The following is a 111,699-nucleotide window of genomic DNA, read 5'->3' on the forward strand; positions in this document are numbered from 1 at the left end:
GGTGTGTTCGCCGGCCGCTTACGCTGGAAAGACGTTATTAAATATCGAAATGTAATAGTTAATATCTTTAGCATGTTTTGCATCCTGACCTGCTTGTTTGTAGTTAGCGCGATGATACCAAACTACCTAACCGACTACCTAAAGCTAGATGTACAGTCGATGGGACTCGTAATGTCCGCTATTGGTCTCGGAGGCTTTGCTGGTCAATTGATCCTTCCTGGGCTGTCTGACAAATTAGGGCGCAAAACAGTGCTTCTTGCCTCTTACATCGGCACGGGCGTGTTTCTGACCCTACTGATCAAAATGGGGCCAAATCCGCTCCCATTGTTCACAGCGCTGTTCTTCTCCACGTTTTTTAATTTCAGTCTTACCTGCCTCACGGTTGGCCCACTGACAAACGAAGCGGTCCCCCCCCATTTGGCAGCCACGGCGGTAGGTGTAGTTGTAGGCCTAGGTGAGATCTTTGGCGGTGGCGTCGCCCCTGCTCTAGCAGGCTACATCGCCCAGCACCACGGGATCCAATATACCCTGTATCTCGCCATGGGTGGACTGATTCTGGGGTTCTTCATAGCATTGTTCCTGAAAGAGACTGCCCCGCTTAAAGCCAACTCAAAAACTAGTTCACAGCCTACCATCAAGGTGTGATTTCGATGCTGCAGCCGCCGGCTTCGGTGGCTTTCCGGACGACGCTGGCGAACTGTTTAATCGCCGCGTCATCCGTCCCTCCTTTCTTCCAAAGCAATCCCGGCGTTCGGATTGGTGTTGGGTTCTCAAGCGCAATGACACTCAAACCAGAACGTGAACCGATTGCTGTTTCAGCAACGATACAAGCCAGATCCGTATGGCGTGCCAGCTCAAGCATTGGTAGCAAGGTATTCATTTCGACTGCAACGACCGGCTCCGCTCCAGAAGAGCGGAAGCACTCATCCAACTGCCGACGCGTCATGAAATGACGTGGAAGCAAAGTCATACGCAAGTTGTGCAGCTCGATCATGCGTACACTCTTACGCTTGGCAAGCGGGTGATCAGTGCTAACTACAAGCTTTAATTCTTCGTTGTAGAGCGGTTCGAACCAAAGATCGTGTCCGTCTGTGGGCCGATATGCGATGCCTAAATCCAATTCGTTACGCTCCAGACGCTCTATGATGAGATCCTGCGCAAGCTCCTCTGCTGAAACGCTTACATCAGGGTTACGTGAGAGGAAGCTGGCTATACAGGCCGGTACCAAACGAATGTTGAAGCTATATGTCGCTCCGATACGGATATGGCCACTGGCAGAACCTGGCGTACGGGTGATGGCATGAATGGCGACATCAATTTGCTTGAGGGCCGGTAGAACCTGGGAAAGCAACCGGTCACCAGCTTCGGTTATCGATACTTTCTTTCCGATGCGATCAAAGAGCCGGACACCGACCTCCTCCTCGAGCTGTCGGATCTGATGCGACAAGGTTGATTGAGTAACGTGGGTGCGCTCTGCGGCCCGCGTGAAATGCAGGGTTTCAGCCAGTGCAGCAAAGTATCTCAGGTGACGTAGCTCCATGACCAGCCTCAGTGATAGCATCGATTATTTTTATTCAAAATAATCACTTCTCTCTGTTAAGTCCAGGCCGTAACCTTCGCTGAGGTGCTGAAATTCTGCCTACGTAAATAACAAGAGAAGGAAGACCTCCATGGCCCAGTTCGACTGTGCGGCGCACTTGCGCGACGTGCTCAATAGCTTTGGTAGCTGCGATGAGCCCCGCTTCAAGCAAATCATGACTTCGGTCGTCCGCCATCTGCACGCCTGCGTAACGGAGCTGCAGCTCACTCCCGAAGAATGGTTTTCAGCCATCTGCTTTTTGACATCCACCGGACAGATCTGCACCGACAAACGTCAGGAATTCATCCTGCTTTCAGACTTGCTTGGCGTCTCCACACTAACCATCGGTATCAACCAGCATCGTGGTGACGACTGCCTCGAAGAAACGGTCGAGGGCCCCTACTACTGGCAAGGTGCGCCTGAGCTGCCTGAGGGTGCGGACATTTCCAATGGCGTGGCTGGCTTGAAGACTTACTATTACGGCTATGTCATCGATGACGCTGGCAATCCAATCGCCAATGCACTGCTGGATGTTTGGTCCGGCGACGGTGAAGGCAACTATGACATGCAGATACCTGGGCAGACAAAAATGCTCGCTCGAGGCAAATTCCTTACTGATAAGAACGGCAGATATAGCTTTTGGTCGATTAGACCCAATTATTACCCCATTCCTCAGGATGGTCCAGCTGGACTAATGCAAGCGAAGTTGGGCCGTCATCCCAATCGTCCAGGTCATATTCATTTCAAGCTCAGCGCTGACGGTTACCACCCGGTAAATACTCAACTTTTTGTCGCGAACAGCCCCTACCTCGACTCGGACTGCGTGTTCGGCGTGAAGCGCAGCCTGATTGTTGACTTCATCGAGCATCCGGCTGGTATCGCGCCCGACGGCACCAATGTGGCCCATATCTATTACACCGTGCCTTTCGACTTCCGCTTGACATCTGTCTGACCAGGAGACAAACCAATGAAAATCGGCAAAGAAACTATTCCTCGCAGTGCCATCTGCACATCCAACGAAGACACGATCGTGGTTCGGGGCTTGGACTTGTGTCAAGACGTAATTGGGCAGTTCAGCTTTAGCGAGTACTTCTTCCTTCTGCTGACTGGTAGTCGGCCGAGTAAAGCCACCCTAAAAGTGCTTGACGCGACCTTAGTTGCAATCACTGAACATGGGTTGGTACCAAGTGTACAAGCTGCGCGTATGACCCTCGCAGCATCTCCTGAAGCTGTACAAGGAGCAGTAGCCGCCGGCCTCCTCGGCTGCGGCTCTGTGATCCTTGGTGCGTCGGCGGATGCTGGTGCACTCCTTGATGAGATCAAGCAACTGATGGATAAAGATGTGAGTGTCGAGGATGCGGCTAGGGAAATTGTCACCGCTTACCGATTGGCTAAACGCCCTTTGCCTGGGTACGGCCACCCCTTACATAAAGAGCGAGACCCACGTGTTGCAGCATTGTTCAACACCGCTGAACAAGCCGGCTCAGATCTCACTTTCGTGAAAATTGCCGAAGTAGTCGAATCGGTCATTCCTTCGATAGTCGGCAAGGAACTGCGATTGAACGTATCGGCAGCAATTCCAGCTGTGCTTCTGGGTGCTGGATTCCCCCTGAAAGCACTGCGCGGGGTACCCATTTTGGCACGCAGCGCAGGTCTAATTGCGCATTTGCACGAAGAGCAAACCTCTGCGCCTATCGGGTTCGCGCTTTCCTATCAAGCTACCCGTGAGTACCAGTACACCGGTGATGCTCCGGACGGATTCAAGTTATAGCGCTTACACGACCTCCCTGGCAACAACTACAAAAATGGGCCAAGTCATGAAACATCTGATGACCGATGTAATTCTAATCGGATACGGACCAGTAAGCCGCGTCCTCTGTGCTCTCCTGGGCGAACAAGGGCACCACGTGACCGTTCTGGAACGCCACCCCTATGCCTATCCTCTGCCTCGTGCGGTGTGCATGGACCATGAGATTCACCGTGCCTTGCATGCCCACTATTGCTTAGCTAATTTCGACAGCTTTGCCGCGCCCTCACCTCGCTACCAGTGGATGAATCAGCATTGGGAAACACTCATCGACATCGACTGGACAGTAGACTCGATTTCCGGAGGACCTCAAGCATATTTCTTCCATCAGCCGTCCCTGGAGAAGGCGCTCGATTCTAGGGTGCGCAGTTTCTCGAATGTCTCCGTAATGCTAGAGCATGAAGCAAAGACCTTCAGCCAAACCACTGACGGCGTATCCGTAACTGCCGTCAATACTCCGACAGGCGAAGAGATGCTGATCACTGGTCGTTACCTTATTGGCGCTGACGGAGCGAACAGCGCAGTTCGCAATGCCCTTGGGATAGCCTGGGAAGATCGGGGTTTCCAGGCCGACTGGCTGGTGGTGGACGTTCAGCTAAATTCCGGAGTGGAGCTCGATATCCCTGCCGCAGGCCAACATTGCAATCCAGAACGCCCAACCACTTTCGTTCCTGGCGGCTTGGTTAATGGGCGCCCGTTACGTCGCTGGGAAATCATGCGGCTACCGCATGAGACACGTGAGCAGCTGGATGATACTGACTATGTCTGGGGCTTACTCAATCGCTGGGTACAACGTGATCAAGCGACACTTCTTCGACATGCGGTGTACACGTTCCGCTCTTTGGTCGCCCAACAGTGGCGTGACAACAACATCTTTTTAGTTGGTGATGCTGCTCATACAATGCCGCCGTTCATGGGCCAAGGCATGTGCTCTGGTATTCGCGATGCGCTGAACTTGGGGTGGCGACTAAATATGGTCTTGCAAAATAAAGCCAGTGAGGAGCTGCTAGATCACTATGAAATCGAACGCAAGTCGCACATTACCGAGGTGATCGATGCTTCGGTTTATCTAGGCGAAATTGTCTGTGTTGCCGATCCAATCAAAGCAGCAGCACGAGATAAAGCCTTCGTCGAAGGAACCCATCCACCAATGGCGCCGTTCCCTCATTTGCGAGAAGGCACCCTGGGCGGCGGCAACGAGGCACTCCTCGGCCGACTGGCACCACACTGCACCGTGCATCGTGGAAAAGAGACAGGCTCGATGGATCAATTGGTGGGCGGCGGCTTCTCGCTCCTCGTTCGCGAGAAGTCGATTCTCGCCGCGCTATCAGCCGAGCATCGCAAGTTCCTGGAGAGTATCAATGCGAAGGTCGCATATTTGGCGGCAGCAAATGAAACGACAGATCCCCACGCCATTTTTGACCCCAGTGACAAGCTACCCGGCTACTTCGCCGAGCATGGTCTAGACGCCATACTCGTTCGACCGGATTTCTACATTTTCGCAACAGCAGCATCGCCTGATGACCTTGGTCGCATGGTCTCCTCTTTGAGAGATGTCTTTTCGCCCCCGACCGTCGTTCTCCAAACCGGCTGCTCAGGCCTTCGCGCTGCCATTTGATCGTTCAGAAATTTTTCAGGAGCCAGCTATGGCCAAAGTTCTTTCCGGTATCCGCGTTATCGAACAAGGTACCTTCATCACCGGGCCTAACGCCGGCATGCTTCTCGCAGATCTGGGCGCCGAGGTCATCAAGATCGAACAGCCAGGTAGCGGTGACCCATTCCGGGCTTTTCAGGGCGAGCTCTATAGCCCGCACTTTCAGACCTATAATCGCAACAAGCGCAGCGTGACGCTCAACACCAAGCTACCGGAAGACCTAGCAGTTTTTGATCAGCTCATCACAGACGCTGACATCTACATTCAAAACTTCCGGCCCGGCGCTGCAGATCGTCTGGGCGCAGGCGAAAAGCGTTTGCGCGAACTCAACCCGCGGCTTATCTACTGCGCCATCAGTGGGTTTGGGCAGGACGGTCCAGCGTCGACAAGACCTGCATACGATACAGTTGCTCAGGCCGCTAGTGGTTTCCTCAATTTGCTGATCAATCCAGCAAACCCAAGGGTAGTCGGCCCGGCGCTGGCTGACGCACTCACCGGATTCTATGCAGCCTACGGGATCCTAGGTGCACTGCATGAGCGCAATCAGACAGGCTTGGGTAAGACGGTTGAGGTATCGATGCTTGAATCGATGTGCCACTTCAATCTCGACGCCTTCACTCACTATTTCGCAGAAAACGAGATCATGGGGCCATACAGCCGGCCAAGTGTCTCCCAGTCTTACGTACTCAAGTGCGCTGATGAAAAATGGATCGCGCTGCACATGTCTTCGCCCGAGAAGTTCTGGCAAGGACTGGCCAATGCCATTGATCGTCCGAACCTGTTCGAAGACGCGCGTTTCTGTAACCGCACTCAGCGCATTAAAAACCAAGAGCTGCTTATCGAACTGCTAGGTGCAGAGTTTGCCAGGCAGACACGAACCGAGTGGTGCCGCCGCCTTGAGTTTGAAGATGTGCCTCATGCACCCATGTACGACACTAGCGAAGCTTTGCTAGACCCGCAAGCTCAGCATTTACAACTCGAAATCAGCGCGCCGCATCCGCATAAGGGAACTTGGCGCACTGTTCGTTCCCCCATTAGCTTTGACGGAGAGCGCTCCTTGGAAGTAACCGCGCCTCCGCTCCTGGGTGAGTACGATGCTGAGTTACGTAACCGCTACCAAGCCAAGGTATGAGAGCATGCTCAAGTTCGCAGCTAACCTCTCGCTAATGTTTAACGAACTGCCATTCCAAGACCGCTTTGCCGCGGCCCGTGAGGCGGGTTTTTTGGCAGTGGAGTTCTTTCCACCCTCAGGGATAGCTATTGAGCGTGTAGCAGCATTGTTGGAGAGTCACGGCCTCACCCAGGCATTGGCCAACATGCCTCTAGTTGATCGCAGTAAAGGATTCGCGGCTCTCCCAGGTCAGAGCATACGCTTCAAGGCCCACTTCGAACAAGCACTCGATTGGGCTCTAGCAGTCAATGCCCCACTCCTTCATATAACTTGCGGGTGCGTCGAGCCAGCCGATCTTCACTTAGCAAGTCTGGCATTTCAGGAAAATTTGGAATGGTCTCTACAGCGCGCTGAAGGCCGTATCGAACTTGTCATTGAGGCCATAAACCAGACAGCGGTACCTGGTTACTTCATTCAGTCACTGGCAGACGCTCAGCGTTGGACGCAGACAGTGCCAGGCTTGACCTTGATCATGGATGTTTACCACGCTGCCATGGAAGGCCTCGACGTGGTAGACGCAATCCACCGTTATCTTCCTTATGCAGGTCATGTGCAGGTCGCAGGCTGGCCTGGCCGACATGAGCCCAACGTGGGCGATTTGCCTTGGCAGGGCATCCAGGATGCATTAGTAAAGGAAACATACTTGGGCTGGATCGGTTGCGAATACATCCCTGTTGGAGCAACTCTTGAAGGCTTGGGTTGGCTCCGTGACGCTTCCCTGGTGAATCATGGCTAAGACCCTATACGATAAGCTCTGGGAAAGCCACCTGGTTCCCGCTGCATCCAGCCAGCCCTTGCTCTACATCGACCGACACCTGATTAACGAAGTAACCAGCCCGCAAGCTTTCGAAGGTTTGCGGCAAGGTGCTCGGCAGCCCTGGAGAGCAGGGAGCATCATCGCGACTGCTGACCACAACACTCCCACCCGGGGCAGCGGTCCGATTCAAGATGAGTTGGCTCGCGAACAAGTGGACACCCTTGATGACAACATAAGGTCCAGTGGTGCAATGGCCTACTTCCCGTACCGAGCGCCTCAACAAGGTATCGTGCATGTTGTCGCCCCCGAACTGGGTGCTACACAACCTGGAATGACCATAGTTTGCGGTGACTCGCACACCTCGACTCATGGCGCATTTGCTGCGTTGGCATTTGGTATCGGCACCTCTGATGTTGAGCACGTGCTCGCTACGCAGACGCTACCGATGAAGAAGTCAAAAAACTATGCCATTAACATAAATGGAGAGCTTGTTCCGGGTGCCTATGCCAAGGATCTAGCGCTCACAATCATCGGTAAACTTAGCACGTCGGGGGCCACGGATCACGTTCTGGAATATCGTGGAACAACAATCGATCACCTATCGATGGAACAACGCATGACCCTTTGCAATATGTCGATTGAAGCTGGAGCTCGTGCCGGCATGATTGGTGTTGATGACGTAACGATCGAGTACCTCAGGGGACGGCCCTATGCACCGGCCGTTCAGTACCGTGCACAGGCAGAAACCTATTGGCGCTCCCTCCGTTCTGATCCTCACGCGGTCTATGATCGAGAGCTAATCATAGATGCGAGTCAGGTAGTCCCTACTGTAACTTGGGGTACCTCGCCGGACATGCAGAGCGGGATCGATGGCAAAGTACCTGACCCTGAGCTTGAGGCTGATCTTATTAAGCGTCAGGCTATGATCCGCGCTCTGCGCTACATGAATTTGATGCCAGGCACACGGATGCGAGACATCAATGTGGACAAGGTATTCATCGGCTCCTGTACGAACGCACGCCTCGAAGATCTCCGTGTCGCCGCACGCTTGGTAGAAGGCAGGAAGCTCGCAAAAAATGTCGTGCAAGCACTAGTTGTTCCAGGATCAGGTACAGTGAGGCAGCAAGCCGAGACCGAAGGCCTGCATGAAATTTTTCTTGCAGCTGGATTCGAATGGCGCGCACCAGGCTGCTCGATGTGCCTAGGTATGAACGAAGACAGGCTCAATCCTGGTGAGCGCTGCGCCTCGACTTCCAATCGCAACTTCGAAGGTCGTCAGGGGATGGGAGGGCGCAGTCATTTGATGAGCCCTGCAATGGCAGCTCTGGCAGCAATCAGTGGCCACTTGGCCGATGCAAGGGAGTACTGCTAAGTGGACCCAGTAAATGAAGTCAAAGGCATTGCGGCTTTCTTAGATCGCAATAACGTTGACACTGACGCGATCTTACCAAAACAGTTCATGAAGTCGATCAAGCGCAGTGGCTACGGCCCATTTTTGTTTGATGAATGGCGCTATCTAGACAAAGGTGAGCTTGGCATAGACTGCTCTACTCGCCCACTGAACCCAGAGTTTGAGCTCAACCAACCTCAAGCCGCGGGCGCAAGCATCTTGATTACCAGAAACAACTTCGGCTGCGGCTCTTCTCGTGAACATGCACCTTGGGCTCTTAAGGAATATGGGTTCAGTGCAATTGTTGCTGAGAGTTTCGCAGAGATATTTCGGAGTAACTGTCTTAAGAACGGCTTGCTGCCCATCACCTTACCAAAACAATATCTAGATGAGTTATTCAGCCGCGCCTTATCGCGCACTGCTGTCAGGATTGTCCTGAAATCGCAGACGCTGAGTGCTGACGGGCTCGAGTTTAGCTTTTGGTTCGACCCAATTGAAAAGAAGAAACTTCTACTTGGGCTAGATGATATAGCGTTGACTCTCCAGCATGCCGAGCAAATCCGTGCTTTTGAAGCTCATCGTTTTGAACTATTGCCTTGGCTACAAGACCCTCCAGTACGATAAGCGATTGGCGAGTTATATGGTTGCTGCAACACAGATTCGTAAATGCGAAACTACCGGATACGGCTCCTGAGAGTCGCCCCTAGTTTCGTAAACACCTCAATGCCTCATAATGAAGCCCACCAGGAGGTGCCATGACCAGCGCCTGGTCTCTCCCGAAACTGGTGGACAAGTGGTTAAGAGCTACTGCTCGCATTTAGCCGATCAAACTCCATAGAACTGAGATAGCCCAACGTCGAATGGCGACGACGGTGATCTTAAGAGCTGATGCAGTAGAACAGGTCGGCTTTGGCCTCTTGGTATTTGGTGTACCGAGTCACATACACCCGCTCAGCCTTCAGCGAGCGGAAGAAGCTTATCATCGCGGCGTTGTCCCAGCAGTTCCCCGGAGGTGGGTGGCTGGGCACGATTCGATGTCGCCGAAGCAAGGACTGGTAGCCGTGCGCCCAGTATTGGCTGCCATGATCCGAGTACAGTAGTAATTGTTCTTTCGGCTGTCGGCATGCAACGGCCCTATTCAGAGTAGAATACATCAGAGCTGATCGCCCAACCAACGACAGCGCGTGAATGGAGATCGAGTACACCGGCCAGATACAGCCAGCCTTGGGCGGTACGCACATAGGTCATCTCCGAGACCCTGTTCCGATTGGCGCGATCCGAGGCGAACTGGCGATCTAGCGGGTTCGGGTAATCGGTAGAGCATTACGACCGCTGGAAACCAGTCGCCAACGCTTGTGCGAACAAACACGCAGAACAGCTTCGCGCATCAGTCGATGCGACTCTGCGTCGGACCACACACATGCCCCAAGGCCGCAAACTCGGCCTTGATTCGCCGCGCTGGCCTAGATCCCATTCACCTCGTGGTGGGTGATGCGATCTCTTTGCTCAGACGCCGATTCGCCTTCTCTCTCGCCTAGGGAGGCCGCTGCTGCAGGCATAGAAACCGCTGCGGGATATCTGCAGCAGCCGGCACATCGGTGCTACGGGATAGCGACCGGCCAACGCCTCGATGTCGCCAAACTTCACTTAGTGGGGTTCGAGAAGATGGCGAGTGCCTTTTCTAGTACATCGCGCGCCATGGTGACCTACGCCAACTGCTGGCGTAAGCGACGAAGCGCCGCCCTCTCGCCCCGGTGCTTGCCGTTGCCCGGAAAGGCATCGTCAGCTTGCGGCTCATACTGGCGCATCCATTTGCCCACAGGCTTTCAGCAATGCCCACAGCGTCTCGGCTACATGACGAAGCGGCGTACCAGCAGCACCTGATATACCGCCTCGCGATTGAAGGATTCGGGAAAACGTCTTCTGGTATGGATCATGAACACTCCTTGCCGTAGATATGATCCACCTTAAGTCAGTGTCCACTCAGCCCGGGACAGACCACTCCCCCCGGAACAGGCCGGACTGAAAAGCTGAAGATAGCCGATTTGGATGGTGGCGCTCTCTTGAATGCTAAGCTCGGGATACATCTTAGAACAGGGCCTTATCAGAAGGGGCATGTGTTGCATCCCGTTTTACCGGCCGACATGCCCATCTTGAAGAATAATTATCAAGGCAAGTCCTTGAACTCTTCGCGCAATTGCGGAAGGAAACGAGCCAGATGGTTCATTTCTTGCGCACAGTGCATAAGCATAACGGGACCAAAATGGTCAGCCTTAACGCCCCCAAAGCGGCGCAAGATCGGCTCAACCACCCCCCCAAGCGGTGTTGTTAACAAGCGCCCTGCCCCACCACCGGCAATGGACGCAGATGGTAATCTCAAAACCTCAAGGTCATTCACGAAGAAGCGGGAGCGCATCTCACATCCGTTTGAGGTTGGCCGGATTTGATGAATCAACCAAGCAAAGCTGATCGGAGAGGTGCTAAATCCGCCACGAGCAACGATTGTTGTGCAGCCGGGTTTGGCCTCGAGAAAACCAACAGCCCGTGGGTCAAGAAAGCGCACGGACAAAGGGCTACTATCAGGGCCGAGATACTCATCCACGTATGAAACATTTCCCACATATCGCTGCCTATCGGTGAGACTACGATCAGAACGGCGATCCTGCCCGACGGCAGAATAGAAATGGGCACCGGGATGCCACAGCTTATAACGTGCCGTTTCTACTCCGTGCCACCCGAACCACCAATCCCAGTCCTCAGCACAGACGCCTGGCATATCTGTCAAAACTGAGACGAGTATCTTGCCGTCTGGCAGTTGCGCATACCCTGTCTCCATTGCCTCGTAGCCGGGACGAGACATGCGTACCGCTGCTTCATCGATTTGATATGCGAACTCATCAGGTTGGCGACCAACTGCAATGGCCTCAATCACATGCGGTTGAACTTTAGCAACTTGTTCTGTAAAATAATTGGCGTAGGGCTTAGAACAATCACTCTCCCGATAACCAAGGTAGCGTGGTTCAGTTTGATATGACGCGGGCGCTGGAGCAAAGTCGCTTTTTGAAAGTTTATATTTCACCGCACAATCCTCTCAACTGTAAGCTTAAGCAAAATTAAAATGTCCATGTCCATGACCAAAAGTATGATCTCCGATAACTAAATTGAGGTTAAACCTTAAAGCTAGACACGTTACTTTCCAGGGTATCAGCCACAAATTCTATTTTACTGCTGTAAACATCGTTATCAACAGCCGCCTCAGAAACTTTATGCCCTTGCTGTGCGACCCGATTGATAGAAAAACCGAGTTCACCCACAACGTCTTTTTGCTGCGCTGACGCCGAGGCGATCTGTGAATTCATGTCACCAATTAATTGGATAGCTGAATTTATCCTATCAATTGACACCATCGAATCATGCGCCCGCTCCATACTCATGCGAGATAGGGTTTTAGAGGCCACCATTACTTCAACTGCCTTGCCGGCGCCACTATGCAAGCGTTCCATCATATTTGAGATTTCATTTGTAGAGTTCTGAGTACGCTTAGCAAGGTTGCGAACCTCATCTGCAACCACTGCGAATCCGCGCCCAGACTCCCCTGCTCTTGCGGCCTCAATTGCAGCATTTAGCGCCAGGAGATTTGTTTGCTCTGCGATACCCTCAATTTCCTTTAAAACAGCAGAAATTGAACTAATTTCTTTACCCAAAACAGTGACAACATCGCAGGCAAGTGACAGCTCCCCTGAAAGACTTTTCACAGCATCGCATGATTCAATAACAGTCTTAAGCGCGTCCCCGACGCCGCGAACCCCGTCTGCTGAAGCCTCTGCCGCTAGTCTAGCGCTAACGGCCACCTCTTCGGCAGACGCTTCTAACTCCGACACAGACGAAGCGATACTATCAATTTCGATCTGCTGATTGTCTATGCTTTCTCTTGTAAAGTTTGAATTTCTCTTAAGGGCTAATACGCTGCTTTTCAGTTCACCAACTCCGCCTTGCCCCCCCGATACCAACTCATGGATTCGACGTACCAAGTCATTAAACCTTTCAGCCAAATCACCTGCCGCGCCCTTGCAGGAATTATCAAGCCTGAGTGTAAGGTCTACCTTAGCGCCAGCCACATTTTTCAACGCTTCAACGATATCCACAAATGGAGCCAACAAAAAATACTTGCAAACATAAAAAGACACAACAACAACCAGAACAAAACAAGCACAGAAAACCAACAATGTCGAGAAAGTCATTTCTGAGAACATCTATTCCCTCGCACCAGTTCGAAATATAAATAAATATCAATAAGTGCCATAAATAGAAAGTCAAAAACAGCAGTAAGAACGTCCAACAGCACACTATCGAAAAAGCAAGAGGCCTCCTCAGCCCCTCAATGTCTAGGCAGTTAACCCTTACCGAAGGATATCTGAGGAAACCACAACTAACCAATTAGAGGACAACGGTAGCGATACTTAAAATTCCAGTCAGCGCTCTACGATAGGGAGTGTCAAGACCGAATTAAATTCGCCACCAGTGTGTATCACGTGCTTGCCGACGTTAATTGACTCTGGGTAATCAACAGCTGGGAACCATTGCCCGCGCCTCTCATAACCCATAACACTCAGTCGGAGCGTATCTCCAGCACTCCACTTCATGCTGGTGGGCAAAATTGAAATATCTACAGGAACAACTTGACCGCGCGCTAGCTTCTGCTCAGAGTTAAACTTGTAAACCGGTAAATTTTCTTTGGAATTCACACCATCCAACTCTCGCCGAGATACCCGCAAGCGCCCATTGGGACCATTAAATATAGAGAAACCGTATTTAAAAATCCCTTTGCGATGCAAAAAACCAATCAAAGCAACCAAAGGCTTGAATGGAGGAGGCATGATAGATCGGAACAGCGGTTTTCGACGACGCACCTTTTCAACAACCACGTAGATGTCCATGTCATCTGCGTCGTCGCTATGCACCCACAAACGCAATGCGGGATACCCAGAAATCTCTGTGTCTTTAGTGAACTTAACTTCAAATTCTACTTTCCCTTTTCGGTCATCAGACTGATAGCTGACTTCCGAAGAACAAGCCACAGGATCATTAACCAATTTTCGAGCTCGGCCATCTAGATAGAACGATCTAAGAGTGGCACCTTTCGGAGGAAAGGTATCTTCTGGGCGATCAACAACATCTTTCCCACCAAGATCCAATACCGCCATTCTAACACGCGCGGTTTTTTCCCAGTCGTTCTTATTACCTTTGAGATAGCGATCAAAGAAGCGACGCATATCTTCAACATATGCAGGCGTATAAAAATCCGGCCACTCCATCGTATTATGGATACGAAGCCATGAAAGAGCGGGATCTAATTTTCTATACGCTGCAAAGGTGCCCTTACAATGCAGTTGATTTGTATAACTAGCAACCACATATGCTGGAATATTTATATTCTCAATATCGGGTGCCTTGTCAGCCCAATATTCGTCGTAGAAAGGCCGCTCCTTAAGAGCTGCACACACATCCTCAATCATCCCATTGCCATAGCTGTGATCAATTACATCGGCATGAAAACTTGGAAAAGGAATACCCCCACTACAAATATTTTCATGGTAATGATTTGAGAGACCCTCCCATGGAGCAATTGCCTTCAAGTGCGGTGGTCGCACCGCTGCTGCAGCCCACTGAATCATCGCCAGTTGAGAATTCCCCGCCATCCCCACACTGCCATTACACCACGACTGGGCCGCAATCCACTCAATAGCATCATAAGCGTCATTAGCGCTAGAACTACCCTGGAAGTTGTGATCACCTTCTGAATGATCAGTTCCTCGCGCACAAACATACACAACACAATAGCCGTGATCACACCAATACGCAGGATCTGGTGCTTCAAATGATTGCAGACCAGACAGAGAGTCTAGGGGAATGCCTCCGTTAAACGGGAAACGACCTAAATGCCAATACCCACCCATTTTTCCATACGGGGTAAACGACATCACAACCGGTAGTTGCTGAACATCGCCCTCGGGTCGATAAATATTTGCTACGAGTTTAATTCCGTCCCGCATAGGCACGCTGACATCTTGGTCAAGAACAATACTGCAAGGCAGCCTCAACCCCTTTGCAACAAGTTGTTCACCTTTCGGGAACCGTTTGGTGCCTGGCGCAAAAGCCGGTGTGCGCGCCTCGGGCAATAGTGGACTTTTCATCTCAATATAAGGCACAGAGACACCAGGAAGAATATCAGCTCGTTTGACTTTCACAACCCACACCATTCATCTAATGATTACTGGAACTAGGGAGCCACATACTCACGCCAGCACTATCACTACAGGACAGAGTATGAACCCCCTATACGAAAGCTACTACTAGAAGCTCTTCGACACCCCAAACAATATATAGTTATAATCTACATCAAGCCGGGTTCCAGTGCTTGCACCAGAGCCTTCAAGCTTCTCAGGCAATTGTCGTTCATAACCTAACTGTAGGTCGTAACCGTCAGAAAGAGCATAGCTAAAACCAAGCGCAAAGCTCTTATTTGAGATACCTGGGCCACGAAAGAGTCCATCCGCGTACTCAGAGCGCGCAAATTTATCTGCGTGGCTATAGCCAGCGCGAAATACAAGTCGATCTGTAATATCTTGGGAAATGCCAATGCGATAAACAGTCATGTCCTCGTATCCGGACCCCCCTTTCGCATTAAGGAAGTCAACGTCACCCCAATAGATTCGCATCGCATCGGCGGCGATGGTAGTACCAGGTGCGACCTTGTAAGCAAAGCCGACACCAAGTTGCTCTGGCGCATCAAACCTACCATTTGAAGATGCAAATATATCGTTTTTATATCTTCCCCACTCTCCGGCCTTAGTGCGCGGGGTGTACATCATACCAAGGGATAATTGCTCAGTTGCTTCCCATAGAGCCCCTACGCGAAATCCGTAAGCAGTAGCCGAGTCAGAAGTATCTTTTTTCCCAGGAACACCATTAGTCTCAATTGACGTGTACATAATAGTCGGCGAGAAACCGACATAGAAAGACTCACCAAAACGTTTAGTAATGGTAGGTGCGATGGTTATCTGATTGAGAGTGTTACTGGACTTACTTAGACCGGGGATTGGAACGACCTGTTTCTCGTAGTCAGTAGCCATCCCGCTACCAAAAACTGATAAGCCGATTGTGACATCATCACTGAACTGGTAGTTTGCACCCATTTCAGGAATTGCCATCGTCATGTCTTCGATTTCATTATCATTCCCATGGAATGAGTTATCCGCGTCCCCATGGAATATACGCAAACCAAAGTCTACACGCGTACCGACCTTACCCATACCTGCCGGATTGTTAGCTGCGGCGATTGAATCAAGCGGAAGCGCAATCGACGCCCCCCCCATCATCGAGTTCTTTGTCCCATAACCAGACATAATGGTGCCATTACTCGCCATAACAGAAGCGGAAAGCAGAGACAGCGTAGATACCAAAGAAAACTTTGTTAGTTTCATAACTTTCACTCTTTAATTAGCAGCTCTAAGTTTATTAGCTTGCTAGCTACAAAGATTACGTCTGCGTCATACGCAGAACAAAAGATTTTTAGAGCAGCCATCTTGACTGTGACCAAGAGAGAAAGGTCTTGAATGTGATGAGGTGGGTTACTGGTCGAGTTGAACGAGACTCTGCACGCGAGATCATCGAGTTAGCTCCGATTTTTATTTTTGTTTTCTTATCCCGATCTGCGCATTGCGATCGAGGCGCGGTGTAGTCACACATAGGATACACATACACATGTGTATTTATGACGCGTGAAAAACGTTCTGTCAACAGAATTCATTGAGTTTTTTGGCGCCAAGCAAGAATCCGACAAAATGCAATACTGTATGCCAGCTCATACGCTCCACCGCCAGCCAGGCCTCAGGATCAGAAGCTTCGCTACTGCACTGTCAAACACGGCACCGCTCAGCCGTCAGAATCAATCAGAACCCACTTCTGATCCACGGCCCTTACCAGCTCTCGATGTGCTCTTCGCTGCTGACATGACTTTCTGGCGAAAACTCGTAGATGCCATGAGCACCAACCACACGCCCACTGCTCTCCAGGGCCGCACGCAGCGCTTTTCGGAACTCAACGCTTCCTGGGCGGGCACTGCTCAGGGCGTTTGGAGTCGAGGCGGCTATGAGCTGCATAGCGTCATATAAATATGTCCCGAATACAGAAACGCTGTCCGGGCCCATCCCCCGCTCATAGGCTTTTGAGAAGTCGCGCGCTTTTCGCTTTGAGGGATGACTCTCAGGGAGCTGATCCCACACCAAGACAGGTCCGACAGGCAGAACGGCGCCATCCAGCGCCTTTCCTCCCATACGCAAAAATGCCTGATTAGCTGCCGCGTGCGTGTGGTCGATCTGCCCTTTGTATCCGAGTCGCTTCAACTCTGTATGAGGAACTGTCGCGGAGGCTCCTCCGGCAGCAATGAAAATGGCGTCGGGACTGGAGGCCAGGGCTTGTTGCGCCTATACTGATACCGAAGCATCGCTGGGATCGTATCGCTCATCAGAGATAGTTCTGATTCCCGTACTGCCAGCAAAGCGACTCAAAACTCCAAACCACTCATCGCCCTAAATATTGTCACCCTATAATGCCCAGTGATAAGACGCCATGAACCTGCATATACTTGATCAAGGCTTGTGCCATCAACTCATTAGTTTGCGGGATGGTAAAGACCCAGCCCTAGGTTGCCCCCTGAGAAACCAGAGGCGAAAGGATGATGAATGGAGTTGATTTTGATTTCGCAACTTCAGAGATAGGGATAGCGGTGGGAATAATTGAACCTCCGATCAAGACATCGACGTTATGCTCATCGACTAAGCTTTCAAAATTATCTTTTGCCCGACCTGGAATGCTGCCATCATCAATAACCATGTAATCAACTTTTATTCCAGCTATCTCTTTTGGGAATAGTCTGACTGTATAACGCCCAGGAATACCTAAAGATGCCGCAGGGCCAGAGGAGGAGATAGAGAGCCCTACCCTTATGTCCGCCTGCGCCGCTTCCATAAGCGACGCTAGAGCAACAATAATGTGTAAGAAATTCATTCTGTAACTCCAAATTATTGCTCTCATTTTAATGGCTCCAGCCCATTCCCAAGGACGGTTTGAAAAAGGCTGAAAACTTCATATTTCCGGGAAACTCTATTACGCATTCGTAGGTTATGAAAACGCTCGATGCAGTCGAGTAGATACGCTGATGCTTCATCATGGATTCGATACGACAGATGGCCGACGCACTCCCGTTTGAGCTGACCTAAGAAACCTTCACAGACAGTGTTGTCACCGCAATGCTCGACATCGCTCATGCTGCAATCAGTGTGTTGCACTCAGAAAGCGCTGGTGGTCAAGGTCGTCGCCGGCGCGTGAGATCGACTGGCTGGCCAGCTCCATGCTGCTGATCACTTGTTGAGCGGCGTCGACCAAACGGTTGAAGCTATACGCCACCTGGGTCAGCTCGTCGTTGCCATCGAGGGGTAGGAGCATGGTCAGATCGGTCTGCTCGCGCGTCGCGCGGGAAAGCGCCGAGACCGTGTCGTTGAGCGGTGGATGATGGTGCGGATTGGCAGCCGGGCGAACAGTTTGCCGTTGACGTCCTCGAAACCTTCGACCTGCTTACCGACCTGCGCTGGCGCGGTCGGATGCATGACCATCAGGTAGTCGAGGTCGAGGATCAGCAGGTAATTGTCACCCAGATAGCGGATGGTGCTGACAACTTCAGCAGCTTGGCGCTGAGCCTCCTCGAGGCTAAGGTGACCAGCGAACACCTGCTTGTCGTAGTGGGCCAACAGGTCGGATGCGGTATCCAACGGGGTGCAAATACCTGAGATCTTCTCTTCCAGCAGGTTACGCTGCAACACAGAGCCTAACCAAAGGCTCAGGCAGACAATGAACACCACTACACTGAGGATCAAAAGCAGGATGCGCGTGCTAGTACGCATGTGTCGCAACCCGGGCACTATCGGTGTATGCCTCAATTGTTGTTAGGGCAAGTTGAAGGCTGCCGCATTCCTGCGGCATCCATAAGCTTTTTTCAGCTGCTGGCTGACAGCCCTCTTTTAGATCTATCTTGGTCAAATAGCTGTCGCAGAAACTCCATCAGATCCGCCCAGGAACGCTGGTCGGCGACCTTGCGGTAGTTGGGAGAAGCCGGATTGCTGTAGGAGTGCAGCGCGCCCGAGTAGCGCTTGAGGCTGTAGCGCACGCCAGCCTCATACATCTCGACTTCGAAGCGCGACAAATCACTCTCGCTCACCAGCTCGTCGGCGTCGCCATGGGCAACCAGAATCACCGCCTTAACCATGCCGGGGATCGCCGGAGTGTCGGTACCGAGCAGGCCATGGAAGCTGGCCACCCCGATCAGGTCGAGCCCTTGACGTGCCATATCGAGTACCACCCGACCGCCAAAGCAGTAACCTATAGCCGCGACCTGCTGATCGCTGACCTGCGGCTGACGGCGTAGCAGCTCCAGACCGGCCTCGAAGCGCATACGCAGCCGCTCAGAATCGGCCAGTGCATCCAAGTGCGCGCTTCATCGGGCGAAGTGGTTGTTTAACCATTTCCATACATGTCGAGTGCCAATGCCGCATAGCCCTGCTTGGCCAATTGACGGGCGCGGTTGCGCGGATAATCGTTATTGCCCCACCACTCGTGCGCCACCAGCACGGCCGGAGTAGGTTTAGTGCCTGCTGGCAGGGCCAAATACGCCACCAGTGGCACACCATCATTGCCTCGGTAATCCAGGCGCTGCACCATCACGCAAGCACTGTCGTTCATGTACGCTTCTCCTGTAAGAGGGCTAAACGAAGGCATCGGCGAAGAAGTTGTCCGCCAGCAAGCCGAGCTGCTCGACGTAGTCACGTCGTGCCGAGTCGACCACGATAGGCGCGCCGCAGGCATATACCTCGAACTCACGCAGGGAGCGGAAATCCCTGAGTACCTGCTGATGGACGAAGCCCGTCGCACCCTGCCAGTCACACGCCTCGCTGGCATCGGACAACACCGGGGTGTAACTGAGCCAGGGCAGTTCGGCGGTCCATCGCAGCAGTTGCTCGTGGCGGTACAGATCCTCACGTCGGCGCCCCCCCCAGTAAAGGTAGACGGGGCGCGTATTGCCCTGCTCGCGCAGTTGCTCGAGCAGCGCCTGGATCGGCGCGAAGCCGGTGCCACTGGCTAGGAAGATCATCGGCGCAGCAGTGTCACGCAGGAAGAAGGAGCCGAATGGGCCTTCCATGCGCAGCATCGCCTTGGGCTGCAGGCCAGTGAAGACGAAGCCGCTGAACACTCCGCCCGGCATATGGCGAATATGCAGTTCCAGCTGATTGCCGCGCAGCGCAGATGTGGCCATCGAGTAACTGCGTCGTGAGCCATCCTTGAGCAGGAATTGCAGGTACTGCCCCGGGAGATAACGGAAGGTAGTGCCTGGCGGCAACGCCACGCGCAGCACCATCACATCGTGGCTGACCTTCTCCAACGTCATTACCCTTCCGGCCGTCTGCTGGATACTTATCCCGCGCAGTTCGGTAACTTCCGGTGCGTCGATGATCAGGTCGGACTTGGCCCGTGCGCAGCAGAATAGTGCCAGCCCCTCAGCACGCTCCTGCTCACTGAGCACATCCATAGGGCTGTCTCCATGATCGACTGTCCCGGATACCAACCGGCCCTTACAACTGCCGCAGGTGCCCTCACGGCAGCTGTGCTTGAGCATCAACCCATCTGCCAAGGCGCCATCGAGGATAGTCAGTTCCTCCGCCAGCTCGAAGCTCTGGCCTGAAGGTTGAATCTTCACTGCATAAGTCATGAGCCTGTCCTCAGTATCACTTGGCGCCTTGCGGCACCGCCATGGTCACGCGCGAAAGGCAGGCCAGAGCGCACTTTTCGTTGTCGATACGCACTTTCCTGATTTGAATCTTGCGCCCGGGCGAGGCGGGCTTGACCGTGCCACAGACAATCCTTCCGACCACGGCCTGGCGCATGATTACCGTTGGTATCCAACCGAGCACAGTAATAAGTAGCGCTGTCCAGAACGAAAGCGCCAACCCAGGAGGCCAGGGACTCGGTGAAGGCGATGGAGGCGCCGCCATGCAACACACCGGCCGAATTGGCGGTGTGCTCGCCCAACGGCATGCTGCCCTTGAGGTCGTCCGCGCCTGCCACCAACAGACCGATACCAAGATTGCCGTTGAGGCTACGGTCACTACGCCGGTTGCAATACTCCAAGGCGAGCTCGCCCCCGAACCAGATCGACATCACCATCAACTCAGAATTTCTGGCGGGCAGCGAGCAGATCCAGCGCCACGTCGACGATCATGTCTTCCTGGCCACCAACCATGCGCCGTTTGCCCAGCTCGACGAGGATGTCGAGAGTCTTCAGTCCGTACTTCTCGGCCGCCACCTCGGCATGACGCAGGAAGCTGGAGTAGACGCCGGCATAGCCCAGGCCGAGAGTTTCGCGGTCGACCCGTACCGGGCGATCCTGAAGCGGCCGCACCAAGTCGTCGGCGGCGTTCATCAGATTGTAGAGGTGGGTGCCGTGATTCCAGCCCATGCGCTCGGCAGCGGCGATGAACACCTCCAGCGGGGCGTTGCCGGCGCCGGCGCCCATGCCGGCCAGGCTGGCATCGACACGGTCACAGCCCTCTTCCACCGCGACGATAGAGTTGGCCACGCCGAGGCTGAGGTTGTGGTGGGCGTGCATGCCAGTCTGGGTCTCGGGATTCAGCGTGGCCTTGAACGCGCGCATACGGTCACGGATGTCGTTCATGTTCATTGCGCCGCCGGAGTCGGCCATGTAGATGCACTGCGCGCCGTAGCTCTCCATCAGCTTGCCCTGACGCGCTAGTTCCTCGGCCGGAATCATGTGGCTCATCATCAAGAAGCCCACGGTATCCATCCCCAAGCTGCGGGCGTATTCGATGTGTTGCTTGGACACATCGGCCTCGGTGCAGTGGGTGGCCACACGCACGGTGCGTGCACCGGCATCATAGGCGGCCTTGAGATCATGCACCGTGCCGATTCCCGGCAACAGCAGCACAGCGATGCGCGCGTGCTCGATGACATCGGCGGCCGCTTCGATCCACTCAAGGTCGCTGTGCGCGCCGAAGCCGTAATTGAAGCTGGACCCCTGAAGGCCGTCGCCATGGGTCACTTCGATGGAGTCGACCCTGGCCTTGTCCAGCGCGCGGGCGATGTCCTGCACGTTCTGGATCGAGTACTGGTGGCGTATGGCGTGGCTACCATCACGCAGGGTGACGTCGGAGATAAAAAGTTTCTTGCCGTTCATATCAGTGTCCTCAACCGTTGAGCATCGACAGGGCCATACGCTCGGCGGTGGCCAGCGCGGCGGAGGTCATAATGTCGAGATTGCCGGCGTAGGCCGGCAGGTAATGGGCGGCGCCTTCAACCTCGAGGAAGATCGAGGTCTTCAGGCCGCTGAAGCGACCGTGGCCAGGGATGTTCAGTGGTGCTGACTCAGGGATGATGTCGAACTGCACCCTTTGCTTGAGACGGTAGCCCGGGACATAGGCCTGCACGGCGGCGGCCATGTCCTCGATGCTAGCGGCGATCCTGGACTGATCGGCGGCTTCACTTAGCACGAACACGGTGTCGCGCATCATCAAGGGCGGCTCCGCTGGGTTCATGATAATGATCGCCTTGCCCTTGGCAGCCCCGCCGATCACCTCGATTGCCTTGGAAGTGGTCTCGGTGAACTCGTCGATATTGGCGCGAGTGCCTGGGCCGGCGGATTTGCTGGCGATCGAGGCGATGATCTCGGCATAGTGCACCTTAGCAACACGCGAGACAGCCGCCACCATGGGGATAGTGGCCTGGCCACCGCAGGTGACCATATTGACGTTGAGCTGTCCGAGGTTCTGCTCTAGGTTGACCACCGGCACGCAATAGGGACCTATCGCGGCCGGGGTCAGATCGATCAGGCGAATACCGGGCTTGTGGCCCCGCAGAAATGCGTCGTTCTTCACGTGCGCGTATGCAGATGTAGCATCGAAGACGAAGTCGATCTCGTTGAAGATCGGTAGGCGGGTCAGACCCTCGACGCCTTCATGGGTAGTGGCCACGCCCATTCGTGATGCTCGGGCCAGACCGTCGGACGCTGGATCGATACCGACCATAACACCCATTTCCAGATACTGCGCGTTGCGCAGCACCTTGATCATCAAGTCGGTACCAATGTTGCCCGAGCCGACGATAGCGACTTTCAATTTCTTGCTCATGCGGATTCTCCATAGGCTTCGGCGAGCAGAATTACGGCGGGGTCGAGGGTCTCGGCGTAAAGCCGCTTGACCTGCTCGGCGCGCAGGCTCAGAGCCATGCGCTGATTGATATAACCCTTGTCGGTGATTTCGCCGGCGTCCGGGCTTGGTGGCGTATCAAGGATCAACGCGCGGAAGGCGTGCTGCGACGAAGCGGGGTATTGCTTGGCCAGTGCCTGCAGTCCGGCGTACAAGGCCAGGCGCACTTCAGGCAGCAGCGCCAGTTCATCGGCGCTCAGCGTCGCCCCGACGGTACCGGCCAGCTCGCGAAGCGCTGGGCTGGGATAGATCAGCGCACCGATCATTTCCTGGTCATGGCCGCAGATCACACAGTCTGTTGCATAGGGCGCCAGAGCGCTGACCAGCTTGGGCCGTAGGGTGCCGACAGAGACCCAGGTGCCGCTACTGAGCTTAAAGTCCTCGGTGACCCGGCCATCAAACTGGATGCCTAGCTCGGGCCGTTCGGGATCGACCAGGCGTCCGGCATCGCCGATGCAATAGAAGCCTTCGGCATCGAAAGCCTCGGCGGTCTTTTGCGGCGCGCCCAGGTATTCACGAAACACCGAGGGGCCACGTACACGCATCTCATGCTTACCGCCGGATGGCACGAACTTGATCTCCGTTCCCGGCACCGGCAAACCGATGGTACCGGGGCGGTCGATCAGGTAATGCACGCTGGTCAGCACCGGCGTAGTTTCCGTGGAACCCCACTCGCTGGCGAAGAACAACCGCTCGCTGCGGACCTTGCGCGCACAGGCGACCAGCCGATCCCAGGTGCTGACGGGCAGCGAGGCCGCCGCGTAGAGCAGCAGCTCCAGGCGGCCAAACAGCGCCTGGGCCAGTTCCTCGTCGCGCTCCAGATAAGGCAGCAACACGTCATAGCCACGCGGCACGTTAAAGTACAGGGTCGGCTTGACCAGCTTTATGTTCTCGATGCTGCGTTCGATCAGGCCAGGCACGGGACGGCCATCGTCGATATACAGGCTGCCGCCGTTGCGCAGCACCAGATTGAAGTTGTGGTTGGCGCCGAACACGTGGCTCCACGGCAGCCAATCCAGCACCACCACCGGCACCTGTTCGAGGAACGGCCAGCACTGGGCGATGGCCTGCTGGTTGGCGCAGAGCATGCCGTGGCTGTTGACCACCGCCTTGGGCGTCCCGGTCGAACCCGAGGTCATCAGGTAGCGCGCCGGGGTGTCGCCAGTAACTCGCGCGAAAGCTTGCATCACCGCCGGCGTCTCGGTCTTATAAAGCTGCGCCAGCGGCCAGGCACCCGGATATTCCTGGGCATTGCGTGCGGCCACCACAAGGCAGTCGGGCCTGATCAGCTCCAGCGCACGGTAGTAGGCATCACTATCGCTCACGAAAATCACGGCCGGGTCGAGTACCTCGATGATCGCCTTGAGCTTGCTGCAGCCATCGCCGGTATGGCGCGCATAAGCCACCGAGGTGGTAGCCACGGGAATGCCGACGTGCAAGGCAGCTAGGCTAAGCAGCGCCTGATCGACGTCGATGTCGGACAGGTTGAGCACCGGGCGACCCGCAGGAATGTCCAGGTCGAGCAGGCCCTGGGCTAGGCTGCCGACGCGCTGGCGCACCTCACGGTAGGTCATGCGGTGCCAACCGCCATTGTGCCGCTCGGCCAGATAGACCTGATCGGGGCGCTCGCATGCCCAGCGTTCCAGCCATTCGCCGATGCAACGCGCATAGGGTTGCAGGGGTTGCGGCGAGCGCAGGACGAATTCGCCATTGTCGCGCGGTTCGAAAATTACCTCGGCAGGGGCCAGCCGTGCCGCAAGGTTCGGGGAATCGGTCATATCCAGGTGCCTCGTGAGTCGGCACGGGGCCGCTCCTACGGTTGTTTTTGTAAAGCACTGATCTGTTTGGGCCGGCTTAGAGGCCCTGCACGCAACGGTGATTCAGATGAACCGGCAGCTCACCTCGCCCAGTCGGGTCAAACGCAGACGCAGGCTGTCGCCGGCTACCACCGGGGTCATCGGTCCCAGCGCACCGGACAGCAGCACATCGCCGGCACGCAGCGGCTGGCCGAGTTCGGCCATGGTGCGCGCCAGCCACAGGCAGGCATTCAGCGGGTTGCCCAGGCAGGCCGCACCGAGACCGACCGAAGCCTGCACACCGTTCTTCTCCAGCAGCATGCCTTCGAGGGTCAGATCGAGGCCGTCTAGCTTCACCGGCTGATCGCCGAGCACGTAGAGGCCCGAGGAGGCATTGTCGGCGACGGTGTCGACCAGGGTGATCTTCCAGTCCTCGATGGCCGAGTCGACGATCTCCAGCGCCGGAAGCAGGTAATCGACGGAGCTGATCAGCTCGCCCAAGGTCGTGTCGGCATTCGGCAGATCGCGGCCGAGGACGAAGGCGATCTCACCTTCGGCCTTCGGCTGGATCAGCCGTGCGGTAGGCACATCCTGGCCATGGCGGTATTCCATATCGGCGAACAGCATGCCGAAGTCTGGTTGGTCGACACCCAGTTGCTGCTGCACAGCCAGCGAGGTGAGCCCTATCTTGCAGCCGCTGAGGCGACGACCGACGTCCAGCGCTGCGCGGGTGTTGATGGCCTGCACGTCATAGGCATCCTGCAGGCTGGCAATGTCGAAAAGCTCGGACACCCGACCGCAGGGTTGTCGGCTCTGGCGCGCCTGGGCAAGTGCGGCGGCGGCGGATTGCAGATGGGTATGGCTCATGATCGGTGCACTCCTGTTCAACGACGGTTTTGGCCCAGCGGGCGGTCGAGGCTGACGCGATAACCATCGACCAGCTCGCTGACGAGTTCGGCGACGCTGGACGGACGAGTGATCTGGCCCACGCCCTGGCCAGCCGACCAGACGTGCTTCCAGGCCTTGTTGGCGCTGGCGATATTGCCGGAGAAGTCGACGCTGGCTTTGCCTTCGGCGCTGGCATCGATGCCAGCCTTCTCCATCGAGGGGCGCATCCAGTTGGCGAGCACGCCACTGACGGCCTTGCTCAGCACCACGTCATCCATGCGGCAGTCGACAAGCATCTGCCGGTAGTCGTCATCGACCAGGCTTTCGTGCGTGGCGATCAGACGGGTACCCACCACGGCGAAGTCATAGCCCAGCACCTGCGCGGCGTGCACATCGCGGCCATTGGAAATGGCTCCGGCGATGCCCAGCGGGCCGTCCCAGAAACTACGTACTTCCTCGACGAAGGCGAACGGGTTGTTGGTACCAGTGTGGCCACCAGCGCCGTTGCACACCAGAATCAGCGCATCAACGCCAGCATCGGCGGCCTTGCGCGCCATCGCCGGGGTAATCACGTCGGCCATCACCACACCACCATAGGCGTGCACGTCTTCAAGTACCCGCTTTGGGCTGCCGAGGGCGGTGGAGACGATCGGTGGCTGGAAGCGCTTCACCAGTTCCAGCTCGGCGGCGAACCGGTCGTAGGTGCTGTGCACAATCATGTTGAGCATCCATGGCGCCAGCGTGGTACCTGCCGCCTGGACCTGCTCGCGCTCGGCGGTGATCTGCTGCAGCCACTGTTCGAGGATTTCCACCGTACGGGCATTGGGCGCCGGCATGCTGCCGATAATGCCGGCATGACAGCAGGCGCTAAGCAGCTGCGGACCGGAGACTAGGAACATCGGCGCCGCCAGCACAGGCACGGGCAGCGCAGCGAACAGCTCCAGCACCTTGTGCTGGGAAGGGGTATGCGCACTCATCGGCAATGACTCATCTTATGTTTGTTATCAGTAACGCTTATTGCGGTACTTCGTTGTCGGTTTCTCTGCCTAACGACCACCCGCGCTGCGGACTTCCCAGCCACCATCGCTATGGATGATGTGCGCGGTGGTCAACGACGAATTCTCTCGCGAGGCCAGCAGCACGTAATGGCCGGTGTGATCCTCCGGCTCGGCAATGCGCTGCAGGGGCACCGCACGCGCGGCAGCTTCCTCGAAACCAGGAATGGCATTGAGTGGCTGGCTTCGCTTGTTCAGGCCCTCTAGGCTTTTCATCGGCGTATTGGTAGCGCCAGGTGCGACGCCGTTGACGCGAATGTCAGGCGCCAGCTCGTAGGCCAGTTGGCGGATCATGCCAACCAGCGCGTGCTTAGCGGTGACGTAGAGAATTCCGCCGCCGCCGGCGTAGAAGGCGCTGTTGGACAGGGTGAAAATCATACTGCCGCGTGTCTCGCGCAGAGCATCGGTGGCGCATCGCGCGCCGAGTAGATACCCCTGCACGTTGATCGCGAACAGGCGCTGGAAGGCCTGCTCCAGCTCCTCCGGGGCGATACGGTCGAGACGAGTGAAGTAATCGAATACCGCCGCGTTGCCGACGAACGTATCCAGCTTGCCGAAAGCCTCCAGCGTCTGCGCCACCGCGCGCTGGTTGTCGGCGAGGCTGGAAACGTCGCCCTGGATCACCACCAAGGCATCACCCAGCTCAGCCTGCAGTGCATCGAGCTGCTCGCGGTTGCGCGCCATCACGCCGACCCGCGCCCCTTCCTGCACATAGCGGCGCACGATGGCGCTGCCGATTCCGCCAGTGCCGCCGGTCACCAGCGCCACCTGTCCTTCTAACCAACCCATGAGGCGCTCCTTCAGAGAAAGGTGTTAATGTTCTTGCACAGCAACATTGCATTGGGGATGAGGATCTTGCGCTTAAGCAGCTTCAGTCCATCTGCCTCGCGGCGGATAATGTCCTCGCGCCGCCCGGTGATCTGGTGCTGCTCGTCAAGGCCACGGCTACGCACGTTGATGAAGCACGAGTGGACGATATATTCGTTTGCTTTGGCCCCGGCGAGGACCTCGACATTGGTAACTAGGTGTACGTTGCGCGTCGGCGGGTTCTCGGCCCAGGCCGACGGCTGTTTGAAGCGCGCCACGCGACGCTGCAGCTCGCGCAGACCGTCGTCGAAAAAGGCCATGTGCTCAAGCTTATAGGGCCCGGAGCGGTCCTCGCGACGGCGGTTCTCGATGCCAGGCATCCAGTAGTGGATGGCCTCGGACAGACCCGCCAGCCAGTCATCCCAACGTTCGTCATCGAGCAAACGGGCTTCACGCAGGAGGAAGGCCTCGACTTCACGGGCCTGTTCGAACGGCACCGGCAGTTCACGATCGATATCAGTCATGGCGTTCTCCTCAGCGCATCTTGCCGTTGCGATCCGGCACATCCGCCCAGGTCGGCGACTGCAGCAGATCTTTCCAGCGCTGATAAAAGGCGCGGGCGTTGCATTCGTTGAGTTGGCCACGGAAAACGTTGCCGGGCAGCTCGCTGCCGTCGATGCGCGTGTGCATGCCGAGTCCAACGTACAAGTCCTGGTAGCGAGTGACCATGCCGCGGCTAGTTTTGGTGCAGTACTCCCAGTTCTCGCCGTCGTCCATCTCGAACACGCCGGTGGGCGAGAAGGTCATCATCGCGCCACGGCGCCACTTGTCCTTGATCTCCTGCGGGGCGTTCTTGTTGACGATCACCCAAGTGTAAAGGTCGATCTTATCCGGCCCACGTGGCTGCCAGACGCGCACAGTGTTTTGTCCCGGAAGGAAGGAGAAGTTGGGGAACACGGTGAACGAAGAAATCGCACCAATCAGCTTGGAGCGGAACTCGCCCAAACGCTCGGCCACCTTCGGCCGCAGGGTATGCAGGTATTTGTTGATTTCGCGCTCGCCGAGGGTTGCGGCGTTGCCCACTACATCGGTGGCAAACTCGTAGCCATGGCCGTTCCAGTTCACCGAGTAGGATTCCGGCAGCTCGCCGACATTGGTCACCGGCCCGCCGAGCATGGCCTTGGCCGCCGAGTCGTGCGTCCAGCCGCCGTGGAGGATGTCACCGACGAAGTTCTCGGCTGCGATCTTCCAGTTACATTCGATGGTCGAGCGGATGCAACCGCCGAAAAACTCGCTGCCGCCCTCGTCCATGTCGAGCATCACATCCAGGTACCAGGTCATCGGTCCGAGGTATTCTTCCAGTGTCGGCGCATCTGCCGCGAAGGTGGCGAACACTAAGCCCTTGTAACTGGCCACACGCGCCTGGCGCAGGCCGTGCTGGGACTTGTCGAAGCCGCTTTCCTCGTAGCACTTGGATTCGTGCATACCCATTAGCCGGCCACCATCGGCACCGAATGACCAGCCGTGGTAGTTACAGATGAAACCACGCGCGTGGCCCGCTTCGGCGAAGCACACCTTGTTACCACGGTGCGGGCAGGCATTAAGCATGACGCGGATCGAAGCATCCTTCTGCCGCACTACTAGAACCTCGTCCTCACCCATGGTGGTGGTCAGGTAGTCACCGGCTTTGGGTAGCTGCGACTCATGGGCAACGAACAACCAGCAACGAGCGAAGACCTTCTCCAGCTCCTGCTCGTAGATTTCCTTGTCCCAGAAGATTTTGCCGGACATCCGACCCGACTCCATGTCGCAGATACGGTCGAGGTTCTTCAGCGGTTCGCTGCTTTCGATCGGCCGGAGTTTGATGATCTCATTCATGGCGCTCACACGGTCTTTTTCTTGTTGGGTGGTTGGTTCAGATCGGGCTGGCGGCGGCCAGCTCGGCCTCTTCCGACTCGGCCGAGGTATCGGCGAATACCTCCTTGTCGGTGGTGATGATGCGGTAGGTACGCACCGCTCTCTCGCAAGGGAAAGTCACCGCTTGGCCGCTGGGAATGTGAAACTGTCCCCAGTGCACCGGGCAGGTGATCAGGTCACCTTCCAGGTCACCTTCGGCCAGCGAGGCTGTGGCATGAGTACACATATCGGCGGTGGCATAGAACTTGCCATCGAGGTTGTACACGCAGATGTCACCCGCCTCGCCACCGGCAACCTTCTTCAAGGTGCCCGGTTCGAGCTCATCGCGTTTACAAAGGAATATCTGGCTCATCGGGTCATCTCCTGGGGATACAACTGAAGAAAACCGAGGCCGGTCACCCAGGCTGGCACCGGCTCGTAGGCGATCACTTCACCACGAGCGTTGGGCACGGCCGCCATGGCCAGGGCGAAGTTGCGGATTTCCATTGCGCCATTGCCACCACGCTCGAGAATATCCTCGTCGCGATAGGCGCACAGCGCCTCAAGATCACCCTTGATGCCCAGGCTCAGCACTTCGTGGTCGAAGTCTTCGCTGACCCGGCCCATGTCGTGGGTGCCGACGCGGTGGCTGATGCCGCCACTGCCGATCACCACCACGCGCTCGTCTGCGGCGAAGCTCTCGACGGCTGCACGGATTTGGCGGCCAAGGTCGGCGGCGCGACGGAGACTAATGTAAGGGTCGACGCCGCAGGCCAGATACACCGGGATGCTCGGCAGCTCACGGCCCAGATGCTGTTCGGCGACCTGGACGATCAGTTGGTGCGGGATGGCGAAGGAGTGATCCATGGTGAAGCTGCGCGCCACCGTCCAGTCGATGTTCTGCTTCTCACCCTGCGCGACAATGTGATTGGCCAGTTGCTCCTGATTCTTCACCACTCGGCGCGGCAACCCTGGTAGGCGGTCAATCGGTCCGTCGACGTCGCCTGTACCGATCAGGTAGCGCGGCAGGCAGTGGGTGCCGAAGAGGATGTAATGGTCGCAACCGACGATGATCACAGAAGTGGCGTCCAACTCGGCCAGGCGCTCACCACACTGCCGGTAAGCATCCCAGATCACGTCACGTTGCGCCTGCGTCGGCGCCTCAGGGGCAACGAACATCACTGGGTCATGCGGCACCCAGAAACCGCCAACGATCTTGCCCATGACTCTACCCCTTCAAGGCCGCGGAGAAACCCGCGCTGTTTTCATCGGTCGCCCCGAGCAGAGCTTTGTACTGCTTCATGCTTGGAGTGGGCGACAATTCCTGCCAGAAACCCATGGTCAGCATAGGATTGACCCCAATGCGCTGAAGGGCGGCAACATCAAAACCGGCAACCATTTCTACTTCCTCTTCACTCAAGGCGAAGCGAGACAGAAAATGGCGAGGATCTTCACGAAACTTGTCCTTCGCCGCGCGCTCGGTGGACAACTGCCAGAGCACACGCTCCAACGTATTGCGACTCATGGCGCATCACTCCGAAAGAAAGTCGCGCACCAAGGCGACAAAGCGGCGCGGCTGCTCGGCCTGCACCCAGTGGCCGCAACGGCCGAACAGATGCAGGTCGGCATCCGGCACACTGTTGGCGATCAGCAACCCGCATTGGGGCGGCACCACACGGTCTTCGCGGCCATGTACCACCAGGGTCGGCGCGGTAATCTTGGCGAGCGCGGCGGCCGGGAAGCCCTTGACGATGGTTTCGCCATCCGGGTTCGGCTGCGGGATCAGCTTGCGCAGCGCAGCTTGGGCACCAGGACGGGCTGAGGCTTCGTAGCGACTCTGAACCAGCTCGGGCGTGATCAAGTCCTGCTCATAGGGAAAAAGCGCCATCAGCTCACGCATGTTGTCCAGCGACGGCTCATATTCCCAAGCACCACGCAGGCCAGCGGTCTGCACAAATTCGCCAGCAGGCGTTCCAAGCAGCACCAGGCGCTTGACCCGCTCCGGCGCAAACACCGCCAGACCGATGGCCAGAGCACCGCCGAAGGAATTGCCGACGAAAGACGCCTTATCGATATCGAGCGCGTCCATGATGCCGACCAGATGGGATACCCATAGTTTGATATCATATTTGATGTCATTCTTGAGCTCAGTAAAGCCAAAACCGGCGATATCCGGAACGATCACCCGCCACTTGTCGGAGAAAGCCGGCATGCTCTTCGCCCAGTTACTCCAGCCAGAAACCCCAGGGCCCGAGCCATGCAGCAGAAACAGCGCCTCACCCTGGCCAGCCTCGTGATAATTGGTCTTATGACCTGCCGCAACCAAGCTCTTGCCGATATCTTCCATCATGCCTCCACGACTCTTGTCCCATCAGAATACAGATGTGTATGTGTATGTTAGAGAAGCAAGCCAACGTCGTCAACACTCTTCAATACACCAATGTACGCTCCCATAGCCAAATGAGAAGGCCAATGCAGCGGAAAGCCCTAAAAATGCGGAATACACCACTGCTTACCAACCGTCACCCCACCAAAATAAAAACATACATTTATGTACCTTGATGGCGTTTACGCATAGAAGATTCGCTGATCCATCCATCGTAGGGTGCTGGAGACCTTCAGGAAGCTGAGATGCAGCAATGAATGCTGGATGAGAAATGGTGACAATTGCGGGCTCGCGACATGCATACCATGCCCAGGGGGGAAACATGAGTTAGAATCCCAACCTCGTAGCCGACCGTCAGCCATACACGGCCGAACCTTTTTAACCCTCAGTACAAGGCCCCCAACAATGTCTGTACGCCCCAATCTGACCCGAGAAGATTGGATCCATGCCGCCCAGCAGGTACTGGTCAAGGGCGGCGTCGATGCCGTCCGAGTCGACATGCTGGCCAAGGAACTGAACATCACTCGCGGCAGCTTCTACTATCATTTCAAGAGCCGTAACGAGCTGCTCGAAGGCATCCTTGGAGACTGGCGCACACGTGCCACGGAAGACGTCATCCTCCACTTGAGCGATGCCAAGGCCACGCCACAGCAACAACTTCAGCGCCTGATGGAACTACCCCTGCACGGCCAGACCGCCATAGAAGCCGCTGCCATCGAGCTAGCCATCCGAGCCTGGGCGCGCCGTGACGAGCACGCCCGCCAGTCCATCGACGAAGTCGATCGCTATCGCCTCAGCTACATCAAAGGTCTGCTACTGCAGGCCGGCGTCGACCCGCAGGACGCCAGCGACCGTGCCTACCTGATCTATGCCTACCAGATAAGCCTTTCGCTGCTGAACAACAGCGAACCGGTAGGCGAGCGCATGGCACGTAATAACCGCCTCGGCGAGTTGCTGGTGCCCACCTCACACCCCGCCTGAGGCCTATAGCGGCCGACAGCGACGGCCGCACCTACAAGGCTAGGTGCCCCCAAGCGCCGCCCCTTAACTCCGCCGCTCATAATCGATACCTCAGATTGTTGGGCTGACGGCCGGTCAGTCCCATCATCTCCACGCCTCATCCCTCCATGGTCAGTTAATACAAGACCGTCTGCAGCACGTCGCCATCAGCCCCTGCGAAGCTTTCAAGCTTTACGGGCTACCCGTGTTCAACCACGTGCACTAAGTACTGACCAAGCCGATCAGGCCGCAACTTTGCTGTCCATTCCTTGCCAATACACGACCATGTCGGCGAAACGGTCGCCATTGAGCCCTCCGCCGCTCGGTGGACAGTTAAAATTCTGCGTCAGCGGCCTGAATCCGGGCAACGGGAGTGAAGGTTAAGTACTTGTCATTTAATGCATGGTGGGTTTGAATTGCGGTCTTATGCCGTAGTTCGTCAAGCATTCCACCGATGCGTTGAGCGCTCGCCGATGCAGCCCGGGCTTTTGCCGCACACGTCGAGCGTGGGGCTTTACCGGGACCGGAGCACAGGTTTTGACCTCCAGCCCATGCCCTGCTCACTGCCACTACGTCCATCGGTTGACAATCTGCACTTGAAAACGGAACGTAACAGTGTTCTGACTGTTACGCTCCGCCCTACCAACGCCGGCTGGCGGCTATCGCAATTCACTGTAAGTTGCTTGCGCCATATGGGGTAACACTGCGGGGGGGGTGATCAACGGCGTCAACTATCGACTAAATGTCAAAGGTGTTGCGTTCATCCTACGTCACGGCGAATGCAAACTGCTGCTGGTCGATCGCGAGTTTGCCAACCCCGCGGCGGCGGCAATGGAGCGGCTCTGATATCCCTTGACAGTGATCGATATCAACGACCATCTCGCGCCCATCGAGCCGGCGATTGGCGAGACCGACTATGAACGCTTGCTTGCAAGCGAAGGGCAACCGATTGCCCTCTACTATATCTCCGCCACCACCGGCGACCCCAAGGGCGCGGTTGCCAGCCATCGCGGCACCTATCTGATGAGTCTGCTGGAGCTTACCACCTGGCCAACGGGCCGAGCGTCCGCGCTATCTGCGGACGCTGCCGAAGTTCCATGCCAATGGCTAGTGCTTTGCATGGGCGATCACCGCCGCAGATACCCACGTATTCCTGCACAGCTTGTCGCTTCTGCTCCTTCGTCGCTGAACAAATGTTTTCGAGAACTGTCACGTTCATGTTGTCGAAATTATCCCGTGTTAGATCGCTCGCTGGACACATGCACCGCCCTCGCCAGCGATTTCAGGAAGAACGCAGCAGGAGGCTGTGTGCCATGATCTCGATCAGAAGCTCTTATCATCCTATCGACGCAGCCATTCTATGGTGTGGCCTTGCCGACCACGAGGAAGAAATCCTGCGGGTCGATCTTTCCCACCCAGGCAGCCTGCTCAAGCATTTTCCCCAGTGGCCGTTTCTGCACATTTACGCGGAATGTATCTACGACGCCATTGTCAGTGGTGAGCTGCCAGCGACGTGCTTGGGCCGCCCAATTACGTTGGACAACCAGGTACATCGAGAGTACTGGACTATTCGGCGTGCCGATTTGCTGGTCTGGTTCGCTCGCAACTACCCCGGTGAAAAGCCTGCGTTCCTATTCCCGCAGAATCTCAACCATTTGAACTGTGTCAGCCTTAATGCTCATCTGGTACAGGAAGCAGAAGTCTCTGCTGCCCAGCGCACGATCGACAAGCTGCGCGACGAGCTTGCAGCAAGGGCTGAAGAGCTGGCAACGCTCACCTCATGTAATAGCGAGCTGACAACGCGACTTGAGGCCCAGGGCATTCCCTCCGAGGCCTCCGAAAGCACGCACAACATGCTCGTGGGCGCCATGCTGGCAGTGACGGTAGGCAAATCGAAGGACGGCCGCCAGCAGTCGATCTACAAGTCCCAGAGCGATCTGGTCCAAGAGATTTTGCGCCGTTTCCCGGGGTTGCCGAGCTTGAGCAAAAGCACCATTGATCGGAGATTTGCCCACGCGCGCCGGTATTTTGCCCAGGTAGGGCGGGGCTGAAATCGCATTGTCAGGCAATGCTCGGCATTGCCTGACAATGTTTTTTCTTCCGCGTCGAACTTCACTGACTGTCACATCCCACTGCGCACCACATGGTGCTAAGGAGTGACATCATGCAACCGATCAGCCCTGCCCCGCTGCCTGCCGACCGCCACATCATGCGCCGCAACGAGGTGGAGCAAAGAACCGGCTTCAAGCGTTCGCACATCTACAACCTGATGAAAGCCGGGCTGTTCCCACAATGCCGGCGCATAGGTGCTCGCGCCGTCGGTTGGGACTCGCTGGAAATCGAGCAGTGGGTGCATGATCGACTGTCGGCCAGGGAGTAGCGTCATGGACGTCCTCTCGCTGATCTCAACCAAGGGCGGCGCGGGCAAAACCACTATCGCCGCCAACCTGGGCGGTATGCTCGCCGATGCGGGCCTTCGTGTCCTGTTGCTGGATCTGGACAGCCAACCGACGCTGTCCAGCTACTACGCGTTGCGTGAATCCCGTGAGGCTGGTGGCTACGAGTTTATCGCGCAACGACTCACGGCACCTGAACAGGTGATTTCCGCCACCGTCATCCCGCATCTGGACCTGATCGTCTCCAATGACCGCGCCGGGCACATCAGCACCCTGCTATTGCACGCCGCCGACGGTCGTCTGCGCCTCCGCAATATGCTGCCGGCTTTCTCGAGTCTCTACGACGTGCTGATCATCGATACCCAAGGCGCGCGCAGTGTCGTCGTGGAGATGGTTATCCTCGCGTCCGACTGTGCGCTGTGTCCGGTCCCCCCAGAAATGCTCGCCGCACGTGAACTGCGGCGTGGCACGCTGGCGCTGTTTGAAGAGTTGGAGCTCTACCGCTACCTGGGCGTCGCTTTACCATCGGTGAAGCTACTGCTCAACCAGGTCAACGCCAATCGTCGTGACACGCGCTTGATCATGCAGAGCCTGCAAGCTTCTTTCCACGCCGATCCCCATGTCAGCGTCTGCACCACGGTCATCCCCGACCGTGTGGCCTACCCCAATGCCGCCTCGCTGGGACTGCCGGTTCACCGCGTCGAGCCCACTCCACCATCCGGCAGCAGCGGCCCTTGCGGTGCGGCGGTCATGCGCGCGCTGGCCATCGAATTATTTCCGCACTGGGCTGAGCGACTTGTCGACTCGGGCGCACAGGAGCCGGGCCAATCGTTCGTAGCCGACCGCCGGCTCAGTCGTCGTGGCTGAAGGGAGAGTCTGTGATGAAGCCGCCCTCCTCCAACGACATCACCCGTCAATTGCAGCAGGCGCATTTTCCGCAGAATCATGGCCGCGACACTACGCCTATGCCCATCGGTGACACACCGCTGGTGGTCAGCCTCGAACAACTGCGCCCGTACGAACTCAACCCACGGGTGGTCCGCAACCCGCTGTATGACCAAATCAAAGCCTCGATCCGCGAACGCGGCCTAGACCAGCCCCCCGCGATAACACGCCGCCCGGGTGAGCCGCACTTCATCATCCGCAACGGCGGCAACACGCGTTTAAGCATCCTCGGCGAACTGTGGCAGGAAACCCGGGAGGAGCGATTCTTTCACATCCACTGCCTGTTCCGCCCTTGGCTGTCCGAGTCGCATGCCTTGATCGGGCACCTGGCCGAAAGTGACCTGCATGGTCAGCTTACGTTCATTGAGCGAGCCCTGGCGGTGGCGAAACTCAAGGACATGTTGCAGGCGCCGGATACCCCTCTCAGTCAGCGAGAACTGTCCACACGCTTGAGCAAGAGCGGCTACCCGATTTCGCAGTCGCACATCAGCCGTATGTTCGACACCCTCGAGCATCTGCTTCCGGTTATTCCACAGGTGTTGTATGCCGGTCTGGGCAAGCCCACCATCGTCCGAGTCATAAACCTGCGGCGCCGGGCAGAGTCGATCTGGAATCAGTATTTGGGGGACGTTCAACAATTTGCGCTGTTGTGGTTCGAAGCGCTGTCGGCGTTCGACAGTGATAGGCCCGAGCTGAACTGGGGTGAGCTGCAGGACGAACTGATCGCCAGGATGGCGGTGCAGTTGAAGCAGACACCCCGCCTCCTAGCGCTGGAAATGCATCAGGAATCGCATCGCTCACTCCCGCCTTCTGACACGCCTCAGCCTCTCCCGCAAGCCTCACACCGCGAGTCCTTCCCCCAGACATCTGCCAGCGAAGCCGAAGCACAATCGGCGTATCAATCGCCCGCACCTGAGCCGATGAACAGCGCGGACAACACTGCGGCAGCCGAGGCGCCACGCCTCCCCAACATCCGCGAAGCGCTGAGTGATGACGAACCGCTTGCAGCGGGGTGGCCAAACACCCTTGAGGTCGGTGAGCCCTCCCCGCGCTCCGCCTCACCTCGCGCACCGATACAGGATGACATCAATGCATTGCGTGAGCGTTGCGCCGCCCTGGCGACTGACCTAGCAACCTATGCCGAAGCAAGTGCCATGGTCAAACCGCACGCAGAGGGCTTGGGTTTCACCCTGGCCATCGAACATGGCCCGCAGTTGAGCCCACGACACACCGGCATTCAGCTAGTGCTTTCGGCCCTGCTGCGACTGCAGGACGACGTGACCTGGCAGCAACGCCAGCAGTTGCCGGCCGCACTGTTCGGCCAACTGCTGATTGGCGCTTACGACCTGCCCTTCCTCGAACGCCCTGCCCTGACCGTGGGCCTTGAACGACTACCCAATACCCAGCTGGAGCAGCTGTTCAGCCTAATCCGCCACGCCCGGCAGTTGATCGACCTGACGCTGTCGTCCAATCGTTAAGTGAGGAGCCGCCTCATGAGTACGACTTTCAATCTGTTGAACCATGCGATGTTGAACCAGGTGCTGCATGAGCTGCGCCATGGCCGCCTGCAACGCTGCAAAGCACTAGGCCTTGCCGACGAGGACATCGAGGTGCTGCAATCGCTGCCTCCAACCACCCTGTCCCACTTGGCGCATTCATCGATTGCCTGGGTTGAGGTCAAGGTCGATATCACCGTGCTGCGCCGCCTGATCATCCAGGCCGAGCGCGACGAGCAGAACGAACGCCTGATCAACCGGGCGCTCAAGCTTGGCGCGAGCTCGACCATCATGTACCGCTGCTTCGGCCTGGACCATTCGGAAACGGCGTTGCGCCGCCGCGTGCTGAAAATCGAGACCCACCGCGGCCGCCCGGTCCAGCTCAGTGAAGCCCAGGAGCATGCGGTGTGGAACCGCTGGAGCCAACTGCGGAAGGAAGATCCAGACAACGATCCACTGGACACCATGATGATGCTGGCCGAGGAACAACACATCAGCCTGACGCTGGTCTGGCAACAGGTCGAACAGTACGGAGGCGCACCATGCTGAGCTTCTACGAGGTCGACTGGCAGGACGTGGTGCGCCAGTGCTACGACGCCCTTCGACGCCGAAATGAGTGTCAGGCTGCCCGGGTCCAACAAGCAACTGCTGCGGAACCGGCGCTGCGCACGATCTACTACGGCGACAACAATCCCTTGCCGCAGGCCTTGCTACTCGATCGTCGGCTGACCCCGCTGGAGCGCAACACCTGGCAGGTGCTGCACTGGCTGATCACCGAGCGCCAGGTGAAAACGCCTCGCTACCAGGACCTGCAGCCCTACCTGGCGACCAGCCCCTGTGGTACCCAGGCGTCGCGCGAGACCATCGCCCGCGCACTGAACGTCCTGCGTACCACCCGCTGGCTCAGCCTGGTCGACCGCTCGCGCGATGCCCAAGGCTGCCTGCGCGGTTGCATCTACGTGCTGCACGGCGATCCGTTGACACCGGCCGAGCAGCTGGAGCTGGACAGCGGCTACGCGGGGTTGCTGCAACAGAACCTCAGCCATGCCACCAAGGGCGTGCGTGAGGTGACGCAGCATGTGCTTAGCGAAATTCAAGCCGACCCGCAGGTTGTCCAGGGCGACAAGGACCGACTGGGCGCACTGCCGCCGGCACAGCAGCACACGCTGCCACTGATGAACGACGGCGCGCAGGCGCACCATTCCGAACCTGGTCTGCGCCACCCCGTTCGGAATGCTCACGCCTCGGCCGCCGATTGCGACCCCTGCGGCAAGGCACCTGATTCGGCTGTGGTTCGGAATGCCGACGCCGGCCGTACAGTACAGAAAGACCAAAGCAAAAAAAGTACGGTACTGGAGCAGGTGGAGTTTGGTCGAGCGCGCTGGCCTGCGGATTTACCGCTGAACACGAACGAGCGGCGCATGGCCTCGCAGGCGATGCGTCAGCTCGAGCCGGAACAGCAACAAGCGGTAATCAACGAAGCGGCGGTGCGCTGCGCCCGCGGAGAGATCCGAAAACCCGTCGCCTACCTGATGGGTTTGATCAAGCGCGCCTGCAAGGACGAGTTCACCCTGTGGGCCGCGCGTTCCGAGGAAGTAAAATCCTCAACCCCTTCCTCACGCACAGCCAAGCCTGCGTCGGAAGATCCGCCTCGCGAGCGATCCAAGCGCAGCGGTCAGCGCACTGCGTCGCCACTCGCCCTCTCTTGCCTGGAGGAATTGAAACAACGTTGCCGAGGGATCAGTGTGGCTAAATAGGGCTGGAACTCGGTGGATTTAATGCCTATGCCATCGTTTCCAGGGAAGTCCACCTTCGGGAAAATGCGAGCAATCCACCTTCAGGTTGATCCGCATCGCCAGCCAAGGATCGGCCCATCGTCGGCGTCATTCCGACGGCGAGGTACTGGCGATGGTCGATCACTACCAACTCAACCTGGGCTCCCTGCGCAGCAGCATCACCCTGACCCTGCACACCCACCATGCCGCGCGACTGTGGCAAGGGCGCAGCGGCCGCGACGGGGTACATCCGATCCTGGGCATGCCCGGTTACATCAGCGTCACCAACCTGCTCAAGCACTCCAGCAGCCAGGGCGATCCGTACGCGGACTGGTTCATGCTGCAGCTGGAGGAAAAGCTGCTGCAGGCCAGGTTGGACATGGCCACGCTGACGCAGCAAATGAGCCGCGTGGAACGGGCCCTGCCCCCGCAAGTCGATGTCGGTGACAACCTCAACATCCACCCCGTCACCCTGCCGCTGTTCATCGGCAGCCAGCTGGGCTTTCTCGCGATCTACCTGCTCACCGACTACGACACCCTCGTCCGGCGGGTACTGCTCGCCCACCACACAGCGCTGATCGGCCGGGGCGACATGGAGTCCTGGATCGATGGCGGCGCACATCTGCTGCGCAGCCTGTTCGGCCTGGCGCAGCGCTACCGCCTGGCCGGGGTGAGCCGCGACGACATGGCCGCCAACAACGCCCGCGCCCGCGAAGCCATCGACAAGTTCGGCACCCTGCCGCAGGACATTCTTGAAGGGACGCGCCGCTCACAATTCGCCCCACCGATCGCCCGCAGCAAAGCGCCGTCCGAGATCGAAGGCCCTAATCCTGCCGAAGCCGAGGAACAGCCCACAGCCGACACCCCGAACGACGGGGGTGAGGCATGACCCTGGCCGAAGCCATTGCCCGGCGGTTGTCAGCCGATGCCTATCGCGAGTTTGCACAAGGTGGCTCCCTAAAAGGCCTTTTAAAGCCTTTTAAGGGTAAGGGGGAGCTGCGGCAGTTCGCCGAGTCGATCCTGCGCCTGCGCACCCAGGTCGCCGAGTTGATGGCGGTGATGCTGGCGATCATGGCCCAGCCACCCTTCTCGTTTCTGGACCTGCGTTTGGTCGTCCAGCACAGCGCGACGGGCACCGATTTCCTGCGCTGGCGCAGCCCAGACTTTCAGCGCATGGGCGTGCAGGTGTGGCAAGAGGCGGTGGTTCAGCCGCGTCTGCACCCGGAACTGCGGCAGGCGTTGTATCAGCTGGAGACCAACCGTGTGGTGCTGAACCTGCAGATGAGCAGCCTGCAGTCGCTGTATCGCCAGGCCATCACCGGTGCCAGCAAGCTTGAGGCCGCCGAGCTCGCCCTAACCCGTTCCCCCACCGAGGAGTAACCCGCATGAGTACTTTGTTTGTTGGTGAAGGCAACATCGGCAGCGTGCCGGAGTATCAGGAGTTCAACACCAACCCGGATGAGCCGCGGCGCCTACTGCGGCTGAATGTCTATTTCGACAACCCGGTACCGCGGGAAGGCGGCTACGAGGATCGCGGCGGCTACTGGGCGCCCGTCGAGCTCTGGAACCGCGACGCCGAACACTGGGCCACGCTGTACCAGAAAGGCATGCGCGTCCTGGTTGAAGGGCGCACGGTCAAGGAGGAGTGGGAAGACAGCGAGGACAACGCGCGCGTGACGTTCAAGGTGGAGGCGCGGCGCATCGGTATTCTGCCGCACCGCCTGGCCTCGGTGACCATGCGCGAGAAAGCCAGCGACAACGCCAGCTCATCGCGCAAAGGGGGAGGCAAGAAAGCGCCACGCAAGTCCGGATAAGTGCGTGGTACTCAGTGGAATCGCCGCCCGCAGCGCGATATCACTGGAGCCATACAGTCAGCTCAGCGGGCAACATTAGCTACTGCCGTTGCTTTACTCCCGCCGGGCACTCTTTTTTCGCTCATGCTCCAGCATTTGCTTCACTTCCGCCAAATACTGGTCCAGGGCAAGGAACGCCCGCCAGTGCAGCGGACTCTCCTGAACCCATGCAATCAACCGGGCGCGAGCCTGCTCCTTGTCCGGTTCCAGATGGGTGGCCATGAACAGCTCATAGGCCTTGATCGCTAGCGCATCTGCCTCACTCTGGTGGGATCCGTGCAAGTTTGTCGCCTCCGTGGTGACGGTCGGGTCATCCAGCATTTTTCGGTGATACGCCCCACAGGGTTGTTAGTCAACCTTTTGAGTCGTTCATATCTTTGGGGTGCTGTTCGACCATATGGGTCGAATTGGAGAGCGCCCCCATTGCCAGTGAAAGAGCCTAGCCCACATCACATTGGTCGCCAGTTGGCGAAGTATCGTCGTGCCCGGCACTTGACCCAGGCGCAGGTCGGCGAGCACCTGCAGATCTCCGGCGAAGCGGTGTCGCGCCTGGAGCGAGGCTTCGTTGAGCTCTCGGTGTCCAAGCTTCTGCAATTGGCCGACTTGTACGGCTGTCCCGCCGATGAGCTGCTGCTCGCGATCAGCCCTCGGCCGCAGGACCTGGGCGTGCAGATCAACTCCATTATCAAGGAGCTCAATGAGGCGGATAAGCAGTTTGCCTTGGAGTCCTTGAAAGCGCTGGCAAACCACCTCGCGCAACGCAAGTAACACTCGCCCGCCGATATGACCTAGACACCTTCGGATTTACCCTGGCGCTCAGCGACGATATCCCCACCCTGTCGGTATCCACCGAGAGGGCCCATGTATGCGCCTGTTCATCTGCGAAAAACCTTCCCAAGCCCGCGACATCGCCCGGGTGCTGCAGGCCAGCCGCCGCGGTGATGGTTGCCTGCTGGGCCAAAACATCACCGTCACCTGGTGCGTCGGCCATCTGCTGGAAACCGCGCCGCCTGAAGCCTATGGCGATTACAAACGCTGGTCCCTGGACGATCTACCGATCATTCCCGGCCATTGGCAACTGGTAGCCAAGCCCAAGGTCGCTGGCCAGCTCAAGGTGATTAGCCAGCTGCTGCGCACCTGCAGCGAAGTAGTCATCGCCACCGACGCAGACCGCGAAGGCGAGATGATCGCCCGGGAAATCCTTGAGCGCTACCAGTACCAGGGGCCGATTCTGCGTCTGTGGTTGTCCGCGTTGGATGACGCATCGATCCGCCGGGGCTTGTCCAGCTTGCTTCCGGGGGAGCAGACCTTGCCGCTGTACCATTGTGCCCTCGCCCGCTCGCGAGCCGACTGGCTGGTCGGCATCAACCTGAGCCGGCTGTTCACGTTGCTCGGCCGCCGGGCCGGGTTCGATGGCCTGCTTCCGGTGGGACGCGTACAGACACCAACCCTGCGCCTGGTGGTCGAGCGCGACCGGGCGATCGCCAGCTTTGTGCCGCAACCGTTCTGGACCGTCGATGCGCACCTGGAGCAGAACGGGATCCGCTTTAAAGCGCGCTGGCAGCCCACGACCGCGGTCAGCGATGCGGTTGGACGCTGTATCGACGAAACCGCCGCAGAGCAGGCGCTGAAACGCCTTATTCAAGTCGGCACCGCCGTGATCGACAATCTGGAAGTCGAACACGTGCGAGAAGGCCCGCCGCTGCTGTTCGACCTGGGCACACTGCAGGAGATCTGCTCGGCCAAGCTCGGGCTCGGTGCACAGGAGACCCTGGCCACCGCCCAGGCCCTGTATGAAACCCACAAGGCGACGACCTATCCGCGTACCGATTGCGGCTACATACCGGAGAGCATGCTCGATGAGGTGCCGCACGTCCTTCACGCCTTGGCCGCCGCCGCACCATCGCTGGGGGCAGTGCTCAAGGAAGTCGACCCCAGCCGCCGCTCACGCGCCTGGAACAGCAGCAAGATCACCGCGCACCACGGCATCATTCCCACCGCCGTCAGACTGGATTTGGCGCAGCTCTCCGAGCGCGAGCGGGCGGTTTACACGCTGATTCGCGCCCGCTACCTCGCGCAGCTCATGCCCGAGCACGAGTACCTGAAAACCCAGGCGCTGCTGCACAGCCAGGCAGATCACCTGGTGGCGCGCGGCAAACAGATCCTGGTCCGCGGCTGGAAGGCAGTGATCAACGAGGCCGACGGCACCGAGCCGGCCGAACAGGCGCAGCGCTTGCCGACGTTGCGTGAATCCGCGACGGTGGCGCTGATTGACGCCACGCTCAACGCACAGCGCACACAACCGCCCAAGGCGTATACCGAAGGTACGCTGGTCAAAGCGATGAAGACCATCGCCAACCAGGTGGCCGATCCGCGTCTCAAGCAGAAGCTCAAGGACAGTTGCGGGCTCGGTACCGAGGCCACCCGCGCAGCGATCATCCAAGGCCTGATCGACCACGGTTACCTGACCAAGAAGAAACGCAGCCTGGCTGCCTCAGCGGCGGCGCATACCTTGATCGAAGCGGTGCCGCCAGAAGTGGCCGACCCGGTGATGACCGCGCTATGGGAGCAGGCGCTGGACCGCATCGAATCGGGCCAGCTGAGCGTCGAGACCTTTCTCGCCAAACAGGCAGAATGGCTGACTCGACTGGTGCGCAGTAACGCCACGCTCACCCTGCGCCCGCCCCCCAGCAAGGGGCCCTTCTGCCCGGTATGCCGCAGCGGCATGCGCCAGCGCAAAGGTCGCACCGGCAGCTTCTGGTCGTGCATCCGCTACCCCGAGTGCAAGGGCACCAAACCGGTGGCGAAAGCCAAGCGGGCGAAAAACGCATGACTTGACGGCACACTGCAGCGCTGGTGTAGTGATCTAGCCCCTCGCCGCTTGGCGACCAAGACCGATTCGCTCCGGGAAGCTCGGTCAGACTCCTAGAGTTCGGAGCCATACTTCACGTCATCAGCAGATGCCTATTCAGCGTTTCCAAGTCTCCCAGGTGGATGACCCGTGCGGCTTGCACCAGGCCTCAGGGGTCATCCGCTTCGGCGACGATGCTCAGCTCCGGTGCCCGCCGGCGAAACACTGGGCACCTTTTGTGCGCGGATGCGTGCCAGTTGATTCCGACCCAGGCCACGACAAGGGTCGGTTGATCCAGGTGGATCGGCAGTGGAGGTCTGCGACGGACTCCGGTGCCACAATCGCCGGGTCAAGGGTGGTCCAACTCTTCCTAGCCTGATGACCGTCGGGCTATTTTTTCGCCGCCGACAATCCACTGAAGGCCTCCTAATTCCGCCCGTTCAAACCGCCTGAAGACCACGGTTGACGGGCCTTTTGCAGCGTTTTATAGATGAGCTGCACGCCGCTGTCGTTGACAGCACCCCGGTAGCCAGGACCTTCAAGGCTACGCCCGTTTCGGGTGGTTCTCCCACAAGTGCGACTCGCGCTCGGCAGCTCGCACGGTCACCGGCCCATCGGTGATGAGCGCCTTCTCGACCGATCATGTGTTTGCACCTCCCCTTGCGGAACTCACCAGCCGCCAAGGCCGGTGGATGTCCGCGTTCTGCTGAACAGGAGCTCCATCATGACTACTGCAAGCAATAACGCCCCCACCACCTACTTCAACCTGCACACCCAAGGCATCGGTTACCTGAACCGTGTTCGCGAAGTCCCGGTTCGCCGCGGCCAAGCGTTCATGGCCTGTGACATCGCTGCCTTGCACGGTGCCTCAGACGACGTCGAGTACACCCGCTTCGACTGCAAGGTCGCCAGCGGTGAAGCCGACCGGCTGATCCGTGAACACCTGGAGGACGTCCGCGCTGAACGCAAGGTCCTTATCGCGTTTCGCATCGGCGACATCTGGGTCGATCCGTTCATGTACGAGAAAGGCGAACGCAAGGGGCAACCCGGCGCCAGCCTCAAAGGCCGACTGATCTTCATCGAATGGATCAAAGTTGATGGCCAATTCAGCTACCGTGCGCCAGCTCGTACCGACAGCGACGCCCCTGAGGCTGCTGAATCAGGAGAGTCGGAACAGTTGGACGGTGACGCTGACCAAGGCCAGCCAACTCCAGCCGCTGCACGTAAATCCACCGCCGCACGTCAGTCTGCCTAAGGCAGGTTGACCGCCCGCAGCAGGCGCTCTTATGAGCGCCTGTTGTTCATTCACGTCGGAGGTCGCCATGGAAAGCTTCTGGCTCTGTGAGGACTGCCTGCAGGCGGACGCCTACGACGACTTCAGCGCGCTGTCGTTGTACTACAGCGAGGCTGAAGTCAAACACCGCATCGCTCACATGCGCGGCCAACTGCAGGCCCTGCTACCGCTGAGCGCCGATTTCGACCCGCATACCGGCGCCGGTATCGAGGCCTTCTCCACGCAACCGTGCGAGGGCTGCCTAAGCCCACTGCACGGCACGCGACATCGCTTCACGCGCATTTGATCACACACCTAAACCAGCCTGGGGCACGCCCCAGGGGGTGGCGCTCCATCTCTCACGAGGAATTGCCCATGAACACCGCCTTGAACCTGGTCGGCCCACTCGATCCCGTACTGGCCCAACGCGCCCGTGAGGATGCGCTGATCACCGAGGCCCTGCAACTGCTGGACCAGCGTCACTTCCAGCGTGGCGAGGTGCTGATAACCCCCGCCGATGCTGCGGCCTACTTGAAACTGCAGCTCGCCCCCTACCACCACGAGGTGTTTGCCCTGCTCTGCCTGGACTCGCGCCACCGTGTGCTGAGCTTCGACATCCTCTTCACCGGCAGCATTGACGGCGCCTCCGTGTATCCCCGCCAGGTGGTGATCAAGGCACTCGAACACAATGCCGCCGCCGTAATCTTCAGCCACAACCACCCCTCCGGCTGCTCGGAACCGAGCGGCGCCGATCGGGTGCTCACCACCCGCCTGACCGAGGCTTTGGCCTTGGTCGAGGTATGCGTCCTGGACCACATCATCGTCGGCGAAGGCACTCCGCTTTCGTTGGCCGAGTACGGCTGGATGTGACAGCCCACCTTGCCCATGAGGTCACCGCCCGTTCGGGGTGGCCTCGGCGTTTTCGGAGAACCACCATGCACCCTTCCCTGCCCAATCCGTTTCTTCGCGGTTTCCAAGACCTGCGCTATGAGCGCGTCCTGCAGATCAGCTATGCCGACGATTGCCCGCCGTGCTACCGCACGCTGCATCCGGCTCAGAACGAGCTACCCAACGAAGCCATCACCCTGCAGCCGTGTCTATTCGATGACGACGTCGCGGTGATCACCGACGGTGTGTGCGTGCCCGAGTTTGTGCGCATGCGCTGCCCCGCCGACGGTCTGGTGAACACGGTGCTCTACCAGATCATGGGCAATCAGCTCGGACGCCCGATGCATATCGGCGACCTCGGCAACGTCGAGGCTGCGCGTGACCTAATCGAGCAACTGTCCTTTGCCACCGGACACTACAGCCGCAGTTGGGAGATCAGCAGCGCGCACCTGCCCGCAGACGAGTTCGAGTTCCTGCAGGTGTGCACTTGGTGCAACTCGCCAGCGGGCTTCTTCGAGTGCTTCGAGCTCAACAGCAACCATGCCGTGGGGTGCAAGCTGTACTCGACACCCTGGGTAGCGGCACATGAAGCCAGCAGGATCGGCTGGAGCGCCAGCGAAGTCTGTGCGCGCATGCGCGATGACCATGTCCCGCCGGTGCTACTCCAGCTGCTCATGCTGGCAGGCCAGGCAGACACCCGCCTGCTGATCTTTGACCCTGACGCCGCACCAATGGCGGAGCTACCGCTCTACAACGAAGACTAATCAAGGCGCCCTCCCGGGCGCCTTTTTTGTGGTGGCCGACTGAAAATCTGGCAGGCCAGATTCGGTTTTCCAGTGGGGACTCGACTCACGCCTTCGCCATCGTATCGGCAACATTTGTCGAGACACGGTCATGCACACACCCACACTCTCCACCCTCGGACTGATGATCGCCCTGGCGGGCTGCAGCACGCCGCCACCGCCTCCGGCCCCGGAACCCGCAGCACCGCCCGCCTTGCCGGCGGCCTCGACGCAGCCGAAAACCCAGCTTCCGGCCTGGGTCCGCCAGGACCGTTACACCCTCGTCACCACCCGACCCAGGCTGGAGCAGCGCCAACCGCTGTATCAACTGGTCAACGTTCAGATCGCGCCAGCCTTGCACGCCACCGTCGGTGAAGCCCTGCGTCACGTGCTGCAACGCTCGGGCTACGCGCTATGCGCCGATAGCCCTGGGGTGGATCGCTTGTTCCGTCGCCCTCTGCCCGCGGTTCAGCACCAGCTCGGACCGGTCTCGCTGCTGGACGCCCTGACCATCATCGGCGGCCCGGCCTGGCGACTCGACATCGATCCAGTTGATCGGACCATATGCTATGCCCTGCGCGTGCCGCCGCCCGCTCCACCCTTCTCGACCCTGGAGCTCACGCCATGAAGGTCCTCCATTTTCAGGCCCTGGTGGTCGGTGCCCTCTGCCTGGGCGCCGCCGTGCTCGCCGCCGAAACGTACAACCATCATCAGCAACTGGCCGAGCTTCAGGCTGCGGCCCGTAACGCCCCGGCCGACCCAGCGCCTGCCTTGCGTCGCGATATCGATACGTTGGCCGACCGGCTCACGACGCTGCAGCCGCAGGTGTTGGCGTTGGGCGAGGCGCAAGGTAGACACACTGCGGCGCAGGCCGCCCTCGGCCAGCAACAGGGTGAGCTGGCCGTCTCGCTCAAGACGCTCCAGGCGGCACCGCCAGGTCCAAGCAGCAACGATCTGAAGGCGCTGGAACAACGGTTGGCTGCGGCAGAGGCCACGCTCGAGAAACTGTCGGCCCGCCCTTCTGTGCCTGCGGCCGCCAACACCCAGCCAAAGGCCTCCACGGGTGAAAAAGCCAAGGCCAAGGCGCTGACACCGCCCTTCATCTTGCTCGGGATCGAGACCCGAGGTGACCTCAGGTTCGTGGCCGCCCTGCCCTCAGGTGCGCATTCATTGACGACCGTGCACCTGCTGCAGCCTGGCGACAGCTTGAACAGCTGGCAACTGCGCGCGATCCGCGCAGACCAGGTGGTGTTCCATGTCCCGGGGCATGGCGACCACACACTGCCCCTGCCGTGACGAGGTGCGTATGGCTAGGCTCTCCATTCTCTCGTTTATTCTGGTTCCCAGCTGCCTGTTCACAGGAGTGGCGTGGAGCGCGCCAAAACTGGTCGACTCGGCTCCGCAGTTCAGCGAACAATCGCTGCTGGATCGGGAGGTATCCGCTGCGGCGCGGGCAACGGCCTGGGGGCTGACGGATGATGAATGGGCCAAGTTCGAGCGCTTGCAGGCTGGACCCCGCCACTACTGGTCGCCGCAGCTCGATCCGCTCACCACCCTCGGGGTGGAAGCCGACTCGGACCAGGAACGGCAACGCTACGCCGAGCTGCAGGTCCGTCTCGAAGCCAAGCGCGCCGAGCGCGAACTGGCCTACCAGAAAGCCTACACCGCCGCCTGGGCGCGACTATTCCCGGGAATGCTGCCCGTGCAGGGCATGGCCGACGATCCAGCGGCTACCCCTGCTGGCCGCTTTGCCCTGTTTGTGGAGGAACGCTGCCCGCCCTGCGTCTCCAACACCCAGCAGTGGCTGCGTAGCGGCGCCCACCTCGATGTGTACCTGGTCGGCAGCCAAGGTGACGATACGCGTCTACGCCGGTGGGCTCGGGGGGCGGGCATTACCCCCGCCCAGGTCAGCAGTGGCCAGGTCACTCTCAACCATGACCGTGGCCGCTGGTTCGCCCTGGGCGCCAGCCGCCCCTTACCGGCGCGCTACCAGCAGGTGGACGGGAAATGGCAGCGCATCGACTGATCCTCGCGCTGGCCTTGACCTGCGCCACGACCGTTCACGCCGACGCGCTGCCGCCGCCTGCGTATCAACTGGCCGCCGCACGCGCCGGCATCCCCGCTTCCGTGCTGTTCGCCATCGCCCTCCAAGAGAGCGGCACGCCGCTGCGGGGTCACCTCATGCCCTGGCCCTGGACCCTGAATGTCGCGGGCACACCGCAGCGTTTCGCCCGCCGTGATGAGGCGTGTACTGCACTCAAGCAGGCGCTGATCCGCCACGACACCAAGCGAATCGATGTCGGGCTGGGTCAGACCAACCTCGGCTACCACCCGGATCGCTACCGCAGTGCCTGTGATGCTCTCGACCCGCGCTCCAACCTGGCTGTGACTGCCGAGTTGCTGCGCGCCCACTACGCCGACAGCGGTGACTGGGTCGTGGCAGCAGGCCGCTATCACCGTCCTGCCGGCGGTAAACCCGCAGCGCAGTACCGCCGACAGTTCAGCCAGCATTGGCAGCGGGTTCAGGCAGTCGTGGCATCTCCGAGAGGGCCACGGCCATGAGCCGTCAGTGCTGGGTAACTCTGTGTATTTGTCTCTGGTGGCCGGTTGGCGCGCTCGGGGCCCCCAGCCAGCGGCCCGATCCCCGCGCGCTGACGTGGGCCCTGCCCGTACACAGCACACGCCTATCGCCCGGTGCCGTGTCGCCAAGGACCTTAAACCTACCAGGGTTCACGCCACTGTTCCTGGTCGGGCACGACGCCGCCTCTCTGGAATGGTTGACCCAGCATGCACAGAGGCTGCAGGACCTGGGCGCCAGCGGCCTGGCTGTTGAAGTGGCCGACGCCCGGGCCTTGCGCCGCATTCAGGCGGTAGCCCCGGGCCTGGACATCTGGCCGGTGAGTGGTGACGACATCGCCGAACGCCTGGAGCTGCAGCATTACCCGGTGCTGGTCACGTCCACCGGCCTGGAACAGTGAGGGTGAACCATGGGCGAACATGCGATGGAGTCCCTGCTGCGCCCTGCGGTGGAGCTTTACACCGTGGGTATTTGCGCCGGTGCCGGCGCCCTGTGCCTGCATTCGCCCTGGGCGGTGGCGCTGTCGCCCGAGGTAGGGGCAGGCATGGCCCTGGCCTACACCGCGTTCGGCTTGAAGCGGCTCAATGAGGCGCGGATCGTCCTGCGCTATCGGCGCAATATCCGCCGCCTGCCGCGCTATTCGCTGACCAGTCGGCACATTCCAGTGAGCGGCAAGCGCCTGTTCATGGGCCGCGGCTTTCGCTGGACCCGCCTGCACACCCAGCGTCTGCTCGAGGCGCAGGATCCGGCGCTGGCCCGCTACGTCAATCAGTCGGCCGCCCACCAGTGGGCGCGGCGGATGGAACATCTGCTGGAGAAGGCCCCACCTGGGCTGTCAATGCTGCCCCGCTTGACCGCCTGGGACAGCCCATTCAATCCGGTGCGGCCACTGCCGCCGGTGGGCGGCTCGCCACTGCTGCACGGCGTCGAGCCAAAGGAACAGGAAGCCAGCTTGCCGCTGGGCGAGCGCGTCGGCCACACCCTGGTGCTGGGGACCACCCGGGTCGGTAAGACACGCCTGGCCGAGGTGTACATCACCCAGGATATCCACCGGCCGAGCCAGGAGGTAGTCATCGTATTCGACCCCAAGGGCGATGCTGACTTACTCAAGCGCATGTACGTCGAAGCGCGCCGCGCCGGTCGTGAGCATGAATTCTATGTGTTCCACCTGGGCTGGCCGGAGATCTCCGCTCGCTACAACGCCATCGGCCGCTTCGGCCGCATTTCCGAAGTCGCCACCCGCATCGCCGGCCAACTGAGCGGCGAAGGCAACTCGGCGGCGTTTCGCGAGTTCGCCTGGCGCTTCGTCAACATCATCGCCCGAGCGTTGATCGAGCTCGGCCGGCGCCCTGACTACCTGCAGATCCAGCGGCACGTGGTGAACATCGATGCGCTGTTCATCGAGTACGCTCAGCACTTCTTCGCCCGCCACAATCCGCAGGCCTGGGAAGCAATCGTGCAGATCGAAGGTCGCCTGAACGAAAAGAATATCCCGCGGCACATGGTCGGCCGAGAAAAGCGCGTGGTCGCCATCGAGCAGTACCTGACCGCCAAGCGCATCTTCGATCCAGTGATGGACGGCCTGCGCTCGGCGGTGCGCTACGACCGCACCTACTTCGACAAGATCGTAGCCTCGCTGTTGCCGCTGCTGGAAAAGCTCACCAGCGGCAAGACAGCGCAACTGCTCGCCCCCAACTACAACGACCTCGACGATCCGCGGCCGATCTTCGACTGGCTGCAGGTCATCCGCAAACGGGGCATCGTCTACGTTGGCCTGGATGCGCTGTCCGATGCTGAGGTGGCCGCCGCTGTCGGTAACTCGATGTTTGCCGACCTGGTCTCCGTCGCTGGCCATATCTACAAACACGGTATCGATCATGGTCTGCCAGGATCCTCCAGCGCCGCGGACAGGGTGCCGATCAACCTTCACGCCGACGAGTTCAACGAGCTGATGGGCGACGAGTTCATTCCGCTGATCAACAAAGGTGGTGGCGCCGGAATCCAAGTCACTGCCTACACCCAGACCTTGAGCGACATCGAGGCGCGAATCGGCAACCGGGCCAAGGCCGGCCAGGTCATCGGCAACTTCAACACCTTGCAGATGCTACGGGTACGGGAGACCGCCACCGCCGAACTGCTGACCAACCAGTTGCCCAAGGTCAACGTGCAGACCCGCACCCTGGTCTCCGGCGCGACGGATACCGCCGATCCTGATGCCCGGACTGACTTCACCTCCTCCTCGCAGGACCGGGTTACCACGACCGCCGTGCCGCTGATTGAACCCGCGCACATCATCGCCTTGCCCAAGGGGCAGATGTTTTCGTTTCAGGAAGGCGGACAATTGTGGAAGGTGCGCATACCGCTACCGAAACCGGCTAGCGACGATGCGATGCCGGCGGATCTGCAGACCCTGGCTGCGCGCATGCGCGAGTCCTACAACGCCAATGCGGGGAGTTGGTGGGGCACCACCGGAGGTGCTCCGACGGTCGATTTCAATCCGGAGCAGGCGCCACCCGGGCGCAGGCACACCCCGTAAGCGCGCCCTCAGCAACCGAGAATGTGGAGCCTGTATGCCTACCACCCCAGCCAGCTCACCTCCTCCACAGCGGAGTCCGGGGCTCATCTTCGGCATGCTCGAGCTGTGTCTGCGACTGCTCGGCCTATTGTTCGCTTCGCTGATTTTCTCCGTTTTGCTTGAGTTTGCAGGCATGCTGTGGTTCTGGCCCGAGCAGGGCTGGCATCACAGCCATGCCATGTGGCTGAGCGAGCTGGGCTGGCTCAGCGCCCATTTCAAGAGTTCGCTGATTGTGCAAGAACCAGCGCAAGCGACGGCGAAGGTACTCGAACGCCTGAACGACTGGGTCGTAGAGCGGTCCGGGTGGGCGCAATTCGATACCCAGCTGAAGCTGCTCAGTCGAGAAGCGTCAATGCAGGGGCAGTTGGCACAAGTCTACGTTGTGATACAGGACTATCTGCTGGCTGGCTTGTTTACGGTCTTTACTTTCGTGGTGCGCCTAGCCGTTCTCACCTTGGCCATGCCTCTGTTCTTGCTTGCGATTATCACCGGTACGGTCGATGGACTGATGCGCCGAGACCTCCGAAAATTTCGCGCCGACCGCGAAAGTAGTTTTGTCTATCATCGGGCTAAGCGGACATTACTGCCATCCATGGTAAGCCCTTGGCTCATCTACCTATCACTGCCTTGGTCGCTAAACCCCAACTGGGTCTTACTGCCATGTGCTGCTTTCCTCGGTTTTATGGTCATGATCACCGCCTCAACCTTCAAAAAATACCTGTGACTCGACGGCTCTCCTGCTGCGTCCATCCTTACCGCGGGTCCCCACCCCACAATTACGCGCCCATCCTAAGCAGGCAGTAATTCAAATCAGATGTCTGAGCGCTTAGGATATAGGCAAAATGCCATTACAGCGTTAAGCTACGACCATCAAGAAGTGGCGAATACCTCATAGCTGCCATCTTGAGATCATCGCGAATCTTACCTCATGAACATAACGGCAGAAAAAATGGATTTAGTCAGTGAAAGTTCAAAAGTTTACATCCGATGCCAGCATAAGTTCAGGGGAATCCTTGCAGACTTCAAGGCAAAAAAATTTGAGAAAAACCGTCGCTTTGGGAAGTCATTTAAGTTTAGAAGCAACTATCGCAACATCATGCTTGAGGCGCGAGCCGCACTACACATATCTACATTCGCAGAATATTTGTCATGGGCATCATCCCAAATAAGACAACAGATCCCCGAGCTTTCGAGATTTCCTACAGGCTATGATGAACTAGAAGGGGTTTCTATTGATGCTCCACTGGTCACGCTCGAAAGAGAGGTATTTTGGATTGTCGCGCGTGTCAGCGAAGATTTTGAAATCATTAATCAGTTTAGGGGAACAGCTGAAGTAATTGAGAAGCTATGGACTATCGGATACATCGACGAAAGCATAGAAGTGCTAAAAAAATTTGACGAAGTTATCGGGTCCAGCTTTTGGTCAGTTCAATTACGAATCGCGCTAGAAAACGCAGCCGGAGGACTTGAGAAGCAAAAAAAATATACCTCCGAAGTAAGATCCATATACAAAAACGGACTATTAAATTTCATCGCATACAACACAAGCGTCAGGAATGAAGACCGCGTTGGCATACAAAAATTCAAGGAAGACATAAGCTCACGAATCAGCAACCACTCAAAATACAGTCCAGCTGTTAAAACTTACATGATTCATCGAATGTTGGGTGAGTGGCCAACAGCAGACGATGAGATTGCTGATGTTCTAAGAGTGGAACAAAGCCACTCCCTAGTAGACGTTTATGAAACTTTCATCAGCCTAATTCAATACGCCATCTCGAGCAACAATAATGACTTAAAAACCTTATCAGGTCGGCGCTTTCCAGGATCAAAGGAATACATGACTTCCGCATAAAGAAAGCCTGTTTACACCTGAATATAAGCGATACATCACACAGCCTGCCCATTCGGAATGAGCAAGGCAGCGACTGTCTTTTAAATGGCGACTTAGTCGAGGCAGCCAGAATATTCGGTCAAGAGCGGAGAACCCATCAGACAGATGCCTGGTCACTTATTTACTCTGGGGTGCTTCATTCACAGCGCAAGGCCAAATCAATATCATCAATTTCACAGTCAATCCCCAAGTTAATAGGTAAAATGCTCAGACAAGACCAAACGTCACTAGAAGCTATTTCTGCACTCTCAAAAATGACGACCAACCTCTGCGGCCTCCCGCTCGCTGCGGCTATTCGTTCATTCATAAAATTTGTATATAGAGATCATCCTGATCAAGTATGGCAGCCAAGTCTGCCTTCACTCAATACCCCATTCTTAGGTAGCGAAGATCTACTTGAAAACTACCCTAGCAAAACGGGTAGCCCAACCTCCGACTGCTGGTCTTTGCTAAGAAACCCATTGGAGGACTCTGAACACCTCGGATACTCAGCCTCAATCTTTAATGCATGCGGGCATATTGCGAACCGAGAGTTCTGCTTGGCGCTTCTAAGTCTCGCACCTGAAGAGCAAAGTACGAGTAGCACAATCCCTGGCCTCAGCATCCCAATAGTTCTACATGCCCACTATGCTGAGGGAAACAAAGACGAAGTTATCCGCCTAATCGCGCACGAAGGGTCTTACTGCGAAAGTAGGTTAAACTTAATACCCATTAAAAACACCCTTTCAGGCTACTCAACTCGCGACTTTGATTATGTTACAGACATGCTGGTTTCGCCCACAGCGCTATATATGCTTTGGAACATCACCGAAAGTGATTCAACCGCTTCACACTTAAGATTCAAGATTGGGCAGATCATCAGGCGAAAAGAAATCCGAAATCCCGCCAAACTTGCCTCGTTAGAAGGGATAATCCCCAAGCATCTTTTAGTATATTTCCTGAAAAACGCTTGCATACCTTCTTTGATTGATCAAGCGCGCGTAGTCTCCACAACTGCAGCAATTTTAGAGCAAAGGCAAGATGTCTGCAGCGCCTTGCGCGTTTTAGATGCGGCAAATGCTGATGAATATGAGTCTGAGATTTACGAGATCACCAATAGGCAAATCTTGGAAGCTGGACAAAGAATTGTAGACGGCACTCGCATCCATGTAGACGTCGACGCACTAGCGCGCTGGGCAACACGTGAGCTTCAGGAAGATTTCTACCGCTACAAAGATCTTGCCCAGGTCATCACTACACTAGAGTTCGACGATGTGATGCAGGGACTACTGATTGACGGGCAACTACCGAACAGCGCATCCAGCTTTGACGAAGCTGATGCTGTTCTATATTCCCTGCTAACGAAGATCAGCAATGAATTCCTAAACAACCCACTATTCGGCCTGGACTAATACTTAAGCAAGCGCATCAGGCACCAGTCATTCATCGGACTAATCCGAGGCCCACTGCAACTGCAGAACCTGATAACAACAAAAGAAGACGATGACAAACGATACAATGACAACCAAGTATGGCTAGGGCGGTTTAGCGACTGCAACAAAGACAATCTACGCAACCTTGGCAATGAATTTCAAAAATTTTCGACCAATTTCGACCAAGCTTTACTTGACGCAAAAGATCAAAAACTTCAGATTCTTTCAAAGGACCACCCATTAGGGCTCTTCCACGTAGAAGTTAGCCCCCAAATAATCCCTGTAGTACGGATCCTGCTACAGGATAGTGACCTAAGCAGCTTCGTAAAAGGATTCATTAGCATTCTATGGGCCTATCTTGAAAAGTCATTGCGAGAGGCGCGAAAGCTCCTTTCAGAGGACCTTAAATCTAAAATAACATACATATTTGATGATTTCCGAGCGAGCATCAAACGAATTGTTCCGAACGGCCATGCTCAGCACGAACTTGATAGAGCTCTAGGCGAGTGTTCCGTTGATGTTCAGCGGGCGCTGGACGATGCTACCAGCTGGTTTCACAAGATCAATGACAGCGAAGCATTACAAAAAACGTTTGATATCGAGCAAGCGCTAGAAGTTTCGATTCAAGCTGCCAAAAAATGCTTACGCGGCTTCGACCCTAAAATCAAAACAAACTGCATTAACAATGACACCAAAGTCATGCCAAGCACGTTGGTATTCCTTCACGACGTACTATTTGTATCGCTTGATAACGCCAGAGTACACTCCGGCCTCAAACAACCGACGATAGAAATCACAATTGAGATGGACTCCACCCGAGGGACATTTACTATTAGTGTAAAGTGTAACTCAAAGCCTAGCACAAGGGTTAGTGCTGAGAAAAAGCTATCCGAAATTCGTACCAAGATCGACCGACAGGAGTATGACACTAAAACCAAAACCGAAGGCGGCAGCGGCTTATACAAAATTGCCGCGGTAGTCAACCAGTCAAGCAAAGGCAGATTAAAGTTCGGATTCGACCGGAATGGCAAGTTCTCCATGCAAGTAACTTACAACTTCCTCGTGCAAACTCGACAAGCAGCGGAAGCCAAATGACCGACATTGAACTGAAAATCCTAATAGTTGAAGACGAAACACCAAAAATAACACAGATAGAGCTTTTCCTTCGAAGCCTTTGCATGCCAATGGCCATCAAACATGCAAAGTCAGTTAACTCCGCCTTGGATGTTCTGGAAGGGGACATCCCCCATCTCATCCTGCTCGATATGTCCTTACCGACTATGGACATTGATATACCTGGAGGCGAGGCAGGGGGGCGCCCGCAAGGCTTCGGTGGTATAGAAATACTCCGCAACATGGAGTTCTCGGGCATATCTTGCCCAGTTATTGTAATTACTGGATATGAGGCTTTTCCACGCCAAGGAGGAAGCGTTGATATTTCTGGAATAACACAAGAGCTGAAAGAAGAGTTCCCCCAGCTTCTTCACAGTGTGTTGCATTACACTCGCCATGGACTTATGGCAGATGCTTCAGAATCTCATTCCTTACAGTAGGTCTTATAGGGATTTTCTTTGCCATTAGAAATTTCGCACCTCACTTAGACCTGCATGGCATTGCATCAAGCCTCACACACTGTCTAAAAGGCCAATAATTCCACTCACCCCGCAACAAGCTCTAAGCCGCTGAATGGGCTTCTCCTGCAGCGGCCTTAACCGGACGCACCAATATCACTGGGACTCTTTCGGCCAATTTACTTTAAATTGATCATTTCGAAATCCAATTAATTCAGGCTAAGGCCTTGTTGATAAATCACGCTGGACACCAAATCGTCAGCTGGACTCTCAACAATGACACTTTCTGCCTATCCCCTGCTGTTTAGCTGCATCGTGATGCTGCCCACCTCAGCAGCTGAAGCTCACGAGCAATTGGACCTAAGCCTTGTACAACGGCAGATAATGGTCATCCAACAGTTGGCAGAACGAGCACATAGCAGCGCTACCGATGCAGATAGTGCCCGGTATCGCTTCGATTATTTACGGTTCGCTGCGGACCTAAAGCGTGTGCGTCAAGGCGTCCACAACTACCTATCCCCCTCCCGCGCGCAGCCAGCTGATCTGGTCGAGCTGACCGGTGATTACCGTGCTGAAGCACCTCACTCGGGTACTTCCAATGAGCATGACTGACGCCCAACTAAGCGCATTCTCTGCCGTGGCCGGGTTTACCCCACAGCTCAGCTCGGTGCTGTGGCGCTCATCGGTGCTGGTGCTCGCGCTGCTCTGGTGCACCTGGACGCTGTGGACCGGCTACCGCGGCTGGGCGGCCGGTAACCTCAATTTCGGCGCGCTCGGCGGCAGCACGCTGCGCCTGGCCCTCGCCTTGATCGTGTTGATGTTTTTCATGCTGTCGTAATCAGGAGATCTAGCTATGAATCTCTCTCGTCGTTGCCATCGCCCGCTCACATTGTTGCGGGGATCCTGTACGCAAGTGCTGTTCGGTGGCCTGGTGCTGCTGAGCTCGACGCTGGCTTGGGCCGATCTGCCGACCATGGAAGCGCCCTCCCGCGGCGAGGGGGCGGGACTGATCGACACCATCAAGAACTACGCCTACGACGGCGGCATTCTGCTCGGTCTTCTGATTGCTACCCTCGCCTTCCTTGGCGTGGCCTGGCACTCGCTCACCGTTTACGCCGACGTGCAAAACCAGCGCAAGACCTGGAAAGACCTCGGCGCCGTGGTCGGCGTCGGCGCGCTGCTGGTGGTGGTGATCCTGTGGTTCCTCACCAAAGCCGCGACGATCCTGTGAGGTCACCATGTCCGATGCCCCTGCCACCCTGCCTGACGGCACGCTGACCTTCCTCCCCGAGCGCCTCAACCGTGACCCGGCCGTTTTGCGCGGGCTCACCAACGACGAGATGTGGGTCGCGCTGATCATCGGCGCCGGCCTGGGTGTGATTCTCGGCGCGCCGCTGGCGGTGGCCACCTCCTCCATCGCTACCCTCCCCACCTGTATGTTCATCTGCATGGCGCTGGTGTTGCTGGGCGGCGGCAAGCTGATGCGCCGAGCCAAGCGCGCCCGCCCCGAAACCTGGTTTTACCGACGTCTGCAGTGGCACCTGGCAGTGCACTGGGGTGTTGGCACTCATCATTTGATCCTGCACTCAGGGCCTTGGACAGTGCGCCGGACGCGTCGACACGCGAGGGCTACGCCATGAGCCGCTTTCGCAACAAGGTGGATGCGCAGCAGGCACACATCTTCAGCCTGCGTCTGGCCGTTTCGATCCTGGCACTGCTGTGCTGCGGGCTTTGGTACGGCTGGCAGTCCTCGCCTTCCGAGCTAACCATCCATGTGCCGCCCGATCTACGTTCCGGCAGCACACGTAAATGGTGGGATGTACCGCCAGAAAACATCTACGCCTTCGCGCTGTACATCTTTGGCCAGCTCAACCGCTGGCCCACCGACGGCGAGGTCGACTACCACCGCGCGATCTTCGCCCTGCAGCCCTATCTGACACCGGCGTGCAAGACCTTCTTCGACGGCGACTTCGAGTACCGCAAGGCTGCCGGCGAACTGCGCGGCCGGGTGCGCGGCGTATACGAGGTGCTGGGCCGCGGCTACAGCGACGACCCTGGCCTGCGGGTGAAGCAGTTGGATAAGCACAGCTGGCTGGTCAAGCTGGACCTCAACGCTGACGAGTACTACGCCGCTGAGCCGGTGAAACGCGTGGTGGTGCGGTATCCGCTACGGGTGGTGCGCTTCGACGTCGACCCCGAGCACAACAAGTGGGGCCTGGCCCTGGACTGCTACGAAGGCACACCGCAGAAGCTGATGCTGCCTGGAGGTGCGGGATGATGCGTGTCTTGATCATGACTCTGGCGGTAGCCGCAGGCTGGTGTTCTGCAGTCAGTGCGGTCGAGGTCAAATACTGGGATCGCCTGCCGCTGGCCGTTCCACTTACGGTAGGCCAGGAGCGAGTCCTGATGCTCGATGAGGATGTCCGCGTAGGGGTGCCGGGTGCGATCGCTGGCAAGCTGCGCGTCCAGTCCGTCGGCGGCACGGTGTATCTGCGCGCCGCAGAACCCCTTCCCCCTACCCGGCTGCAACTGCAGTCGGTGAAGTCAGGCGACATCATCCTGATCGACATCGAGGCGCTCGAGGGTAGCGAGGCACTGGAGCCGGTCAAGATCGTGGCCCAGGTCTCGACACCGGACGTGGAAGCTGCGAAGGAGGCAGCACCTTCAGCAACCCCGATACCGGTGGTGCTCACGCGCTATGCGGCGCAGAACCTCTACGCACCGCTGCGTACCGTGGCGCCACTGCCCGGTGTGCGGCGGGTGCCGCTGAGCGACTCCGCCGCGTTCAGCATGTTGCTGCCGACCGAGCGGGTGTCGATCAAGACCCTCGCGGCTTGGCGGCTGGGCGACTACTGGGTGACGGCAGTAAAGATCGTGAACCGCGGCCCCGGCAAGGTCGCGCTTGACCCGCGTCACCTACAAGCCACGCTGTACGCCGCAACCTTCCAGCACGCGGACCTCGGTCTCACCGGTACGCCTGAAGACACCACCGTGGCCTACCTCGTCACCCGCGGCGGCGACCTGAAGCATGCGCTGCTGTTGCCCCCGCCAAAACCGGAGGCTGCCGATCATGAAAGCTAACAGCCTGCTCAAGTGGTTGGTACCTGGGGTCCTGTTAGGCATCGTGCTGATCATCGTCAAATCCTGGGTGGCCACGCCGGACGGCGAGCCCGCTCACGATCCGGACAAGGCCACGCTAACTGCGGAACAGGCCAAGGCCCTGGGCATCGCCGGTGACACCCCGCGCGACACCGTGGCCACGCTGATTGGTCAGGTCAAAACGATGCGCAGCGAGATGCAGACGCTGAAGAAAGGCAACGATGCGCTGCAGACCGAGAACAACCGGCTGCGCACGCGCGAAGGCAACATCGACACGCGCATCCAGAGCACGCTGAGCAGCGTCACCCAACAGGTCACCGAGCAGCGCCAGCAGGCCACCGAGCAGCGCCAGCAGGCCAACGATGCTCGACAGAAAGCCGAGCAGCAGCACCGCGAGACCCAGGGGCTGCTCTCCAGGCTCAAGGACCAGCTCACCGGCAAGCCAGCCGCAAAGTCGGATGTTCCTGCGGGATTCGGTCTTGAGCCGGGAGACGAGCAGCAGTTTGCAGGAGCTCAGGAGCAGGCAGATGTGGTGCAGTGGATCGAACCATCGAATGCCCGCGCCGGCCAAGAGAACACCGGCAAAGCCGACGGACCGCTGTCGTCGCTGACGTCGAAGTTCAAGGACCTGCACGGTCTGGACAACAATGCCATCGACCGTGGCCAGGACCGCTTGCGTGCCGTCGCCAAAGGCGAGCGTGATCTGGAGAACGCCCAGGACCGTACCGAAGGCGCCAGGCCCGTCTACACCATCCCCGAGAATTCGACGCTGATGGGCTCGATCGCCATGACCGCGCTCATCGGCCGGGTGCCGGTGGACGGCACCGTGAACGATCCCTATCCGTTCAAAGTGCTGGTGGGGCCAGACAACCTCACTGCCAACGGCATCGACCTGCCGGACGTGGTCGGCGCGGTCATGAGCGGCACTGCCGCCGGTGAATGGACGTTGTCCTGCGTGCGCGGCCAGGTCGAGTCGATCACCTTTGTCTTCAGCGACGGTACCGTGCGCACCGTACCGCAGCCGCAGAAGGTCGTCAGCCGCAATCGCAGCAGCACCCAGACCTCGGACACCGAGAAGATCCGCGGCGGTTTGGGCTACATCTCCGACCCCTACGGCATTCCCTGCATTTCCGGCGAGCGCCGCTCCAACGCCCAGCAGTATCTGGGCAGCCAAAGCCTGATCAGCGCAGCTGGCGCCGGCTTCGCTGCAGTCCTGGGCAGCGAGCAGACCAACACCTCGTTCATCAATTCGGCCAGCGGCAGTCTGGGCCTGTCCCAGAACAACGGCAACAGCGCGCTGAACTCGGTGATCAGCGGTGGCATAGGCGACATCCGTGAGTGGATCAACAAGCTCTACGGCGAAGCCTTCGCCGCCATCTACGTGCCCCCTGGGGCCAAGGTGGCTCTGCACCTGGACCACGAAATCAGCATCGACTACGAACCCAAAGGCCGGAGAGTGAACCATGAAAGCCCATCCGTCTCGGTACTGGATCTGGATTAGCCTGCTGCTCGGCCTGCACCTGACCGGCTGCTCCACCAGCAAAGAGGAAATGCTGCCCCACGGCGATCACACCATGCTGGACATCTGGAACGGCAGTGGCTCGGTCGGTACTCAGCAACAGCTGCTGGAGGCGCGTGGCGAACTGCGTCGACCGGTGCTGGATCCCGAGCGCCTGATCAACGACCAGAGCGCCTACACGCGCACGGCGGCCAACGAGATCCGTGCCCAGTTCCCGCGTCTGCCCAACCCAGACCTGGTCATGTACGTCTACCCGCATCTGGCCGGTACCCAACAGACGCCGGTGCCAGGCTACTCGACCGTGTTCCCGCTGTACGAGAAGGTCCAGTACGCGCTGCCCGGCGAGCGCCTGGACGATCTGTGATGGCCGATGACGCGAGTCGCGACCCGCTACGCTGGAGGCCCTGGCGCGAGGCACAGCGTCGGCGCGCCACGCTGGCCGACGAGGCCGCCCAGTACGCGCACAACCCCAGCTTTGCCGACCATCTGCCCTGGGTCGAATACCTCGAGGATGAGCAGTGTTTTCTGCTCGACGACAACCGTTCGGTGGGCGCCGTGTTCGAGCTGCAGCCGATCGGTACCGAGGGTCGCGAGCCCGAATGGCTAATGGCTGCGCGCGACGCGTTGGAAGACGCGCTGCAGGACAGCTTCGACGAGCTCGACCAGGCGCCCTGGGTAGTGCAGTTCTTCTGCCAGGACGACAGTGACTTTGCCCCGTGCCTTGAACGCCTGGAGCGCTACATCGCGCCGCGCGCGCGAGGTACGCCATTCACCGAGGCCTTCCTCGCGTCGATGCAACGTCACCTTGAAGCCGTCGGCAAACCGGGTGGGCTGTTCGACGACCATGTGGTGTCTCATCTGCCGTGGCGCGGCAGCAACCGGCGGATTCGCCTGGTGGTTTACCGCTGGCTCGGAGAGCAGGCCGACGAGGATGGGCAGAGCCCGGTTCAGCTGTTGAACCGCACCTGCGACCGCTTGGTGGCCTCGCTGCAGGCCTGCGGGGTCAGCCCTCGGCGGCTGACCGGGCGCGATTTCTACGCTTGGTTGCTGCCCTGGTTCAATCCCGCTCCTGCACTCACCAGCGAATCCCCTGCCGCGTTCTTTCGGCGCGTGCCTTATCCGGAAGGGGATGACGGCGAAGAGCTACCGCTGCCGTTCGACCACGATTTCGCCGAGCGGCTGTTCTTTCAGGAACCGCGCTCCGATAGCGAGCAGGGTCTGTGGTACTTCGATCAACAGCCCCACGCCGTGATGGTGGTCGACAAGCTACGCAGGCCACCGCATATCGGCCAACTGACCGGCGAAACACGCAAGGGCGAAGCCTTGAACGCCCTATTCGATCAGTTGCCCGAGCAGGCGATCATGAGCCTGACCTTGGTGATCACACCACAAGATGTGCTCGAAGAGCAGCTCAACCGCCTGGCGCGCAAAGCCATCGGCGAGAACCTCGCCTCGACCCAGACCCGCCAGGACGTGGAAGAGGCCCGCGCGCTGATTGGCCGCCAGCACAAACTGTACCGCGGCACGTTGGCGCTGTACCTGCGCGGTGCCGATGAACAGCAGCTGCGCCAGCGTTCAGTCCAGGCCGCCAACGTCCTGCTCGGCGCTGGCCTGCAACCGGTGCGCGAGGGCGATGAAGTGGCCGCGTGCAACAGCTATCTGCGCTGGTTGCCGATGGTCTACAACCCGGCGCGGGACACACGCAACTGGTACACCCGGCTGCTGTTTGCTCAGCACGTCGCCAACCTACTGCCCCTCTGGGGACGTAGCATCGGCACCGGCAACCCGGGTATTACCTTCTTCAACCGCGGTGGCGCGCCGCTGTCGTTCGACCCGCTGTCGCGCTTTGACCGCTCCATGAACGGCCATTTGCTGTTGTTTGGCCCAACCGGTGCCGGCAAGTCGGCCACCCTGGTCTCGATCCTCATGCAGGTCATGGCCGTGTACCGGCCGCGGCTGTTCATCGTCGAAGCGGGCAACTCCTTCGGCCTACAGGGCGACTATTTCGCCACCCTCGGATTATCCGTCAACAAGATTCAGCTCAAACCGGGCAGTGATGTGAGCCTCGCGCCCTTTGCCCATGCCCGGCGTCTGATCGAACATCCGGACCAGGTCGCCAGCTTGTCGACCGAAGACTTGGATGAGGCCGCGCCGGACAGTGACGAGCAGCGCGACGTGCTGGGCGAATTGGAGATCACCGCGCGGCTTATGATTACCGGTGGCGAAGCCAAAGAAGAGGCGCGCCTGACCCGGGCAGACCGCAGCCTGATCCGCGAGTGCATCCTCGATGCCGCCCGCCACTGCGCGGCGACTGATCAACGGGTGCTAACCCGGCATGTCCGCGATGCCCTGCATAAGGTCGCCAGCGACACCCACCTGCCCGACAAACGCCGCGAGCGCGCACAGGAGATGGCCGAGTCCATCGACCTGTTCTGCCAAGGTTTCGAAGGTGCCTTATTCGACCGGCCTGGCACACCTTGGCCGGAGAGCGACGTGACGATCGTCGACCTTGCCACGTACGCCCGTGAGGGTTACGAGGCGCAGATGTCGATCAGCTACATCAGCCTGATGAACGCGGTGAACAACATCGCCGAGCGCGATCAGTACCTGGGGCGACCGATCATCATGGTCACCGACGAAGGCCACATCATCACCAAGAACCCGTTGCTGGCACCCTTCGTGGTCAAGGGCACGAAGATGTGGCGCAAGCTGGGCGCCTGGTTCTGGCTGGCAACGCAGAACATGGCCGACTTGCCCGATGCGGCGCAGACCATGCTCAACATGATTGAGTGGTGGATCTGCTTGAACATGCCGCCAGCGGAAATCGAGGAAATTGCTCGTTTCAAGAAACTCACGCCGGCGCAGAAGGCATTGCTGCTCTCCGCAAGCAAGGCCTCGGGCAAATACACCGAGGGTGTGGTCCTGTCGAAGAACTTGGAGACGCTGTTCCGCGCGGTACCACCGAGCCTGTACCTCGCGCTGGCCATGACCGAGCCCGAGGAAAAAGCTCAGCGCTGGCGATTGATGGAAGAGCACCAGCAGTCCGAGCTGGAAGCCGCCCTGCAGGTCGCGGCGGAGATTGATCGCCTGCGCGGCATCTCGTGAACGACACCGTCAGGGCTATCCGAGCCACTCTGCTGAATAAAAATCGGAAAGAGCATATCTGTACTCCTCTGGCAGTTTGCTCATCTCGCGCCGCTAAATCGAGCGCCCGACGAAACCGATCACCCCGGACTCGGTTTGTCCGCCCTCCTCCAGCACCGGATCCGGGATGCTGAAACTTGGCGCACGGATGCACACCGCTGCCACCTGCCGAGCGTTGCCCATGAACGTCACCGCCTTCACCCGAAGCAAAGCGCCGAAATCCAGAAACGCTCGCCGTGGCCGTGCCTTCACCGCCGCTGCTCTGCTGGTGGCCGCCGAGCAGTGTCTGGCATTGACCACGCCTACCATCATCGCCTCCGTCGGATCGATGCAGTGCCTGGAGTACCGAGTCGTCGGCATCTGCTACTGGCTGCTTTGTACGCCCTTCAGCTGCACGGTGCGAACCTCACCGAAGATCCGTCACTTCATTCCCGAGCTGGTCGTATCGAGCTATGCCGACACCGGCAGCAATCCCTGGAGCGAGATGTCGGCGCTGTCGACGCCGACGCCGGCGTCGCAAGGGGGTGGCAACCTGATCACGCCTTCGCCGCAGCGCGATAACCTGCTCCGGTTCAAGAATGTCGACGGCATTGGCCATCCCGGCGGGGCAGCCCTGACGGCCTTGGCGCATACATTCGGCTATGCCTGCCCAAGCGGAGCCGTGCCCTTTGCGCCCTACTACCTCAGCACACTCGACCCGCTGGCGTGGCGCCAGGCCGTTCCCGAATCCGTCTTCCCGCAGGCACTGGTCCCGGGAATGCGTGAGATCGGCAACCAGGCACTTGGGGACATGTGGGGCAGCGTGTATCCGCGACACGGTTTTCTGGTGCAGCCCGATGATTTCAAGGCAGCTGCCGTGATGGCCCAGCGCGCCAGCGATTTCATCACCCGCGCCGGCCAGCCGCACGTTTATCTACCGCTGCAGCCGATGCCGGCTCCCGGCTACTGGCCACCCCAGCCGGTGATGGAGAACAACGTCAACAACCACCGCTGGCAGTTGCTGGTCCCGGTGATCCAGAACACCTGCGCCATCTTCCCTAGCCCAACGATCCAGAGCGCCGACGGCGCCTATGCCTGGTCGCTGTGGAGGCCCTATCGCTGCTGCCAGCGTATGGGTCAGACGTTTCTGTTCAGCATCGACTTTGATGGAGGCCAATGATGAACAATCTCGCGCTCGGACTGGTGTGCTTCCTCATGTGTGCCGCAGGCCATACCGCAGAGAACGGCTACCACCTCGGTGACCAGGCGCCAGTCCTGGATGACCGCGTGATGTACACCATCGGTGGCGGTTCTGCAGCCGGTGCGCCCTCCTCGCTCTACCGCCCCAATGGCCTCGGCGTGGGCATGTCGTGGCGCGCCAACATGATGTGCGGAAACATGAACCTCTCGAACACCCTGCAGAACCAGCTCAATGGCGCCACCCAGGGCTTCCAGCAGATCATGGGCAATGTCATCCAGAACGCCACACAGGCGGTCATGTCGCTGCCGGCAATGATCATCCAGCGCGCCAACCCCGGGCTGTATGAGCTGCTGAGCAATGGCGTGCTGCAGGGGCGCATCGACTTCGATCGTTCCAAACTCACCTGCCAGGCAATGGCCGCGAAAATGGCCGACAAGGTCGACCAGGCCGGCTGGGGCGCACTGGCTCAGAATCAGGAAATGCAGCACAACCTCGAACAGTCCGGCGGCGATGCCGTAATGGCGGTGAAGGACACCGAATCGAACAACGGCAACAACGGCGTTAGCTGGGTCGGCGGGGAGAAAGCCGGCGGCAACGGCCAGCAGCCCATCCGGGTGACCTCGGACGTGGTCAAGGCCGGCTACAACCTGCTGCACAACCGGGCCGTCGAGGACACCTCCGCCCTCGGTTCGGCTTGCCAGAATGGCGCTATCTGCCAAGCCTGGTCGAGTCCCGAGGAAGCCTCGGGCTGGGCCACACGAGTGCTCGGTGAAACCGAGGTGGAAACGTGCGATGACTGCGAGACGCTGCGCGTCACCGCCGGTACGGGCCTGTCGCCGCTGATACAGGAAACCTACACGGAACACCTGGAAGGCCTGCAGCGCATGGTCTCGGGCGCCGACCAGCCTACCCCAGAGAACCTCAGCAAGGTCTCCAGCCCCTTGTTACAGGTCTCCCGCGGCGTCATCGAGGGGCTGCGCGATGACCCCGACCAAAACTTGCTGGCCCGGCGCCTGGCCAGTGAGACCGCGCTGTCCAGCGTGATCTACAAGGCGATGCTGCTACAGCGCACGCTGTTCGCCGGCAGCCACGAACCGAACGTGGCATCGGCCCAGCCCGCCACCACCGCCCTCAACAGCAACGTCGAAACCTTGGAACGGGAGATCCGCCTGCTGCAAACCGAGCTGCAGGTACGCCAGTCGCTGGCCACAAATACCGCCAGCCTGGTCCTCGATCGCCACGCCGGAGGCGCCGACGCCTCACGCAGCATTGATCAGCGCGACCCACTACCGGATCGACTGCGTCGGGCTGAACAGGGAGGGAGCACGCCATGATGCCGATTTCTGTGAGGTCGATGATCGCCCACGTGCTGCTGATCCTCGGCGCCATGCTGGCCATGTTGCTGATTGCCTGGATGGCTCTGCAACTGCCCGCCAACCACCTGGATTGGCTCGAACCAGCGCGGGCAACTGTCGCCTACTTCACGTGGTGGCGCGTCCTGCTGTACATCCTGATCTTCACCGGTTGGGCCGCTGCATTACGCATGCGGCCTGCGTCTGTGGACCAGCAACGGCTAAAGCGCCTGGGATTGATTGGCTTCAGCTCGATCATCCTGGTCGAACTGGCTCGCGTGTGAGGTGCAGCCATGAACATGAGCACCAACAGCTACCTTGAGTACTACCTGTCGCTGCTGGCCTGGATCATCAACAACGGCATCTGGAACACGCTGGCGGACACCGGGCTGTTCGCCGCCCCTTTCGGTGCGATCATCCTGCAGGAGTGGCTATCGGCCCGCCAACAGGGTGCTGACGAAGGCAACAAGGGCCTGCTGTCGATCCCTCGCGTCGAGAACCGGCTGTGGATGAGCTACGTGGTCATTCTGTTTGGGTGCATGCCATTCTTTCCGCTGAACCTGTCCTCCGTGACTTTTGACGATGCCGCGAGCCAGCGCTGTGGCGTGTCCATGGCTAGGCCCGCCGACACGGCCTGGGGTACGACCTTCAATACCATCGGCGAGAAGTCAGCGAACGTGCCAGTATGGTGGTTCCTCGTGCATGCCATGAGCAAAGGCATCACCGCCGCTGCCACCGCAGCAATTCCATGCACGCCCGACATCCGGGCGATGCGCATGGAGATCGACAGTTCGCGGATCAACGATCAAGTGCTGCTACAGGAAGTCGCCGACTTCACCCGGGACTGCTACGGTTTTTCGCGCTCGCGGCTGTTCAGCAATCGCCCCGATCTGGACGAGTCGCAGAGCTACGACGCGTCCTGGATTGGCTCGACCTACCTACTCAATACTCCGGGTTATTACGATACTGATCGCTCGCGAATGCCTAGAGTCGATTGGCCGTACGACGAAACTCGGGACACCTCCCTACCCCAGCTCGACAACGGCGCCGGCTACCCCACCTGCAAGCAGTGGTGGAGCGATGGCACGATCGGACTGCGCGATCGCTTGGTGGCCGAGGTTGATCCATCACTGCTATCGCAGCTACGGGGCTGGCTGACGGGGCGCACCTCTACGGAGGTCGAAGACGCCACCTTGCGCGAGCTGGTGAGCCCACGGCAGCAGTCATTGAGCATGGCGCCTGGGCAGGTATTCCAGGACTACGGCAGTAGCGCGCGGGGTGGTTCGCTGACGCAAGGGCTTAACAACCTGGCCACCAACACCGGCCTCGCACTGGGCTCGTTCAGTAACTTCCCGGCGATGAATGCGCTGCGCGCGGCGTTGCCGATGGTCCAGGCCTTTCTGATCATGGGCACGATCATCAGCCTGCCGCTGGTGCTGCTGATCAGCACCTACCAGCTCAAGGCGCTCATGCCGATCACATTCGCGCTGTTCACCCTGCACATGCTGACGTTCTGGTGGGAACTCGCGCGCTGGATCGACTCGAGCATGCTCGAAACGCTGTACAACCAGGTATCGGCCACAGATCAGGCGCTGTTGTCGTTGCCGACAGCAGGATTCATGGATGGGACAGTTACGGCTCAGGTGATCGAATACGTCATGGGCGCGATGTTCATTGTCTTGCCGGCTTTGTTCGTGGGCACTATGAGCTGGGCAGGCTATGCCGTGGGTAACGGGATCCAGAGCATGTTGGCAAGTGGAGGCAAAAATGCGACCGACGCCGCAAGCAAAGGCACAGCGCAATTGACGAGTGCCGGCAAGAAATCAATCAGGTGACTTAAAGTCACCTATGTAATGGCCATTGCTATCGTAATTTCCAATATAGAGGTCAGCCCCCAGAGAGTCTGGAACTGATTCGTCTCGACTCGCCACAGGTTCGCCGTTCTCCCACCAGCTACGAAGCAGCGCAACTGCCAGGTTGGTGATAATCAGCAAAGCAAAACCAAGAGCTACAGCAGCAAGACCAAACAAACAGAGCAATTTGCTAGCTGCAGTCACAAAGAATTGTCTACGTGGACTTTGAGCCAGACGACGAGAGTCAGATAGCTTGGAGACCAAATTTCGCCAAGCTCTGCCCAGGCTAGAACCCAGGCGGCCCGAAAATGAAGGACGGATTTGACTTGTCATCTTGCACCTCCACAGGCGAACAGCCCGTTGGATCCAAGATTAAAGTCTACTCCTTTCCGAACTACGAACAGCACCGCTCATCGTTCAGCAGCAGGCTGAAACATCGCCTTGGAACGTTGTGGACTCGCAGCCTGATTGTGCACGGTTCCTGCCGTTGACCGCAGCCATCCTGCTTGGTATTGAGTAAGTGCAATCGCTGGTTTTCCAGCACCCCAGGTAGCCATAACCTTTAAGGCTACGTCACACATGTGATGGTTACCCCGAAATGCGATTCGCGTTCGGCAGCTCGCATGGTCACCGTTCCCTGGTGATGAACGCTTTCTAATCCCCCGGGTTCACTGAACCTGCGTCGTCGTCGCACCCTACTCACATCCATTCCAGTGCTGGGAACTCTCCCACACGGGATGGCGTTCCTCCGCACCCTCTGGAGGATCTCATCATGCTGCGTTTCACAGGCACTGAACTTCACGCTGTGTTGGCCGAGGCCGGTATCAATGGTTGCAGACTGATATTGGTGAAGGACCACGGTGTTTACCTCATGTCCGAAATCGGCGAAAGCAAACCGGATGGCGGTGGCCGCAAACGCGTGGCCTATGCCACCGGCTGCAACCCCAACGTCGACGACTTCGACACCTGGTGGAATCGCGCCCGCGATGAATTCGGCGGCGATGATTTTGCCGAGTACTTCGACATCGATGATCCTGTCCTCGCCAGCCTTCGCGGTACTGGGGGATCGCTAGTGGTGGAGGCCACCCCCACCCACCTGTACCTGGCCGCCGAGGTTGACCCCGCTGGCAAATCTTGAACGCACAAGCGAGCTCCACGCGCATCCAGAGCGGCACCTTAACCGTGCCTCTCTGGACGCCTCTCGCATCATGTTTCAGTCAATTGAAGAGCGCCGTTTGTCAGGAATCCAAGGCCGAAAGTCTCCCCTGGAACACCCTGGATAGAGACCTCCATTGGAGGTAGGGATCGGAGATTGACCTCACGGCCAAGCGCGGTTTAATACATGGACGTCCCCTGCTCAATGCCTTGCTCGGATTGAGCAGATCCATGCGCAAACCTCAAATGAGGCGTCGCGGGATCAGCTACGCGGAGGTCCCAATGTCCAGGGTGAAGCGCTTTTCCGATGCGGTGGTGCTGAGCCCAGGCGTTTGGCAGCAGTTCATTGAACCTGCCACAGGCGAGGAACCGATTGGACAGTCAGGCCTGCGCTTGGCAGACCTGCTCAACAGCGTGCTGACTTCGGCACCGCGTGCTTCACACTGTCCCATCGAGCTGCAACTCGACCGCTTGCGCCACGACGGCACTTCAGTATCTGCTCACCTGCCGCAGCTTCAGCTGGCTCGCATCACGCCACACAGGGGCCCGGCTTTTCTGCTTATCCGGCTACCCGGAGAGATCGTAGTAGATGTCGCCGCCCTCTAACCCCGCAGCACCGCTACTGCCTGACTACCCCACCGGGAACCCTTCCCGGCTGGGCAGCGTTCCCCCTACACGCCCGGAGAACGCCATGTCAGATGTCTATCTGGATGTCACCAACAAGATCGTCAGCGCCTTGAGCCAAGGCGTGATCCCCTGGATCAAACCCTGGACCACCACCGGTTCAAATGCTGACTCCCCTTTTCCAATCAACGCCATCACCAGACGCCCCTACGCCGGCATCAACATTCCACTGCTGTGGGCCGAGGCGCGCCTGCGAGGTTTCACCCAGGATCGCTGGCTGACCTTCAACCAGTCACGCAAAGCTGGTGGCCATGTACGCAAGGGCGAGCAATCCACCCTCGCGGTGCTGTACAAACCGATGAGCAAGGAGGCGCACGACGAGGACGGCCAAGTCGTTCGCGATGAACAGGGCAATATCAAGATGGTGCAGTTCGCCCTTTTGCGCACGCACTGCCTGTTCAACATCGAGCAGACCGAAGGCATGCCTGACGAGGAGCCTGGACCCACTGAGCACACCGAGCCGCTCGCATTTATCGACCATGCCCCGGCCGAGCAGTTGCTGCTAGCCAGCGGCGCGCAGATCGAGCATTGCTATGGCGACAGCGCGTTCTATCAGCCGCTGCGCGATCGCATCCAGCTGCCCACCAAGGCTCAATTTGAGGACGTCGGCAGCTACTACGCGACGGCCCTGCATGAGCTGACTCACTGGTCGGGTCATCGATCGCGCCTGAACCGCGATGGCATCACCGGCGGGCACGGGTTCGGCTCCGCAGCCTATGCCTTCGAGGAACTGGTCGCGGAAATGGGTGCAGCGTTTCTCTGCGCGCTGACCGCCACACAGGGAGAGTTGCGCCACGAGGAATACCTGGCCTCCTGGCTGAAGATCCTCAAGGAAGACAAGCGTGCGATTTTCCGCGCCAGTGGCCTGGCCCGTGAGGCCTCGGAGTTCCTGCTAGCCCTACAGGCCGATCGCAGCACAGAAGCGCCGGAGCGACTCACGGCGTGATTTCCCTCAACCAGCAAAAAGGCCCCGATTTGGGGCCTTTGTTTTTCCTACAGGGCCGGTATCGACCGCTAATACGGGGTCGATTACTCCAGCCAGCTCTCGACGGCATCCGAGCCGTGTTCCTGCTTCCACTGCTTAAGGATCTTGTGATTGCCACCCTTGGTTTCCACGACCTCGCCGCTGTGCGGGTTCTTGTAGCGCTTGACTTCGCGCGGCTTGCGCTGAGCGCCGCTCGACACGCTTGCGGCACTCACGCTCACGCCCTTGGACGGATCCAGGATAGTGATCACCTGGCGCAGGCTCATGCCGTATTCTTCCAGCAAGGCTTTCAGCTTCTGTTCAAACTCGATTTCCTGCTTCAGGCCGGAATCGTTTTTCATCGCATCCAGCTGTTGAAGTTGCGCGGCCAGTTGCGCTTCCAGTGCTTTGAATTCGGCAAGTTTGGACATGAGAAATTTTTCTTAGGGATGAGACACGTGAATGAATACTAACTGAGACACACTCAATATCCGAGTATTAATTCCCAATCTAAGAGTCATTTCATGCTAATTAATTGCAAAACTCTGTGACAGATCAGTCTGCCAAGTTCTGACAGAGATGCGCCACCACTTCGCGAGGCGCCGAGCTGCTGCAGATCTTGAACAAGATGTGGCGCTGGCCGCGCGGCCCTTTTGCGCACAGCGCTTGGCGGCAGACCGAATGGCAGCATCTGTGCCATGAATTCGGTCCGCCAGCAGCACGATCAGTACAGCATCACTCAGCGTCATCAGCGCCCCAGCTCAGAAAAACGATGCCGGGCAGTCTACCCCCACTCGAAAGGGTCGGCTATGCCGATCGGCCGGCTAACCCGATGCGCCAGACTTCGGAATAGCGCACTCACGAAAAAGGCCAAGGCGGTAAAGGGTAAAGGTGTCAATGGAAGGGGGCACAAGGGTAAGAGGCTTACCCGAAAAGGCAAAAGGATCTTTTGAACGCAAGGCAGGTACTGTGATGAAACGCTGGTGGTTCAAACCGCAAAAAGGCCTTCCCGAAGAGACCATCCCCGCCGCCGTGGGTTTTCATCAACCACTGTCGGCGGAATCACTGCTCGCTGCCAGCCACCGAAAAAGGCTGCTCGAGCGCATCTGGCAATACACGGCTCTCTCCCCGCTACAGTTCGAACAACTCTACCTCGAACCGATTCGTCGCTACGCCACCTATGTACAGCAACTACCGGCCAGTGAGAGCCATCACCATGCCTATCCAGGCGGCATGCTCGACCATGGCTTGGAGCTGGTAGCGTGCAGCCTGAAGCTGCGCCAGTCCTACCTGCTTCCCAGTGGTGCCGCACCGGAAGACCAGGCCGCGCAGGCTGATGCCTGGAGCGCCGCCATTGCCTACGGCGCCCTGCTCCATGATGTGGGAAAAATTGCCGTCGATCTCCAGGTGGAATATCAGAATGGTGAACGCTGGCACCCGTGGCACGGCCCCCTGAAGCAGCCTTATCGCTTCCGTTACAATACCGACCGGGACTACAAACTACACGGTGCCGCCGCTGGGCTGCTGTATACGCAGATCCTGACGCCCGCCCTACTCGATTGGCTCAGCAGCTACCCGACCTTGTGGGGACATCTGCTCAACTTGCTGGCCGACCACTACGAGCATGCCGGCACCCTCGGAGAGTTGGTGTTGCAAGCAGACCGGGTGTCCACGGCGCAAAACATCGGCGCCAACCCGATGAAGGCACTGCAAGCACCCAAGCACTCGCTGCAGCATCACCTGTTGACGGGGCTGCGCCACCTGCTCAAAAACGAATTCAAGCTCAACCAGCCCGGCGCGGCCGGCTGGCTCACCGAGGAACACCTGTGGTTGGTCAGCAAAACCGCAACCGACAAACTGCGTGCCTACCTGCTGGCTCAATCGGTGGATGGTATCCCCTCCTCCAATATCGCCTTGTTCGATGAACTGCAATCACACGGATTAGTGGACACGACACCGGAGGGCAAAGCGGTATGGAGTGCCAACGTAACAGAAGATGACTGGCAACATCGCTTTACCTTTCTCCGCCTGCAACCTAGCATGATTTGGGCAGATGAACCCCGGCCAGCCTGCTTTAACGGAACGGTTGAGCCGATGGTGGAACATCCTCTGCCGGCCGGTGAAACCTGCGAGTCGGCTTTGGATCGACTGCAACCAAGGCCGGAAGAAGAACAGCCCGAACCCGAGCACCCGAACCAGGATTTTGACTACCTCAACGATTTGATGGACATGTTGCAAGAACCGAGCGAGGTCGACACTGGACCAAGCGCGGGAAGCCTGCAATCCACCACTGCGCCATCCAAGGATACCCAGGGGGTGGCCTTCATCGAATGGCTACGCCAAGAAGTTCTCAATCATCGCTTGGTGGTCAACGACAGCAAGGCCAAGGTCCATATCGTAAACGGCACTTTTTTCCTGGTCACCCCTGGAATTTTCCAACATTACGTCGCCGAACACCCCGAGTCAGCCGAAGCAGCCCCTCAAAGCGACGCCTGGCGACGAATCCAACGTCAATTTGAAAAGCTGGATGCTCATCTGAGAAAGCCCAATAGCCAGAACATTTGGACTTGCACTGTACGAGGCCCGCGGAAAACCACATCCCTCAACGGCTACCTCCTGCGTGACGTGAATCTCCTTGGTCTGCCGCCTCGTCCAAATAACCCCTTTCTTTCGCTCCAGACTCCGACGCCTTGAGCTTCTTGCGTTTCACTTTGTGCAAGCTACATTTTTTGTAAGCACTGCCATGATCCGAATGCGCTTGTGAGGGGCGATCAACGACGATCAAAGAACCCCGCGCTCGCACTGAGCTACTCAACACCTTCTTGCTTTTGGGGTGGACGCCTTGGCAATGCTCGACTGCGTGAGCTGCTCGGCATGAAAGTTACCCGGGTCAGCCAGTTGATCAGTGAGTTTCATCAAGCACGCCCTGGTTGGGTGGACTGGTTTGCAATCTCAGCCGGCTATCGAGCCACACCAGTCCTTTACCGCAGTAGTTTCGATTCAGCAGCGACACTAAGCCAATATTTGTAACTTGTACGGTGAAAAACCGACAGTGGCCTCGCCCAACCATCTCGCGCGGCAGTTCAAGGTCAGTGAGCCGAACAAGGCCCAACCAAGCCGACACAAGTCGGCTTGGTGCCTCAGTGTTTCGACTTATTGAAAGGATCAGTCCAACTTGGGAGCATGTAGCTTTCCATAGGCGCCGCTAAAGAACAGCAAGGGCTGCTTATCCGGGTTGGTGTGGAGGTACTGAACCTCACCCACATACAGGAAGTGATCACCTGCATCATGGACGTCCCTGGTTCGGGCAATCACGTGCGTCATACTGCCGGTGAGCAGTGGCACTTCACGGTCAACATCAAACGGGAGCACGAGTTCAGGGTTCTGCTTGCCACCAAAGTGGGAGCTCAGGTGCAGCTGGTCTTCGACCAAAATGTTTACACCGTAGCTAACCCCTTTCTTCACCCACTCGTTGAAGCGTGACTGCTTGCGTACTGAGACTACTACCAGCGCCGGATCAAGCGACACTGACATGAACGCATTGGCGGTCATACCAGCTGGTTCACCTTCTGCGAAAAACGTCACTACGGTTACACCGGTCGCGAACGTGCCCATCGCTTTGCGCATGAGCATGCCGTCGATAGTCGCCGGAGCTGCTTTTGATACATCCACTTTTGCCAAATGCATGACGTCGCCCTCCTCAGACAAGATTGGTGACCTTGCTTTCAAGACCCAGCAGAGCCTCGCCAAACACTTCTTTGCCTACGGCGGGCAGGACAATAGCGTGCCGTGCTGCGGCGTTGGCATCGCGCCAATAGCGCTGAAGAGGATTCGATTCGGCGAAGGTGCCGGCGCCGTGGGCGGAAACTAGGATGTCGATAGCGTCCGTCACGGTCTTGGCTACCTCGCCTGTGATGGCCCGGATACGCGCCCGGTCGACGTACTCCATTTTTCGCAGATCTGCGCCACAGGCGTCGATCTCATCGGCAGCACTCAGGGCAAGCAACTCAGCGGTGTGGAGCTTAATGGCAGCATCAGCTACTTGGGCCTGGAAAATGACCGAGTCCGATTGGCGGCCATAGTTTGTATAGGCGATCCCGCGTTGATGGGCTTTGCCAAGCACGTGTTTCAAAGCGGCACGACCTAACCCTAATTGCGCACCCACCAAGATAAGGGCGGCGATAGGCATCAGAGGTTTCTGATAGGCAGTTTCGGAGGAAAATTCGGTTGCATAGTCGCTGGAGAGGGCTGCACGCATGTTCAGAAGTCGGTGATCAGGAACGAACACGTCCGAAGCGACGATGCAGTTGCTCCCTGAAGCCCTCATTCCGGAGGTGAACCAGGTATCGTCAATTGAGAAATCGTCCTTGGGGATGAGGGCCATATAGTGACCGACGACCTGTTTCTGCTCGTTCAGCTCAAGCACACCGACCATTGCCCAGTGAGCATGGAGAATGCCAGACGAGGAGTACCATTTACCGCTGACACGCAGCCCGCCAGAAACGCGCAGTGTAGTGGAGGACGGCGCAAAAACACCTGCTACGCGGGCCTCAGGGTTCTGGCCAAACACATCATTCTGTGCCTGCTCACAGTACAGCCCGGACAGCCAAGCACACACGTTTGTCAGCGCTGTCACCCATGCAGTGCCACCACAACCCTCTGCGAGGATGCCTGTAACTTCCAGGTGAGCACGAATGGTCGACTCCATCCCGCCGAAACGCTTCGGTACCATCAGCTTGAAGGCGCCGGCTTCGGCGATTGCTTGGATGTTTTCTTCATGCGCTCGGCGATTTTGTTCAGACTCAACGGCATTTTTTGACAAGGTGCTTTGGAGTGCAACAAGGCGCTCCTTGAGGAGGGGCAGGGAACCAGCTTCAGCTGGGGAAATTTCACGAAGTTTAGTTGCATTGCTGAGCATGGTAGTTCTCTCTTTATTATTCTTGGACTTTATGGGGCGTTGCTTCGAATGTCTCCAACCGTAAGCAAGCTCTTCGTCAGCCGGGCCGATCTAGCGATCCGTCTTAGAAACCCAAGATAAAGAGGCAATCATTCGACTGCAAATCAGCAGATCTTTAGCTAACTGCATGTTTTATAGAGCTAAAATTCGCAAAAATTGACATTTTGTCAAAAGCTATCCGCAAACCTCAGAGCTCTAGGCAACCAGAGCATCCATGCACTCGATCATTTCCATTGACCAAATCCATGAGCACGTGCTTACGCCGCTCAGCAGTCAGATGAATCTCCGAACCTAAGAAAAGCTTTTCCTAGGGAGGAATGTATATTTTTCGCCCAATTCGGCTTTGAAGGCTTGCCAACAAGATCTCCCTTGGCCCACAACTTAAGGTAAGTCAAAGAAAATTCAGAAGCTAATTCACATACTTCCCGCGGGCAGCCCATACTGCCGATGATCATCTGAACCTGAGTCTCCATATATAGGCCAGGAAGCTGAACGCCTCGTCTAATACAATCAACTGCCCTGGCTGAAGCCCCCATTAAAAAATCGGTACCAGCTGGGATTGACATGACGTTGAAGATACCTTTCGATACACCTTCCTGTATGTCCCTGGAGACATAATTTGAAACTAATGTGTTTCGCCCCCACGCTTCATGACGCGTTACAAAGGTCGCCCACGCCGGATCCATGAAGGCACGCACCATAAACAACCTGTATCCCACTGAAATTCGTTGCCAAGGTTCCAAGAGAACACCATACATTGGTAATATATCTTGCACCATTTCATCGCTCAGTTCATGGCTAAGCTCATGAAGTAGTTCTTCAACACTTTCAAAATAAGTGTAGAAACTGCCTCTTGATACACCCGCTACCTTCACTGTCTCATCGATAGTCAATTTACAATCAATATCATTTTCAATCAGACTCAATGCGGCATCCATGAGTCTTGTGCGGATGGGGGCTTTACGCTCAGATTTGTCGGTTCTAGACTTAGACATTTGATTGACCAAAATTATAATTTTGAGGAGGTCAGGTGGGAGGCCGAACCATACAGTACGGACGATGGCGAGACGGCTCGAGGTCGCTTAACGCTCCACCCCTGCAGTGTATCTCGAAAATGGAGGAACATCAGGTGGTTTAGAATGAAAAGCGGGGCTGACCTTGTGAGCGCCGGTTAGCATCGGAGGATGCAGTGACAGTTTTAAACTGCGTTCAAAAAGGGAATGCAAACTGTAATCAAAACCTATCACCTTTTGAGCGATTTTCGACCGCGAACTCATGCTGATACTTCGCGATCACAGCGACCGCTGGCGAAATACTATAACGAATATGTGGGTAAATGGCTGCGCTCTCACCTCGAAAACCATCAAGATACTTATCGCCATCAAGCTTATCATCCGAGACTTACTTGGAGTAAAAGCCTTGTACACCCAGCTGCTACTTGTCGCTCAGAGAATATCCCAGCAGAAACTCACCGCTCAAAACTGTACCTGATTGATAGTCAGTTTTTTATTTGGTGTAAATTTCGGCAGTTAGTTAGGTCGATATCTCGATTTTTTTGAGTGTAGAACCAAGTTACCTGCCAGTTCGGAAGGAAACCTAAATGATTTTGTCCAGTATTGGCTATGCAATCTCTATCCTAGGAGCCTGTAGGAAGAGCCATATCAAACGGAGCCTGGAATGTGAAGAACGTGTGAGAGGGGTTCGTGTATCCAAACATAAGCGTGTGAAAAATCACGTCCCCAACGGAGTTTTTATATCCTTCTGACTATACACTTTCGATGACACGTAAAGATCGGTAGAATAGGTCAGAGTTACCTGACTCATCAACATAGGCATGCGTTCTGTCCAATCAGGTGCCCCCATCAATAAGTGGCTGTACTACTGCAAGGAGCAGGGCCTTCGCTGAATGTGTAGTTGATGACTACATCATAGCGGATCAAGACATCGAGCGTCTTCTGCGTGCCGGTGGTGGTGACCTTCATTGTTACCACGAAACTCTGAGCATGGCAGAACCATTCGTGAAGGTATAGATCCACTTCTCGTCGGTCTCACTTACGGCACTCTTCGTGTAAGGCTTACCGAAAAGCGCTTTCAGCTCGGAAGTTGTTGTCTTGTTCTTGGTGATGCTCGCCACGCTCGCCGAAGGAAAGTCACGATCTGCGGTGTCATAGGAGGTGGCGCAAGCACCCAGCATCAAGCACATCCCAATGACAGCAATGAATTTTTTCATAGTCTTCCTTGAAGGATCTGAAGTTCGAGCTTATCTCACAACAAGGCTAAATCCCATTGCCGACCATCACGCTTCCTGCTTTGTTTTTTTCAAACTGAACGCTCAGGGCCAATCATGACTCAATTGAACGCCGCCGCAGGAGCGAGGGCACCACCTGCGGAAATTCCAACGAGTCGGAACCATGATCCTCACCCTGCGCAGCTTGAAATGAGATGGGAAGCATCTTGTTCAACGCATTAGACCGCAAGTCTTTGATCACCTGCAGAGGCTGTGGCGCTGTTGCTAATCACCGCGATCTAATCGAAGCCGCAGGCCGCGCCTCATAGCCAAGCTGAAGCAGCAGTTAAAACAGGATAGTTGAAGGTGCTGGATGCTCAGTGAGCCACGTTATTTACTTGAAGCTCGTACGTCGCCTGAGTCAATTCTGATTCCACTGCTGCAGCTCCGCTTTAGCGCCCGTCCACATCAGAACCAAGGTGGCGATCTTTTCGCGAGAGGCCGTCAACTCCTCGCCCATCACGCCAGCTCGTTCTCAAGCAACAGGCATTGCTGCTCGAGCTCCTCTCGCGAGAAAAAAGGAAAGCGATCATCGGCAGCCTAGCTTGTGTCTTTCATAACGCTCTTCACCGCTAGTAGTACAAATGTTCTCCTGCCGAGCTTAGCGAGATATATTTTCCGCTGAAGCCGTATCCAGGGATGGATTCATACGTCTGTGACAGACTCTTTTGCAGACTGTATCTAAGTACCCGCCGTAGAGGGAAAACGTCACTGCCACTCAACTAGATGCTAGATGGGCGACTGAAAGCAGCCGCCCTGCTGCTGGACAGTTTACTGCTTTGCAGCCCAAGAGTTAAAACGCTGCTCCAGCTGATCTCCATGATCCGCCCAAAAAGAAGCGCTGATGGCTACCTGGCGCGCCAAGTTCGCTTCATCCGTAGGCATATTGCTTCGACGAATCGCATCCACCATCGGCACAGCTGCACGGTTTACTGGGCCGTAGGCGATCTGATGGGCATAGGCCTTCTGAGCCTCAGGTTGAAGAACCGACTGGATGAAGCGCAGGCCCTCTTCACGGTTTTTGGCACCTTTAGGAATAGTAAATGCGTCCATGTCGTAGATCCCGCCATTCCACACAATGCGAAGATTGCTTTCCTTCTGCACCGCTGCGATGCGGCCATTGTAGGCAGAGCTCATGACGACATCGCCAGAGGCGAGATATTGAGGTGGCTGAGCGCCCGCCTCCCACCACTGAATGTAGGGTTTCAGCTTATCCAGCTTGGCAAACGCTCGATCTTGCCCCGCTTTACTCTCCAGAACCGAGTACACGTCCTTGGGCTCCACCCCATCAGCCATCAAAGCGAATTCCAAGGTGTATTTCGCCCCCTTACGCAGACCACGCTTCCCTGGAATCTTTTCAACATCCCAAAAATCGGCCCACCCTTGTGGGGCAGTTTTAAGCTTCTCTGCGTTGTAGGCCAGGACGGTCGACCAAACAAAGAATCCCACACCGCATGGCTGTACCGCCCCGTCGAGCAGTTCCGGTGCCAGCTTGGAGATAGCGGGATCTTCGCCGATTTCCTCAAGCATTCCCTCATCGCAAGCGCGGGTTAGCTCAGGCTGCATCGAGGCTATCCTGAGGAGCCACCCCTTTTTCGCGGACGACCCAAGCATTTTTGACCAACGAAGGGCCGACCTAAGTGCGTCATCGGTCTGCCTCAAAGCCAGTAAAATGAAGCCCTTCACTATCCTGAACCCGGTGCCTGGTGCCCGTCGCCTGGCAATGTGAAAGGATGTGGCACAGCGTCGCACTTGCAAGTGTCTACGCACACTTTGACGAGAAAATCGTTTACCGTGCGATCGCCCTCGCATGGAGCTTTGCCCGAGGCTCAAGCTTGAGCAGCGTACCTGGGAGTAGAAGTGGCGCCGGAATTTGGCTTGTAGCTGAAGGCCGTAACTGGCGTGAGTGAAACCTGAACGCCCCTTCCTGACATAAGTCAGCGGGCCTTCATGAATCCAACACTCCCACCACAATGCAAAGACGCCCGAGGATGCCAAACTAAAAATGCGGGACCAGATAAGGGACCAAATACACTCATACAAAAAAACCACGAAAAATCAGGGCTTTAATGAGAATTAGTGGCGGAAGCGTACGGATTCGAACCGTCGGAATTGCCTCCCTTAAAACGTGCTGGCGGCTCGTTGCCGTTCTGCATCGAGCGACTGCATTTCGCTCTAGGTTTGATTTCACGGCGTCCGAGATTCTGAAGACGTTATATTCTTGAGCGGCGGACAGATGAAAATCGGTGGGGCAAAAAGTGGGGCAAAATTGCTAACCATGATAAATCGGTCAGGCATAAAAAAATCCAGTCACTGCTAAGTGACTGGATTTTCTGGAGTTATTTGGTCGGGACGGAGTGATTCGAACACTCGACCCCTAGCACCCCATGCTAGTGCGCTACCGGACTGCGCTACGCCCCGACTAGGCGTGTTACTGGGTTCGCTTCGCAACGAAGCGATCAGGAATATACCGCAAGCTTTTGAAATGTGGAAGTATTTTAAAAGCCGGAATTACTTCTTCAAAACCACCAGCACATCTTCGAGTTCGGAGATCATCTGGCGGATCATTTGCTTGTATTGGGTGGTGTCGTCTTTGGCTTCATCACCGGACATACGCTGGCGCGCGCCGCTGATGGTGAATCCCTGGTCGTACAGCAACGCACGGATCTGTCGGATCATCAGCACATCCTGGCGCTGATAATACCGACGGTTCCCGGTGCGTTTGACGGGGTTGAGTTGAGGAAACTCCTGCTCCCAATAGCGCAGCACGTGCGGCTTTACCGCACAGAGCTCGCTGACTTCACCAATGGTGAAGTAGCGTTTGCCTGGGATGACGGGCAGTTCGTCGTTATGACTTGGTTCCAGCATAAGCCTCAACTCGGGCCTTCAACTTCTGCCCTGGACGAAAGGTGACCACACGGCGAGCCGTGATCGGGATTTCTTCTCCCGTTTTTGGATTGCGGCCAGGCCGCTGGCGTTTGTCCCGCAGGTCAAAATTGCCGAAACCGGACAATTTGACCTGTTCGTTGTCTTCAAGTGCGTGCCTGATTTCTTCAAAGAACAGCTCGACCAATTCCTTGGCCTCGCGCTTGTTCAGGCCCAGCTCTTCATACAGACGTTCCGCCATCTCAGCTTTCGTCAAAGCCCCCATACGTCACTTCCTTAACGTGGCGTTCAACCTTTGTTCGAGCGAGGTGAGGATATTTTGCGTCGTCGTATTCACCTCATCGTCATTAAGAGTGCGCGATGGATGCTGCCAGGTCAAGCCAACTGCAAGGCTTTTTCTATGCGGATCAATGCCTTTACCCTGATAGACGTCAAATAGCCTGAGGTCTGTCAGCCATTCCCCTGCATTTTCACGGATTACGTCCAGAACAGCACTGGCCGCAACACCTTGATCGGCAATCAGCGCCAGATCACGTCGTACTTCAGGGAAACGCGACAACTCGCTGAATTTAGGCATTTTGCCCGAGGCCACTTCAGCCAAGACTAGCTCAAAAACGAAGACTGGACGGTCCAGCCCCAAGGTTTTCGACAGTTCCGGGTGAATCGCGCCAACGAAGCCCACCAGGCGACCTTCACGTTCGATACGGGCAGTCTGGCCCGGGTGCAACGCCGGGTGTTTGCCAGGGGTGAAAGTGAAGGCATCCAGCGCACCGGCAAAGCCCAGCACCGCTTCCACATCGGCCTTGACGTCGAAGAAGTCGACGGTGTCGCGACCTTGTGCCCAGCCTTCCGGCAGACGGCTGCCGCAAACCACACCAGCCAGCATCGGCTCTTGCTTCAGGCCATCCAGCTGACCGACAAAACGCAGCCCGCTTTCGAACATGCGCACGCGGTCTTGCTGACGGTTCAGGTTGTGGGACAGCGCCTTAACCAGACCCGGCCACAGCGACGAGCGCATGGCGGCCATGTCGTTGGAGATCGGGTTAGCCAGCAATAGCGGCTCGACACCCGGGTTGAACAGTTCGAATTGCTTTGGATCGATGAAGCTGTAGGTCACCGCTTCCTGATAACCACGGGCAACCAGCAGGCGACGCAGTTCCGGCAGGTGTGCACGGGCTTCGGCTTTCGGCTGCGGCGCCAGGCGCGCTTGCGGGTAACGAACCGGCAGGCGGTTGTAGCCGTACAGGCGGGCCAGTTCTTCGATCAGGTCGACTTCCAGGCTGATATCGAAGCGATGGCTTGGCACTTCTACGTGCCACTGCCCTGCTTCACCGGCCGAGATGCCGAGGCCGAGTGCCGACAGCAGGCGCTCGATTTCAACCGGCTCGATCACCAGGCCGAGCATTTGCTCAACGGCCTTGGCGCGCAGGATGATCGGTGCAACCGACGGCAGGTGCTGTTCGCTGACGGTTTCGATGATCGGGCCGGCTTCGCCGCCAGTGATTTCCAGCAGCAGGCCAGTGGCGCGCTCCATGGCTTCACGGGCCAGCTGCCAGTCCACGCCACGCTCGTAGCGGTGCGAGGCGTCGGTGTGCAGGCCGTAGGAACGGGCCTTGCCAGCGATGGCGATCTGATCGAAGAAAGCGCTTTCGAGAAAGATGTCGCGAGTGGTTGCGGACACGCCACTGTGCTCCCCCCCCATCACGCCGGCAATCGCCAGGGCGCGGGAATGGTCAGCGATCACCAGGGTGTCGGCACGCAGGCTGACTTCCTGGCCGTCGAGCAGTACCAGCTTCTCGCCTTCCTCGGCCATGCGCACGCGGATGCCGCCGTTGATTTCGGCGAGATCGAAGGCGTGCAGCGGTTGGCCCAGTTCCAGCATCACGTAGTTGGTGATGTCGACGGCAGCGTCGATGCTGCGCACTTCGGAACGGCGCAGGCGCTCAACCATCCACAGCGGGGTTGGCTTGGACAGGTCGACGTTACGGATCACGCGACCCAGGTAACGTGGGCAGGCATTGGGGGCGAGCACTTCGATCGAACGCACTTCGTCGTGCACGGCAGGTACCGCTGCAACCACCGGGCGGGTCACGTTCGCGGCGTACAGTGCGCCGACTTCACGCGCCAGGCCCGCCAGCGACAGGCAGTCGCCACGGTTCGGGGTCAGGTCGACCTCGATGCTGGCATCTTCCAGTTCCAGATAGACACGGATGTCCTGGCCCACTGGCGCATCGGCCGGCAGTTCCATCAGGCCATCGTTGCCTTCACCGACCTGCAGTTCCGCCTGGGAGCACAGCATGCCGTTGGACTCAACGCCACGCAGCTTGGCCTTCTTGATCTTGAAGTCGCCTGGCAGCTCGGCACCGATCATGGCGAACGGGATTTTCAGGCCCGGGCGCACGTTTGGCGCTCCGCACACGACCTGGAAGGTTTCCGCGCCGTTGCTGACCTGGCACACACGCAACTTGTCAGCGTCCGGGTGTTGCTCGGTGCTCAGCACCTCACCCACAACCACACCACTGAAAACACCGGCGGCCGGCGTAACGCTATCGACCTCAAGGCCGGCCATCGACAGACGAGCAACCAGCTCGTCGCGACTTACCTGCGGGCTTACCCAGCCACGCAGCCATTGTTCACTGAATTTCATCCTGCTCTCCTAAAGATCCGTTACGACTAGCGAAATTGCGCGAGGAACCGCAAGTCGTTGTCGAAGAACAGACGCAAGTCGTTCACGCCGTAACGCAGCATGGCCAGACGCTCAACGCCCATGCCGAAGGCAAAGCCCGAGAATTCTTCCGGGTCGATCCCGGACATGCGCAGCACGTTGGGGTGAACCATGCCGCAACCCATCACTTCCAGCCAGCCGGTCTGTTTGCAGACGCGGCAGCCTTTACCGCTGCACATCACGCATTCCATATCGACTTCAGCGGATGGCTCGGTGAACGGGAAGAATGAAGGACGGAAACGTACCGCCAGCTCCTTCTCGAAGAACACCCGCAGGAATTCTTCGATGGTGCCTTTGAGGTCGGCGAAGTTGATGTCGCGATCAACCAGCAGGCCTTCGACCTGGTGGAACATCGGCGAGTGGGTGATATCGGAGTCGCTGCGATACACACGGCCTGGGCAGACGATGCGGATCGGCGGCTTCTGCGATTCCATGGTGCGGACCTGTACCGGCGAGGTATGGGTGCGCAGCAGCATGTTCGCGTTGAAATAGAAGGTGTCATGCATCGACCGGGCCGGGTGGTGGCCTGGGATGTTGAGCGCCTCGAAGTTGTGATAGTCGTCTTCAACCTCAGGGCCTTCGGCAATGCCGTAGCCGATGTGGGTGAAGAACTGCTCGATACGTTCCAGAGTCCGGGTAATCGGATGCAGGCCGCCCGAGGTCTGGCCACGGCCAGGCAGGGTCACGTCAATGGATTCGGCGGCGAGCTTGGCCGCAAGATCAGCCTCCTCGAGCGACGCCTTGCGCGCATTGAGAACCTCTGTAACACGCTCCTTGGCCACGTTGATCAGCGCACCGACTTGCGGACGCTCTTCAGCCGGCAAATTCCCCAGGGTCTTCATCACCTGAGTCAATTCACCCTTTTTGCCAAGGTAGTGAACCCGGATTTGCTCCAGGGCATTGATATCTTCTGCGCTTTGCACAGCCTCTAGTGCTTGAGAGACCAGCGCATCCAGGTTTTCCATGTACAGACTCCAGATACAAAATAGGGGAAGAGCTTGAAGGCTCTTCCCCTATTTAAGACGTTTAACACCGTGGGCCGCGGAAACGACCCAGGGTGACTGTCGGGGATACTTAAGCCAAGGTGGCTTTAGCTTTCTCGACAATCGCAGCAAACGCCGCTTTTTCGTTCACTGCCAGATCAGCCAGAACCTTACGGTCGATCTCGATGGACGCTTTTTTCAGGCCAGCGATGAAACGGCTGTAGGACAGACCGTTAACACGTGCACCAGCGTTGATACGAGCGATCCACAGAGCGCGGAACTGACGTTTTTTCTGACGACGGTCACGGTAGGCGTATTGGCCAGCCTTGATAACCGCTTGCTTGGCAACACGGAATACGCGTGAACGCGCGCCGTAGTAGCCTTTAGCAAGTTTCAGAATTTTCTTGTGGCGCTTACGCGCCATGACGCCACGCTTTACACGAGCCATGAGTTACTTCCTCTATTCTTGACTAAAATTAACGAAGGCGCAGCATGCGCTCGACTTTTGCCACGTCAGACGGATGCAGCAAGCTGCTACCGCGCAGTTGACGCTTACGCTTGGTCGACATTTTAGTCAGGATGTGGCTCTTGAAAGCGTGCTTGTGCTTGATACCGTTAGCAGTTTTCAGAAACCGCTTAGCAGCACCACTTTTAGTTTTCATCTTTGGCATGTTCGGTACTCCGCATTCAGTTGATAAACATAATCAGAAGGCCTGCCGTGCCCTATTGATTACTTCTTCTTTTTCGGGGCGATGACCATAATAAGCTGGCGTCCTTCCATCTTAGGATGCTGTTCGACCGAACCGTACTCGAGCAGGTCAGCTTCAACCCGCTTGAGGAGTTCCATCCCCAGCTCCTGGTGGGCCATCTCACGGCCGCGGAATCGCAAGGATACCTTGGCCCTGTCCCCATCACTCAGGAAACGTACCAGGTTGCGCAGTTTTACCTGGTAATCCCCTTCCTCCGTCCCTGGACGAAACTTGATTTCTTTTACTTGAATCTGCTTCTGGTTCTTCTTCGCCGCGGCAATCTGCTTCTTCTTCTCGAAGATCGACTTGCCGTAGTCCATCACCCGGCAAACGGGTGGGATTGCGTCGGCGGAGATTTCCACCAGGTCCAATTTGGACTCTTCAGCAATACGAAGCGCTTCATCAATCGAGACGATGCCAATCTGCTCGCCGTCAGCGCCAATTAACCGAACCTCGCGTGCCGAGATATTCTCGTTGATCGGGGCTTTCGGTGCAGCTCGTTTATCTTGTCTCATTTCACGCTTAATAATAATTACTCCGAATCTGGGCGACCACGCCGGGAAACCGCTTGCGCGAGGAACTCAGCGAACTGGGCGACGGGCATCGAGCCCAGGTCAGCACCTTCACGAGTACGCACAGCGACAGTCTGCATCTCGACTTCCCGATCTCCGATAACCAAAAGATAGGGAACCTTGAGCAAAGTATGCTCGCGGATTTTAAAGCCGATCTTTTCATTTCTCAAGTCGGACTTGGCACGAAATCCGCTTTCATTGAGAGTTTTTTCAACTTCAGCGGCAAAATCTGCCTGTTTATCAGTGATATTCATGATCACTGCCTGGGTCGGAGCCAGCCACGCAGGGAATGCACCCTCGTAGTGCTCGATCAGGATCCCGACGAACCGTTCGAACGAGCCGAGGATCGCCCGGTGCAGCATAACCGGGTGTTTACGGCTGTTGTCTTCGGAGACGTATTCGGCTCCCAGACGGATCGGCAGGTTAAAATCGAGCTGCAGGGTACCACACTGCCAGACGCGACCAAGGCAATCTTTCAGCGAGAACTCGATCTTCGGACCGTAGAACGCGCCCTCGCCCGGCTGCAAGTCGTACGCAAGCCCCGCACTGTCCAGCGCTGCGGCCAGTGCAGCTTCGGCTCGGTCCCACAGCTCGTCGGAACCGACGCGTTTTTCCGGACGAGTGGACAGCTTCATCTCGACTTCGGTGAAACCGAAATCGCGGTACACGTCCATGGTCAGCTTGATGAATGCAGCGGATTCAGCTTGCATCTGCTCTTCGGTGCAGAAGATGTGGGCGTCATCCTGAGTGAAGCCGCGCACGCGCATGATGCCGTGCAGTGCACCCGATGGCTCGTTACGGTGGCAGGCACCGAACTCGGCCAGGCGCATCGGCAACTCGCGGTAGCTCTTCAGGCCCTGGTTGAACACCTGTACGTGGCACGGGCAGTTCATCGGCTTGATGGCGTAATCGCGGTTTTCCGACTGGGTGGTAAACATGTTGTCGGCGTAGTTGGCCCAGTGCCCGGATTTCTCCCACAGGCTGCGGTCAACGACTTGCGGCGTCTTGATCTCCAGGTAGCCGTTGTCGCGCTGAACCTTGCGCATGTACTGCTCGAGCACCTGGTACAGGGTCCAGCCGTTCGGGTGCCAGAACACCATGCCCGGCGCTTCTTCCTGGAGGTGGAACAGGTTCAGGCGCTTGCCGATCTTGCGATGGTCGCGTTTTTCGGCTTCTTCGATGCGCTGGATGTAGGCCGCCAGCTGCTTCTTGTCAGCCCAGGCAGTGCCGTAGATCCGCTGCAGTTGTTCGTTCTTCGCGTCACCGCGCCAGTAGGCACCGGACAGCTTGGTCAGCTTGAACGACTTGAGGAAGCGTGTGTTCGGCACATGCGGGCCACGGCACATGTCGACATATTCTTCGTGGTAATACAGGCCCATGGCCTGCTCGTCCGGCATGTCTTCCACCAGGCGCAGCTTGTAGTCTTCGCCGCGGGCAGTGAACACGTCGATCACTTCGGCACGCGGAGTGACTTTCTTGATGACGTCGTAATCTTTTTCGATCAGCGCGTGCATGCGCTGCTCGATAGCCGCCAGGTCGTCCGGGGTGAAAGGACGCTCGTAGGCGATGTCGTAATAGAAGCCTTCGTCGATGACCGGGCCGATGACCATCTTCGCGGTTGGGTACAGCTGCTTGACCGCATGGCCAATCAGGTGCGCGCAAGAGTGGCGAATGATCTCCAGCCCCTCTTGATCCTTGGGCGTGATGATTTGCAGGCTGGCATCGCCGGTGATCAGGTCGCTGGCGTCGACCAGCTTGCCGTCGACCTTGCCGGCCACGGTGGCCTTGGCCAGGCCGGCACCAATGGATGCGGCGACCTCGGCTACGGAAACCGAATGATCGAATGAACGTTGACTGCCGTCGGGAAGAGTAATAGTTGGCATGGCGCCTCCTCTCCTAGTGGTGACCCCTACCAAAGGTCACGTGGGTTGGGATGAGCCAGTACAAGATCCAATACCAGGCCGTTCAGTGATGAACGCCTGCCTTACAGCGGCAGGAGCCTTTCGGCCAACCGATAATCGAACCAGAGTGACTGGAGTTAAACAAAAAAGACCTTGGCAAGGCGGCATAGGGCGCGCCGGAAAATAGCCAAGCGAAAGATGCTAGCACAGATGAACGGTCATGGCGCCGAAGCCGCTTCACGAAACGAAAATTCCCGGCTTTTAAGGGCAAAAGTGAACTTGAACTGTACGGCAGCCCTCAAACACACCGAGAATCGCCGTTCGTCCACGACTCCAGGAGCATTTGATTATGCGTTTTACCTCGACTTTCGCCCTTGCTGCATCCCTGACCCTCATGTCTCTGGGTGCGCACGCCGCAGCCCCGTCGAACTGGCCTGCCGGTGCGCGGGACAGCTTCATCAAGGATTGCAGCGCAGCCGCCCAGCAAAGTGTTGATGCCAAAACCGCCAAAGACCACTGTGAATGTGGCGCGGACAAAATCAATGCCGAATTGAGCAGTGCCGAAATCAAGGAACTCATGACCAACCAGAACGCAGATCCTGCGCTCAAGACCAAAGCTGTGACGGCTATTTCGTCCTGCAAAGTCGTGAAGAAAAAGTAATTTTTACACCCTGCCAGACCGGCTGAAGGACCAGAAATCGCCATGAAAACTGCCATTTCTCACAAATTACGCAGCTTTTACGGCTTTTTTTAACAGCTGATATTTCGCCTGAAAGCCCCGTAGATCGGGGCTTTCAGCCAACCAAGGCATGAAACACAACGCGATTGACTAGCAAACAATGCCTTGGGGGGGCTCCCAAGCCGAACATTTCGACTATGATAGCTCGGTGTGCCCAGTTGGCCTGAGCAGCACAGCACTACTGAAAATATATGTTTCTTGGAGATACACCATGTCTAATCGCCAAACCGGCACCGTTAAATGGTTCAACGATGAAAAAGGCTTCGGCTTCATCACTCCTCAAGGTGGCGGTGACGACCTGTTCGTACACTTCAAAGCTATCGAAAGCGACGGTTTCAAAAGCCTGAAAGAAGGCCAAACCGTTTCCTTCGTGGCTGAGAAAGGCCAAAAGGGTATGCAAGCTGCACAGGTTCGCCCAGAGTAATTCTGCGCCGAACTAAAAAAACCCCGTCCATGTGACGGGGTTTTTTATGGCCTGGAGAAAAGCGCTGGAGCAATCAGCCGCAATTGACCCGATTGATCACAAGGCTGTCATCGGTATTGAGGTTCAGGCGATCGGAGCGGTATTCCAGCGTGACCATGTCATCTGGCTTGAGAATGCGTGCGTTCTGCGCTCCGGCGCGGCTACGGGCCTGTTCCAGCAATTGTGGCGAAGCTTTCTGGCCGATTGCGAACTCGGCAGCCTTCGCCTCACAGCGGCTATGACCAGCATCGGTCACGGCAGTGTCTTTGGCTGGCTCAGAGGTACCCGGGGTGCTGCAACCCGACAAGGCGAGCGCAGCCAACAAAGTACCGAATGATGCGAGCTTCCAAGGCATGAAGCCTCCTTTGAGAAAAAATGGACAGAGATCGTGCGACCGTGGTTTGGCCGATTGGTTTCAGAATTGTCACAATTGGCTGTGGGCCAGTCTGCCTGAGTCGACACCGGGCGCTGGCGAATCAATCGTCACCAGATATGAACGCACTCAGTAGATGTCGATGTAATCAAACGGCGGCGTTGGCCAGTTCTGCTTGAGCGCGTTGAAAATCTGCATCACCCACACCTCGTCGCTGGCTGCGACGTTGCCGACATAACCCGAACCCGCCGCCCAGGTCTCCAGGCGGAACAGAAGGCCGTCGATATCGACGCCACCCACCACGCCCGAAGAAATGTAGGCAATACCGGCCTTGGTAACGCGCAATTGGGTGTGAACGTTGTCACTGGCGGACGCAAGCAGCTGCCGCACAGCGTCCAGCGTCAGGTTGTCGGGGTTGTTCAAGTCGATCTGCACGCGGTTTGCCCTGGCAATTAAACAGGCGGACAGTGTCGCACAGCCCTCCCCTCATGCCTAAGTAGCAGTGCCAAACACGGCGCAAAATGGTTAACTCCACACGCAGAACGCACTAACCGCCTTTCAGCCTCGCGAGACACCCATGACCATCGTCACGATCCACGCCGACATCAAAGCCAAGTGGCCCCACGGGCAAAGCTCCTACAGCCCGGGCAGCCCGGAGGAGTTGGCAATCATCGGTATCGACCTGCTGGTCAAGGAACTGGGCACACAAGCCGCGCAGGCATTCATCGGCCAGGTATTCGAGAAATACCCGGCCGATCACATGGGGGCGCCAGACCCCGAGCGCGAATAAGACCCGGCCGACGAACGTCGACCGGCAGGCTGTTTACTTCAGGCGACCAAGGCGTTCGGTCAGCAGATCGAAGAAGCCCTGGGCATCGCCACTTTCAACCCAGAACGCGTTCTTCGGTTGTTTCAGGCCATCGTACCAGTCGACGATGGTCTGGCCGAAGGTCGGGCCTTCACGGCTGTCCACCACCACGTTGACCTCACGGCCGCTGAACAGCGCAGGCTTGAGCAGGTAGGCAATGACGGTAGCGTCATGCACCGGGCCGCCCGGGATGCCGTAGTGCTCCATGTCGCCCTTGACGTATTCATTGAGAATATCGCCCACCACCTTGCTCGCGTTGTTGTTCAGCGCAGCGATTTGCTTCAGGCGTGCGTCGCTGGTCAGGACCTTGTGGGTCACGTCCAACGGCAGGTAGGTCAGCTTGACGCCGCTCTTGAGCACGATCTCGGCCGCGATCGGGTCGGCGAACAGGTTGAACTCGGCCACCGGCGTGATATTGCCGCCGTTGAAGTGCGCGCCGCCCATCACCACCACTTCCTTGATGCCTTGAGTGATCTCCGGCGCCTGGGTCAATGCCAGCGCCAGGTTGGTCTGCGGACCGAGCATGGCGATGGTGATGCTGTGGGGCTTGGCGGTGCTGAGGGTCTTGATCAGGTAATCAACGGCATTGCCTTCGGCCAGGCCTTTTTTCGGCTCATGCACGGTGACGCCGGAGATGCCTTCCTTGCCATGGATGTTTTCAGCGTAGATCGGCGTGCGCAGCATCGGTTTCGGTGCACCGGCATATACCGGGATGTCCTCGCGCCCTGCCCATTCGCGGGCCAGGCGTGCGTTGCGGGAGGTCTTGTCGAGGCGCACGTTACCGGCAACGGTGGTCAGCGCGCGGATCTGCAGTTCATCGGGCGAAGCCATGGCGAACAGCAAGGCAACCACGTCGTCGGCACCGGGGTCGGTGTCGATGATCAGGTCGATTTTTTCCGCCGCGTGGGCGCTTGCAGCAGTTAGCACGGACAAAAGCAGCACACTCCGGAACAGGTGTCGCAGGGTTTGGGTACCACGTTGCATGACGCACTCCTTGTCGTTGGGGAATTCTAGAACGTTACGCCGGAAACCAGCGCGATATTGCAGTAGGGCTGGCACTCGCCGGTGCGCACCACCGCCCTCGCCTTGCGGCTGAGCTGCTTGAACTCTTCATGGCTGACCAGGCGGCGCTCGCCGAGGGCGGCCTGTTCGGTCAGGGTATTGAGATCCGCCAGGGCCGGCGGTTGCTTGAGCAGGATTTCTTCCGCGAGCACGTGGCTTTCCACCTGCATCTCGCTGAGGACGATGCGCAAGGTACTGACGAAATCCGGAATGCCTTTGGTCAGCGCCAGGTCGATCAGCTCGACACCCGGCGGCACCGGCAAGCCGGCATCACCGATCACCAGAATGTCGCCATGGCCAAGGGATGCGATCACCCGCGACAGCGCGATATTGAGCAAGGGAGTCTTTTTCATGAGGGCACAAAACCTTGGACGTCATGCAATGTGGGAATAGAGGGTTGCGCACCCGCGCGGGTCACGGACAGCGCGGCGGCTACCTGGCCGAAACGAATGGCTTCGGCCTCGCTCCTGCCGTTGGCCAGCGCGGCTGCGAAACCGCCGACGAAGGTGTCACCGGCAGCCGTGGTATCGACCGCCTTGACCTTGGGCGCGACCAGGTGCTCGAAGCCTTGGCCATCGGCAAACAACGCGCCTTCGGAGCCGAGGGTAATGATCACTTTGCCAGCACCGGCCTTGATCAGGCGCGTGGCGGCGGCCTTGGCGCTGTCCAGCGAGTCGACCACCACGCCGCTCAAGGCCGAGGCTTCGCTTTCATTGGGAATCAGGTAGTCGATGGCGGCGTACCAATCCTCGGGCAGCGGACCACTGGCCGGCGCCGGGTTCAGGATCACCGTCTTGCCCAGCTCGCGACCGCGCTTGAGGGCATGGCCGACAGTCTCCATCGGCGTTTCCAGCTGGCAGACAATCACGTCGGCAGCCTGCAGCACACTGTCAAATGCCTGTAATTTGGCTGGGGTCAGCTCGCCATTGCTACCGGCGACAATAACGATCGCATTCTGGCTGCTGTCATCCACCACGATCAGCGCCACGCCGCTGGAACCGTCGACGGTGCTGACGGCCTGGCAATCAATGCCCTCCACCAGCAACGCGTCGCGCAATTGCGCGCCATAGGCATCGGTACCCACGCAGCCGACCATGGCGACCTCAGCCCCGAGGCGCGCCGAAGCGACCGCCTGGTTCGCGCCCTTGCCGCCGGGAACGGTGGAAAACGATTGGCCGATCAGAGTTTCACCGGCGCGGGGCAGCCGGCTGGCCCGGGTGACCAGGTCCATGTTCAGGCTGCCTATTACCACTACTTTTGCTGGCATACATCAATACTCATCAATTCGGTTCAGCGGTATTGGGCAAACACACCGGCCAACGGCGCCGTCGACTCGCGCAGGACAATACTCGGCGTCACGATGCGTTGATCGATCGGCAATTGGGGTGTCGCAATTCGTCGCAGTAAAAGCTCGGCCGCCATCTCTCCCAGCTGCAGGATCGACTGGCCCACGGTGGTCAGCGCCGGGTACACGTACTGGCTCATCTGGATATCATCAAACCCGATCACCGACAGCTCACCGGGCACCCGGATATTACGTTCGGCAGCGGCGCGCAAGACGCCGAAGCCAATCATGTCGTTGCCGGCAAAAATCGCGCTGGGGGGATTATCCGCCAGCAATTGCGCCGCGGCCGCGTAACCACCGGTACTGGTGAAATCACTTTCCAGCACACGGCCGGCCGGCACTTCGAGCCCCGCCTCGGCCAAGGCGCGGTAGTAGCCCGCCATCCGCATTTGCGCCACGCGGGTATGACTCGGGCCACCAATGCAGGCAATGTCGCGATGACCCAGATCGAGCAAGTGCCGGGTCGCCAGGTAAGCACCCTGTTCGTGGTCGATGCGCACCAGGTCGACATCGATCCCGTCCAGTGCACGGTCGACGATGACCATCGGCGTGCGCACCGCCTTGAGGCCTGTCGCCAGGCCGCTGTCGTCGCCGCCCACCGAGGTCACGATCAAGCCGTCGATGCGTTTTTCCAGCAGCACCCTCAGGTAGCTGCGCTGCTTTTCAGCATTATCGTCGGAGTTGCAGAGGATCACGCAATAGCCGTTACGCTCGCAGTAATCCTCGATGCCCCGGGCCAGTTCCGCAAAATACGGGTTGAGGCTGTTGGGCACCAACAGGCCGATGGTGGCTGTGGTCTTGGCCTTCAGCGAGCGCGCGACCGCACTGGGTACATAGTCGAGCTGCTTGATGGCCGCCTCGACCTTGATCCGTACCGGCTCGCTGACCGGGCGCGTCTTGTTCACCACATGAGACACCGTGGTGTAGGAAATCCCCGCCAGCGCGGCCACATCCTTGATCGTTGCCATGGCTCAGGCTCGCCGACTGGCGCGCTGGCTGCGGTAAGTATCGAGCACCACCGCGATCACGATCACGGCACCGGTGATGATACGTTTGGTCGGCTCGGTGGCGCCAATCTGCGCCAGCCCTGCCGCCAGTACCGAGATGATCAGCACGCCGAAGAAGGTACTGATGACCGAGCCACGCCCGCCCATCAGGCTGGTGCCACCGATCACTACCGCAGCGATCACTTGCAGCTCCAGGCCGGAACCGGCGTTGGGATCGGCCGCTTCCAGGCGCGAAATCTGGAACAGCGCCGCCACACCCGCCAGCAGGCCCATCAGGCTGAACACCAGGATCTTGTAGGGCTTGGGATTGATACCCGCCAGGCGCACGGCCTCTTCGTTGGTGCCAATGCCGATCAGGTAGCGACCGAACACGGTACGGGTCAGCACCAGCTGCGCGGCGATGATCACCAGCAACGCGATGATGAACGAAGGTGAAATGCCGAACGCCACCGGGTTGGACAGCCAGGCAAACGAATCACCGATGTATGCGGTACGCGAGCCGGTCATCTGGTACGCCACGCCGCGCGCCATTTCCAGCACGCCGAGGGACACGATGAATGACGGGATCCGCCAGGCCACTGTGATCGAACCGGTAATGGTCCCGGCCAACGCGGCGCAGCCCATGCCCAGCACGGCTGCCGGCAACACACTCCAGCCCCAGCCGAGAATCGCCACACTGACGGCCGATGCGGCCAGGGCCAGCACGGAGCCTACCGACAGGTCGATGCCGCCGATGATCAGCACGAAGGTCATGCCGACTGCCAACACCATCAGGTCGGGAATCTGGTTGGCCAGGGTGCTGAAGGTGTCGTACGAGAGGAAGTGGTCGCTCAGGAACGAGAACAGCGCAATCATCGCCAGCAAGGCGCCGGCCAGGCCCAGGTAGGTGCCCAGGCCATAGAAGTTGCCGCCACGTTTTGCGGGGGAGGAAGTGGTTTTCATGGGGTATTCCTAGGCGCTGCGTCGTTGAGCAGCGCATCACGTTTCTGATAGCCGGCAAAAGCAGCGGCAAGCAATTCGTCCTGGGTCCAGCTGTCGCGCTCGAAGGTCTCGATCAGGCGCCCGGCGGAAAGTACGCCGATGCGGTCGCAGATCAGCATCAACTCACGCAGGTCGCTGGACACCACCACCAGCGCCTTGCCCTGGCGGGTCAGGTCGCCGAGCAACGCATAGATATCGAATTTGGCGCCGACGTCGATGCCTCGGGTCGGTTCATCGAACAGCATCACCGCGCAATCGCGCTCCAGCCAGCGGCCAATCACCACCTTCTGCTGGTTGCCACCCGACAGCTCGGACACCAGCTGCGCTGGACTGGAACTGCGGATACGCATGGCGTCCACCTGGCGCTTGGCCAAGGCCGTTTCGTCACGACTGTTCACCAGGCCACCGCTGGACACCTTCGGCATGTTGCCCAAGGCAATGTTGGCGCCGATGGATTGGGTCAGCAGCAGGCCTTCGCCCTTGCGGTCTTCGGTGATCAGGGCGATGCCATGGCCAACCGCGTCGACGGGCGAGCGAATGCTGACGACTTGCGCAGGTGTGCCCAGGGCCACGGTGCCGCTGTCGGCCAGGTCGGCGCCGAAGATCAGGCGCAGCAATTCCGTACGACCCGCACCGATCAGGCCGGAGATGCCGTAGATTTCGCCGGCACGCACTTCAAACGACACGTCGCGGACCTTGTCCGAGCGGGTCAGGCCTTTTACCGTCAACAGCGGCGCGCCGATGGTGCGCGGGCCCAGGTCGATTTTCTCGCCCAGTTCGCGGCCCACCATCAGCGTGACCAGTTGCTCACTGTTGTAGTTGGCCATCGGCTCGACACACACCAGCTTGCCGTCACGCAGCACCGCAATGCGCTGGGCAACCCGGGCCAGTTCTTCGAGCCGGTGGGAAATATAGATAATCGCCACGCCCCGGGCCTGCAGGCGGGTGATTTGTTCGAACAGCATCTCGACTTCACGGGCGGTCAGCATCGCCGTAGGTTCATCGAGGATCAGTACGTGGCAGTCGCCAATCAGGTTGCGGGCGATCTCGACCATCTGTTGGTGGCCGATGCCGAGGCTGCCGACCAGGGTGTCCGGGTCGATAGCGTCCAGGCCGACCTGGGCCATGGCTTCAATGGCGGCCTTGCGCAGTTGCTTGCGGCTGATCCAGCCACCGTGGCTGGGCAGGTTATCGAGGAACAGGTTTTCAGCGACCGTCAGGGTTGGCAGCAGGTTAAGCTCCTGCATGACCATGCGGATGCCCTGCTCTTCAGCCTGGGTCCGGCTGCCTGGCGTGTAGGCCTGGCCATTGAACTGCATCTGGCCGTCGGTCGGGGTAACCAGCCCGCCGATGATTTTCGACAGGGTGCTTTTCCCCGCGCCATTCTCACCGGTAAGCGCCAACACTTCCCCACGATTGAGCGTCAGGGTGATGTCGGACAGAACCGGTTGGGCATAGGTCTTGCCGATACCGCTGACCGAGAGGACAGAGTTCGGTGCGGAAGATGACATAGGAACGTCTCCAGGCGTCCGCTCGGGTGAGCGGACGCTGTTTTGTGCTGCCGGGGAATTACTTCTTGAGGATGAGTTCGACCGGGGTTTCGATCATGCCATCCACGGCATCGACTTTTTCACCCTTGACCAGCTTCAGAGCGTTCTGGATACCGAAAACGGCTTGCTGGGCAGCAGCCTGGTCGGCGGTGGCCAGGACACGGCCGTCCTGCAGCATCGGCTTGATGGCCTCGATGTTGTCGTAGCCTACGACCAGCACCTTGCCAGCCTTGCCGGCGCCACGTACGGCGGATACTGCGCCCAGTGCCATGTTGTCGTTACCGGCCAGCAGCGCCTTGATGTTCGGGTTTGCCTGGAGCATGGCAGCGGCAATCGCGTTGCCCTTGTCGATTTCCCACTCACCGGATTGGGTGGAGACGATCTTCATGCCGGCGGCATCCATCGCGTCCTTGAAGCCAGCGGTACGCTGCTGGGCGTTGGTGGTGGTGGACACACCTTCGATGATGCCAACCTGGTCACCCTTGGTGAGGTGCTTGGCCAGTTCTTCACCGACCAGGCGCGCGCCCTTGCGGTTGTCTGGACCTACGAACGGGATATCAAGGTTTTTGCTTTTCAGTACATCCACATCCAGACGGTTGTCGATGTTGACGACCTTGATGCCTTTGTCAGAGGCCTTTTTCAGCACGGTGACCAGGGCTTTCGAGTCGGCGGGAGCAATGACGATCGCGTCAACCTTGGACAGGATCATCTGATTGACGATATCGATCTGAGCACTGGTATCGGTTTCGTTCTTGATCCCGTTGGTGATCATGTCGAAGTCGGCGGCGTGGGCTTTCTGGTATTCCTTGGCACCGTCCTGCATGGTGACGAAGAATTCGTTGGCGAGGGATTTCATGACCAGGCCGACCTTGGGTTTGGCGGCGGTCTCGGCAGCAAATGCAGAGGAAAGAGGCAGGGCAGCGGATGCGGCAGCAAGCACAGCGACAGCAAGAAGACGTCCAGCAAATGGCAGCTTCATGGGTTCACTCCGATCTTATGATTATTGTGAGCAACGCTTGCACCGAAGAACGCTTCGGCAGCCAACCCACCCGGGAGGCTGATACGAGCTTTCACGACACTCGAGGAGGACCCCGTGAAACATCTCGCAAACGTTTGCGTTAGGTCAAACTATGAGAAGCTTGTCGAGATTTGTCAACGGGAGAAAACAGCCTTTTGATGAATCCGCTTTACGCCCTGCCCTCGAAGCCATCCGGTACCCCCTTTAAACATCCGCGTTGCTGGATCGTTCTCTGAAACGACAGGTCGCGGCGTTCCTCCTGCGTTTAAACCCAAACTTTTCCGTCATCCTTTTCGGACAACCGAACACCTGCGCACCGCTTTGTTCGGAAAGCCGGACAGAAGACCAAGCCATTTACTTACAAATCAAACAAATATAGATATAAATCAATAGGTTAAATTCTATTGCCCAACAAAATCCCGCTGGTACAAATCCTGCTCTTACTCAGCACCTCGTGGCGCTCAGAACCGCCCGGGTGTTTCTAGATGAACCTGCATCAGCACTCATCAAAACTAGAGAGAAGAATAATGAAATCTGCGTTGAAAACTTTCGTACCGGGCGCGTTAGCCCTCCTGCTGTTGTTCCCCGTTGCCGCTCAGGCAAAAGAAGCTGAAACCCAGCAAAAACTGTCCAACGTGGTGATCCTTGCCACCGGCGGCACCATCGCCGGCGCCGGCGCCAGCGCGGCCAACAGTGCGACCTACCAGGCCGCCAAGGTCGGCATCGAACAATTGATCGCCGGTGTTCCTGAGCTTAGCCAGATCGCCAATGTCCGCGGCGAACAAGTATTGCAAATTGCCTCCGAAAGCATCACCAACGAAAACCTCCTGCAACTGGGTCGTCGTGTCGCCGAACTGGCCGACAGCAAGGACGTCGACGGCATCGTGATCACCCACGGTACCGACACCCTGGAAGAGACTGCCTACTTCCTCAACCTGGTGGAAAAGACCGACAAGCCAATCGTCGTGGTCGGCTCGATGCGCCCAGGCACCGCCATGTCGGCTGATGGCATGCTCAACCTGTACAACGCCGTTGCCGTCGCCGGCAGCAAGGACGCCCGCGGCAAAGGCGTACTGGTGACCATGAACGACGAGATCCAGTCGGGTCGCGACGTCAGCAAGATGATCAACATCAAGACTGAAGCGTTCAAGAGCCCATGGGGCCCGCTGGGCATGGTGGTTGAAGGCAAATCCTACTGGTTCCGCCTGCCAGCCAAGCGTCACACCATGAACTCGGAATTCGACATCAAGACCATCAAAAGCCTGCCGGACGTCGAAATCGCCTATTCCTATGGCAATGTAAGCGACACCGCCTACAAGGCCCTGGCCCAGGCCGGCGCGAAAGCCATCATCCACGCCGGTACCGGCAATGGTTCGGTGTCGTCCAAGGTGGTGCCTGCCCTGCAGGAACTGCGCAAGCAAGGCGTACAGATCATTCGCTCTTCCCACGTGAATGCCGGTGGTTTCGTTCTGCGTAACGCCGAACAACCAGACGACAAATACGACTGGGTAGTTGCCCATGACCTGAACCCGCAGAAAGCCCGCATCCTGGCCATGGTCGCCCTGACCAAGACCCAGGACAGCAAGGAACTGCAACGGATGTTCTGGGAATATTGATCGCTCCCGGGCCCGGCCGGCAACGGTTGGGCCATCCCGCTCGTGGCGTACCGCGAGCGGGTCTGATTTCCTCCGCTTTACCCCCGCGCAAAAAAACCTTTGAAAAACAAAGCGTTCCTACACCAAATCGGCAAAACCACTGTCAGAAGAAATTCTTGAATTTTAAGCAGTTGCGAAATTGCCCACAGTTAAATACTGTATGCACGTACAGCCTAATAAGGAATACTCCGTGGCAAAGCCCTCTTCCGCAGCACCAACACCTCCTGATGCCTACCAACGACTGGCCGTTCGAGTGCAGAAAATCATCAACTCCACCAATGCCCAAAAAAACAAGGCGGCGTTGATTTTTCGTTTGCCGGAGGAACCGGAAGACGAGTGGGCACGACTACTGGAAGAGATAGCAGAAAACGATAACGTCACCCTCGCTTATCGCGATGACGGCGGCGTGCAGATTTTCTGGGTTGTGCCGAAGGAAGATTGAGTCAATGAGTGTCCGTTTTATCAGTGTGTTGTTCGTGTTTTTTGCTGTCACCGCTCACGCCCAAGCCCCCAGGACGTTCAGCGAAGCCAAGAAAATCGCCTGGAAACTGTATGAACCGCAATCCACGGAGTTCTATTGCGGCTGCAAATACAACGGCAACCGGGTAGACCTGAAAGCCTGCGGCTATATCCCGCGCAAAAACGCCAACCGGGCGGCACGTATTGAATGGGAACACATTGTTCCGGCCTGGCAGATCGGCCATCAGCGCCAGTGCTGGCAGGATGGCGGGCGCAAGAACTGCACCCGCAAGGACGCGGTCTACAAGCGGGCCGAAGCCGACCTGCACAACCTGGTGCCGAGCATCGGCGAGGTGAATGGCGACCGAAACAATTTCAGTTTTGGCTGGCTGCCGGTACAAAGCGGCCAATATGGATCATGCCTGACCCAGGTGGACTTCAAGGCCAAGAAGGTCATGCCCCGCCCTTCCATTCGCGGCATGATCGCCCGAACCTATTTCTATATGAGCAAGCAGTATGGCCTGCGCCTGTCGAAACAGGATCGCCAGCTGTATGAAGCCTGGAACAAGACCTACCCGGTACAGCCCTGGGAACGCCAGCGCAATCAAACCGTGGCGTGCGTGATGGGGCGCGGCAATGAATTTGTCGGCCCGGTGAACTTGAAAGCCTGCGGCTGAACGAAAAAAGCGGGAGCGCCATGGCCTCCCGCTTGTCGACTCTTTACTGCGCAACCTTGTGTTCGATGACCTCGGACACCGTGTCATTCTTCTTCGCAGTCGCCAGTTTCTCGGTCAACTGCGCTTGTTTCGCCTCGGCCTCGGCCCTGGTGCTGAATGGGCCCAGCAGCACCTGGTCCTTACCGTCTTCCTTCGCCAGATAGAAACTGAAACCGTGTTCCAGCAACCACGCGGTCAGGTCAGTCATCGCCTGCAGCTTGTGATCCGGCGGCCCCACCCATACATCCCATTCTTGAGAGGCGATCGCGCCGACCGCAGGTTGCGCCTGGGCGGGCGCCTCGGCAACGGCAGGCCTGGCCTTGGGGGCGTCGACACTTTTACCTTCACCGCAACCGGCCAATGCCAACACCGCAATTGCCATCGCTACTTTACGCACTACCCTGCTCCTTAGAGGATCAAAGAGGCGACTTTATCATTCACTGTCTATTCTGGCCGTCATAAACGTTGGCTTAAACAATGCGAATGATGTATCGCAGACCTGTATGATGGCGGCATGGGAATTAATGCCGCCTCTATGCGTCCTAAAAGAGGCAGCCACAGGGAAGCGCTTCGCAGTAAGCTACACACATCCGACATCTGCCCTGTCTGAAACATGTGTCCTTCAAAGCAATCAAGGAGAAGTCCATGCTGATACTCACCCGCAAAGTCGGTGAAAGCATAAACATCGGTGATGACATCACGATCACCATCCTGGGCGTTAGCGGCCAGCAAGTAAGAATCGGCATCAATGCTCCAAAGGACGTTGCCGTGCATCGCGAGGAGATCTACCAACGTATCCAGGCGGGCCTGACGGCTCCGGATAAAAACCAGACACCTTGAAGCGCCTCCAGTAGCCAGCCCTTTCGTTCACTGTAACGGCTGGCGAAAACCTCTTTCAGCCTGCTCGAGGCTTCCCGCGGCCAGCGCGCCCTATTCCCTTGTTCCAGCGTCAGGCCAGCGTCATCCCAGGCCGACACCGCGTGCCATGCCACTCGCTGCAATCATCATCAGCACCAGCAGTAACGCCTGCACATGACTGATGCGCGCAAAAAGACCTGCCTGGTGCAAATCGAGGCGCGTGCCACGCGCCAACGCGATGCGCCATTTGATAAAGCGAATCATCGGCGCGAGCTCCAGTAACAAAATTAATACAAGCAGCGTCATCTTCACGTGAAACAACGGCTGGTGCAGGTAATAATCACTGCCCTTTTCGTAGCCGCCGAAGGCCCGCAGGCCACCGGTTACCAATAACAACAGGGCACTGATTCCCCAGATGTTGTCCGCGATCAATACGCGGCGCAGGGTGGATGGGTCACTATCAGATACACCGCGCAATGCCTTGCCACGCGCAAGCACGGCCGACAATGCCATGGCGAATGCCAGTAAATGGACTGCTGCAAGAAACCACTGAACCAACATAAGGCGTACTCCCTTTTGTATGACACATGGCAGGAACACTTCTCAGTAATAGTCGCTGGCTGCGTTCAACGCATGAAACAGCCTGCAAACAAAGGGAACTTGTGGAGTTTTCCAGGGCCGAATCTCGTGACAAATCCCCTACAGTCTGCAGCGCGCCAAGGAGCACGTTGATGAGGCGTACCGTTAAACAGCCTTACTTATCCAAGTCTTGGTTGATTGTCACGCTGATCAGCGTGGCGTTTGTGGCGCTGGAGTATGGCCTCAAGTTCGAAATCGAAGGTTCCTCCGACAAAGCCTACTCATGGCTGGACCTGACGCTGTTCCTGAGCGCGTACTTGTTTTTCTTCTGCCTCAAGCCCATTCAGGTCGCCGTCCATCGCAGACTGTGCCGGCGCGCGCCTCACAGTGATCGCCGCAAAGCCTCATCCTGACGGCTTTGGGTTTCATCTTGAAGTTCGTTGCCCCAGCGCGGTGTATCCCGCAAGCGGGTTGAAACCGCCGCCGCAGTTGCTATCAGATCGCCGGTATTTACAGCTGCGCGACACAACCTATGCTTGGGCATGCACGGTCGGTGAAAGGTTGTAGCGCTGATGGACACACTGAGTAAAAGCGAAATCGAATCAGCACTGGCAGCGCGCCTGCCGAGCTACAAAATCGTCTGCACCCTGCATGCCGATGGCACGCTTTCCGCGATTCTGAGCGGCCCGGAAGCTGATCACTTTGCGGTGACCGGCATCGTCCGCGCCCACCATCGAGGGCCGGAGGCGATTGCCAGGCTTGCCAGCGAAATCCTCAAGGAAATGGTCTTGTCCCGCCAGGGGCTCAAGGGCAACCGCCTGCAGACGCTGACTGGAAACAGCTCCAACGTTGAACCGCCCCTTTACGAAGAAGGCCGAACCGGGTAACCGGGTCGGCCTTTTTTTACGCCAGGCGCTGTAGATGCAACAGCCCGGCTTCGTCCCGCTGAACCTGTAGACGCTCATACCCGTCAATCGACGGATGCGCGGTGACCATGGGCACAAGGTGGGTCGACGTCACCACCATCACATCGGCCCCCGCCGCCTCGCCGGCGCGAATCCCGACGCTGGCATCCTCAAACACCAGGCAGTCCTGTACCGGTACTCCCAGCCGTTGCGCACCGAGCACATAACAGGCCGGATCCGGCTTGCCGCTGGCGACATCCTCCGCGGTGACCAGCACCGCCGGCGGGTTGATCCCGGCCGCCTGCATACGGCGCAGAGCCAGTGCCTTGGGGGCAGACGTAACCAGCGCCCATTGATCGCCGGGCAATGCGTTGAGGAATTCCACCGCGCCCGCAATCGCCACCACCCCTTCCACATCCTCAAGTTCAGCCTCGGTAATCCACTGCGCCTCAGCCTGCGCGTCCACACCGGGCAACGCCTGGCGGGTGATGGTATCGATGGCCCGGGCACCATGGATGGTCTTCAGAAAGGCCTCGACATCCAGCCCATGGCGTTCAGCCCAGGTGGCCCATACGCGCTCGGCGGCGGCAATGGAGTTCAGGAGTGTGCCATCCATATCGAACAGAAAGGCGCGGTAACGGTGGGCGAATACAGCTGAATCGCGGGTGGACACTGCTCGGCTTCCTCTTGCTTTCGTCACCCGGTCTTGGGCGCTGACGAACCACTTGCCTGGTGCAATCTACGGATCGGCCCAAACGCTGTAAACCTTCCCGTGGTTTGTATCGGACTGTATGGGAACCCCGCCTGGATACGCGAACCCGCATTTCGCCACGCCTGGGCACACATGGCAGATACACCCCGGCGATTAACTACGACCACCAGCCAATCCGGCTGACTCACGCGTAGGAGCCTCATCATGTTCAATCTCTCGAAAGCTTCGTCCCTGGTACTCGGCCTGACTGTCATCGCGGGCCTCGGGCTGTCATCCATGGCGTCGGCCGACACCCACGCTGGCGCGGTCAAAGACCAGCCATCCCACCTGCTCGCCGAGGGCGGCGCAGATCGCCTGCACGAACGCGGCCTGGCGGAAGGCGGCGCTGAACGCCTGCAAGCAGCCCGTACTGTCTGATGGGTCACCGTCCAACCAGGGCAGCCTTCCGGCTGCCCATTGCATTACAAACTTGTCATCAAGCTGTCAGTGTTGCCCGCACCCTCACTTCATACAGTGAAGTCGTCAGTCACCCACAGCGGGTGACCCAACTTCCCACTGAAAATGAAGCGAGCCCGCCCATGAAACCTGCAAGCAAACTCTGCCTGATCGCCGCCAGCCTGTTGATGCTGGGGACCGGCGCCGCCGTGGCCGGCCCGATTGCACCGGTGAAAGCCAATAACGTAGTGCTGGTACACGGCTCCTGGGCCGACGGTTCCAGTTGGTCCGAAGTGATTACCCGCCTGCAGGCCGCCGGCTTGCATGTAACCGCCGTGCAAAACCCGCTGACCTCGGTGGCGGATGATGTCGCTGCCACCAATCGCGTACTCGATCAACAGGACGGTCCTACCGTGCTGGTCGGCCATTCCTACGCCGGCACCGTGGTCAGCGACGCCGGGGCCAACCCCAAGGTCAGCTCCCTGGTATACGTCGCCGCCCGCGCTCCGGACGCCAACGAAGACTTCGTCGCCCTGTCCGCCAAGTACCCAAGCACACCCGTGCGGGCCGGTGTGGTGGAGCACGACGGTTACCTGACCCTGAACCAGGACGCCTTCCTCAAGTACTTTGCCGCCGATGTACCCCACGCCAAGGCCATGGAGCTGTACGCCGTGCAACAACCGATCGCCAAGACCCTGTTCAGCGGTCGCACCGTCAACGCCGCGTGGCACACCAAGCCGTCCTGGTATGCGGTGTCCAGCAATGACCAGACCATCAACCCGGACCTGGAACGCTTTCTCGCCAAGCGCATGAACGCCACCACCATCGAGGTGCCATCGAGCCACTTGTCCCTGGTTTCCCACGCCAAGGAAATCACCGACCTGATCCTCGAAGCGTCCGGCCGCCAGCCTTAAGCCCTTCATTACGATCTTGTCATCATCCTGTTGGCTGGCTGTTTGTGTCGCCTGGTTACTGTGAACTCACTGCCGGATACCGGCAGCCAACCCTTAAAGAGAGATACCGCCATGAAACTGTTTATCCTCGGCTTTGCTGCCCTCCTCGCCACCGGCTCGGCCTTTGCCGATACCACCGCCACCACCTCGGTGATCCATGACACCCCCGGCTTCTTCATGCACATGGACGTGGCCAAAGTACTGTCGAGCACCGATACCTACGGCCAGTGCGGCATTGTTCCTGCGCGCCTCGACTACCTCGACAGCCAGGGCCGCGAACACGTGCTGGACTATCAAGTACAGGGCATCGGCTGCCCCAATGACAATTGATCGGGCTACACTTGCGCCACGCAAGAACTGCACATCACCAGGGCGAATCCCATGAATATCCTCGTAGTCGAAGACGAGCCCAAGGCGGGCAACTACCTGCTTAACGGCCTGCAGGAACTGGGTTACTCCGTGAGCCTTGCCCGCGATGGCGTGGACGGTTTGCACCAGGCCCTGGAAACCCCGTTCGACGTGATCGTGCTGGACGTGATGATGCCGAAGATGGACGGCTGGGAAGTGCTGCGTCGCCTGCGCAAGGAAGCCGACACGCCGGTGCTGTTCCTGACCGCCCGGGACGATATTGCCGACCGCATCAAGGGCCTGGAACTGGGCGCCGACGATTACCTGATCAAGCCGTTTTCCTTCGCCGAACTGGTGGCGCGCCTGCGCACCCTGACCCGGCGCGGGCCAAGCCGTGAAGAAGAACACTTGCAGATCGCCGACCTGCAGATCGACGTGCTCAAGCGCCGCGTCAGCCGTGGCGGCGTGCGCATCACCCTGACCAACAAGGAGTTCGCCTTGTTGCACTTGTTCGCCACCCATCAGGACCAGGTACTCTCGCGCTCGCTGATCGCCTCAAGGGTGTGGGACATGAATTTCGACAGCGACACCAATGTGGTCGACGTGGCCGTGCGCCGCCTGCGCCTGAAAATCGACGACCCGTTCCAGCTCAAGCTGATCCATAGCGTGCGCGGCATCGGCTATCGCTTCGATACGCAACCATGAGCAAGCCCCGGCATTACTCCCTGACGCTGCGCCTGGCGCTGATCTTCGCCCTGCTGGCGTTCGCCCTGCTGGCAACCCTCGGCGTGGCGCTGTACCGCGACCTTGAGCGCGAACTGATCCACCGTGACGACGCTGCGCTGATCTACCGCGTCGACCAACTGCGCAACCTGCTGAACGACAGCAACACCCTGGACCTGATCAAGACCAAGCCCGAACTGTTCCAGAATATGCTCGGCAACCGCGAATCGGTGCTGAGCATCGCCGCACCCGGGCAGAAACCGCTGCTGGAAGTGAACCCCGGCAACATCGACATGCCCGACGTTGCACCGGTGCCCCGGGACCACGCCCTGGAATTCGCCGACGTGCAGCATTTGCCCGGCGTCAATGGCGTCCCCTTCTCCACCCTTGCCGCCACCATCGATTCAGGCGACCTGGGCAGCCTGCAAGTCACTACCGGGCGGTTGATGACCGAGCGCACCGCAGTGCTCGCCAGCTACCGGCTGAGTGTCTATATCCTCGCCAGCATCGCGGCATTGGTACTGGCGGTGGTCGGTTACCTGATGGTGCATCGCGGCCTGCTGCCATTGCGGCGCCTGGCCGTGCATGCCCAGGGCATCGGCGTCGGCAACCTCGCCGCGCGCCTCGACAGCCACGGCGCCCCCAAAGAACTGCTGCCGATGATTGATTCGTTCAACACCATGCTCGAACGCCTGGCCAAGGGTTTTGTGCAACTGGGCCAGGTCTCCACCGACATGGCCCACGAACTGCGCACGCCGATCAATAACTTGCTCGGGGAAACCCAGGTGGCGCTGCAGCAACACCGTAGCATCGAAGCCTACCAGCAACTGCTGGCCTCCAACGTCGAAGAACTCGAACGCCTGGCGCGCATGCTCGACAACATGCTGTTCCTGGCCCGCACCGACCCGGCCAGTGCACTGCGCCAGCGCCAGGAACTGGACGCGGCCAATGAAGTGGAACGCATGGCCGACTACTTCGAAGGCCTGGCGGGCGATGTCGACATCAGCATCCTCGCCCAGGGCGCCGGTGTGATCTGGGCCGAGCCGATGCTGCTGCGCCGTGCCCTGGCCAACCTGTGCGCCAACGCCATCAAATATGGTGCGCCCGCCTCTGAACTGCTGATCCAGGCCACACCCTGCGCCGAAGGCATCAACCTGACAGTGACCAACCACGGCGCGACCATCCCGGCGGAGCACTTGCCCAGGTTGTTCGAGCGGTTTTATCGCGTGGATGAATCACGGGAGCGTTCGGCGCACTCCAATGGATTGGGGCTGTCGATTGTCGCGACCATCATGCAGTTGCATAACGGCCGATACAGCGTGAGCAGCGAGAACGATGTGACAAGCTTCGCGTTGTTTTTCCCGGGACGCGAAGCCGAAAACCTCAGCTGACTTGCCCACCCGTTTCAGTGATATCCACCAGGGTATTCCAGGCCGTCAGCAGCGCAATCCGCAAGCCCTCGACCTGCATCGGCAACGCCATCGAGGCCGGCTCGGGTATTCGGCCCACCACCTGCTCGGGCAGCCACGGCACATGGATGAAACCGCTGCGTACCCCTGACCCGGCGAGCGCGTGCTGCAACAGATAGAACACCTGGTTGCACACGAAAGTGCCGGCGGTTTGCGACACGCTGGCCCCAATGCCGGCCTCGCGCACGGCCCTCACCATGGCCTTGCTCGGCAAGGTGCCGAAGTAGGCCGCAGGGCCGCCGGGCAGCACTTCCGTGTCGACAGGTTGCTCACCCAGGTTGTCCGGAATCCGCGCGTCATTGAGGTTGATCGCGACCCGCTCGATGGAAATATCACTGCGCCCGGGGCCCAGCCCGACAGCAATGACCATCTGCGGGCGGTGTTCGGCCAACAGCTGAGCCAGGCGCTCGCCCGCCGTGGCAAAGGCACAGGGTAACTGCCGCGCGACAATCCGCACATCAGCGCCCAGCTGCACACCCTCCAACAGGCGTACCGCCTCCCAGGACGGGTTGACAAGGTCTTGGTCAAACGGTTCGAAACCCGTCAGCAATACAGTGCGCATTACAGCCTCACATCAGCAGGTAGAGCAGGACAATATTGACCACCAGCATCATCAACGCGGTCGGCATCTGTGCCTTGATGACCGCGTTTTTATCCGGCAGCTCCAGCAATGCTGCCGGGACAATATTGAAGTTGGCCGCCATGGGTGTCATCAGCGTACCGCAGTAACCGGAGAACATGCCGATGGCAGCCATCACCGCCGGGTTGCCGCCGTAGATGCCCACCAGCACCGGTACGCCAACGCCGCCGGTCATCACCGGGAAGGCGGCAAAGCCATTGCCCATGATCACGGTAAACAGTGCCATGCCCAACACATACACCATCACCGCTACCAGCTTGTAATCCAGGTTGATATAGGTGGTGGTGATGTGCGCCACCGCTGTGCCCACGCCCGCTTCGTTGAACAACAGCCCGAGCATCGCCAGCATCTGCGGCAGCACCATCGCCCAGCCCAGCGCTTCGGTGAGGCGCCGGGATTCGCGAAGGGCTTGCACCGGGGTGTCCCGCGTCAGCCAGCAGGCCAGCGCCAGTGCAATCAGGCAGCCGATACCCAGGGAAACAAAGGTGGTGTTCTTCGGGTCCAGCAGCGGCACGCCGCCGATCTCGGTGTGTTTGAGCAATACCGAGCCGATCACCGTGGTCAACGGAATGGCCAATGCCGGGATAAACAATTTATGCCCCAGGCGACCAGCGCTGGCCCGTGCGGCCTTGTCATGCAACTGGGCATGCGCGCCGCGGCCTACGCCGCCCAGGCCCGCGATGAGTGCCATCACCACCACGCCCACGCCGACCACCACCGAGGGCAGGCGCTCCCCCACCAGGAACGGAATGGCAAACAGCAGCCAGAACAACGAACTCGACCAGCGCTTGGGGTGGGTGCGATCCATCAGGATCATCCCGGCGGTGATCACCAGCAGAACGCCGGCCAGCCAGTACAGGTATTGAATGGAAATGATCATTGCGCCGCCTCCGCTGTATTGGCCGGTAACAGCTCTCGGGTCAGCATTCGGTCAAAGCGGTGCAAGCGAATGGCGTGAATGATGAAGGCGCAGATCGCCGTCGGGATGCCCCAGACCGCAATGTGCAGAGGCTCCACATCAATCCCCGAACCCAGCAGGAAGGTGTGCATCAACGCAATCGCACCAAAGGCGACGAAGATATCCTCGCCAAAAAACAGCCCGACGTTGTCGGTCGCGGCACACATGGCCAGGACCTTGTGGCGAAGCTTGTCGGGGAGTTTGCCATAGCGTTTTTCCGCCGCGCCTTCCGCCATCGGCGCCAGCAACGGGCGCACCATCTGCGGGTGCCCGCCCAGGCTCGTCAGGCCCATGGCCGCTGTGGATTCACGCACAAACAGGTAGATGATCAACAAGCGCCCGACCGTGGCACGCTCAAAACGCGCGATCCAGTTTTGCGCATGCAGGCGCAAGCCATGGCGCTCCAGCAAGCCGATGACAGCCAGGGGCAACAACAGGATCAATTGCAAGGCGCGAGTCTGGAGGAAGCCGTCGCCCATGGTGGCGAGGATCTTTTCCAGTGGAAAGTGGGCGGCAAACCCGGTGGCAATCGCTGCCGCCGTGACGACCAGCAGCGGATTGAAGCGCAACACAAAGCCGACCACGATGACGAGTACGCCAATCAGCGGCCATAGGTTCACAACAGTTTGCATGGTGGTGAGGTCCTTAAGTGCGCGCTGCGGCGCCAGTAAAGCAGGTAGTGAACAAAGGGTTCACTGCAAGAAAACGGCGTGCAGCCCGGCTCGATTTTTTATTGTTGACCTGGAAGGTCGAGCGTCAGTGGCCGCATCTTTGCTGCTTGGGGAGGGAGGTGTCCAACAAGAAAAATTGTTGCTGCAATCCAATAAAGTTTGTGGGTGTTTGAAGCGTTAGAGGGCATTTGTCGGCCCGTTTGAAGAGAAGGCCCAGGCGCAGAACGTGCTCAGGTACTTGAAGTCCGATCAGGGCCTCGACGGCTTGGTCACGTGGTGAACGGTGACCCGCCAGCCCTCAGGCCAGGTGCTTCTGGAAAAAGTGGCGCGTGTGCCCTGGCGGGTACTCGGCGATATGCCCGAACTCGCTGAAACCCAGCTTCCGGTAGAACCCGGGCGCCTGGAAGCTGAAGGTGTCCAGCCAGATCCCCGCACACCCTTTCTCCCGTGCCAGCTCCTCAGCCGCGCGCATCAGCCGCGAGCCCATGCCTTGAGTGCGCATTGACTCAGGCACGCTCAACAGCTCAATGAACATCCAGCCATAGGAAATTTTCCCGTACAGGCCGCCCACCACTTCCTGGCTGGCGGGATCACGCAGTAACAGCCCAAACGTTTCGAACGGGTTCTCGCCGCATTGGCTGATGTTGTATGCCCTCAGCGGCTGGAGGATGGCCTGGCGCTCTTTCTCCGTCACCTCAAACGACAGTTCCATTGCCACGTCCATCTTGATCGTCCTGTGTTGAATTCCAGATCAGCCCACAAAAACACCACCCCTTCAAGGATTGAGTTTTTCCAGGGCCGCTCGCAACTCGGTGTTGTTGCCCCCCAACGCGCTGGTGGCGATCGCCGCGTTGCGCAGCAGGATCGATGCGGCGTGGGGGATGTGTTCTTTCAGCAATCGGTCGGAGGGGCCCGACAGCGTCAACGCGCCCTTGAGCTCACCGCCCATTGCAAACACGGGGACGGAGACGGCGGTGGTTTCCGGGTCGCGTTCGCCGAACGAGCAGGCCCAGCAGCGTTCACGCTCCTGAGTCAGTGTGGCGTCACCCTGGCGTGAGAACGCGCGCAGGACCTTGCCGGAAGCCCCGGCATGCAGCGGGAACCGCGCGCCTTCCAGCACCGAGACCCGCACCGCGCGCTTGGGCTCGACACGGAACAACACCACCCGGCTGCCGTTTTCATAGACGTAGAAAGACGAGGTCTCGCCGCTCTCTTCGGTGATGGATTCCAGCAGCGGCAGGATCACATCCCGCAAGCGGAACGAGGCTTGATATAGCTGGGACAGGCGCAGAGGTTCAGGCCCGACGGCGTATTGGCCGTCACTCAAGCGCCGCACAAACCCGGCTTTTTCCAGCGAGGTGATCAGGCGCAGGATGGTGCTTTTATACAAGCCGGTGC

Annotated in this window: 121 protein-coding genes, 1 tRNA gene and 7 pseudogenes (1 of these 129 only partly in view); 68 read left to right on the forward strand and 61 right to left on the reverse strand. The window is 58.2% G+C overall.

What is annotated here, in order from left to right; genetic code table 11:
• Positions 1 to 645: MFS transporter (locus HX807_RS22590; protein WP_177051087.1), on the forward strand; the 645-nt coding region annotated here is incomplete at its 5' end.
• On the opposite strand, the gene HX807_RS22595 is transcribed toward HX807_RS22590, so the two are convergent.
• The gene (locus HX807_RS22595) at positions 635 to 1,540 is read right to left on the reverse strand and encodes a LysR substrate-binding domain-containing protein (RefSeq protein WP_177051095.1); all 906 of its coding nucleotides are present in this window, start codon (positions 1,538 to 1,540) and stop codon (positions 635 to 637) included. The two genes, HX807_RS22590 and HX807_RS22595, sit on opposite strands and share 11 nt — an antisense overlap.
• A gap of 130 nt (positions 1,541 to 1,670) precedes the next feature.
• On the opposite strand from HX807_RS22595, the gene HX807_RS22600 reads away from it, so the two are divergent.
• Genes HX807_RS22600 through leuD form a run of 7 tightly spaced genes read left to right on the forward strand, consistent with a single transcriptional unit; the run spans position 1,671 to position 8,982 of the window.
• A complete protein-coding gene (locus tag HX807_RS22600; protein ID WP_177051097.1) occupies positions 1,671 to 2,531 on the forward strand; it encodes a dioxygenase in 861 nt (286 codons plus the stop codon).
• Positions 2,532 to 2,546: 15 nt separating this feature from the next.
• Positions 2,547 to 3,350, forward strand: a complete 804-nt coding sequence (locus HX807_RS22605) for a citryl-CoA lyase (RefSeq protein ID WP_177051099.1) — start codon at positions 2,547 to 2,549, stop codon at positions 3,348 to 3,350.
• Between the two features lie 46 nt (positions 3,351 to 3,396).
• Complete coding sequence (locus HX807_RS22610) at positions 3,397 to 5,004, forward strand: bifunctional 3-(3-hydroxy-phenyl)propionate/3-hydroxycinnamic acid hydroxylase (protein WP_177051101.1); 1,608 nt, start codon at positions 3,397 to 3,399, stop codon at positions 5,002 to 5,004.
• A gap of 28 nt (positions 5,005 to 5,032) precedes the next feature.
• A complete protein-coding gene (locus tag HX807_RS22615; RefSeq protein WP_177051103.1) occupies positions 5,033 to 6,172 on the forward strand; it encodes a CaiB/BaiF CoA-transferase family protein in 1,140 nt (379 codons plus the stop codon).
• A gap of 4 nt (positions 6,173 to 6,176) precedes the next feature.
• A complete protein-coding gene (locus HX807_RS22620) occupies positions 6,177 to 6,947 on the forward strand; it encodes a hydroxypyruvate isomerase family protein (protein ID WP_177051105.1) in 771 nt (256 codons plus the stop codon).
• Positions 6,937 to 8,340: a 3-isopropylmalate dehydratase large subunit gene (gene leuC, locus HX807_RS22625; RefSeq protein ID WP_371316491.1), complete on the forward strand. Its 1,404-nt coding sequence runs from the start codon at positions 6,937 to 6,939 to the stop codon at positions 8,338 to 8,340. Before HX807_RS22620 ends, leuC begins: the two co-directional genes overlap by 11 nt.
• Positions 8,341 to 8,982, forward strand: coding sequence for a 3-isopropylmalate dehydratase small subunit (leuD, locus tag HX807_RS22630; RefSeq protein ID WP_177051109.1), 642 nt, complete (start codon positions 8,341 to 8,343; stop codon positions 8,980 to 8,982).
• Positions 8,983 to 10,525: 1,543 nt separating this feature from the next.
• On the opposite strand, the gene HX807_RS22640 is transcribed toward leuD, so the two are convergent.
• The 23 genes and pseudogenes from HX807_RS22640 to HX807_RS22740 form a co-directional block, all read right to left on the reverse strand.
• Positions 10,526 to 11,437: a DAPG hydrolase family protein gene (locus HX807_RS22640; protein WP_177051113.1), complete on the reverse strand. Its 912-nt coding sequence runs from the start codon at positions 11,435 to 11,437 to the stop codon at positions 10,526 to 10,528.
• A gap of 88 nt (positions 11,438 to 11,525) precedes the next feature.
• Positions 11,526 to 12,020: pseudogene (locus tag HX807_RS32015) on the reverse strand (methyl-accepting chemotaxis protein); the annotation flags it as partial.
• Between the two features lie 810 nt (positions 12,021 to 12,830).
• Positions 12,831 to 14,606 carry a CocE/NonD family hydrolase gene (locus tag HX807_RS22650; RefSeq protein ID WP_177051117.1) on the reverse strand — a complete coding sequence of 592 codons (1,776 nt, stop codon included), beginning with the start codon at positions 14,604 to 14,606 and terminating at the stop codon, positions 12,831 to 12,833.
• Between the two features lie 105 nt (positions 14,607 to 14,711).
• On the reverse strand, positions 14,712 to 15,842 hold the full coding sequence (locus HX807_RS22655) for an OmpP1/FadL family transporter (protein ID WP_177051119.1): 1,131 nt from the start codon (positions 15,840 to 15,842) through the stop codon (positions 14,712 to 14,714).
• A gap of 495 nt (positions 15,843 to 16,337) precedes the next feature.
• Positions 16,338 to 16,832 (reverse strand): ABC transporter substrate-binding protein, encoded by a 495-nt coding sequence (locus HX807_RS32020; RefSeq protein WP_177051276.1) that lies wholly within the window; start codon positions 16,830 to 16,832, stop codon positions 16,338 to 16,340.
• A 229-nt stretch (positions 16,833 to 17,061) separates the two neighbouring features.
• Complete coding sequence (locus HX807_RS22665) at positions 17,062 to 17,427, reverse strand: ABC transporter substrate-binding protein (protein ID WP_177051121.1); 366 nt, start codon at positions 17,425 to 17,427, stop codon at positions 17,062 to 17,064.
• A gap of 267 nt (positions 17,428 to 17,694) precedes the next feature.
• Entirely contained in the window at positions 17,695 to 17,865 is a 171-nt protein-coding gene (locus tag HX807_RS31760) for a hypothetical protein (protein WP_256346964.1), read from the reverse strand.
• A gap of 2 nt (positions 17,866 to 17,867) precedes the next feature.
• On the reverse strand, positions 17,868 to 18,320 hold the full coding sequence (locus tag HX807_RS22670) for a cache domain-containing protein (protein WP_256346965.1): 453 nt from the start codon (positions 18,318 to 18,320) through the stop codon (positions 17,868 to 17,870).
• Positions 18,321 to 18,412: 92 nt separating this feature from the next.
• Positions 18,413 to 19,191 (reverse strand): annotated as a pseudogene (locus HX807_RS32025) (dienelactone hydrolase family protein).
• A complete protein-coding gene (locus tag HX807_RS22680; RefSeq protein ID WP_177051122.1) occupies positions 19,178 to 20,179 on the reverse strand; it encodes a CDP-6-deoxy-delta-3,4-glucoseen reductase in 1,002 nt (333 codons plus the stop codon). The pseudogene HX807_RS32025 and the gene HX807_RS22680 overlap by 14 nt, the downstream one beginning before the upstream one ends.
• Positions 20,176 to 20,628 (reverse strand): hypothetical protein, encoded by a 453-nt coding sequence (locus HX807_RS31540; protein ID WP_218174102.1) that lies wholly within the window; start codon positions 20,626 to 20,628, stop codon positions 20,176 to 20,178. Before HX807_RS31540 ends, HX807_RS22680 begins: the two co-directional genes overlap by 4 nt.
• 10 nt (positions 20,629 to 20,638) lie before the next feature.
• On the reverse strand, positions 20,639 to 21,661 hold the full coding sequence (gene dmpG, locus HX807_RS22685) for a 4-hydroxy-2-oxovalerate aldolase (RefSeq protein WP_177051124.1): 1,023 nt from the start codon (positions 21,659 to 21,661) through the stop codon (positions 20,639 to 20,641).
• Between the two features lie 10 nt (positions 21,662 to 21,671).
• Positions 21,672 to 22,610 (reverse strand): acetaldehyde dehydrogenase (acetylating), encoded by a 939-nt coding sequence (locus HX807_RS22690; protein ID WP_177051126.1) that lies wholly within the window; start codon positions 22,608 to 22,610, stop codon positions 21,672 to 21,674.
• Positions 22,607 to 24,466, reverse strand: coding sequence for a feruloyl-CoA synthase (locus tag HX807_RS22695; RefSeq protein WP_177051128.1), 1,860 nt, complete (start codon positions 24,464 to 24,466; stop codon positions 22,607 to 22,609). Before HX807_RS22695 ends, HX807_RS22690 begins: the two co-directional genes overlap by 4 nt.
• Before the next feature lie 102 nt (positions 24,467 to 24,568).
• The gene (locus tag HX807_RS22700) at positions 24,569 to 25,351 is read right to left on the reverse strand and encodes a 2-keto-4-pentenoate hydratase (RefSeq protein ID WP_177051136.1); all 783 of its coding nucleotides are present in this window, start codon (positions 25,349 to 25,351) and stop codon (positions 24,569 to 24,571) included.
• Between the two features lie 17 nt (positions 25,352 to 25,368).
• Positions 25,369 to 26,349, reverse strand: coding sequence for a nitronate monooxygenase family protein (locus HX807_RS22705; protein ID WP_177051139.1), 981 nt, complete (start codon positions 26,347 to 26,349; stop codon positions 25,369 to 25,371).
• 69 nt (positions 26,350 to 26,418) lie between these two features.
• Positions 26,419 to 27,216, reverse strand: coding sequence for a 3-(cis-5,6-dihydroxycyclohexa-1,3-dien-1-yl)propanoate dehydrogenase (gene hcaB, locus HX807_RS22710; protein ID WP_177051141.1), 798 nt, complete (start codon positions 27,214 to 27,216; stop codon positions 26,419 to 26,421).
• 11 nt (positions 27,217 to 27,227) lie between these two features.
• Positions 27,228 to 27,758: a 3-phenylpropionate/cinnamic acid dioxygenase subunit beta gene (locus HX807_RS22715; RefSeq protein WP_177051143.1), complete on the reverse strand. Its 531-nt coding sequence runs from the start codon at positions 27,756 to 27,758 to the stop codon at positions 27,228 to 27,230.
• A 10-nt stretch (positions 27,759 to 27,768) separates the two neighbouring features.
• Positions 27,769 to 29,112 (reverse strand): SRPBCC family protein, encoded by a 1,344-nt coding sequence (locus HX807_RS22720; protein ID WP_177051145.1) that lies wholly within the window; start codon positions 29,110 to 29,112, stop codon positions 27,769 to 27,771.
• Between the two features lie 37 nt (positions 29,113 to 29,149).
• Positions 29,150 to 29,503 carry a non-heme iron oxygenase ferredoxin subunit gene (locus tag HX807_RS22725; RefSeq protein ID WP_177051147.1) on the reverse strand — a complete coding sequence of 118 codons (354 nt, stop codon included), beginning with the start codon at positions 29,501 to 29,503 and terminating at the stop codon, positions 29,150 to 29,152.
• Entirely contained in the window at positions 29,500 to 30,354 is an 855-nt protein-coding gene (locus tag HX807_RS22730) for a protocatechuate 3,4-dioxygenase (protein WP_177051150.1), read from the reverse strand. The genes HX807_RS22725 and HX807_RS22730 overlap by 4 nt, the downstream gene beginning before the upstream one ends.
• Positions 30,355 to 30,358: 4 nt before the next feature.
• Positions 30,359 to 30,655 carry an extradiol ring-cleavage dioxygenase gene (locus tag HX807_RS22735; RefSeq protein ID WP_177051152.1) on the reverse strand — a complete coding sequence of 99 codons (297 nt, stop codon included), beginning with the start codon at positions 30,653 to 30,655 and terminating at the stop codon, positions 30,359 to 30,361.
• 6 nt (positions 30,656 to 30,661) lie between these two features.
• Positions 30,662 to 31,480 (reverse strand): alpha/beta fold hydrolase, encoded by an 819-nt coding sequence (locus HX807_RS22740; RefSeq protein WP_256346969.1) that lies wholly within the window; start codon positions 31,478 to 31,480, stop codon positions 30,662 to 30,664.
• 441 nt (positions 31,481 to 31,921) lie between these two features.
• Between HX807_RS22740 and HX807_RS22745 the strand changes: the two genes are divergently transcribed.
• The 11 genes from HX807_RS22745 (at position 31,922) to HX807_RS22795 (ending at position 40,941) form a co-directional block, all read left to right on the forward strand.
• On the forward strand, positions 31,922 to 32,497 hold the full coding sequence (locus HX807_RS22745) for a TetR/AcrR family transcriptional regulator (protein ID WP_177051154.1): 576 nt from the start codon (positions 31,922 to 31,924) through the stop codon (positions 32,495 to 32,497).
• Positions 32,498 to 33,367: 870 nt separating this feature from the next.
• Positions 33,368 to 33,832: a hypothetical protein gene (locus tag HX807_RS22750; RefSeq protein ID WP_177051156.1), complete on the forward strand. Its 465-nt coding sequence runs from the start codon at positions 33,368 to 33,370 to the stop codon at positions 33,830 to 33,832.
• Positions 33,829 to 34,566 carry a hypothetical protein gene (locus HX807_RS22755; protein WP_177051158.1) on the forward strand — a complete coding sequence of 246 codons (738 nt, stop codon included), beginning with the start codon at positions 33,829 to 33,831 and terminating at the stop codon, positions 34,564 to 34,566. Before HX807_RS22750 ends, HX807_RS22755 begins: the two co-directional genes overlap by 4 nt.
• 113 nt (positions 34,567 to 34,679) lie before the next feature.
• Positions 34,680 to 34,895, forward strand: coding sequence for an AlpA family transcriptional regulator (locus HX807_RS22760; RefSeq protein WP_177051160.1), 216 nt, complete (start codon positions 34,680 to 34,682; stop codon positions 34,893 to 34,895).
• A 4-nt stretch (positions 34,896 to 34,899) separates the two neighbouring features.
• Entirely contained in the window at positions 34,900 to 35,778 is an 879-nt protein-coding gene (locus tag HX807_RS22765) for a ParA family protein (RefSeq protein WP_177051162.1), read from the forward strand.
• Positions 35,779 to 35,792: 14 nt separating this feature from the next.
• Positions 35,793 to 37,334 carry a ParB family protein gene (locus HX807_RS22770; RefSeq protein WP_177051164.1) on the forward strand — a complete coding sequence of 514 codons (1,542 nt, stop codon included), beginning with the start codon at positions 35,793 to 35,795 and terminating at the stop codon, positions 37,332 to 37,334.
• A gap of 15 nt (positions 37,335 to 37,349) precedes the next feature.
• Positions 37,350 to 37,901, forward strand: coding sequence for a DUF2857 domain-containing protein (locus HX807_RS22775; protein WP_177051166.1), 552 nt, complete (start codon positions 37,350 to 37,352; stop codon positions 37,899 to 37,901).
• Positions 37,895 to 39,109: an STY4528 family pathogenicity island replication protein gene (locus HX807_RS22780; protein ID WP_177051168.1), complete on the forward strand. Its 1,215-nt coding sequence runs from the start codon at positions 37,895 to 37,897 to the stop codon at positions 39,107 to 39,109. The genes HX807_RS22775 and HX807_RS22780 overlap by 7 nt, the downstream gene beginning before the upstream one ends.
• A 151-nt stretch (positions 39,110 to 39,260) precedes the next feature.
• Positions 39,261 to 40,016 (forward strand): PFL_4669 family integrating conjugative element protein, encoded by a 756-nt coding sequence (locus tag HX807_RS22785; protein WP_177051170.1) that lies wholly within the window; start codon positions 39,261 to 39,263, stop codon positions 40,014 to 40,016.
• Entirely contained in the window at positions 40,013 to 40,507 is a 495-nt protein-coding gene (locus HX807_RS22790) for a DUF3158 family protein (RefSeq protein ID WP_177051172.1), read from the forward strand. Before HX807_RS22785 ends, HX807_RS22790 begins: the two co-directional genes overlap by 4 nt.
• Before the next feature lie 5 nt (positions 40,508 to 40,512).
• The gene (locus HX807_RS22795) at positions 40,513 to 40,941 is read left to right on the forward strand and encodes a single-stranded DNA-binding protein (protein ID WP_012052638.1); all 429 of its coding nucleotides are present in this window, start codon (positions 40,513 to 40,515) and stop codon (positions 40,939 to 40,941) included.
• A gap of 93 nt (positions 40,942 to 41,034) precedes the next feature.
• Here the strand turns inward: HX807_RS22795 and HX807_RS22800 are convergent, their stop codons facing one another.
• A complete protein-coding gene (locus HX807_RS22800) occupies positions 41,035 to 41,262 on the reverse strand; it encodes a hypothetical protein (protein ID WP_177051278.1) in 228 nt (75 codons plus the stop codon).
• Positions 41,263 to 41,403: 141 nt separating this feature from the next.
• Here HX807_RS22800 and HX807_RS22805 point away from each other — a divergent pair, with 141 nt between their 5' ends.
• The 26 genes from HX807_RS22805 (at position 41,404) to HX807_RS22930 (ending at position 64,527) form a co-directional block, all read left to right on the forward strand.
• Positions 41,404 to 41,748 carry a helix-turn-helix domain-containing protein gene (locus HX807_RS22805; protein WP_177051174.1) on the forward strand — a complete coding sequence of 115 codons (345 nt, stop codon included), beginning with the start codon at positions 41,404 to 41,406 and terminating at the stop codon, positions 41,746 to 41,748.
• 97 nt (positions 41,749 to 41,845) lie between these two features.
• Complete coding sequence (locus tag HX807_RS22810) at positions 41,846 to 43,813, forward strand: DNA topoisomerase III (protein ID WP_177051176.1); 1,968 nt, start codon at positions 41,846 to 41,848, stop codon at positions 43,811 to 43,813.
• Between the two features lie 742 nt (positions 43,814 to 44,555).
• Positions 44,556 to 45,086: an STY4534 family ICE replication protein gene (locus HX807_RS22815; RefSeq protein ID WP_177051178.1), complete on the forward strand. Its 531-nt coding sequence runs from the start codon at positions 44,556 to 44,558 to the stop codon at positions 45,084 to 45,086.
• A 67-nt stretch (positions 45,087 to 45,153) separates the two neighbouring features.
• Positions 45,154 to 45,411 carry a hypothetical protein gene (locus HX807_RS22820; protein ID WP_177051180.1) on the forward strand — a complete coding sequence of 86 codons (258 nt, stop codon included), beginning with the start codon at positions 45,154 to 45,156 and terminating at the stop codon, positions 45,409 to 45,411.
• 68 nt (positions 45,412 to 45,479) lie between these two features.
• Positions 45,480 to 45,974: a JAB domain-containing protein gene (locus HX807_RS22825; RefSeq protein WP_177051182.1), complete on the forward strand. Its 495-nt coding sequence runs from the start codon at positions 45,480 to 45,482 to the stop codon at positions 45,972 to 45,974.
• Positions 45,975 to 46,039: 65 nt separating this feature from the next.
• Positions 46,040 to 46,756 carry a hypothetical protein gene (locus HX807_RS22830; RefSeq protein ID WP_177051184.1) on the forward strand — a complete coding sequence of 239 codons (717 nt, stop codon included), beginning with the start codon at positions 46,040 to 46,042 and terminating at the stop codon, positions 46,754 to 46,756.
• 130 nt (positions 46,757 to 46,886) lie between these two features.
• Entirely contained in the window at positions 46,887 to 47,402 is a 516-nt protein-coding gene (locus tag HX807_RS22835) for a PilL N-terminal domain-containing protein (protein WP_177051186.1), read from the forward strand.
• Positions 47,399 to 48,070, forward strand: coding sequence for a hypothetical protein (locus HX807_RS22840; RefSeq protein ID WP_177051188.1), 672 nt, complete (start codon positions 47,399 to 47,401; stop codon positions 48,068 to 48,070). The genes HX807_RS22835 and HX807_RS22840 overlap by 4 nt, the downstream gene beginning before the upstream one ends.
• A gap of 10 nt (positions 48,071 to 48,080) precedes the next feature.
• Positions 48,081 to 48,800: a TIGR03759 family integrating conjugative element protein gene (locus HX807_RS22845; protein ID WP_177051190.1), complete on the forward strand. Its 720-nt coding sequence runs from the start codon at positions 48,081 to 48,083 to the stop codon at positions 48,798 to 48,800.
• Positions 48,782 to 49,336 (forward strand): transglycosylase, encoded by a 555-nt coding sequence (locus tag HX807_RS22850; protein ID WP_177051192.1) that lies wholly within the window; start codon positions 48,782 to 48,784, stop codon positions 49,334 to 49,336. The genes HX807_RS22845 and HX807_RS22850 overlap by 19 nt, the downstream gene beginning before the upstream one ends.
• On the forward strand, positions 49,333 to 49,752 hold the full coding sequence (locus tag HX807_RS22855) for an integrating conjugative element protein (RefSeq protein WP_177051194.1): 420 nt from the start codon (positions 49,333 to 49,335) through the stop codon (positions 49,750 to 49,752). The genes HX807_RS22850 and HX807_RS22855 overlap by 4 nt, the downstream gene beginning before the upstream one ends.
• A gap of 9 nt (positions 49,753 to 49,761) precedes the next feature.
• The gene (gene traD / locus HX807_RS22860) at positions 49,762 to 51,888 is read left to right on the forward strand and encodes a type IV conjugative transfer system coupling protein TraD (RefSeq protein WP_177051196.1); all 2,127 of its coding nucleotides are present in this window, start codon (positions 49,762 to 49,764) and stop codon (positions 51,886 to 51,888) included.
• A 34-nt stretch (positions 51,889 to 51,922) separates the two neighbouring features.
• A complete protein-coding gene (locus HX807_RS22865) occupies positions 51,923 to 52,651 on the forward strand; it encodes a TIGR03747 family integrating conjugative element membrane protein (protein ID WP_177051198.1) in 729 nt (242 codons plus the stop codon).
• A 225-nt stretch (positions 52,652 to 52,876) separates the two neighbouring features.
• Positions 52,877 to 53,782 carry a hypothetical protein gene (locus HX807_RS22870; RefSeq protein ID WP_177051200.1) on the forward strand — a complete coding sequence of 302 codons (906 nt, stop codon included), beginning with the start codon at positions 52,877 to 52,879 and terminating at the stop codon, positions 53,780 to 53,782.
• Between the two features lie 803 nt (positions 53,783 to 54,585).
• Entirely contained in the window at positions 54,586 to 55,212 is a 627-nt protein-coding gene (locus HX807_RS22875; RefSeq protein ID WP_177051202.1) for a hypothetical protein, read from the forward strand.
• A gap of 390 nt (positions 55,213 to 55,602) precedes the next feature.
• Complete coding sequence (locus HX807_RS22880; RefSeq protein WP_177051204.1) at positions 55,603 to 56,328, forward strand: hypothetical protein; 726 nt, start codon at positions 55,603 to 55,605, stop codon at positions 56,326 to 56,328.
• Positions 56,325 to 56,786, forward strand: coding sequence for a response regulator (locus tag HX807_RS22885; RefSeq protein WP_177051206.1), 462 nt, complete (start codon positions 56,325 to 56,327; stop codon positions 56,784 to 56,786). Before HX807_RS22880 ends, HX807_RS22885 begins: the two co-directional genes overlap by 4 nt.
• Before the next feature lie 294 nt (positions 56,787 to 57,080).
• On the forward strand, positions 57,081 to 57,416 hold the full coding sequence (locus tag HX807_RS22890) for an RAQPRD family integrative conjugative element protein (protein ID WP_177051208.1): 336 nt from the start codon (positions 57,081 to 57,083) through the stop codon (positions 57,414 to 57,416).
• A complete protein-coding gene (locus tag HX807_RS22895; RefSeq protein WP_177051210.1) occupies positions 57,403 to 57,642 on the forward strand; it encodes a TIGR03758 family integrating conjugative element protein in 240 nt (79 codons plus the stop codon). Before HX807_RS22890 ends, HX807_RS22895 begins: the two co-directional genes overlap by 14 nt.
• A gap of 15 nt (positions 57,643 to 57,657) precedes the next feature.
• Entirely contained in the window at positions 57,658 to 58,035 is a 378-nt protein-coding gene (locus HX807_RS22900; RefSeq protein ID WP_177051211.1) for a TIGR03745 family integrating conjugative element membrane protein, read from the forward strand.
• Positions 58,036 to 58,042: 7 nt separating this feature from the next.
• Positions 58,043 to 58,444 (forward strand): TIGR03750 family conjugal transfer protein, encoded by a 402-nt coding sequence (locus tag HX807_RS22905; RefSeq protein ID WP_177051213.1) that lies wholly within the window; start codon positions 58,043 to 58,045, stop codon positions 58,442 to 58,444.
• On the forward strand, positions 58,441 to 59,082 hold the full coding sequence (locus HX807_RS22910; RefSeq protein WP_177051216.1) for a PFL_4703 family integrating conjugative element protein: 642 nt from the start codon (positions 58,441 to 58,443) through the stop codon (positions 59,080 to 59,082). Before HX807_RS22905 ends, HX807_RS22910 begins: the two co-directional genes overlap by 4 nt.
• Positions 59,079 to 59,885, forward strand: coding sequence for a TIGR03749 family integrating conjugative element protein (locus HX807_RS22915; RefSeq protein ID WP_177051217.1), 807 nt, complete (start codon positions 59,079 to 59,081; stop codon positions 59,883 to 59,885). The genes HX807_RS22910 and HX807_RS22915 overlap by 4 nt, the downstream gene beginning before the upstream one ends.
• Positions 59,875 to 61,404 carry a TIGR03752 family integrating conjugative element protein gene (locus HX807_RS22920; RefSeq protein WP_177051219.1) on the forward strand — a complete coding sequence of 510 codons (1,530 nt, stop codon included), beginning with the start codon at positions 59,875 to 59,877 and terminating at the stop codon, positions 61,402 to 61,404. Before HX807_RS22915 ends, HX807_RS22920 begins: the two co-directional genes overlap by 11 nt.
• Positions 61,367 to 61,786 carry a TIGR03751 family conjugal transfer lipoprotein gene (locus HX807_RS22925; protein ID WP_177051221.1) on the forward strand — a complete coding sequence of 140 codons (420 nt, stop codon included), beginning with the start codon at positions 61,367 to 61,369 and terminating at the stop codon, positions 61,784 to 61,786. Before HX807_RS22920 ends, HX807_RS22925 begins: the two co-directional genes overlap by 38 nt.
• Positions 61,786 to 64,527 (forward strand): conjugative transfer ATPase, encoded by a 2,742-nt coding sequence (locus tag HX807_RS22930; protein WP_177051223.1) that lies wholly within the window; start codon positions 61,786 to 61,788, stop codon positions 64,525 to 64,527. Before HX807_RS22925 ends, HX807_RS22930 begins: the two co-directional genes overlap by 1 nt.
• 93 nt (positions 64,528 to 64,620) lie before the next feature.
• Here HX807_RS22930 and HX807_RS31775 read toward each other — a convergent pair whose 3' ends face one another.
• The gene (locus HX807_RS31775; protein ID WP_256127447.1) at positions 64,621 to 64,749 is read right to left on the reverse strand and encodes a hypothetical protein; all 129 of its coding nucleotides are present in this window, start codon (positions 64,747 to 64,749) and stop codon (positions 64,621 to 64,623) included.
• Here HX807_RS31775 and HX807_RS22935 point away from each other — a divergent pair.
• The 4 genes from HX807_RS22935 to HX807_RS22950 are packed head-to-tail and all read left to right on the forward strand — an operon-like array spanning position 64,748 to position 68,933.
• A complete protein-coding gene (locus HX807_RS22935; RefSeq protein ID WP_177051225.1) occupies positions 64,748 to 65,725 on the forward strand; it encodes a TIGR03756 family integrating conjugative element protein in 978 nt (325 codons plus the stop codon). The two genes, HX807_RS31775 and HX807_RS22935, sit on opposite strands and share 2 nt — an antisense overlap.
• A complete protein-coding gene (locus tag HX807_RS22940) occupies positions 65,725 to 67,080 on the forward strand; it encodes an integrating conjugative element protein (RefSeq protein WP_177051227.1) in 1,356 nt (451 codons plus the stop codon). Before HX807_RS22935 ends, HX807_RS22940 begins: the two co-directional genes overlap by 1 nt.
• Positions 67,077 to 67,382, forward strand: coding sequence for a hypothetical protein (locus HX807_RS22945; protein WP_177051229.1), 306 nt, complete (start codon positions 67,077 to 67,079; stop codon positions 67,380 to 67,382). The genes HX807_RS22940 and HX807_RS22945 overlap by 4 nt, the downstream gene beginning before the upstream one ends.
• 9 nt (positions 67,383 to 67,391) lie before the next feature.
• Entirely contained in the window at positions 67,392 to 68,933 is a 1,542-nt protein-coding gene (locus HX807_RS22950) for a conjugal transfer protein TraG N-terminal domain-containing protein (RefSeq protein WP_177051231.1), read from the forward strand.
• On the opposite strand, the gene HX807_RS22955 is transcribed toward HX807_RS22950, so the two are convergent.
• Positions 68,922 to 69,284, reverse strand: a complete 363-nt coding sequence (locus tag HX807_RS22955; protein WP_177051233.1) for a hypothetical protein — start codon at positions 69,282 to 69,284, stop codon at positions 68,922 to 68,924. The two genes, HX807_RS22950 and HX807_RS22955, sit on opposite strands and share 12 nt — an antisense overlap.
• A gap of 439 nt (positions 69,285 to 69,723) precedes the next feature.
• Here HX807_RS22955 and HX807_RS22960 point away from each other — a divergent pair, with 439 nt between their 5' ends.
• From HX807_RS22960 to HX807_RS22970, 3 genes are all read left to right on the forward strand, one after another.
• Complete coding sequence (locus tag HX807_RS22960; RefSeq protein ID WP_177051235.1) at positions 69,724 to 70,089, forward strand: DUF3085 domain-containing protein; 366 nt, start codon at positions 69,724 to 69,726, stop codon at positions 70,087 to 70,089.
• Positions 70,090 to 70,388: 299 nt separating this feature from the next.
• Positions 70,389 to 70,712, forward strand: a complete 324-nt coding sequence (locus HX807_RS22965; RefSeq protein ID WP_256346972.1) for a hypothetical protein — start codon at positions 70,389 to 70,391, stop codon at positions 70,710 to 70,712.
• 85 nt (positions 70,713 to 70,797) lie between these two features.
• Entirely contained in the window at positions 70,798 to 71,736 is a 939-nt protein-coding gene (locus HX807_RS22970; RefSeq protein WP_177051237.1) for an ArdC family protein, read from the forward strand.
• A gap of 83 nt (positions 71,737 to 71,819) precedes the next feature.
• Here HX807_RS22970 and HX807_RS22975 read toward each other — a convergent pair whose 3' ends face one another.
• Both HX807_RS22975 and HX807_RS31780 read right to left on the reverse strand, forming a co-directional pair.
• Positions 71,820 to 72,185 (reverse strand): histone-like nucleoid-structuring protein, MvaT/MvaU family, encoded by a 366-nt coding sequence (locus HX807_RS22975; RefSeq protein ID WP_177051239.1) that lies wholly within the window; start codon positions 72,183 to 72,185, stop codon positions 71,820 to 71,822.
• Between the two features lie 124 nt (positions 72,186 to 72,309).
• A pseudogene (locus HX807_RS31780) lies at positions 72,310 to 72,503 on the reverse strand (hypothetical protein).
• Positions 72,504 to 72,726: 223 nt separating this feature from the next.
• Between HX807_RS31780 and mobH the strand changes: the two are divergent.
• Entirely contained in the window at positions 72,727 to 74,448 is a 1,722-nt protein-coding gene (gene mobH, locus HX807_RS22980; protein ID WP_177051249.1) for a MobH family relaxase, read from the forward strand.
• Between the two features lie 471 nt (positions 74,449 to 74,919).
• On the opposite strand, the gene HX807_RS22985 is transcribed toward mobH, so the two are convergent.
• From HX807_RS22985 to thrS, 15 genes and pseudogenes are all read right to left on the reverse strand, one after another.
• Complete coding sequence (locus HX807_RS22985) at positions 74,920 to 75,441, reverse strand: flavin reductase family protein (protein ID WP_177051251.1); 522 nt, start codon at positions 75,439 to 75,441, stop codon at positions 74,920 to 74,922.
• 13 nt (positions 75,442 to 75,454) lie between these two features.
• Complete coding sequence (locus tag HX807_RS22990) at positions 75,455 to 76,672, reverse strand: acyl-CoA dehydrogenase family protein (RefSeq protein WP_177051253.1); 1,218 nt, start codon at positions 76,670 to 76,672, stop codon at positions 75,455 to 75,457.
• A 305-nt stretch (positions 76,673 to 76,977) separates the two neighbouring features.
• A complete protein-coding gene (locus tag HX807_RS22995) occupies positions 76,978 to 77,637 on the reverse strand; it encodes a TetR/AcrR family transcriptional regulator (protein WP_177051255.1) in 660 nt (219 codons plus the stop codon).
• Positions 77,638 to 77,944: 307 nt separating this feature from the next.
• A pseudogene (locus tag HX807_RS32030) lies at positions 77,945 to 78,097 on the reverse strand (transporter); the annotation flags it as partial.
• A 476-nt stretch (positions 78,098 to 78,573) separates the two neighbouring features.
• Positions 78,574 to 78,941 (reverse strand): annotated as a pseudogene (locus HX807_RS23005) (hypothetical protein).
• 828 nt (positions 78,942 to 79,769) lie between these two features.
• Positions 79,770 to 80,558 (reverse strand): annotated as a pseudogene (locus HX807_RS23010) (extracellular solute-binding protein); the annotation flags it as partial.
• A gap of 784 nt (positions 80,559 to 81,342) precedes the next feature.
• A tRNA-Pro gene (locus HX807_RS23015) sits at positions 81,343 to 81,419 on the reverse strand.
• A gap of 90 nt (positions 81,420 to 81,509) precedes the next feature.
• Positions 81,510 to 81,866 carry a MerR family transcriptional regulator gene (locus HX807_RS23020; protein WP_003219935.1) on the reverse strand — a complete coding sequence of 119 codons (357 nt, stop codon included), beginning with the start codon at positions 81,864 to 81,866 and terminating at the stop codon, positions 81,510 to 81,512.
• Complete coding sequence (ihfA, locus tag HX807_RS23025) at positions 81,847 to 82,149, reverse strand: integration host factor subunit alpha (protein ID WP_002553164.1); 303 nt, start codon at positions 82,147 to 82,149, stop codon at positions 81,847 to 81,849. The genes HX807_RS23020 and ihfA overlap by 20 nt, the downstream gene beginning before the upstream one ends.
• A gap of 3 nt (positions 82,150 to 82,152) precedes the next feature.
• Positions 82,153 to 84,531 (reverse strand): phenylalanine--tRNA ligase subunit beta, encoded by a 2,379-nt coding sequence (gene pheT / locus HX807_RS23030; protein ID WP_008438687.1) that lies wholly within the window; start codon positions 84,529 to 84,531, stop codon positions 82,153 to 82,155.
• Between the two features lie 26 nt (positions 84,532 to 84,557).
• Positions 84,558 to 85,574, reverse strand: coding sequence for a phenylalanine--tRNA ligase subunit alpha (gene pheS / locus HX807_RS23035; protein ID WP_003219939.1), 1,017 nt, complete (start codon positions 85,572 to 85,574; stop codon positions 84,558 to 84,560).
• 109 nt (positions 85,575 to 85,683) lie between these two features.
• Positions 85,684 to 86,040, reverse strand: a complete 357-nt coding sequence (gene rplT, locus HX807_RS23040) for a 50S ribosomal protein L20 (RefSeq protein ID WP_003219940.1) — start codon at positions 86,038 to 86,040, stop codon at positions 85,684 to 85,686.
• Positions 86,041 to 86,068: 28 nt separating this feature from the next.
• Positions 86,069 to 86,263, reverse strand: a complete 195-nt coding sequence (gene rpmI, locus HX807_RS23045) for a 50S ribosomal protein L35 (protein ID WP_002553160.1) — start codon at positions 86,261 to 86,263, stop codon at positions 86,069 to 86,071.
• Between the two features lie 59 nt (positions 86,264 to 86,322).
• On the reverse strand, positions 86,323 to 86,874 hold the full coding sequence (gene infC, locus HX807_RS23050) for a translation initiation factor IF-3 (protein WP_169875357.1): 552 nt from the start codon (positions 86,872 to 86,874) through the stop codon (positions 86,323 to 86,325).
• Complete coding sequence (thrS, locus tag HX807_RS23055; RefSeq protein WP_003219944.1) at positions 86,874 to 88,796, reverse strand: threonine--tRNA ligase; 1,923 nt, start codon at positions 88,794 to 88,796, stop codon at positions 86,874 to 86,876. Before thrS ends, infC begins: the two co-directional genes overlap by 1 nt.
• A gap of 364 nt (positions 88,797 to 89,160) precedes the next feature.
• Between thrS and HX807_RS23060 the strand changes: the two genes are divergently transcribed.
• Together HX807_RS23060 and HX807_RS23065 are read left to right on the forward strand one after the other, a co-directional pair.
• Entirely contained in the window at positions 89,161 to 89,475 is a 315-nt protein-coding gene (locus HX807_RS23060; RefSeq protein WP_080673250.1) for a hypothetical protein, read from the forward strand.
• A gap of 289 nt (positions 89,476 to 89,764) precedes the next feature.
• Positions 89,765 to 89,977 carry a cold-shock protein gene (locus tag HX807_RS23065; protein ID WP_003179963.1) on the forward strand — a complete coding sequence of 71 codons (213 nt, stop codon included), beginning with the start codon at positions 89,765 to 89,767 and terminating at the stop codon, positions 89,975 to 89,977.
• Positions 89,978 to 90,050: 73 nt separating this feature from the next.
• On the opposite strand, the gene HX807_RS23070 is transcribed toward HX807_RS23065, so the two are convergent.
• Together HX807_RS23070 and HX807_RS23075 are read right to left on the reverse strand one after the other, a co-directional pair.
• On the reverse strand, positions 90,051 to 90,371 hold the full coding sequence (locus HX807_RS23070) for an I78 family peptidase inhibitor (protein ID WP_003219948.1): 321 nt from the start codon (positions 90,369 to 90,371) through the stop codon (positions 90,051 to 90,053).
• A gap of 147 nt (positions 90,372 to 90,518) precedes the next feature.
• Entirely contained in the window at positions 90,519 to 90,824 is a 306-nt protein-coding gene (locus HX807_RS23075; RefSeq protein ID WP_008438689.1) for a hypothetical protein, read from the reverse strand.
• Between the two features lie 142 nt (positions 90,825 to 90,966).
• Here HX807_RS23075 and HX807_RS23080 point away from each other — a divergent pair, with 142 nt between their 5' ends.
• Complete coding sequence (locus HX807_RS23080) at positions 90,967 to 91,179, forward strand: hypothetical protein (protein ID WP_003219951.1); 213 nt, start codon at positions 90,967 to 90,969, stop codon at positions 91,177 to 91,179.
• Positions 91,180 to 91,212: 33 nt separating this feature from the next.
• On the opposite strand, the gene HX807_RS23085 is transcribed toward HX807_RS23080, so the two are convergent.
• Genes HX807_RS23085 through HX807_RS23115 form a run of 7 tightly spaced genes read right to left on the reverse strand, consistent with a single transcriptional unit; the run spans position 91,213 to position 98,181 of the window.
• Positions 91,213 to 92,241: a nucleoside hydrolase gene (locus HX807_RS23085; RefSeq protein ID WP_102605112.1), complete on the reverse strand. Its 1,029-nt coding sequence runs from the start codon at positions 92,239 to 92,241 to the stop codon at positions 91,213 to 91,215.
• A 26-nt stretch (positions 92,242 to 92,267) separates the two neighbouring features.
• Positions 92,268 to 92,672, reverse strand: coding sequence for a D-ribose pyranase (gene rbsD / locus HX807_RS23090; RefSeq protein WP_008438690.1), 405 nt, complete (start codon positions 92,670 to 92,672; stop codon positions 92,268 to 92,270).
• Positions 92,669 to 93,586, reverse strand: a complete 918-nt coding sequence (gene rbsK, locus HX807_RS23095; RefSeq protein ID WP_008438691.1) for a ribokinase — start codon at positions 93,584 to 93,586, stop codon at positions 92,669 to 92,671. The genes rbsD and rbsK overlap by 4 nt, the downstream gene beginning before the upstream one ends.
• A gap of 23 nt (positions 93,587 to 93,609) precedes the next feature.
• Complete coding sequence (locus HX807_RS23100; RefSeq protein ID WP_003219958.1) at positions 93,610 to 94,632, reverse strand: LacI family DNA-binding transcriptional regulator; 1,023 nt, start codon at positions 94,630 to 94,632, stop codon at positions 93,610 to 93,612.
• A gap of 3 nt (positions 94,633 to 94,635) precedes the next feature.
• Positions 94,636 to 95,613 carry an ABC transporter permease gene (locus HX807_RS23105; RefSeq protein WP_003219960.1) on the reverse strand — a complete coding sequence of 326 codons (978 nt, stop codon included), beginning with the start codon at positions 95,611 to 95,613 and terminating at the stop codon, positions 94,636 to 94,638.
• Positions 95,610 to 97,163 (reverse strand): sugar ABC transporter ATP-binding protein, encoded by a 1,554-nt coding sequence (locus HX807_RS23110; RefSeq protein ID WP_177051258.1) that lies wholly within the window; start codon positions 97,161 to 97,163, stop codon positions 95,610 to 95,612. Before HX807_RS23110 ends, HX807_RS23105 begins: the two co-directional genes overlap by 4 nt.
• Before the next feature lie 58 nt (positions 97,164 to 97,221).
• Entirely contained in the window at positions 97,222 to 98,181 is a 960-nt protein-coding gene (locus HX807_RS23115) for a sugar ABC transporter substrate-binding protein (RefSeq protein WP_177009393.1), read from the reverse strand.
• Positions 98,182 to 98,747: 566 nt separating this feature from the next.
• On the opposite strand from HX807_RS23115, the gene HX807_RS23120 reads away from it, so the two are divergent.
• The 3 genes from HX807_RS23120 (at position 98,748) to HX807_RS23130 (ending at position 101,011) form a co-directional block, all read left to right on the forward strand.
• Entirely contained in the window at positions 98,748 to 99,836 is a 1,089-nt protein-coding gene (locus tag HX807_RS23120) for an asparaginase (protein WP_003219965.1), read from the forward strand.
• A gap of 229 nt (positions 99,837 to 100,065) precedes the next feature.
• Positions 100,066 to 100,317, forward strand: coding sequence for a DUF1654 domain-containing protein (locus tag HX807_RS23125; RefSeq protein WP_023659007.1), 252 nt, complete (start codon positions 100,066 to 100,068; stop codon positions 100,315 to 100,317).
• A gap of 4 nt (positions 100,318 to 100,321) precedes the next feature.
• Positions 100,322 to 101,011: an endonuclease gene (locus HX807_RS23130; RefSeq protein ID WP_003219970.1), complete on the forward strand. Its 690-nt coding sequence runs from the start codon at positions 100,322 to 100,324 to the stop codon at positions 101,009 to 101,011.
• A gap of 43 nt (positions 101,012 to 101,054) precedes the next feature.
• Here the strand turns inward: HX807_RS23130 and HX807_RS23135 are convergent, their stop codons facing one another.
• The gene (locus HX807_RS23135; protein ID WP_003219972.1) at positions 101,055 to 101,432 is read right to left on the reverse strand and encodes a hypothetical protein; all 378 of its coding nucleotides are present in this window, start codon (positions 101,430 to 101,432) and stop codon (positions 101,055 to 101,057) included.
• 263 nt (positions 101,433 to 101,695) lie between these two features.
• Here HX807_RS23135 and csrA point away from each other — a divergent pair, with 263 nt between their 5' ends.
• Complete coding sequence (gene csrA, locus HX807_RS23140) at positions 101,696 to 101,890, forward strand: carbon storage regulator CsrA (RefSeq protein ID WP_003192511.1); 195 nt, start codon at positions 101,696 to 101,698, stop codon at positions 101,888 to 101,890.
• Between the two features lie 120 nt (positions 101,891 to 102,010).
• Here csrA and HX807_RS23145 read toward each other — a convergent pair whose 3' ends face one another.
• Positions 102,011 to 102,469, reverse strand: a complete 459-nt coding sequence (locus tag HX807_RS23145; protein ID WP_177051260.1) for a DUF2214 family protein — start codon at positions 102,467 to 102,469, stop codon at positions 102,011 to 102,013.
• Positions 102,470 to 102,639: 170 nt separating this feature from the next.
• Here HX807_RS23145 and HX807_RS23150 point away from each other — a divergent pair, with 170 nt between their 5' ends.
• Both HX807_RS23150 and HX807_RS23155 read left to right on the forward strand, forming a co-directional pair.
• The gene (locus tag HX807_RS23150; protein ID WP_003219977.1) at positions 102,640 to 102,900 is read left to right on the forward strand and encodes a hypothetical protein; all 261 of its coding nucleotides are present in this window, start codon (positions 102,640 to 102,642) and stop codon (positions 102,898 to 102,900) included.
• Between the two features lie 159 nt (positions 102,901 to 103,059).
• On the forward strand, positions 103,060 to 103,374 hold the full coding sequence (locus tag HX807_RS23155) for a hypothetical protein (protein WP_177051262.1): 315 nt from the start codon (positions 103,060 to 103,062) through the stop codon (positions 103,372 to 103,374).
• 16 nt (positions 103,375 to 103,390) lie between these two features.
• Here HX807_RS23155 and HX807_RS23160 read toward each other — a convergent pair whose 3' ends face one another.
• Positions 103,391 to 104,065 carry an HAD-IA family hydrolase gene (locus HX807_RS23160; protein WP_003219982.1) on the reverse strand — a complete coding sequence of 225 codons (675 nt, stop codon included), beginning with the start codon at positions 104,063 to 104,065 and terminating at the stop codon, positions 103,391 to 103,393.
• A 243-nt stretch (positions 104,066 to 104,308) separates the two neighbouring features.
• On the opposite strand from HX807_RS23160, the gene HX807_RS23165 reads away from it, so the two are divergent.
• The 5 genes from HX807_RS23165 (at position 104,309) to HX807_RS23185 (ending at position 107,954) form a co-directional block, all read left to right on the forward strand.
• Positions 104,309 to 104,521: a hypothetical protein gene (locus tag HX807_RS23165; RefSeq protein WP_003219983.1), complete on the forward strand. Its 213-nt coding sequence runs from the start codon at positions 104,309 to 104,311 to the stop codon at positions 104,519 to 104,521.
• A 161-nt stretch (positions 104,522 to 104,682) separates the two neighbouring features.
• Positions 104,683 to 105,453 carry an alpha/beta fold hydrolase gene (locus tag HX807_RS23170; RefSeq protein ID WP_008438701.1) on the forward strand — a complete coding sequence of 257 codons (771 nt, stop codon included), beginning with the start codon at positions 104,683 to 104,685 and terminating at the stop codon, positions 105,451 to 105,453.
• Positions 105,454 to 105,564: 111 nt separating this feature from the next.
• Positions 105,565 to 105,822, forward strand: coding sequence for a DUF2790 domain-containing protein (locus HX807_RS23175; protein WP_003219985.1), 258 nt, complete (start codon positions 105,565 to 105,567; stop codon positions 105,820 to 105,822).
• Positions 105,823 to 105,873: 51 nt separating this feature from the next.
• Positions 105,874 to 106,545: a heavy metal response regulator transcription factor gene (locus HX807_RS23180; RefSeq protein ID WP_003219986.1), complete on the forward strand. Its 672-nt coding sequence runs from the start codon at positions 105,874 to 105,876 to the stop codon at positions 106,543 to 106,545.
• On the forward strand, positions 106,542 to 107,954 hold the full coding sequence (locus HX807_RS23185; RefSeq protein ID WP_177051265.1) for a heavy metal sensor histidine kinase: 1,413 nt from the start codon (positions 106,542 to 106,544) through the stop codon (positions 107,952 to 107,954). Before HX807_RS23180 ends, HX807_RS23185 begins: the two co-directional genes overlap by 4 nt.
• Here the strand turns inward: HX807_RS23185 and pcp are convergent.
• The 3 genes from pcp to HX807_RS23200 are packed head-to-tail and all read right to left on the reverse strand — an operon-like array spanning position 107,947 to position 110,262.
• Positions 107,947 to 108,594: a pyroglutamyl-peptidase I gene (gene pcp, locus HX807_RS23190; protein WP_008438704.1), complete on the reverse strand. Its 648-nt coding sequence runs from the start codon at positions 108,592 to 108,594 to the stop codon at positions 107,947 to 107,949. The two genes, HX807_RS23185 and pcp, sit on opposite strands and share 8 nt — an antisense overlap.
• Positions 108,595 to 108,601: 7 nt before the next feature.
• Positions 108,602 to 109,552 (reverse strand): DUF979 domain-containing protein, encoded by a 951-nt coding sequence (locus tag HX807_RS23195; RefSeq protein ID WP_003219989.1) that lies wholly within the window; start codon positions 109,550 to 109,552, stop codon positions 108,602 to 108,604.
• Complete coding sequence (locus HX807_RS23200) at positions 109,549 to 110,262, reverse strand: DUF969 domain-containing protein (protein WP_003219990.1); 714 nt, start codon at positions 110,260 to 110,262, stop codon at positions 109,549 to 109,551. Before HX807_RS23200 ends, HX807_RS23195 begins: the two co-directional genes overlap by 4 nt.
• A gap of 232 nt (positions 110,263 to 110,494) precedes the next feature.
• Here HX807_RS23200 and HX807_RS32035 point away from each other — a divergent pair.
• Positions 110,495 to 110,581: pseudogene (locus tag HX807_RS32035) on the forward strand (SPOR domain-containing protein); the annotation flags it as partial.
• A gap of 18 nt (positions 110,582 to 110,599) precedes the next feature.
• On the opposite strand, the gene HX807_RS23205 reads toward HX807_RS32035, so the two are convergent.
• Complete coding sequence (locus tag HX807_RS23205) at positions 110,600 to 111,025, reverse strand: GNAT family N-acetyltransferase (protein ID WP_177051267.1); 426 nt, start codon at positions 111,023 to 111,025, stop codon at positions 110,600 to 110,602.
• Positions 111,026 to 111,076: 51 nt separating this feature from the next.
• Positions 111,077 to 111,699 carry the 3' portion of an IclR family transcriptional regulator gene (locus HX807_RS23210; RefSeq protein ID WP_102605119.1) on the reverse strand. The gene runs 142 nt beyond the window's last position, so the window shows 623 of its 765 coding nt (coding positions 143-765); the start codon falls outside the window, past its right edge; the stop codon is at positions 111,077 to 111,079.

Source organism: Pseudomonas sp. D8002 (genome assembly GCF_013385695.1).
Lineage (GTDB): Bacteria > Pseudomonadota > Gammaproteobacteria > Pseudomonadales > Pseudomonadaceae > Aquipseudomonas.

Coding starts and splice junctions, on each gene's coding strand:
- HX807_RS22595 (WP_177051095.1), bottom strand. CDS start 1,540: ATGGAGCTACGTCACCTGAGATACTTTGCTGCACTGGCTGAAACCCTG.
- HX807_RS22600 (WP_177051097.1), top strand. CDS start 1,671: ATGGCCCAGTTCGACTGTGCGGCGCACTTGCGCGACGTGCTCAATAGC.
- HX807_RS22605 (WP_177051099.1), top strand. CDS start 2,547: ATGAAAATCGGCAAAGAAACTATTCCTCGCAGTGCCATCTGCACATCC.
- HX807_RS22610 (WP_177051101.1), top strand. CDS start 3,397: ATGAAACATCTGATGACCGATGTAATTCTAATCGGATACGGACCAGTA.
- HX807_RS22615 (WP_177051103.1), top strand. CDS start 5,033: ATGGCCAAAGTTCTTTCCGGTATCCGCGTTATCGAACAAGGTACCTTC.
- HX807_RS22620 (WP_177051105.1), top strand. CDS start 6,177: ATGCTCAAGTTCGCAGCTAACCTCTCGCTAATGTTTAACGAACTGCCA.
- HX807_RS22655 (WP_177051119.1), bottom strand. CDS start 15,842: ATGAAACTAACAAAGTTTTCTTTGGTATCTACGCTGTCTCTGCTTTCC.
- HX807_RS22665 (WP_177051121.1), bottom strand. CDS start 17,427: ATGAATTTCTTACACATTATTGTTGCTCTAGCGTCGCTTATGGAAGCG.
- HX807_RS31760 (WP_256346964.1), bottom strand. CDS start 17,865: ATGCTCCTACCCCTCGATGGCAACGACGAGCTGACCCAGGTGGCGTAT.
- HX807_RS22670 (WP_256346965.1), bottom strand. CDS start 18,320: ATGCGTACTAGCACGCGCATCCTGCTTTTGATCCTCAGTGTAGTGGTG.
- HX807_RS22680 (WP_177051122.1), bottom strand. CDS start 20,179: ATGACTTATGCAGTGAAGATTCAACCTTCAGGCCAGAGCTTCGAGCTG.
- HX807_RS31540 (WP_218174102.1), bottom strand. CDS start 20,628: ATGTCGATCTGGTTCGGGGGCGAGCTCGCCTTGGAGTATTGCAACCGG.
- dmpG (WP_177051124.1), bottom strand. CDS start 21,661: ATGAACGGCAAGAAACTTTTTATCTCCGACGTCACCCTGCGTGATGGT.
- HX807_RS22690 (WP_177051126.1), bottom strand. CDS start 22,610: ATGAGCAAGAAATTGAAAGTCGCTATCGTCGGCTCGGGCAACATTGGT.
- HX807_RS22695 (WP_177051128.1), bottom strand. CDS start 24,466: ATGACCGATTCCCCGAACCTTGCGGCACGGCTGGCCCCTGCCGAGGTA.
- HX807_RS22700 (WP_177051136.1), bottom strand. CDS start 25,351: ATGAGCCATACCCATCTGCAATCCGCCGCCGCCGCACTTGCCCAGGCG.
- HX807_RS22705 (WP_177051139.1), bottom strand. CDS start 26,349: ATGAGTGCGCATACCCCTTCCCAGCACAAGGTGCTGGAGCTGTTCGCT.
- hcaB (WP_177051141.1), bottom strand. CDS start 27,216: ATGGGTTGGTTAGAAGGACAGGTGGCGCTGGTGACCGGCGGCACTGGC.
- HX807_RS22715 (WP_177051143.1), bottom strand. CDS start 27,758: ATGACTGATATCGATCGTGAACTGCCGGTGCCGTTCGAACAGGCCCGT.
- HX807_RS22720 (WP_177051145.1), bottom strand. CDS start 29,112: ATGAATGAGATCATCAAACTCCGGCCGATCGAAAGCAGCGAACCGCTG.
- HX807_RS22725 (WP_177051147.1), bottom strand. CDS start 29,503: ATGAGCCAGATATTCCTTTGTAAACGCGATGAGCTCGAACCGGGCACC.
- HX807_RS22730 (WP_177051150.1), bottom strand. CDS start 30,354: ATGGGCAAGATCGTTGGCGGTTTCTGGGTGCCGCATGACCCAGTGATG.
- HX807_RS22735 (WP_177051152.1), bottom strand. CDS start 30,655: ATGAGTCGCAATACGTTGGAGCGTGTGCTCTGGCAGTTGTCCACCGAG.
- HX807_RS22740 (WP_256346969.1), bottom strand. CDS start 31,480: ATGATGGAAGATATCGGCAAGAGCTTGGTTGCGGCAGGTCATAAGACC.
- HX807_RS22745 (WP_177051154.1), top strand. CDS start 31,922: ATGTCTGTACGCCCCAATCTGACCCGAGAAGATTGGATCCATGCCGCC.
- HX807_RS22755 (WP_177051158.1), top strand. CDS start 33,829: ATGATCTCGATCAGAAGCTCTTATCATCCTATCGACGCAGCCATTCTA.
- HX807_RS22760 (WP_177051160.1), top strand. CDS start 34,680: ATGCAACCGATCAGCCCTGCCCCGCTGCCTGCCGACCGCCACATCATG.
- HX807_RS22765 (WP_177051162.1), top strand. CDS start 34,900: ATGGACGTCCTCTCGCTGATCTCAACCAAGGGCGGCGCGGGCAAAACC.
- HX807_RS22770 (WP_177051164.1), top strand. CDS start 35,793: ATGAAGCCGCCCTCCTCCAACGACATCACCCGTCAATTGCAGCAGGCG.
- HX807_RS22775 (WP_177051166.1), top strand. CDS start 37,350: ATGAGTACGACTTTCAATCTGTTGAACCATGCGATGTTGAACCAGGTG.
- HX807_RS22780 (WP_177051168.1), top strand. CDS start 37,895: ATGCTGAGCTTCTACGAGGTCGACTGGCAGGACGTGGTGCGCCAGTGC.
- HX807_RS22785 (WP_177051170.1), top strand. CDS start 39,261: ATGGTCGATCACTACCAACTCAACCTGGGCTCCCTGCGCAGCAGCATC.
- HX807_RS22790 (WP_177051172.1), top strand. CDS start 40,013: ATGACCCTGGCCGAAGCCATTGCCCGGCGGTTGTCAGCCGATGCCTAT.
- HX807_RS22795 (WP_012052638.1), top strand. CDS start 40,513: ATGAGTACTTTGTTTGTTGGTGAAGGCAACATCGGCAGCGTGCCGGAG.
- HX807_RS22810 (WP_177051176.1), top strand. CDS start 41,846: ATGCGCCTGTTCATCTGCGAAAAACCTTCCCAAGCCCGCGACATCGCC.
- HX807_RS22815 (WP_177051178.1), top strand. CDS start 44,556: ATGACTACTGCAAGCAATAACGCCCCCACCACCTACTTCAACCTGCAC.
- HX807_RS22820 (WP_177051180.1), top strand. CDS start 45,154: ATGGAAAGCTTCTGGCTCTGTGAGGACTGCCTGCAGGCGGACGCCTAC.
- HX807_RS22825 (WP_177051182.1), top strand. CDS start 45,480: ATGAACACCGCCTTGAACCTGGTCGGCCCACTCGATCCCGTACTGGCC.
- HX807_RS22830 (WP_177051184.1), top strand. CDS start 46,040: ATGCACCCTTCCCTGCCCAATCCGTTTCTTCGCGGTTTCCAAGACCTG.
- HX807_RS22835 (WP_177051186.1), top strand. CDS start 46,887: ATGCACACACCCACACTCTCCACCCTCGGACTGATGATCGCCCTGGCG.
- HX807_RS22840 (WP_177051188.1), top strand. CDS start 47,399: ATGAAGGTCCTCCATTTTCAGGCCCTGGTGGTCGGTGCCCTCTGCCTG.
- HX807_RS22845 (WP_177051190.1), top strand. CDS start 48,081: ATGGCTAGGCTCTCCATTCTCTCGTTTATTCTGGTTCCCAGCTGCCTG.
- HX807_RS22850 (WP_177051192.1), top strand. CDS start 48,782: ATGGCAGCGCATCGACTGATCCTCGCGCTGGCCTTGACCTGCGCCACG.
- HX807_RS22855 (WP_177051194.1), top strand. CDS start 49,333: ATGAGCCGTCAGTGCTGGGTAACTCTGTGTATTTGTCTCTGGTGGCCG.
- traD (WP_177051196.1), top strand. CDS start 49,762: ATGGGCGAACATGCGATGGAGTCCCTGCTGCGCCCTGCGGTGGAGCTT.
- HX807_RS22865 (WP_177051198.1), top strand. CDS start 51,923: ATGCCTACCACCCCAGCCAGCTCACCTCCTCCACAGCGGAGTCCGGGG.
- HX807_RS22870 (WP_177051200.1), top strand. CDS start 52,877: ATGGATTTAGTCAGTGAAAGTTCAAAAGTTTACATCCGATGCCAGCAT.
- HX807_RS22875 (WP_177051202.1), top strand. CDS start 54,586: ATGCTGGTTTCGCCCACAGCGCTATATATGCTTTGGAACATCACCGAA.
- HX807_RS22885 (WP_177051206.1), top strand. CDS start 56,325: ATGACCGACATTGAACTGAAAATCCTAATAGTTGAAGACGAAACACCA.
- HX807_RS22890 (WP_177051208.1), top strand. CDS start 57,081: ATGACACTTTCTGCCTATCCCCTGCTGTTTAGCTGCATCGTGATGCTG.
- HX807_RS22895 (WP_177051210.1), top strand. CDS start 57,403: ATGAGCATGACTGACGCCCAACTAAGCGCATTCTCTGCCGTGGCCGGG.
- HX807_RS22900 (WP_177051211.1), top strand. CDS start 57,658: ATGAATCTCTCTCGTCGTTGCCATCGCCCGCTCACATTGTTGCGGGGA.
- HX807_RS22905 (WP_177051213.1), top strand. CDS start 58,043: ATGTCCGATGCCCCTGCCACCCTGCCTGACGGCACGCTGACCTTCCTC.
- HX807_RS22910 (WP_177051216.1), top strand. CDS start 58,441: ATGAGCCGCTTTCGCAACAAGGTGGATGCGCAGCAGGCACACATCTTC.
- HX807_RS22915 (WP_177051217.1), top strand. CDS start 59,079: ATGATGCGTGTCTTGATCATGACTCTGGCGGTAGCCGCAGGCTGGTGT.
- HX807_RS22920 (WP_177051219.1), top strand. CDS start 59,875: ATGAAAGCTAACAGCCTGCTCAAGTGGTTGGTACCTGGGGTCCTGTTA.
- HX807_RS22925 (WP_177051221.1), top strand. CDS start 61,367: ATGAAAGCCCATCCGTCTCGGTACTGGATCTGGATTAGCCTGCTGCTC.
- HX807_RS22930 (WP_177051223.1), top strand. CDS start 61,786: ATGGCCGATGACGCGAGTCGCGACCCGCTACGCTGGAGGCCCTGGCGC.
- HX807_RS22935 (WP_177051225.1), top strand. CDS start 64,748: ATGAACGTCACCGCCTTCACCCGAAGCAAAGCGCCGAAATCCAGAAAC.
- HX807_RS31775 (WP_256127447.1), bottom strand. CDS start 64,749: ATGGGCAACGCTCGGCAGGTGGCAGCGGTGTGCATCCGTGCGCCAAGT.
- HX807_RS22940 (WP_177051227.1), top strand. CDS start 65,725: ATGAACAATCTCGCGCTCGGACTGGTGTGCTTCCTCATGTGTGCCGCA.
- HX807_RS22945 (WP_177051229.1), top strand. CDS start 67,077: ATGATGCCGATTTCTGTGAGGTCGATGATCGCCCACGTGCTGCTGATC.
- HX807_RS22950 (WP_177051231.1), top strand. CDS start 67,392: ATGAACATGAGCACCAACAGCTACCTTGAGTACTACCTGTCGCTGCTG.
- HX807_RS22955 (WP_177051233.1), bottom strand. CDS start 69,284: ATGACAAGTCAAATCCGTCCTTCATTTTCGGGCCGCCTGGGTTCTAGC.
- HX807_RS22960 (WP_177051235.1), top strand. CDS start 69,724: ATGCTGCGTTTCACAGGCACTGAACTTCACGCTGTGTTGGCCGAGGCC.
- HX807_RS22965 (WP_256346972.1), top strand. CDS start 70,389: ATGTCCAGGGTGAAGCGCTTTTCCGATGCGGTGGTGCTGAGCCCAGGC.
- HX807_RS22970 (WP_177051237.1), top strand. CDS start 70,798: ATGTCAGATGTCTATCTGGATGTCACCAACAAGATCGTCAGCGCCTTG.
- HX807_RS22975 (WP_177051239.1), bottom strand. CDS start 72,185: ATGTCCAAACTTGCCGAATTCAAAGCACTGGAAGCGCAACTGGCCGCG.
- mobH (WP_177051249.1), top strand. CDS start 72,727: ATGAAACGCTGGTGGTTCAAACCGCAAAAAGGCCTTCCCGAAGAGACC.
- HX807_RS22985 (WP_177051251.1), bottom strand. CDS start 75,441: ATGCATTTGGCAAAAGTGGATGTATCAAAAGCAGCTCCGGCGACTATC.
- HX807_RS22990 (WP_177051253.1), bottom strand. CDS start 76,672: ATGCTCAGCAATGCAACTAAACTTCGTGAAATTTCCCCAGCTGAAGCT.
- HX807_RS23020 (WP_003219935.1), bottom strand. CDS start 81,866: ATGCTGGAACCAAGTCATAACGACGAACTGCCCGTCATCCCAGGCAAA.
- ihfA (WP_002553164.1), bottom strand. CDS start 82,149: ATGGGGGCTTTGACGAAAGCTGAGATGGCGGAACGTCTGTATGAAGAG.
- pheT (WP_008438687.1), bottom strand. CDS start 84,531: ATGAAATTCAGTGAACAATGGCTGCGTGGCTGGGTAAGCCCGCAGGTA.
- pheS (WP_003219939.1), bottom strand. CDS start 85,574: ATGGAAAACCTGGATGCGCTGGTCTCTCAAGCACTAGAGGCTGTGCAA.
- rplT (WP_003219940.1), bottom strand. CDS start 86,040: ATGGCTCGTGTAAAGCGTGGCGTCATGGCGCGTAAGCGCCACAAGAAA.
- rpmI (WP_002553160.1), bottom strand. CDS start 86,263: ATGCCAAAGATGAAAACTAAAAGTGGTGCTGCTAAGCGGTTTCTGAAA.
- thrS (WP_003219944.1), bottom strand. CDS start 88,796: ATGCCAACTATTACTCTTCCCGACGGCAGTCAACGTTCATTCGATCAT.
- HX807_RS23065 (WP_003179963.1), top strand. CDS start 89,765: ATGTCTAATCGCCAAACCGGCACCGTTAAATGGTTCAACGATGAAAAA.
- HX807_RS23070 (WP_003219948.1), bottom strand. CDS start 90,371: ATGCCTTGGAAGCTCGCATCATTCGGTACTTTGTTGGCTGCGCTCGCC.
- HX807_RS23080 (WP_003219951.1), top strand. CDS start 90,967: ATGACCATCGTCACGATCCACGCCGACATCAAAGCCAAGTGGCCCCAC.
- HX807_RS23085 (WP_102605112.1), bottom strand. CDS start 92,241: ATGCAACGTGGTACCCAAACCCTGCGACACCTGTTCCGGAGTGTGCTG.
- rbsD (WP_008438690.1), bottom strand. CDS start 92,672: ATGAAAAAGACTCCCTTGCTCAATATCGCGCTGTCGCGGGTGATCGCA.
- rbsK (WP_008438691.1), bottom strand. CDS start 93,586: ATGCCAGCAAAAGTAGTGGTAATAGGCAGCCTGAACATGGACCTGGTC.
- HX807_RS23100 (WP_003219958.1), bottom strand. CDS start 94,632: ATGGCAACGATCAAGGATGTGGCCGCGCTGGCGGGGATTTCCTACACC.
- HX807_RS23105 (WP_003219960.1), bottom strand. CDS start 95,613: ATGAAAACCACTTCCTCCCCCGCAAAACGTGGCGGCAACTTCTATGGC.
- HX807_RS23110 (WP_177051258.1), bottom strand. CDS start 97,163: ATGTCATCTTCCGCACCGAACTCTGTCCTCTCGGTCAGCGGTATCGGC.
- HX807_RS23115 (WP_177009393.1), bottom strand. CDS start 98,181: ATGAAGCTGCCATTTGCTGGACGTCTTCTTGCTGTCGCTGTGCTTGCT.
- HX807_RS23120 (WP_003219965.1), top strand. CDS start 98,748: ATGAAATCTGCGTTGAAAACTTTCGTACCGGGCGCGTTAGCCCTCCTG.
- HX807_RS23130 (WP_003219970.1), top strand. CDS start 100,322: ATGAGTGTCCGTTTTATCAGTGTGTTGTTCGTGTTTTTTGCTGTCACC.
- HX807_RS23135 (WP_003219972.1), bottom strand. CDS start 101,432: ATGGCAATTGCGGTGTTGGCATTGGCCGGTTGCGGTGAAGGTAAAAGT.
- csrA (WP_003192511.1), top strand. CDS start 101,696: ATGCTGATACTCACCCGCAAAGTCGGTGAAAGCATAAACATCGGTGAT.
- HX807_RS23145 (WP_177051260.1), bottom strand. CDS start 102,469: ATGTTGGTTCAGTGGTTTCTTGCAGCAGTCCATTTACTGGCATTCGCC.
- HX807_RS23150 (WP_003219977.1), top strand. CDS start 102,640: ATGAGGCGTACCGTTAAACAGCCTTACTTATCCAAGTCTTGGTTGATT.
- HX807_RS23155 (WP_177051262.1), top strand. CDS start 103,060: ATGGACACACTGAGTAAAAGCGAAATCGAATCAGCACTGGCAGCGCGC.
- HX807_RS23165 (WP_003219983.1), top strand. CDS start 104,309: ATGTTCAATCTCTCGAAAGCTTCGTCCCTGGTACTCGGCCTGACTGTC.
- HX807_RS23170 (WP_008438701.1), top strand. CDS start 104,683: ATGAAACCTGCAAGCAAACTCTGCCTGATCGCCGCCAGCCTGTTGATG.
- HX807_RS23175 (WP_003219985.1), top strand. CDS start 105,565: ATGAAACTGTTTATCCTCGGCTTTGCTGCCCTCCTCGCCACCGGCTCG.
- HX807_RS23180 (WP_003219986.1), top strand. CDS start 105,874: ATGAATATCCTCGTAGTCGAAGACGAGCCCAAGGCGGGCAACTACCTG.
- HX807_RS23185 (WP_177051265.1), top strand. CDS start 106,542: ATGAGCAAGCCCCGGCATTACTCCCTGACGCTGCGCCTGGCGCTGATC.
- pcp (WP_008438704.1), bottom strand. CDS start 108,594: ATGCGCACTGTATTGCTGACGGGTTTCGAACCGTTTGACCAAGACCTT.
- HX807_RS23195 (WP_003219989.1), bottom strand. CDS start 109,552: ATGATCATTTCCATTCAATACCTGTACTGGCTGGCCGGCGTTCTGCTG.
- HX807_RS23200 (WP_003219990.1), bottom strand. CDS start 110,262: ATGCAAACTGTTGTGAACCTATGGCCGCTGATTGGCGTACTCGTCATC.
- HX807_RS23205 (WP_177051267.1), bottom strand. CDS start 111,025: ATGGACGTGGCAATGGAACTGTCGTTTGAGGTGACGGAGAAAGAGCGC.